Origin of the sequence: Coleofasciculaceae cyanobacterium (assembly GCA_036703275.1) — a bacterium.
GTDB lineage: Bacteria > Cyanobacteriota > Cyanobacteriia > Cyanobacteriales > Xenococcaceae > Waterburya.
On the sequence record DATNPK010000104.1, the window covers coordinates 1 to 115,343 of the forward strand.

117 protein-coding genes, 2 tRNA genes and 5 pseudogenes are annotated in these 115,343 nt (G+C 39.7%); 55 read left to right on the plus strand and 69 right to left on the minus strand.

Annotated features, from left to right (window positions below; translation table 11 throughout):
- Positions 1 to 253: hypothetical protein (locus V6C71_22845; protein HEY9771298.1), on the plus strand; the 253-nt coding region annotated here is incomplete at its 5' end.
- Between the two features lie 121 nt (positions 254 to 374).
- Positions 375 to 491: pseudogene (locus V6C71_22850) on the plus strand (IS1 family transposase).
- A 142-nt stretch (positions 492 to 633) separates the two neighbouring features.
- On the opposite strand, the pseudogene V6C71_22855 reads toward V6C71_22850, so the two are convergent.
- The 3 genes and pseudogenes from V6C71_22855 to V6C71_22865 all read right to left on the minus strand — a co-directional run bounded on the left by V6C71_22855 (position 634) and on the right by V6C71_22865 (position 2,508).
- A pseudogene (locus V6C71_22855) lies at positions 634 to 1,510 on the minus strand (IS982 family transposase).
- A gap of 90 nt (positions 1,511 to 1,600) precedes the next feature.
- Entirely contained in the window at positions 1,601 to 2,215 is a 615-nt protein-coding gene (gene pth, locus V6C71_22860; protein HEY9771299.1) for an aminoacyl-tRNA hydrolase, read from the minus strand.
- Between the two features lie 71 nt (positions 2,216 to 2,286).
- Positions 2,287 to 2,508 (minus strand): DUF2811 domain-containing protein, encoded by a 222-nt coding sequence (locus V6C71_22865; GenBank protein HEY9771300.1) that lies wholly within the window; start codon positions 2,506 to 2,508, stop codon positions 2,287 to 2,289.
- 1,160 nt (positions 2,509 to 3,668) lie between these two features.
- On the opposite strand from V6C71_22865, the gene V6C71_22870 reads away from it, so the two are divergent.
- From V6C71_22870 to V6C71_22890, 5 genes are all read left to right on the plus strand, one after another.
- The gene (locus V6C71_22870) at positions 3,669 to 3,947 is read left to right on the plus strand and encodes a hypothetical protein (protein ID HEY9771301.1); all 279 of its coding nucleotides are present in this window, start codon (positions 3,669 to 3,671) and stop codon (positions 3,945 to 3,947) included.
- A complete protein-coding gene (locus tag V6C71_22875) occupies positions 3,947 to 4,813 on the plus strand; it encodes an L-dopachrome tautomerase-related protein (protein HEY9771302.1) in 867 nt (288 codons plus the stop codon). The genes V6C71_22870 and V6C71_22875 overlap by 1 nt, the downstream gene beginning before the upstream one ends.
- Before the next feature lie 62 nt (positions 4,814 to 4,875).
- Positions 4,876 to 5,679: an SDR family NAD(P)-dependent oxidoreductase gene (locus tag V6C71_22880; protein ID HEY9771303.1), complete on the plus strand. Its 804-nt coding sequence runs from the start codon at positions 4,876 to 4,878 to the stop codon at positions 5,677 to 5,679.
- Between the two features lie 18 nt (positions 5,680 to 5,697).
- The gene (locus V6C71_22885) at positions 5,698 to 6,072 is read left to right on the plus strand and encodes an aldehyde dehydrogenase family protein (protein ID HEY9771304.1); all 375 of its coding nucleotides are present in this window, start codon (positions 5,698 to 5,700) and stop codon (positions 6,070 to 6,072) included.
- A gap of 40 nt (positions 6,073 to 6,112) precedes the next feature.
- Positions 6,113 to 7,105: an aldo/keto reductase family protein gene (locus V6C71_22890; GenBank protein ID HEY9771305.1), complete on the plus strand. Its 993-nt coding sequence runs from the start codon at positions 6,113 to 6,115 to the stop codon at positions 7,103 to 7,105.
- Positions 7,106 to 7,134: 29 nt separating this feature from the next.
- Here V6C71_22890 and V6C71_22895 read toward each other — a convergent pair.
- Both V6C71_22895 and V6C71_22900 read right to left on the minus strand, forming a co-directional pair.
- Positions 7,135 to 7,764: pseudogene (locus tag V6C71_22895) on the minus strand (IS1 family transposase).
- A gap of 197 nt (positions 7,765 to 7,961) precedes the next feature.
- Positions 7,962 to 8,045 (minus strand): annotated as a pseudogene (locus V6C71_22900) (IS1 family transposase).
- Between the two features lie 408 nt (positions 8,046 to 8,453).
- Between V6C71_22900 and V6C71_22905 the strand changes: the two are divergent.
- On the plus strand, positions 8,454 to 9,167 hold the full coding sequence (locus V6C71_22905) for a hypothetical protein (GenBank protein ID HEY9771306.1): 714 nt from the start codon (positions 8,454 to 8,456) through the stop codon (positions 9,165 to 9,167).
- Positions 9,168 to 9,242: 75 nt separating this feature from the next.
- On the opposite strand, the gene V6C71_22910 is transcribed toward V6C71_22905, so the two are convergent.
- The 12 genes from V6C71_22910 to V6C71_22965 all read right to left on the minus strand — a co-directional run bounded on the left by V6C71_22910 (position 9,243) and on the right by V6C71_22965 (position 18,277).
- Positions 9,243 to 9,315: transfer RNA gene (locus tag V6C71_22910), tRNA-Ala, on the minus strand.
- 50 nt (positions 9,316 to 9,365) lie between these two features.
- Positions 9,366 to 9,548, minus strand: coding sequence for a hypothetical protein (locus V6C71_22915; protein HEY9771307.1), 183 nt, complete (start codon positions 9,546 to 9,548; stop codon positions 9,366 to 9,368).
- Between the two features lie 97 nt (positions 9,549 to 9,645).
- Complete coding sequence (hisF, locus tag V6C71_22920) at positions 9,646 to 10,416, minus strand: imidazole glycerol phosphate synthase subunit HisF (GenBank protein ID HEY9771308.1); 771 nt, start codon at positions 10,414 to 10,416, stop codon at positions 9,646 to 9,648.
- A 476-nt stretch (positions 10,417 to 10,892) separates the two neighbouring features.
- Complete coding sequence (locus V6C71_22925) at positions 10,893 to 11,228, minus strand: ribulose bisphosphate carboxylase small subunit (protein ID HEY9771309.1); 336 nt, start codon at positions 11,226 to 11,228, stop codon at positions 10,893 to 10,895.
- Positions 11,229 to 11,255: 27 nt separating this feature from the next.
- Entirely contained in the window at positions 11,256 to 11,660 is a 405-nt protein-coding gene (locus V6C71_22930) for a chaperonin family protein RbcX (protein ID HEY9771310.1), read from the minus strand.
- A gap of 106 nt (positions 11,661 to 11,766) precedes the next feature.
- A complete protein-coding gene (locus tag V6C71_22935) occupies positions 11,767 to 13,182 on the minus strand; it encodes a form I ribulose bisphosphate carboxylase large subunit (protein ID HEY9771311.1) in 1,416 nt (471 codons plus the stop codon).
- A gap of 607 nt (positions 13,183 to 13,789) precedes the next feature.
- The gene (locus tag V6C71_22940) at positions 13,790 to 14,452 is read right to left on the minus strand and encodes a hypothetical protein (GenBank protein ID HEY9771312.1); all 663 of its coding nucleotides are present in this window, start codon (positions 14,450 to 14,452) and stop codon (positions 13,790 to 13,792) included.
- A gap of 124 nt (positions 14,453 to 14,576) precedes the next feature.
- Positions 14,577 to 16,670 (minus strand): ribulose bisphosphate carboxylase small subunit, encoded by a 2,094-nt coding sequence (locus V6C71_22945; protein HEY9771313.1) that lies wholly within the window; start codon positions 16,668 to 16,670, stop codon positions 14,577 to 14,579.
- 78 nt (positions 16,671 to 16,748) lie between these two features.
- On the minus strand, positions 16,749 to 17,057 hold the full coding sequence (locus V6C71_22950; GenBank protein HEY9771314.1) for a EutN/CcmL family microcompartment protein: 309 nt from the start codon (positions 17,055 to 17,057) through the stop codon (positions 16,749 to 16,751).
- A 30-nt stretch (positions 17,058 to 17,087) separates the two neighbouring features.
- Positions 17,088 to 17,426, minus strand: coding sequence for a BMC domain-containing protein (locus tag V6C71_22955; protein ID HEY9771315.1), 339 nt, complete (start codon positions 17,424 to 17,426; stop codon positions 17,088 to 17,090).
- Positions 17,427 to 17,552: 126 nt separating this feature from the next.
- Positions 17,553 to 17,864 carry a BMC domain-containing protein gene (locus V6C71_22960; GenBank protein ID HEY9771316.1) on the minus strand — a complete coding sequence of 104 codons (312 nt, stop codon included), beginning with the start codon at positions 17,862 to 17,864 and terminating at the stop codon, positions 17,553 to 17,555.
- A 101-nt stretch (positions 17,865 to 17,965) separates the two neighbouring features.
- Positions 17,966 to 18,277: a carbon dioxide-concentrating mechanism protein CcmK gene (locus tag V6C71_22965; protein ID HEY9771317.1), complete on the minus strand. Its 312-nt coding sequence runs from the start codon at positions 18,275 to 18,277 to the stop codon at positions 17,966 to 17,968.
- Between the two features lie 950 nt (positions 18,278 to 19,227).
- Between V6C71_22965 and V6C71_22970 the strand changes: the two genes are divergently transcribed.
- The 5 genes from V6C71_22970 (at position 19,228) to V6C71_22990 (ending at position 25,373) form a co-directional block, all read left to right on the plus strand.
- Positions 19,228 to 21,123 carry an NAD(P)H-quinone oxidoreductase subunit F gene (locus V6C71_22970; GenBank protein ID HEY9771318.1) on the plus strand — a complete coding sequence of 632 codons (1,896 nt, stop codon included), beginning with the start codon at positions 19,228 to 19,230 and terminating at the stop codon, positions 21,121 to 21,123.
- Positions 21,124 to 21,202: 79 nt separating this feature from the next.
- The gene (locus V6C71_22975; protein HEY9771319.1) at positions 21,203 to 22,654 is read left to right on the plus strand and encodes an NADH-quinone oxidoreductase subunit M; all 1,452 of its coding nucleotides are present in this window, start codon (positions 21,203 to 21,205) and stop codon (positions 22,652 to 22,654) included.
- Positions 22,655 to 22,698: 44 nt separating this feature from the next.
- Positions 22,699 to 23,868 carry a CO2 hydration protein gene (locus V6C71_22980; protein ID HEY9771320.1) on the plus strand — a complete coding sequence of 390 codons (1,170 nt, stop codon included), beginning with the start codon at positions 22,699 to 22,701 and terminating at the stop codon, positions 23,866 to 23,868.
- A 161-nt stretch (positions 23,869 to 24,029) separates the two neighbouring features.
- Positions 24,030 to 24,932, plus strand: a complete 903-nt coding sequence (fabD, locus tag V6C71_22985) for an ACP S-malonyltransferase (protein ID HEY9771321.1) — start codon at positions 24,030 to 24,032, stop codon at positions 24,930 to 24,932.
- A 63-nt stretch (positions 24,933 to 24,995) separates the two neighbouring features.
- Positions 24,996 to 25,373, plus strand: a complete 378-nt coding sequence (locus V6C71_22990) for an ester cyclase (protein ID HEY9771322.1) — start codon at positions 24,996 to 24,998, stop codon at positions 25,371 to 25,373.
- 142 nt (positions 25,374 to 25,515) lie between these two features.
- Here the strand turns inward: V6C71_22990 and folP are convergent, their stop codons facing one another.
- A complete protein-coding gene (folP, locus tag V6C71_22995) occupies positions 25,516 to 26,358 on the minus strand; it encodes a dihydropteroate synthase (GenBank protein ID HEY9771323.1) in 843 nt (280 codons plus the stop codon).
- A gap of 130 nt (positions 26,359 to 26,488) precedes the next feature.
- Between folP and recG the strand changes: the two genes are divergently transcribed.
- Together recG and V6C71_23005 are read left to right on the plus strand one after the other, a co-directional pair.
- Positions 26,489 to 28,954, plus strand: a complete 2,466-nt coding sequence (recG, locus tag V6C71_23000; protein ID HEY9771324.1) for an ATP-dependent DNA helicase RecG — start codon at positions 26,489 to 26,491, stop codon at positions 28,952 to 28,954.
- Between the two features lie 874 nt (positions 28,955 to 29,828).
- Positions 29,829 to 30,269, plus strand: coding sequence for a hypothetical protein (locus tag V6C71_23005; protein ID HEY9771325.1), 441 nt, complete (start codon positions 29,829 to 29,831; stop codon positions 30,267 to 30,269).
- Here V6C71_23005 and panD read toward each other — a convergent pair.
- Both panD and V6C71_23015 read right to left on the minus strand, forming a co-directional pair.
- Positions 30,266 to 30,685: an aspartate 1-decarboxylase gene (panD, locus tag V6C71_23010; GenBank protein HEY9771326.1), complete on the minus strand. Its 420-nt coding sequence runs from the start codon at positions 30,683 to 30,685 to the stop codon at positions 30,266 to 30,268. The genes V6C71_23005 and panD overlap by 4 nt on opposite strands.
- Positions 30,686 to 30,805: 120 nt before the next feature.
- Positions 30,806 to 31,981 (minus strand): pyridoxal phosphate-dependent aminotransferase, encoded by a 1,176-nt coding sequence (locus tag V6C71_23015; protein HEY9771327.1) that lies wholly within the window; start codon positions 31,979 to 31,981, stop codon positions 30,806 to 30,808.
- A gap of 45 nt (positions 31,982 to 32,026) precedes the next feature.
- Here V6C71_23015 and V6C71_23020 point away from each other — a divergent pair, with 45 nt between their 5' ends.
- The gene (locus V6C71_23020; GenBank protein ID HEY9771328.1) at positions 32,027 to 32,644 is read left to right on the plus strand and encodes a 7-carboxy-7-deazaguanine synthase QueE; all 618 of its coding nucleotides are present in this window, start codon (positions 32,027 to 32,029) and stop codon (positions 32,642 to 32,644) included.
- A 122-nt stretch (positions 32,645 to 32,766) separates the two neighbouring features.
- On the opposite strand, the gene V6C71_23025 is transcribed toward V6C71_23020, so the two are convergent.
- A complete protein-coding gene (locus tag V6C71_23025) occupies positions 32,767 to 33,537 on the minus strand; it encodes a ChaB family protein (protein ID HEY9771329.1) in 771 nt (256 codons plus the stop codon).
- A gap of 142 nt (positions 33,538 to 33,679) precedes the next feature.
- Complete coding sequence (locus V6C71_23030; GenBank protein ID HEY9771330.1) at positions 33,680 to 34,219, minus strand: Dps family protein; 540 nt, start codon at positions 34,217 to 34,219, stop codon at positions 33,680 to 33,682.
- Between the two features lie 425 nt (positions 34,220 to 34,644).
- Between V6C71_23030 and V6C71_23035 the strand changes: the two genes are divergently transcribed.
- From V6C71_23035 to V6C71_23055, 5 genes and pseudogenes are all read left to right on the plus strand, one after another.
- Complete coding sequence (locus tag V6C71_23035; GenBank protein HEY9771331.1) at positions 34,645 to 35,490, plus strand: MOSC N-terminal beta barrel domain-containing protein; 846 nt, start codon at positions 34,645 to 34,647, stop codon at positions 35,488 to 35,490.
- A gap of 178 nt (positions 35,491 to 35,668) precedes the next feature.
- Complete coding sequence (locus V6C71_23040) at positions 35,669 to 35,905, plus strand: TetR family transcriptional regulator C-terminal domain-containing protein (GenBank protein HEY9771332.1); 237 nt, start codon at positions 35,669 to 35,671, stop codon at positions 35,903 to 35,905.
- Between the two features lie 282 nt (positions 35,906 to 36,187).
- Positions 36,188 to 36,553, plus strand: a pseudogene (gene tnpA, locus V6C71_23045) (IS200/IS605 family transposase).
- A 74-nt stretch (positions 36,554 to 36,627) separates the two neighbouring features.
- Positions 36,628 to 37,740, plus strand: a complete 1,113-nt coding sequence (locus tag V6C71_23050) for a HAMP domain-containing sensor histidine kinase (GenBank protein HEY9771333.1) — start codon at positions 36,628 to 36,630, stop codon at positions 37,738 to 37,740.
- Positions 37,741 to 37,995: 255 nt separating this feature from the next.
- Positions 37,996 to 38,763, plus strand: a complete 768-nt coding sequence (locus V6C71_23055) for a TIGR00266 family protein (protein HEY9771334.1) — start codon at positions 37,996 to 37,998, stop codon at positions 38,761 to 38,763.
- Between the two features lie 18 nt (positions 38,764 to 38,781).
- On the opposite strand, the gene V6C71_23060 is transcribed toward V6C71_23055, so the two are convergent.
- The gene (locus tag V6C71_23060; GenBank protein ID HEY9771335.1) at positions 38,782 to 40,872 is read right to left on the minus strand and encodes an ATP-binding protein; all 2,091 of its coding nucleotides are present in this window, start codon (positions 40,870 to 40,872) and stop codon (positions 38,782 to 38,784) included.
- 391 nt (positions 40,873 to 41,263) lie between these two features.
- A complete protein-coding gene (locus V6C71_23065; protein ID HEY9771336.1) occupies positions 41,264 to 42,784 on the minus strand; it encodes a DASH family cryptochrome in 1,521 nt (506 codons plus the stop codon).
- Between the two features lie 49 nt (positions 42,785 to 42,833).
- On the opposite strand from V6C71_23065, the gene V6C71_23070 reads away from it, so the two are divergent.
- From V6C71_23070 to V6C71_23080, 3 genes are all read left to right on the plus strand, one after another.
- Positions 42,834 to 43,082, plus strand: a complete 249-nt coding sequence (locus V6C71_23070; protein HEY9771337.1) for a hypothetical protein — start codon at positions 42,834 to 42,836, stop codon at positions 43,080 to 43,082.
- A gap of 341 nt (positions 43,083 to 43,423) precedes the next feature.
- On the plus strand, positions 43,424 to 44,032 hold the full coding sequence (locus V6C71_23075; GenBank protein HEY9771338.1) for a DUF938 domain-containing protein: 609 nt from the start codon (positions 43,424 to 43,426) through the stop codon (positions 44,030 to 44,032).
- A 29-nt stretch (positions 44,033 to 44,061) separates the two neighbouring features.
- The gene (locus V6C71_23080) at positions 44,062 to 44,808 is read left to right on the plus strand and encodes a response regulator transcription factor (GenBank protein HEY9771339.1); all 747 of its coding nucleotides are present in this window, start codon (positions 44,062 to 44,064) and stop codon (positions 44,806 to 44,808) included.
- A 78-nt stretch (positions 44,809 to 44,886) separates the two neighbouring features.
- Here the strand turns inward: V6C71_23080 and V6C71_23085 are convergent, their stop codons facing one another.
- A complete protein-coding gene (locus V6C71_23085) occupies positions 44,887 to 45,669 on the minus strand; it encodes a Crp/Fnr family transcriptional regulator (GenBank protein ID HEY9771340.1) in 783 nt (260 codons plus the stop codon).
- Between the two features lie 44 nt (positions 45,670 to 45,713).
- On the opposite strand from V6C71_23085, the gene V6C71_23090 reads away from it, so the two are divergent.
- The gene (locus V6C71_23090) at positions 45,714 to 45,854 is read left to right on the plus strand and encodes a hypothetical protein (GenBank protein HEY9771341.1); all 141 of its coding nucleotides are present in this window, start codon (positions 45,714 to 45,716) and stop codon (positions 45,852 to 45,854) included.
- Positions 45,855 to 45,972: 118 nt separating this feature from the next.
- On the opposite strand, the gene V6C71_23095 is transcribed toward V6C71_23090, so the two are convergent.
- Entirely contained in the window at positions 45,973 to 46,764 is a 792-nt protein-coding gene (locus V6C71_23095; protein HEY9771342.1) for a hypothetical protein, read from the minus strand.
- 535 nt (positions 46,765 to 47,299) lie between these two features.
- On the opposite strand from V6C71_23095, the gene V6C71_23100 reads away from it, so the two are divergent.
- Positions 47,300 to 48,667 carry an NAD-dependent succinate-semialdehyde dehydrogenase gene (locus V6C71_23100; GenBank protein HEY9771343.1) on the plus strand — a complete coding sequence of 456 codons (1,368 nt, stop codon included), beginning with the start codon at positions 47,300 to 47,302 and terminating at the stop codon, positions 48,665 to 48,667.
- A 58-nt stretch (positions 48,668 to 48,725) separates the two neighbouring features.
- On the opposite strand, the gene proB is transcribed toward V6C71_23100, so the two are convergent.
- Complete coding sequence (gene proB / locus V6C71_23105; GenBank protein ID HEY9771344.1) at positions 48,726 to 49,847, minus strand: glutamate 5-kinase; 1,122 nt, start codon at positions 49,845 to 49,847, stop codon at positions 48,726 to 48,728.
- A 183-nt stretch (positions 49,848 to 50,030) separates the two neighbouring features.
- Here proB and V6C71_23110 point away from each other — a divergent pair, with 183 nt between their 5' ends.
- Positions 50,031 to 51,278 (plus strand): HEAT repeat domain-containing protein, encoded by a 1,248-nt coding sequence (locus V6C71_23110; GenBank protein HEY9771345.1) that lies wholly within the window; start codon positions 50,031 to 50,033, stop codon positions 51,276 to 51,278.
- A 19-nt stretch (positions 51,279 to 51,297) separates the two neighbouring features.
- Here V6C71_23110 and V6C71_23115 read toward each other — a convergent pair whose 3' ends face one another.
- Complete coding sequence (locus V6C71_23115; protein HEY9771346.1) at positions 51,298 to 52,659, minus strand: peptidylprolyl isomerase; 1,362 nt, start codon at positions 52,657 to 52,659, stop codon at positions 51,298 to 51,300.
- 247 nt (positions 52,660 to 52,906) lie between these two features.
- Here V6C71_23115 and V6C71_23120 point away from each other — a divergent pair, with 247 nt between their 5' ends.
- From V6C71_23120 to V6C71_23145, 6 genes are all read left to right on the plus strand, one after another.
- On the plus strand, positions 52,907 to 53,044 hold the full coding sequence (locus V6C71_23120) for a hypothetical protein (GenBank protein HEY9771347.1): 138 nt from the start codon (positions 52,907 to 52,909) through the stop codon (positions 53,042 to 53,044).
- Between the two features lie 105 nt (positions 53,045 to 53,149).
- Positions 53,150 to 53,231, plus strand: a tRNA-Tyr gene (locus V6C71_23125).
- A 97-nt stretch (positions 53,232 to 53,328) separates the two neighbouring features.
- Positions 53,329 to 54,087 (plus strand): DUF429 domain-containing protein, encoded by a 759-nt coding sequence (locus V6C71_23130; GenBank protein ID HEY9771348.1) that lies wholly within the window; start codon positions 53,329 to 53,331, stop codon positions 54,085 to 54,087.
- A 125-nt stretch (positions 54,088 to 54,212) separates the two neighbouring features.
- Positions 54,213 to 55,286, plus strand: a complete 1,074-nt coding sequence (gene bchI, locus V6C71_23135) for a magnesium chelatase ATPase subunit I (GenBank protein ID HEY9771349.1) — start codon at positions 54,213 to 54,215, stop codon at positions 55,284 to 55,286.
- Between the two features lie 72 nt (positions 55,287 to 55,358).
- Positions 55,359 to 56,180, plus strand: a complete 822-nt coding sequence (locus V6C71_23140; GenBank protein ID HEY9771350.1) for an ABC transporter ATP-binding protein — start codon at positions 55,359 to 55,361, stop codon at positions 56,178 to 56,180.
- Positions 56,181 to 56,215: 35 nt separating this feature from the next.
- Positions 56,216 to 57,388 (plus strand): MlaD family protein, encoded by a 1,173-nt coding sequence (locus tag V6C71_23145; protein ID HEY9771351.1) that lies wholly within the window; start codon positions 56,216 to 56,218, stop codon positions 57,386 to 57,388.
- Positions 57,389 to 57,945: 557 nt separating this feature from the next.
- Here V6C71_23145 and V6C71_23150 read toward each other — a convergent pair.
- Positions 57,946 to 58,155, minus strand: coding sequence for a hypothetical protein (locus tag V6C71_23150; GenBank protein ID HEY9771352.1), 210 nt, complete (start codon positions 58,153 to 58,155; stop codon positions 57,946 to 57,948).
- Between the two features lie 223 nt (positions 58,156 to 58,378).
- Positions 58,379 to 58,786, minus strand: a complete 408-nt coding sequence (locus tag V6C71_23155) for a response regulator transcription factor (protein ID HEY9771353.1) — start codon at positions 58,784 to 58,786, stop codon at positions 58,379 to 58,381.
- A 647-nt stretch (positions 58,787 to 59,433) separates the two neighbouring features.
- Here V6C71_23155 and V6C71_23160 point away from each other — a divergent pair.
- Positions 59,434 to 60,246, plus strand: a complete 813-nt coding sequence (locus V6C71_23160; protein ID HEY9771354.1) for a class I SAM-dependent methyltransferase — start codon at positions 59,434 to 59,436, stop codon at positions 60,244 to 60,246.
- A gap of 132 nt (positions 60,247 to 60,378) precedes the next feature.
- Here V6C71_23160 and V6C71_23165 read toward each other — a convergent pair whose 3' ends face one another.
- Together V6C71_23165 and V6C71_23170 are read right to left on the minus strand one after the other, a co-directional pair.
- Positions 60,379 to 60,621 (minus strand): hypothetical protein, encoded by a 243-nt coding sequence (locus V6C71_23165; GenBank protein ID HEY9771355.1) that lies wholly within the window; start codon positions 60,619 to 60,621, stop codon positions 60,379 to 60,381.
- Positions 60,618 to 61,943, minus strand: a complete 1,326-nt coding sequence (locus tag V6C71_23170; protein HEY9771356.1) for an MFS transporter — start codon at positions 61,941 to 61,943, stop codon at positions 60,618 to 60,620. The genes V6C71_23165 and V6C71_23170 overlap by 4 nt, the downstream gene beginning before the upstream one ends.
- 596 nt (positions 61,944 to 62,539) lie before the next feature.
- On the opposite strand from V6C71_23170, the gene V6C71_23175 reads away from it, so the two are divergent.
- Positions 62,540 to 63,868 (plus strand): DnaJ domain-containing protein, encoded by a 1,329-nt coding sequence (locus V6C71_23175; protein HEY9771357.1) that lies wholly within the window; start codon positions 62,540 to 62,542, stop codon positions 63,866 to 63,868.
- A gap of 144 nt (positions 63,869 to 64,012) precedes the next feature.
- On the opposite strand, the gene V6C71_23180 is transcribed toward V6C71_23175, so the two are convergent.
- The 9 genes from V6C71_23180 to V6C71_23220 all read right to left on the minus strand — a co-directional run bounded on the left by V6C71_23180 (position 64,013) and on the right by V6C71_23220 (position 70,927).
- Positions 64,013 to 64,315 carry a YkvA family protein gene (locus V6C71_23180; protein ID HEY9771358.1) on the minus strand — a complete coding sequence of 101 codons (303 nt, stop codon included), beginning with the start codon at positions 64,313 to 64,315 and terminating at the stop codon, positions 64,013 to 64,015.
- A 107-nt stretch (positions 64,316 to 64,422) separates the two neighbouring features.
- Positions 64,423 to 65,214 (minus strand): hypothetical protein, encoded by a 792-nt coding sequence (locus V6C71_23185; protein ID HEY9771359.1) that lies wholly within the window; start codon positions 65,212 to 65,214, stop codon positions 64,423 to 64,425.
- Between the two features lie 14 nt (positions 65,215 to 65,228).
- Entirely contained in the window at positions 65,229 to 65,903 is a 675-nt protein-coding gene (locus V6C71_23190; protein ID HEY9771360.1) for a hypothetical protein, read from the minus strand.
- Positions 65,904 to 65,980: 77 nt separating this feature from the next.
- Positions 65,981 to 66,784: a hypothetical protein gene (locus V6C71_23195; protein HEY9771361.1), complete on the minus strand. Its 804-nt coding sequence runs from the start codon at positions 66,782 to 66,784 to the stop codon at positions 65,981 to 65,983.
- 84 nt (positions 66,785 to 66,868) lie between these two features.
- Entirely contained in the window at positions 66,869 to 67,213 is a 345-nt protein-coding gene (locus V6C71_23200; protein HEY9771362.1) for a hypothetical protein, read from the minus strand.
- 579 nt (positions 67,214 to 67,792) lie between these two features.
- Positions 67,793 to 68,398, minus strand: a complete 606-nt coding sequence (locus tag V6C71_23205; protein ID HEY9771363.1) for a nucleoside triphosphate pyrophosphatase — start codon at positions 68,396 to 68,398, stop codon at positions 67,793 to 67,795.
- Positions 68,399 to 68,468: 70 nt separating this feature from the next.
- Positions 68,469 to 69,023, minus strand: a complete 555-nt coding sequence (psbP, locus tag V6C71_23210) for a photosystem II reaction center PsbP (GenBank protein HEY9771364.1) — start codon at positions 69,021 to 69,023, stop codon at positions 68,469 to 68,471.
- A 143-nt stretch (positions 69,024 to 69,166) separates the two neighbouring features.
- The gene (locus V6C71_23215) at positions 69,167 to 69,346 is read right to left on the minus strand and encodes a ssl1498 family light-harvesting-like protein (protein ID HEY9771365.1); all 180 of its coding nucleotides are present in this window, start codon (positions 69,344 to 69,346) and stop codon (positions 69,167 to 69,169) included.
- 174 nt (positions 69,347 to 69,520) lie between these two features.
- Positions 69,521 to 70,927: a hypothetical protein gene (locus V6C71_23220; GenBank protein ID HEY9771366.1), complete on the minus strand. Its 1,407-nt coding sequence runs from the start codon at positions 70,925 to 70,927 to the stop codon at positions 69,521 to 69,523.
- A 367-nt stretch (positions 70,928 to 71,294) separates the two neighbouring features.
- Here V6C71_23220 and V6C71_23225 point away from each other — a divergent pair, with 367 nt between their 5' ends.
- The 3 genes from V6C71_23225 (at position 71,295) to V6C71_23235 (ending at position 72,871) form a co-directional block, all read left to right on the plus strand.
- A complete protein-coding gene (locus V6C71_23225; protein ID HEY9771367.1) occupies positions 71,295 to 72,080 on the plus strand; it encodes a nuclear transport factor 2 family protein in 786 nt (261 codons plus the stop codon).
- A 190-nt stretch (positions 72,081 to 72,270) separates the two neighbouring features.
- Positions 72,271 to 72,666 carry a DUF2062 domain-containing protein gene (locus tag V6C71_23230; GenBank protein HEY9771368.1) on the plus strand — a complete coding sequence of 132 codons (396 nt, stop codon included), beginning with the start codon at positions 72,271 to 72,273 and terminating at the stop codon, positions 72,664 to 72,666.
- Positions 72,644 to 72,871, plus strand: coding sequence for a DUF2062 domain-containing protein (locus tag V6C71_23235; GenBank protein ID HEY9771369.1), 228 nt, complete (start codon positions 72,644 to 72,646; stop codon positions 72,869 to 72,871). Before V6C71_23230 ends, V6C71_23235 begins: the two co-directional genes overlap by 23 nt.
- An 8-nt stretch (positions 72,872 to 72,879) precedes the next feature.
- Here V6C71_23235 and nadB read toward each other — a convergent pair whose 3' ends face one another.
- Positions 72,880 to 74,499 (minus strand): L-aspartate oxidase, encoded by a 1,620-nt coding sequence (gene nadB / locus V6C71_23240; GenBank protein HEY9771370.1) that lies wholly within the window; start codon positions 74,497 to 74,499, stop codon positions 72,880 to 72,882.
- Positions 74,500 to 74,610: 111 nt separating this feature from the next.
- Positions 74,611 to 75,018 carry a photosystem II complex extrinsic protein PsbU gene (gene psbU / locus V6C71_23245; protein ID HEY9771371.1) on the minus strand — a complete coding sequence of 136 codons (408 nt, stop codon included), beginning with the start codon at positions 75,016 to 75,018 and terminating at the stop codon, positions 74,611 to 74,613.
- A 591-nt stretch (positions 75,019 to 75,609) separates the two neighbouring features.
- On the opposite strand from psbU, the gene V6C71_23250 reads away from it, so the two are divergent.
- Positions 75,610 to 76,203: a rhomboid family intramembrane serine protease gene (locus V6C71_23250; protein ID HEY9771372.1), complete on the plus strand. Its 594-nt coding sequence runs from the start codon at positions 75,610 to 75,612 to the stop codon at positions 76,201 to 76,203.
- Positions 76,204 to 76,494: 291 nt separating this feature from the next.
- Here the strand turns inward: V6C71_23250 and V6C71_23255 are convergent, their stop codons facing one another.
- From V6C71_23255 to V6C71_23270, 4 genes are all read right to left on the minus strand, one after another.
- Positions 76,495 to 78,450 carry an AarF/ABC1/UbiB kinase family protein gene (locus tag V6C71_23255; GenBank protein ID HEY9771373.1) on the minus strand — a complete coding sequence of 652 codons (1,956 nt, stop codon included), beginning with the start codon at positions 78,448 to 78,450 and terminating at the stop codon, positions 76,495 to 76,497.
- 220 nt (positions 78,451 to 78,670) lie between these two features.
- Complete coding sequence (locus V6C71_23260) at positions 78,671 to 79,372, minus strand: peptidase (GenBank protein ID HEY9771374.1); 702 nt, start codon at positions 79,370 to 79,372, stop codon at positions 78,671 to 78,673.
- 25 nt (positions 79,373 to 79,397) lie between these two features.
- Positions 79,398 to 79,928 (minus strand): zinc ribbon domain-containing protein, encoded by a 531-nt coding sequence (locus tag V6C71_23265; protein ID HEY9771375.1) that lies wholly within the window; start codon positions 79,926 to 79,928, stop codon positions 79,398 to 79,400.
- A 223-nt stretch (positions 79,929 to 80,151) separates the two neighbouring features.
- Complete coding sequence (locus V6C71_23270; GenBank protein ID HEY9771376.1) at positions 80,152 to 80,811, minus strand: TVP38/TMEM64 family protein; 660 nt, start codon at positions 80,809 to 80,811, stop codon at positions 80,152 to 80,154.
- A 285-nt stretch (positions 80,812 to 81,096) separates the two neighbouring features.
- On the opposite strand from V6C71_23270, the gene V6C71_23275 reads away from it, so the two are divergent.
- Positions 81,097 to 83,322, plus strand: a complete 2,226-nt coding sequence (locus V6C71_23275) for an alkaline phosphatase PhoX (GenBank protein HEY9771377.1) — start codon at positions 81,097 to 81,099, stop codon at positions 83,320 to 83,322.
- A 995-nt stretch (positions 83,323 to 84,317) separates the two neighbouring features.
- Here the strand turns inward: V6C71_23275 and V6C71_23280 are convergent.
- The 5 genes from V6C71_23280 to rnc form a co-directional block, all read right to left on the minus strand.
- A complete protein-coding gene (locus V6C71_23280) occupies positions 84,318 to 85,385 on the minus strand; it encodes a hypothetical protein (GenBank protein ID HEY9771378.1) in 1,068 nt (355 codons plus the stop codon).
- Between the two features lie 50 nt (positions 85,386 to 85,435).
- Entirely contained in the window at positions 85,436 to 86,386 is a 951-nt protein-coding gene (locus V6C71_23285; GenBank protein ID HEY9771379.1) for a succinylglutamate desuccinylase/aspartoacylase family protein, read from the minus strand.
- Positions 86,387 to 86,406: 20 nt separating this feature from the next.
- On the minus strand, positions 86,407 to 87,312 hold the full coding sequence (rimK, locus tag V6C71_23290) for a 30S ribosomal protein S6--L-glutamate ligase (protein HEY9771380.1): 906 nt from the start codon (positions 87,310 to 87,312) through the stop codon (positions 86,407 to 86,409).
- Positions 87,313 to 87,352: 40 nt separating this feature from the next.
- Positions 87,353 to 87,832 carry a RimK/LysX family protein gene (locus V6C71_23295; GenBank protein ID HEY9771381.1) on the minus strand — a complete coding sequence of 160 codons (480 nt, stop codon included), beginning with the start codon at positions 87,830 to 87,832 and terminating at the stop codon, positions 87,353 to 87,355.
- Positions 87,833 to 88,192: 360 nt separating this feature from the next.
- Positions 88,193 to 88,909, minus strand: a complete 717-nt coding sequence (gene rnc, locus V6C71_23300) for a ribonuclease III (GenBank protein ID HEY9771382.1) — start codon at positions 88,907 to 88,909, stop codon at positions 88,193 to 88,195.
- A gap of 148 nt (positions 88,910 to 89,057) precedes the next feature.
- Between rnc and V6C71_23305 the strand changes: the two genes are divergently transcribed.
- The 4 genes from V6C71_23305 to V6C71_23320 all read left to right on the plus strand — a co-directional run bounded on the left by V6C71_23305 (position 89,058) and on the right by V6C71_23320 (position 91,037).
- A complete protein-coding gene (locus V6C71_23305) occupies positions 89,058 to 89,279 on the plus strand; it encodes a hypothetical protein (GenBank protein HEY9771383.1) in 222 nt (73 codons plus the stop codon).
- Between the two features lie 5 nt (positions 89,280 to 89,284).
- On the plus strand, positions 89,285 to 89,569 hold the full coding sequence (locus V6C71_23310; protein ID HEY9771384.1) for a DUF1822 family protein: 285 nt from the start codon (positions 89,285 to 89,287) through the stop codon (positions 89,567 to 89,569).
- A gap of 233 nt (positions 89,570 to 89,802) precedes the next feature.
- On the plus strand, positions 89,803 to 90,144 hold the full coding sequence (locus V6C71_23315; protein HEY9771385.1) for a hypothetical protein: 342 nt from the start codon (positions 89,803 to 89,805) through the stop codon (positions 90,142 to 90,144).
- Positions 90,145 to 90,215: 71 nt separating this feature from the next.
- Positions 90,216 to 91,037 carry a PHP domain-containing protein gene (locus V6C71_23320; protein ID HEY9771386.1) on the plus strand — a complete coding sequence of 274 codons (822 nt, stop codon included), beginning with the start codon at positions 90,216 to 90,218 and terminating at the stop codon, positions 91,035 to 91,037.
- A gap of 119 nt (positions 91,038 to 91,156) precedes the next feature.
- Here the strand turns inward: V6C71_23320 and V6C71_23325 are convergent, their stop codons facing one another.
- From V6C71_23325 to V6C71_23355, 7 genes are read right to left on the minus strand one after another with little or no spacing between them, the layout of a single operon-like run.
- The gene (locus V6C71_23325; protein ID HEY9771387.1) at positions 91,157 to 91,324 is read right to left on the minus strand and encodes a hypothetical protein; all 168 of its coding nucleotides are present in this window, start codon (positions 91,322 to 91,324) and stop codon (positions 91,157 to 91,159) included.
- Positions 91,325 to 91,342: 18 nt separating this feature from the next.
- Positions 91,343 to 91,645: a hypothetical protein gene (locus V6C71_23330; protein ID HEY9771388.1), complete on the minus strand. Its 303-nt coding sequence runs from the start codon at positions 91,643 to 91,645 to the stop codon at positions 91,343 to 91,345.
- Positions 91,642 to 92,694, minus strand: coding sequence for a CHASE2 domain-containing protein (locus tag V6C71_23335; protein HEY9771389.1), 1,053 nt, complete (start codon positions 92,692 to 92,694; stop codon positions 91,642 to 91,644). Before V6C71_23335 ends, V6C71_23330 begins: the two co-directional genes overlap by 4 nt.
- A 12-nt stretch (positions 92,695 to 92,706) precedes the next feature.
- A complete protein-coding gene (locus V6C71_23340; GenBank protein HEY9771390.1) occupies positions 92,707 to 93,183 on the minus strand; it encodes a CHAT domain-containing protein in 477 nt (158 codons plus the stop codon).
- A gap of 10 nt (positions 93,184 to 93,193) precedes the next feature.
- Positions 93,194 to 93,373, minus strand: coding sequence for a hypothetical protein (locus V6C71_23345; protein ID HEY9771391.1), 180 nt, complete (start codon positions 93,371 to 93,373; stop codon positions 93,194 to 93,196).
- Positions 93,374 to 93,431: 58 nt separating this feature from the next.
- On the minus strand, positions 93,432 to 94,184 hold the full coding sequence (locus V6C71_23350) for a YebC/PmpR family DNA-binding transcriptional regulator (GenBank protein ID HEY9771392.1): 753 nt from the start codon (positions 94,182 to 94,184) through the stop codon (positions 93,432 to 93,434).
- A 55-nt stretch (positions 94,185 to 94,239) separates the two neighbouring features.
- Positions 94,240 to 94,530 carry a DUF6439 family protein gene (locus V6C71_23355; protein HEY9771393.1) on the minus strand — a complete coding sequence of 97 codons (291 nt, stop codon included), beginning with the start codon at positions 94,528 to 94,530 and terminating at the stop codon, positions 94,240 to 94,242.
- A 47-nt stretch (positions 94,531 to 94,577) separates the two neighbouring features.
- On the opposite strand from V6C71_23355, the gene V6C71_23360 reads away from it, so the two are divergent.
- Positions 94,578 to 94,922, plus strand: coding sequence for a hypothetical protein (locus tag V6C71_23360; GenBank protein ID HEY9771394.1), 345 nt, complete (start codon positions 94,578 to 94,580; stop codon positions 94,920 to 94,922).
- A gap of 9 nt (positions 94,923 to 94,931) precedes the next feature.
- Here the strand turns inward: V6C71_23360 and V6C71_23365 are convergent, their stop codons facing one another.
- Together V6C71_23365 and V6C71_23370 are read right to left on the minus strand one after the other, a co-directional pair.
- Complete coding sequence (locus V6C71_23365; GenBank protein ID HEY9771395.1) at positions 94,932 to 95,675, minus strand: isoprenyl transferase; 744 nt, start codon at positions 95,673 to 95,675, stop codon at positions 94,932 to 94,934.
- A gap of 337 nt (positions 95,676 to 96,012) precedes the next feature.
- Positions 96,013 to 96,291, minus strand: a complete 279-nt coding sequence (locus V6C71_23370) for a hypothetical protein (GenBank protein ID HEY9771396.1) — start codon at positions 96,289 to 96,291, stop codon at positions 96,013 to 96,015.
- A gap of 265 nt (positions 96,292 to 96,556) precedes the next feature.
- Between V6C71_23370 and egtC the strand changes: the two genes are divergently transcribed.
- A complete protein-coding gene (egtC, locus tag V6C71_23375; GenBank protein HEY9771397.1) occupies positions 96,557 to 97,348 on the plus strand; it encodes an ergothioneine biosynthesis protein EgtC in 792 nt (263 codons plus the stop codon).
- The gene (locus V6C71_23380; GenBank protein ID HEY9771398.1) at positions 97,320 to 98,552 is read left to right on the plus strand and encodes an SUMF1/EgtB/PvdO family nonheme iron enzyme; all 1,233 of its coding nucleotides are present in this window, start codon (positions 97,320 to 97,322) and stop codon (positions 98,550 to 98,552) included. The genes egtC and V6C71_23380 overlap by 29 nt, the downstream gene beginning before the upstream one ends.
- 99 nt (positions 98,553 to 98,651) lie before the next feature.
- Here the strand turns inward: V6C71_23380 and V6C71_23385 are convergent, their stop codons facing one another.
- Both V6C71_23385 and V6C71_23390 read right to left on the minus strand, forming a co-directional pair.
- Entirely contained in the window at positions 98,652 to 100,331 is a 1,680-nt protein-coding gene (locus V6C71_23385; protein HEY9771399.1) for an ATP-binding protein, read from the minus strand.
- 185 nt (positions 100,332 to 100,516) lie between these two features.
- Positions 100,517 to 100,765 (minus strand): hypothetical protein, encoded by a 249-nt coding sequence (locus tag V6C71_23390; protein HEY9771400.1) that lies wholly within the window; start codon positions 100,763 to 100,765, stop codon positions 100,517 to 100,519.
- A gap of 373 nt (positions 100,766 to 101,138) precedes the next feature.
- Here V6C71_23390 and lepA point away from each other — a divergent pair, with 373 nt between their 5' ends.
- Entirely contained in the window at positions 101,139 to 102,950 is a 1,812-nt protein-coding gene (lepA, locus tag V6C71_23395; protein HEY9771401.1) for a translation elongation factor 4, read from the plus strand.
- A gap of 113 nt (positions 102,951 to 103,063) precedes the next feature.
- Positions 103,064 to 103,645: a Uma2 family endonuclease gene (locus tag V6C71_23400; protein HEY9771402.1), complete on the plus strand. Its 582-nt coding sequence runs from the start codon at positions 103,064 to 103,066 to the stop codon at positions 103,643 to 103,645.
- 392 nt (positions 103,646 to 104,037) lie between these two features.
- Here V6C71_23400 and V6C71_23405 read toward each other — a convergent pair whose 3' ends face one another.
- The 4 genes from V6C71_23405 to V6C71_23420 all read right to left on the minus strand — a co-directional run bounded on the left by V6C71_23405 (position 104,038) and on the right by V6C71_23420 (position 107,621).
- A complete protein-coding gene (locus tag V6C71_23405) occupies positions 104,038 to 105,570 on the minus strand; it encodes a PDZ domain-containing protein (GenBank protein HEY9771403.1) in 1,533 nt (510 codons plus the stop codon).
- The gene (locus V6C71_23410; GenBank protein ID HEY9771404.1) at positions 105,491 to 105,976 is read right to left on the minus strand and encodes a hypothetical protein; all 486 of its coding nucleotides are present in this window, start codon (positions 105,974 to 105,976) and stop codon (positions 105,491 to 105,493) included. Before V6C71_23410 ends, V6C71_23405 begins: the two co-directional genes overlap by 80 nt.
- Positions 105,948 to 106,838, minus strand: a complete 891-nt coding sequence (locus V6C71_23415) for a PP2C family serine/threonine-protein phosphatase (protein ID HEY9771405.1) — start codon at positions 106,836 to 106,838, stop codon at positions 105,948 to 105,950. The genes V6C71_23410 and V6C71_23415 overlap by 29 nt, the downstream gene beginning before the upstream one ends.
- A gap of 123 nt (positions 106,839 to 106,961) precedes the next feature.
- The gene (locus tag V6C71_23420; protein HEY9771406.1) at positions 106,962 to 107,621 is read right to left on the minus strand and encodes a VWA domain-containing protein; all 660 of its coding nucleotides are present in this window, start codon (positions 107,619 to 107,621) and stop codon (positions 106,962 to 106,964) included.
- A gap of 274 nt (positions 107,622 to 107,895) precedes the next feature.
- Between V6C71_23420 and V6C71_23425 the strand changes: the two genes are divergently transcribed.
- The gene (locus tag V6C71_23425; GenBank protein HEY9771407.1) at positions 107,896 to 109,350 is read left to right on the plus strand and encodes a BCD family MFS transporter; all 1,455 of its coding nucleotides are present in this window, start codon (positions 107,896 to 107,898) and stop codon (positions 109,348 to 109,350) included.
- Between the two features lie 24 nt (positions 109,351 to 109,374).
- On the opposite strand, the gene V6C71_23430 is transcribed toward V6C71_23425, so the two are convergent.
- On the minus strand, positions 109,375 to 109,857 hold the full coding sequence (locus tag V6C71_23430) for a hypothetical protein (GenBank protein ID HEY9771408.1): 483 nt from the start codon (positions 109,855 to 109,857) through the stop codon (positions 109,375 to 109,377).
- Between the two features lie 216 nt (positions 109,858 to 110,073).
- Here V6C71_23430 and V6C71_23435 point away from each other — a divergent pair, with 216 nt between their 5' ends.
- The 4 genes from V6C71_23435 to V6C71_23450 all read left to right on the plus strand — a co-directional run bounded on the left by V6C71_23435 (position 110,074) and on the right by V6C71_23450 (position 111,892).
- Positions 110,074 to 110,604, plus strand: coding sequence for a hypothetical protein (locus V6C71_23435; protein ID HEY9771409.1), 531 nt, complete (start codon positions 110,074 to 110,076; stop codon positions 110,602 to 110,604).
- Positions 110,605 to 110,620: 16 nt separating this feature from the next.
- On the plus strand, positions 110,621 to 111,001 hold the full coding sequence (locus tag V6C71_23440) for a hypothetical protein (GenBank protein HEY9771410.1): 381 nt from the start codon (positions 110,621 to 110,623) through the stop codon (positions 110,999 to 111,001).
- A 267-nt stretch (positions 111,002 to 111,268) separates the two neighbouring features.
- Complete coding sequence (locus V6C71_23445; protein ID HEY9771411.1) at positions 111,269 to 111,421, plus strand: hypothetical protein; 153 nt, start codon at positions 111,269 to 111,271, stop codon at positions 111,419 to 111,421.
- Between the two features lie 18 nt (positions 111,422 to 111,439).
- Positions 111,440 to 111,892, plus strand: coding sequence for a VOC family protein (locus V6C71_23450; protein HEY9771412.1), 453 nt, complete (start codon positions 111,440 to 111,442; stop codon positions 111,890 to 111,892).
- A gap of 24 nt (positions 111,893 to 111,916) precedes the next feature.
- On the opposite strand, the gene V6C71_23455 is transcribed toward V6C71_23450, so the two are convergent.
- Positions 111,917 to 112,753, minus strand: a complete 837-nt coding sequence (locus V6C71_23455; GenBank protein ID HEY9771413.1) for a response regulator transcription factor — start codon at positions 112,751 to 112,753, stop codon at positions 111,917 to 111,919.
- 660 nt (positions 112,754 to 113,413) lie between these two features.
- Between V6C71_23455 and V6C71_23460 the strand changes: the two genes are divergently transcribed.
- Positions 113,414 to 115,132 (plus strand): ABC-F family ATP-binding cassette domain-containing protein, encoded by a 1,719-nt coding sequence (locus V6C71_23460; GenBank protein HEY9771414.1) that lies wholly within the window; start codon positions 113,414 to 113,416, stop codon positions 115,130 to 115,132.
- Positions 115,133 to 115,343 lie beyond the last annotated feature (211 nt).

Here is a 115,343-nt window from a genome sequence, read left to right on the forward strand (position 1 = left end):
AAGTGGTGGTGCTGGCGCAGATACTTTTGTTCTTGGCGATGCCATGGGTGCTTTCTATCAAGGCTCTGGTTATGCTACGATTACCGATTTGAACTGGACTGAAGGTGATAAAATTCAAGCTTATGGTAGCACTAGTGATTATACTCTTACTTCCTTCGGTAACGGAATTGATATTAACTACCAAGGCGATTTAATTGGTCATGTCGAAAATACTAGTGATGTGGTGATTTCTGAAGATTTCACTTTTGTCTAAACTCAATCGAGTTGATTAACTATTTCGAGCGCCTTGTGGTAAAAACTATAGCAAGGCGCTCGCTGTTTAGCGTTACTCTATCTGGATCTGCGAATGATGTTTTATTGACGATTACGCTCATCTGGTTCTCAAAACCTATACGATCTGTGTTGAGGCAGAAAATACCAGACTAAGAGATTGTTTGGCTCGTTTAAAAAGAAAAACCTTGTGCTATTTGAAGTGGGACGAAATGCTCTAATTATCAATTAAGCTATTGCTTCATTACCTTCACTTTGACACCATCCCTCTTTAAATCATCCCATAGGGATGCTACGCCAATTAAATTAATAGTAATCGATCTAATTTTGAACCAAACTAGCTTACATTAACGTCAGTTCGATTTAAGCAGCAGCAGACAGAGCTAGATGATCGATAGCAATCGAAGGCTTTCTGAAAAAATGACAATATGCAGTTAATCCAGCCAATAAATTAGCTACAAAATTGGTGGGTGAACGATGCCGACTATGCTCAATTTGGCAAATGTGTTTCAACTGTCCTATCACTGATTCGATAACGGCTCTTTTGCGTAGCAGTTGTTTGTCAGACCATTTGATGAGTTTGTTGTTCATCTTCTTTTTGAACTTAGTAATGAGTACTACACCACTCTGTCGTAGTTTAAGAGCTAAAGTTTTGGAAATATAACCCTTTTCCATAGAATTTTCCCTGGTGTCCTTTCAGTAGTTCTTTGACTGGTTTTCGGTCATCAACATTTTCTGGGGTCAAAGCTATATTTAATAATTCTCCTCGGTCATTGATGACCAAATGTAACTTGAAAGCATAAAACCAACCTACGGAGGTTTTGCCTCTATGAGCAATATTTTTAAACACTCGATGACCAAGAATATGTCTTTTATGACAGACCTTAAGACTAGTTGAATCTATAAATCCTATTCCTGTAGCAGTTCCCAATCGCGATCTTAAATAAATCGTCAACGGCACAATAGTACTGGGAATCCATTCGATAAATCGTTGATAGCTAACAAGTGACGTGAAAGCCTTTCTCCAATAGGTACTGACTATACCGAGATAAAAAGCCTTGAAATTTCTGCAACTAGAGGTATGAAATGAAATGAGAATCGTCATTATCTCGCTCAAACTAAGTTGCCGATTACGAAGACGACGATTTCTTCCACTTTGAATCAATTGTCTTTTTCAGCTTGGTTCAAAACTCAGACAAAAATCATCTATCGGACAAAATAATTCTTCTAGAATAAGCATGAGGCAAACAGTTACTGATTTATAGGTAATCTCAGCTTATCTGTTTTGCCTCTTTCTTATCCCGAACTCACGTTATTTAGTACTTAATAATTAATTATTAAGGTCAACTGAAAATCCATTGTAGCGACTCATAGATTTTTCAATACCTTCTTTAAGACTTAATTCGATCGCCTTAACCGATACATACAAAATTTCTTCAATGATTTTGGTTTCTTCTGGGGCAAATTTGCCTAAAACGTGCCCGATTGTCTCCTTGTTGTCATCAGATTTACCGATGCCTATCCTTAAACGGGGAAAGTCCGTACCGCCCAAGTGAGCAATAATTGATTTCATGCCGTTATGCCCTCCTGCCGATCCTGAGAGGCGCATTCGTAATTTACCCACAGGTAAATCCAGATCGTCATAAATAACCAACACAGACTGAGGCTGAACCTTATACCAGTCTGTCACTGCTCTTACAGATTGACCTGAGCGATTCATATAGGTGAGGGGTTTTAGTAAACGAACTTTTTGCCCCCCTGGTGCAACACCTTCAGAAAATAACCCCTGAAAACGTTTATTTTCTCTCAAGGGCATCTGCCAGAACTTCGCTAATCGATCAACTGCTGCAAAACCGATATTATGCCTAGTTTGGTCATATTTCGGTTCAGGATTGCCCAAACCAACAATTAATTCAGGGATTAAAACACTTGAATCAGAAGTCACAGGATATCAATAAGCAGTGAGTAGTAGGAGACTGGCAGCTATTTCAGAGTTCAAACCTCAGCAGACTAGCTTTAGTTAGATTGAAACAAAGCCTCTAAATAAACTTTGGCACAGGCGCGATGACTTTGATCTGCTTCAATGCTTTGCTTACTGTTATTTTGCAATAAAAATAAAGACAAAGCAGCTGCAAAAACGCGGTCTTGATCCCAATGAGGATGAGTTTCTAAGTAGCTTTTCAAAGAAAAATGGAGTTCTTCGGGAATGTCTGCCAAAATGCTTACGGTTGAGTTCATGGTTGGTTAAATGCTCCTTAATAGATATATATTTTTTCTGTGGTCTGATTCAACATAACGGCTTCCTTCAAATATGTATAACCACCATGTTTTGCGCGATCGCGCAAACCTTTTATTTAAAGGTAATGACCAAAAATGGTTTGAGAGATAGGTTAAATTGACAGATTAAAATTCAGATCTAGTGTGGTGCCACTAAGAGCTGATGCTTGTTGATACATTGTCGTCTTAAAAGGGGGCATTTTGTCAATGCTACAAAATATTAAGAAGACTGATTAATTTTTTGTAAGTTAACGAAAGCAATATAGTTTACATCTCTTTTTTGTTACATTTCTTCATTAAATCGAGTTATTAAATGGTTAATGAGAGGTAAATAATCAAAATCCACTACTCGATACTCAAGACTTGATTGCTGCGTAGCTGCCTGTGGAAAAACTTGGGCAAAATGGGGAAAACTTGAAAAACCTTGTGGAAATAGTGGGGAATCTGTGGGGTAAATTAGCAGCTTTAAATAAGAATTAATAACTTTTAGTTGACTTTTTTAGAAAAGTTCAAGCGTACTAATAATCATTTAAGATTCAACAATGTAATAAAGTCCGTTACTAAAAACAATTCAAAGTCTACCTAAAGAGATAAACAGCACTTGTCTGTGCTAGATAGACTAAAAAAGTCATTGGCATAAACATTAGTACTGCTCTGTGAGATTGGATTCTAGCTTAGAGGCGGTGTCTACCAACTTTAAGTCGATCCTTCTTAGATCATAGAAAAGAGAATTTTCTGACCGATTTACAGCATATTGATGACAGCGCAAAAGATCAAGATTTAGAGCATTATCGGGTAAATGCTGGTGAAAACCTTATTACCAATCAAGGCGGGTAGGCTAGCTATATCGATAATTCACTAAAAGTTGGTTCGCCAAGCCATCCTTCATAGTTTCCCACAGATTATCACTAGACGATGCACCAAAGGCATACCAACACTTTGATGCGCGTGATACTAGCTGGACTAAAGTAATTCTAAAACCTACGACTTAAAGAGGGCAAAGGGTCGAAGTCACGTAGGAGAAATAAATCTTGGCTCTTGACTTATTTTGCGATCTGCTCGCTAAACCCCACTCCCTGTTTAAGATTCAACCAATAATTTTTTGTAAGGAGAAACAAACTATGGCAAGCAATGTTGGTATACAGATGTTAGTGATGAATGTTCATCCGCAGCAGTTACCAAACGATGAGCCGTTAGGTACTCTAGAACCAGTTGCCCACTTTAACGGCGCGATGCCCACTGGTGTAACGGTATCCCACCAAGGACGTATTTTTGTGAATTTTCCGAAATGGGGCGATCGCGTCGAGTTTACTGTAGCTGAAATTCGAGATGGTCAACTTGTGGCATATCCAAACGAGGCGGCTAACCAAACTGACTCCGATAACCTGGCAGGGCATTAGTGTCAGTGCAAAGTGTAGTCGTCGATCCTGCCGATCGCCTGTGGATTTTAGATACGGGGAGTCCGATGTTTCAACCGACACGGTATGGCGGGCCAAAACTCGTCTGTGTAGATCTAGAGAGCGATCGCATTATCAAGACGATTCTCTTTCCCCAAGAGGTAGCCCTACCAACTACCTATCTAAACGATGTGCGTTTCGACCTACGGCGCGGTAAAGAGGGTATGGCGTTCATTAGCGATTCCTCCGACCAAGGACCAAATGGCATTATCGTCGTGGATTTGGCATCTGGTGAAAGCTGGCGCAGACTTCACGAACACCCTTCAACTAAAGCTGAAGATTTGAGTAGCTTTCGTCCCACTGTAGAAGGTCGCCCGATGCTAGAACGTCAGCCAGATGGAAAGACCAAACCAGTCAAGATGGGTGCAGACGGAATTGCCATTAGTGCAGATGGAGAGCGTTTGTATTACTGTCCTCTAGCGAGTCGGAAACTTTATAGTGTGTCCGTTGACGCGCTGGCCGATCGCTCCCTCGACGATCAGGTGATCGCTGCCACCGTAACTAATGAGGGAGATAAAGGCGGTGGCGCGGATGGACTTGAATCAGATGCAGCAGGTCACATTTATGCAACGAACTACGAGCATAATGCAATCTGGCGTCGCCGAAGCGATCGCGAATGGGAAACGGTGGTACACGACCCACGTTTATTATGGCCAGATACGCTTTCAATGGCGACAGACGGCTATCTGTATGTCACGGCGAATCAGTTGCATCGTCAGGCAAAATATCAACAAGGAAAAGATTTACGCCAAAAACCCTACACGCTTTTTCGAGTTCGGATAGATGCTCGACCAGTTTTGCTGCGATGACATCTTTTGATTAAAAAAAGGCAAATGAAAATTAATAAATTGTATATGGAGTTGTAACAATTATGGCTAATACGTTAACCCGACCCCTGGCTGTTGTGACAGGTGCTTCTAATGGCATCGGTTATGAACTTGCCAAACAGTTTGCTCAAAATGGCTTCGATCTTTTAGTTACTGCTACGGGCGCGAACATTAATGAAGCTGCCCGAGCTTTTGAGGATCTGGGTGCTGAAGTTGAAACAGTGGAAGCCGATCTCGCTACCTACGATGGAGTCGAAGAACTATACGACAAAATTAAGGCGACTGGAAAACCTGTAGATGTCATTGCTATCAATGCGGGTGTCGGTGTAGGTGGTGATTTTGCTCGCGAGACTGACTTAAAAGATGAACTCAATCTGATTAATCTCAACGTTGTATCTACCGTACATCTTGCCAAACGAATGGTGAAAGACATGGTAGATCGCAGCAAGGGTCGAATCCTATTCACCTCATCGATCGCTGCTTTAATGCCAGGGTCGTTTGAGGCAGTTTATGCAGCCTCTAAAGCTTTTGTACACTCTTTCGCCGAAGGACTACGCAACGAGTTGAAGGACACGGGCGTAACCGTTACCGCGCTGATGCCTGGGCCAACCGATACCAACTTCTTCCACCGTGCGGATATGGACGATACCAATGTAGGCACGAGTAAGAAAGACGATCCTGCTGAGGTTGCCAAACAGGGTTTTGAGGCTTTGATGGCTGGCAAAGACCATATTATTGCAGGTTCACTCAAAACAAAGGCTATGGGTATGGCGAGCCAAGTTTTGCCCGATACCGTTAATGCTGAAATGCACCGCAAAATTGCCGAACCAGGTTCGGGTAATAACTGACAGACAGGGAGACTTTTTTTGAGTAATGAGTTTTTTCACTTGCTACTTGCTAGTGGATTAGCTTACCTAGAGTCCCTTTTGTCTCTTGCCTCTAATCACCATATTAAAATTCCTGACGAGGCGGAGGCATTACAGGTAGCAAACGATACTGAGTACGGCTTATCGAGTGCGGTATTTACGCAAGATGAAGGACGAGGATTGCGCTTTGCCCTTGGCATCGAAGCGGGAATGACTCATATCAACGACCAACCTGTAAACGATCTGCCCAATGCGCCCTTCGGTCGAGAGAAAAATAGTGGTATAGGACGCTTTGGCGGTGATTGGATCGTTGAAGAGTTTACGACTGATCACTGGATTACCTTGCAGCATACTCCGCGTAGCTACCCATTCTAAGAAAATCAACTTTTTAAAACCCTTTAAATGGAGAAAAAACATGAAATATAGACAATTAGGCAATAGCGATCTCAACATTTCTGAAATAATTTTAGGTTCTTGGTTAACCTATGGTGGCGGAGTCGAGCGACAAAAAGCAGAAGCGTGCATTCACAAAGCCTTTGATGTTGGCATTAATTGTATCGACAGTGCCAATGTCTACGGACGCGGGGCAGCTGAATCCCTATTGGGAGAGGTTTTACAGGGACGCGATCGCAGCTCTTACATTTTGGCAACCAAGGTTTATTTTCCCATGTCACAGAGCGATCGCGGATTATCGGCTTCCCAAATTTATAAGCAAATTGATGCTTCATTACAGCGTCTTCGCACCGATTATGTCGATCTCTATCAGTGCCATCGTTATGACGTAGACACCCCTCTAGAAGAAACGATGTCAGCATTGACTGAAGTTGTACGGCAAGGAAAAGCCCGTTATATTGGTTTTAGCGAATGGACTCCCGCTCAAATTCAAGCAGCCTTAAATCTTCCTAATGTAGAACGGTTTGTATCCAGTCAGCCTCAATATTCAATGCTGTGGCGCAAACCTGAAGCCCAAGTATTTCCTTTGTGCGCGGACAATGGTATCGGTCAAATTGTTTGGTCGCCACTAGCCCAAGGTGTTCTCACTGGAAAATATCAACCAGGAGAAGCTCCACCACAAGATTCGCGTGCAGCAAATGACCAGATGAATGGCTTTATGGGCGATTTTTATAGCGATCGCATCTTGAGTGCTGTCCAAAATCTTAAGCCAATCGCGCAGCAATTAAATATTTCTATGGCTCAACTAGCTTTAGCCTGGATTTTGCGAGATGAGCGAGTTTCTGCGGCTATTGTTGGTGCGAGTCGTCCCGAACAGGTAGAAGATAATGCGGCAGCATCAGAAGTTAGCTTGAGCGACGATGTATTGAGAGATATTGATAAAGTACTGGCGCCTGTTTTATTTTACGCAAAACTTAAGTCTTTCTACCTTCGGATTAGGGCGTTGCTGAATTAAGGGATGAATTTTCGAGGAACTGGGACATCCTAGAATTTAAGATAGTGAATAAGCAATTGGAGCGAATACTGAAGCATTTCTACTGACTTGGAATAACATAATGTTTTACGATGCAATCTGGCTAAATAATGTCTCAATCGAGTGTTTTCACCCTCTACCCGTGTCATGTAAGTTTTACGGATATATTTGGTCTCCTTCTGGAATAAATTGAGGATAGACACTCCAGCCATCGGTGACGCCAAAATAGCATCGCCATAGACTTACAATTGCCCATAACGGTTTAAAAGTCTCAGTACTATGGTCTGCCAATACCCAACCTAAAATACCTCGTTTGAAATGATCTACTGCTGTCGATAGCCAGATTTGGTTTTTTTTGAGCCGACAAATGTTTCCAGCTCATCCAATTGGCCAACTTCTGGTATTGTTTCTCGAGCATAGGCATCTGGAAGTAATTCTGCGACTTGCTTGACCCAGGCGATCACCTTTGTGTGATCAACCCCTTTAACTCGTTCGATTCTTCAAAAGCCCATACCGTTGACGTACATTTTGAGCGTGAGGGATGCTGGGGTTTCCCCAGCATCCCTCACGCTATTGAGACATTCTCTTTTGACGTCATCGCTGTAGCCTTTGTTAGTCTCATAACCTTTAATGAACTGGCGATCCGTAGGGTACACCCATTCGGGTGCGACGCGAAGGACGCGACGTAGGAGCTAATCCTTTAGGGCTAGTCTATTACGGATAAGCTTCGCAAATGCTAAAGCATACCGCTTCGCGTCCTAAAGGATTAGCTAGCGCGTCACGCGTAGCTAGTCATGCACGGGCATATCATGCACGGGCAAGCGCTTGGAGCGTAATTGCAATCAACACAAATATAATTTTGTTTACCTCGTCTGTTCCCATTTTTCCGAATATGAGTCGAGTTACATTCAGGACATTGCATAACTATTTAGCCTAAGTTCATCCCTCTATTATGCAACGCCCGGATTTGCACCAGAAGACCGATTTTCTTCATGCTCCTCATGCCAGCAAAGCGTCCATGAGGAGCATTTTACTCGAGTTTTACAGCAGTTTTTATGCTTGCTAGACTAGATTGTTGATTAACTTGTTTTTAGTTTTTCAGATTAAACTTGTGTGTTCTATAGACAGCAAAACAGCTTTAGAAATAATTAGGAATACTCAGCATTTCTCCACTACATTCAAACGTTAAAACTTTTTGTATAATGAAAAGCGGATGAGGGGAATCGAACCCCGTTCTCAACCATTTACGACGATATCGCGTAAGCTTAAAACCTTAGGAAGCTCCAGTAGAACTCAAAAAAACACAGATTCAGTAAGATTAAAAAGGAATTTGGCAAAATGTATTTGGATAACAAATACCCTTGGGGAATTAATTGCTCATTCGCAAAAACTCAATCGAGATAATAGTCAAAATAATATTTCTCAAGCCATACGCGAAATTGTCAATTTTACATTGAAGGGTAATATTGCTGCTTTTGCCAGGACATTTAACCTACCAAAAAATACAGTCTGGATGTGGCATGAAGGGAAAAGTACCCCTCAACTCAAACATATTCTAAGTATTTGTTACTGTCTGAATATTTCTTTATTAGACTTTTTGACCCAGAATAATTTTGAGTATCTAAAAATAGATAGTCAAAAACTACCCACCAAAATTTTGGTTAAAAGAGTATCTCTTCAGAATTGTGATATTCAAAAAATCGAAAGGTTTCTTGAGTCAGTTTTAAACGATCAAAACAGCAAGCCAACTACTATGAAAGAAGTTGCCAAAAAATTAGCTATCGACCAAAGAACCTTATCTAAACACTTCTCAGAATTATGTAAAGCTATTTCTACTAGGTATCAAAGTTATCAAGCTCAAATTAGAAGAAAAAAGATCGATGAATGTTGCCAGGAAGTCAAACAAGCCGTTGCTCTTTTGCATCGAAAAGGAGAATATCCTAGTGAAGCTCGCGTATCAAAATTAATTTCTCAACCTGGTTACTTTAGATATAAGAAAGTTAGAATGGCTCTCAAAGAATCAAAATCTTATATTGATTTTTAAAACATAACCTTGCCACAACGGCAAACTCAAACTTTAAATTACAAAAAGGCCTGTAATCCGAGCTTTTCCTAGGAATGGAGCATAGCGGATTTGAACCGCTGACATCTTGCATGCCATGCAAGCACTCTACCAACTGAGCTAATGCCCCAATACTCAAATAATATTACCATAATTGAATCATTTAATTAACTATGGCAGTTAACTAAGACGACTTAAACAGTTACCTACAATAAAATAGACGACTAGCATAGCAGCAGCAGCAGCAGCAACTAGTGTCCCAGCAAGCATGAGAGAAAACTCCTGCCGATCCAAAGCCGATTGCATTAAATGCAATGACCATGCCACTAGGGCAACATCAAATATGAGAATTGGAATCAGCATTATTTACGAAATGTAAAGACAATATCTATTTTAATACACAATTTTTAAGTTTTGGGCGGAATTATCTATAACTTAAGCTTTACTAAAGATTATCTAGTTAAGTAATTCTTATAGGGACTTTACGTTCTTGAAGATAAACTTTAATTTCTTGGATGTTTAGCTGACCAAAATGTAATAATGATGCCAGGAGAGCTGCCTCAGCTTTTCCCTCTTCTAAAGCTTCATAGATATGTTGACAGTTGCCAGCCCCCCCAGAGGCGATTACTGGAATTTCTACCTGTTCGGCAATCTTTCGAGTAAGTTCTAAATCATATCCTGCCTGGGTTCCATCTGCATCCATGCTAGTTACTAATAGTTCTCCTGCACCCCGATTTGCCATTTCGGCTGCCCAAGCGATCGCATCTATACCCGTGTTTTTTCTACCTCCACGGACATAAACATCCCAACCAGGATTACTAAGATCGATCCGTCTGCGAGCGTCAATTGCCACTACGATACACTGTTTGCCAAAGCGATCGCTAACACGATTAATTAGTTTTGGGTCGCGAACTGCTGCGGAATTGATACTCACTTTGTCGGCTCCAGCTCGTAACAAAATTTTAATATTTTCTAAGGATTGAATCCCCCCGCCGACAGTCAAAGGTATAAAGACCTGCTCTGCTGTGCGATAAACTACATCGACAATTGTGCCTCGATCTTCATGAGTAGCAGTAATATCCAGAAAAACCAGCTCATCTGCACCCGCATCATTATAAACTTTAGCTAGTTCTACAGGATCTCCCGCATCCTTAAGGTCAACAAAATTAACACCTTTGACCACTCGTCCAGCATTAACATCCAGACAAGGCAATATTCGTTTAGCAAGCATAGTCTAGTTTTCGATTATTCGGCAAAATATTCTCTAAAATAGAAATTGGCAATAGTAATAAATCAGTCTTGCTTTTGTTGCACCTGCGATCGTCCTAAAATTATCAGTTTAGCAGTTTATTTATTTAAACTGTAGTCAAACCACAGCAAGACTGATTCAATAAAGAGAATTTCATTTATTCTAATATTCTAAAAATATTTTATTCTAATTTTGTTGGCATAGATTAGCAACTGCCAATTTTATATAATCTAAAAACTTTAGAAATCCTCAGCAAAAAATTACTCTGCTACATTAGCTAACAGATTGGTTTTGGCTCGGTTAAATTATCACATACATAACAAAGAGGATGATGTTAGCATCTGCTAATGATATCATCCTCCAAAATATTAAATTTAGAAACCAGTCCCGTACTCCACCAAGGCAGTAGTTAATGCCCCAGTAACATCGGCAAATAGTTTGTCTATTTATTAATATTATTAATAGCGTTTTTGGTTAGGTTTGTAAACAATGAAGCTAACAGTTTGACATTGTTTGATGTTATCAAAACCAACGACACGAATGTAACAATCAGAATATTCTGAACGGCATTCACGAACTTCATTCAATACGTCTTGTGCGCTACGTGCATCAAATAACGGTAGCTTCCATAAAGTCCAGTGGTGTAATTCTGGAGTGGGATCTTTTTCGAATTCTACACCAGGGATGTAACCTTGATCGATCATAAAATCAATTTGCTTAGCAATTTGCTGATCGGTCAAAGGAGGTAGATAAGAAAGGGTTTCGTAGCGACGCTCTTTGGGTAATGTTTTCATGGTTTATCTTTAGCTGTATTATGTATTTTAATCAGAATCTTCGGTTTCCGAATTCGCTTCTGAAACATCTAAATTAAAAGTTTCATCAGGCGATCGGGTAAGACGCTCCAAAAGATAACGGCGATGTGCCAAGTTGTCTTTTTTGACTCCAGAAGCAACTATCTCAGGCAAAAATTCTAAAGTTTGTTCGGCAATATTATCGCGAACCGTCATTATGCGTAAAGCAAGCTCTTTTCCCCTTGGTTGAGACATAATATCTCTTAGGTATGTTTCTGCATCTCGCAGCTTTCCTCCTGAAGAGTATTGCCTCAACCAGATAGATTCTCTAGGATTAGTTTCTGCTAGTTGAGCAATAACTAGCTGTACTGCTTTGTAGGTCAGAAAATTTTGAACAACTTTAGCCGTATCTTTGGCAATGTCTTTTGGTTGCATCTAGTTCAGAATAGTAACTCTGGAATTCAAAATTTAGAACTGTTTATTCTTCATTCTTAATCCCAGATTAGACTATTGGCTGTTCACAAATAACTATTCTCGTTCTCTAGAGAGTGTCTACAGCATCAAACTCGAACTTAATTTCTTTCCAAAGTTCACAAGCTGCTGCTAGTTCAGGACTCCAACGACAAGCTTCACGAATAACATCGTTACCTTCGCGAGCCAAAGAACGCCCTTCATTACGAGCTTGAACACAAGCCTCAAGAGCCACACGGTTAGCTGTTGCACCAGGAGCATTACCCCAAGGGTGTCCTAATGTTCCACCACCAAACTGTAGACAAGAATCATCACCAAAGATTTCAACTAGTGCGGGCATATGCCATACGTGGATACCGCCAGAAGCAACGGGCATTGTGCCAGGCATAGAAGCCCAATCTTGAGTAAAGAAGTTACCACGCGAGCGATCTTCTTCTACATAGTCTTCGCGCATTTGGTCTACAAAACCAAGAGTAATGTCGCGTTCACCCTCAAGTTTACCGACAACAGTACCAGAGTGTAAATGATCGCCACCAGACATACGTAAACACTTAGCTAATACGCGGAAGTGAATACCGTGATTTCTTTGACGGTCAATTACAGCGTGCATTGCGCGGTGAATGTGCAGTAACATACCGTTCTTGCGACACCATTTAGCTAGAGTAGTGTTAGCAGTAAACCCACCAGTCAGGAAGTCGTGCATTACGATAGGAGTGCCAATTTCTTTAGCGAACTCAGCACGTTCCATCATGTCTTCGCAAGTAGCGGCGGTTACGTTGAGGTAATGACCTTTAACTTCGTTGGTTTCTGCCTGGGATTTTTCGATTGCTTCTTGGACGAACAAAAAGCGATCGCGCCAACGCATGAAAGGCTGAGAGTTAATGTTTTCATCATCTTTGGTGAAATCTAGACCACCGCGAAGACATTCATAAACTGCACGACCATAGTTTTTAGCCGATAGACCTAGCTTGGGTTTGATGGTGCAGCCCAATAAAGGACGACCATACTTATTTAACAAGTCTCTTTCGACAGTGATACCGTGGGGAGGACCTTGGAAAGTCTTCATCAAAGCTACAGGAATACGAAGATCCTCTAAACGTAATGCACGTAGAGCTTTAAACCCAAATACGTTACCTACCAAAGAAGTGAGAATGTTAGTTACAGAACCTTCTTCAAATAAATCCATCGGATAAGCGACAAAACAGAAATACTGGTTGTCTTCTCCAGGAACGGGTTCAACTTCATAACAACGACCTTTATATCGGTCTAGGTCGGTCAAGCCATCTGTCCATACTGTTGTCCAAGTACCAGTAGAAGATTCAGCAGCTACGGCAGCTGCACATTCTTCAGCGGGAACTCCTGGTTGAGGAGTCATGCGGAAACAAGCCAGTAGGTCTGTATCCTTGGGGGTGTAGTCTGGGGTGTAATAAGTTAGGCGATAGTCTTGTACACCAGCCTTAAACCCAGCAGAAGTCTTAGTTGCCATGTTTGGTCATTCCTCCATAAATAAAACGCTTAATTTTTACTTTCTAATAGAGTCACTAGTCTTAATAGACTCTATATACCGTTAAAAAAAAATCAGTAGAAAGATGTTTCGCTGTTCTAAAAAAATCGTTGCTTTAAATAGCAAACTTAAGCTACTTTTCTTAAGCAATTTCTTATGTTAACACCATAGCATGAATGTTAATACTTTATATGTATTTGCAACTCGATATTGATTGGTTTATTTTTTACAATAGATTAATTTAACTAATAAGTATTGTTGACAACGATTAAAATTGTTAAGAATTAATAATATTTTTTTTGTTTAATTAGTTTAGAGCATTTTTCTAGTAGGAAAAATTAACTTGCTGTTCTGAGTATATTTGCCTAAACCTTCTCTTTATAGGGTTTTCCACATTTAATATCTAGTTACGCGGTGACGGTCAAATTAAAGCAGAAACCTACTTTAATCTGCCAAAACAAGACGTAAAAAAGTTGGCACAAATCAAAAAACTGTACCAACGAAGTATAAATATTTAATCGCTATTATGCTTATTTTAACTATGCTTGTGTTGCTCACAAAAACCGCCAACTAAGCTAATCTAGGATTCCTATTTTTTCTGGTTAGAATCTAAACCTTTATTGTAGGGAAATAAGGTTACCAAAAGTTCATTAATATAAACTTGCCCTACGACTGGAACTTTGGGTTTTTGAGCTGAAGATTCAAAAGCTGTTTCTACGTGAGGAATTGAAGCTGAATTTTGACTTTGGTTAGAATCTCGATCTACAGTTGGTTTTGATTTTGGAGGAGCGTGCTGATTGTCCGAAAAAGCATTATTGTTCTGATAGCTCTTGCTGGATTTTGCTTTAGTCTGATTCTTAGTATTTTTCCTTTCTGGCTCATCTTGAGAGGATGCTTGACGAGAAATATCACCAATAATTGAGCCAGGCTCAACCACAGTCATCGATGCCACATTTTCTTGAAAAATAGTAGTTGAAGTACCAATACAGCAATTATTGCCGATCTTGCTTTCGCCGATAATTAGTACTCCAGATCCTAAAATAGCCCCAGCTTCTATTTCAATAGACCCCTGACAAGCATTAATAATTGCCCCCATTCCAATGCAAACATCAGCTCGAATAATAATACGCCTATCGGGAGCAGCTTGCAGAATAACTCCAGGAGCTAAAGACGCTGTAGGATGAATTTCTACATCACCACTGATGCGTATATCTTTATTTAAAATAGGTTGCGGAGGTGGTAGATAAATCATAGGGGAAAATAAATTGATGGACACAGGAACAGTTGCTTGGATTTCATTTGCAGTTACCTACAGGAAAAATTACTAATTACTGCTCCCTTGTCCTCTAGTACACGAACGCAACCTCTACAGACATTTATGGTCGTTGAATAATCGTTTCAGCAACTCTTCTTTTGTTTTTGGGGTCAATTCCTAACAAACGAACATATTCGTTGCTGTGTTCAGCTAAACATACTTCTAATGAAGCAACTACGTCTAACTCATGACGACTATCGATCGGAGCGCAACTTTTCCAGGATTTGGTTTTAAAGCGTCGCTTATCTGCATGTTCCATACCGATCTTATAGCCAGCAGCAAGTAGAGAACGAACTTCTTGAATTGCTTCATCACTTAAATGACGTTGACTAAACGTGTTGTAATTTGCTGGGCGACCTTTATGCTTATTACCGCTAGTGTAATCAGCTACAAAGTAACTTCGATCCTTGCCATTATCATTGCCATTGCCGTTGCGACTTCCATTACCGTTGCTTTTAGCTTTGGGATTATCACTCGGTCTTTGGATAATAGTTTCAGCAACTCTGCGTTTGGCTTGAGAATCGATGCCCAACATACGAACATATTCGCCTTTATGTTCTGCCAAACAATGTTCTAAAGCAGCAACTACTTCAGATTCCCGACCACTATCAATAGGAGAACAGCTTTTCCAAGATTTAGTTTTGAAACGTCTTGTGTCGGCGTGTTCTGAGCCAATTTGATAGCCAGCGGCCAACAAAGAGCGAATTTCTTGAACTACTTCTGAATCTAAGCTACTGCTAGTACCATTGCTACTGTAACTAGCTTTACCACCGTTACCATTACTGTAGCTAGAACTTGCAAAACTTTTAGAAGACTGTACTGGAGCCTCTCCAGGACGCTGCACGATTATTTCAGCTGTTCTCCTTTTGGCATTAGTATCAACGCCGATGACGCGAACATACTCATTGGGATATTCCATCATAGCCTGTTCAATGGCGTTAAATATTTTGTTGCTACCGCCTTCAATTTGCCCGACAGTAAGCCAAGATTTAGTTTTGAAGCGACGTTTGCTGGCACGTTCAATCCCAATGCTACAGCCTTGAGAAATTAAACTATTAATTTGACCTGCAATATCACCTGCCAGGCTTCCCTGAGCTACGCTACTGTAGTTAGAGCGATTTCTACCACCATGGCTTCGACCTCGCTCGTGAGTAGCAACACTTTTGACAGTTCCCGACCCAGGAGTATCTCCAGGACGTTGAACTATAATTTCGGCAACTCTTCTTTTAGCCTTGGGATCTATTCCTATTAGCCTGACATATTCACCTTGACACTCACGAAGCACAGAATCTAACTGAGCTATAACCTGATTTTCTTTTCGACTGTCTATTTGACCACCAGTAAGCCAGGATTTGGTTTTAAAGCGACGTTGGTTAGCGTGTTCTGTACTGATAATACAGCCTTGCGCCAATAGCGATCGCACTTGGGTTCTAATGTCTGAACTTAAACTCATATTCTCTACTGAATTTATATAATCATTCTCATTATTGACATTGAAATTGGGATTTGCGTCGGTTTTACCACGTCCGCGAGCTTTGTAAACTTGAGGATTTACACAGGCTTCATCATCGGCGCAGCGATAACCAGCCAAAAGAGCCTCGTTGATTTCGACCACGTGGTTAGCAAAGTAGCGATCGCCCTCTATTACATCAGGCAAACGTTCCGCCTGCTGCTGATTGACGATCACTGCTCCTGAAGGAACATACTTTCCTGGAGGAATTTCTACATCTTGAATTAAAGCGTGCATCATGATAATGCAACCATCACCTACTTTGGCATTAAAGACAGTGGAGCGAAAACCAATAAAGCATTCGTCTCCAATGTAGGCTGGTCCATGAATCAGCGCCATGTGAGTAATACAGGTGTTTCTGCCAATCCAGACCGAATACTCTTGGTTATCATCACCAACTACCCGACCTTTTTCTAGACCATGAATTACAACGCCATCTTGAATATTGCTACTCTCTCCAATGTGAAAAGGCGTTCCCTCATCGGCTCTGATGGAACTACCAGGAGCAACAAAAACATTTGCTCCTATCCTTACATCACCAATTAATCGAGAAAAAGAATGCACGTAGGCACTTTCATCTATTCTTGGTGTTGCTAAATTATTCGACCACGGAGTCGGGGGAGCCGCTTTGGTGCGGACTGCCATTGTTTTAATTCCTCCTAAACTAACTTAACCATTGTTTTGATCGATCTCAACTAAGCTACATTCTTTGCCACTTAAGCCCTAAGACAAACGCTCTGCTTCTTTTTTACTGTAGAGAGCATTACGATCGACGTTGACCGTATCAATAATGCCAACAACAGTGGCATCAAGTGGTTTTGACTCTTGACCAGCCTCAATACGAGCTGCGCCACCTCGACTGACCAAAACCCACTCGCTAACCCCAGCACCAATCAAGTCTCCTGCAACTTCATACTTTGGTAAAAGCTGACCTGATTCATCGATATACTGAACCAAAAGTAACTTGATTCCTCTCATGCTGGGAGCTTTATGCGTGCTAACTACCGTGCCACGAACTTGGGCTATCTGCATACCAGAATGTTGCCTAAATTAATATTAATTTTATGGTCTTCTTAAAGGACGGGGATTAACGCTTTCACGAAACTGCTCTACAGCTTCGGTGTAGCGAATGGGCAGAACATACTCCAGGTTTTCGTGAGGACGAGCAATAATGTGAGTAGATAATACTTGACCGCCATTTACCCGACTTACATTTTCAGTTCCCGCAGAAACAGACGCCTGTACTTCTGATACATCACCCCGAACGATTACAGTTACACGACCTGTGCCGATTTTTTCGTATCCCACCAGGGTGACACGAGCTGCTTTCACCATAGCATCTGCTGCTTCCACTACCGCAGGAAAGCCTAAGGTTTCGATCATTCCGACTGCAATTGACATAATTTTTAACTCCTGAATTTTTAGGGGCGCGTTACGCAAGGTTAAAGGTCGCGTAATCGCCTAAATTGTTTAATTTGTTATTAATTTCGCTCTGAAGCTATTTCGATATTCCTACTTAATAATTTATTAATAGGTGCGAAACTGCTCTACTTCTTCGGTGTAACGGATAGGCAAAACATACTCCAAGTTTTCGTGAGGACGAGCAATAATGTGAGTAGATAATACTTGACCGCCATTTACTCTGGTCACATTTTCAGTTCCCGCAGCAACAGACGCCTGTACTTCTGATACATCACCCCGAACGATTACAGTTACACGACCTGTGCCGATTTTTTCATATCCCACTAAGGTTACACGAGCCGCCTTGACCATAGCATCTGCTGCTTCTACTACCGCAGGGAAACCCAAGGTTTCAATCATTCCGACTGCAATTGACATACTTTTACTCCTTAGAGAGCTAGCTGTTGTGCTAGCCACTTTTACTAAATTTACTATCGTTCGATTCTGAGACTGAAATAATTAGTTTGATTCAAAAATCACTAATAGTCGCGAAATTGTTCTACTGCTTCGGTATAGCGAATCGGTAGGACATATTCGAGGTTTTCATGAGGACGAGCAATAATGTGGATCGATAACACCTCACCACCTTTAACTCTTTTAACAGATTCCACTCCAGCAGCAACGGAAGCCTGTACTTCTGATACATCGCCACGCACAATCACGGTTACGCGACCTGTCCCGATTTTCTCGTATCCCACCAGGGTGACACGAGCCGCCTTGACCATAGAGTCCGCTGCCTCTACTACTGCGGGAAACCCCAGAGTTTCGATCATTCCTACTGCGATAGACATTTTTGTATCTTTTCCTCTTTAAACAGAATATCAAGTAAGATGAATAGCCAAATTAATGAAGCCGAAATGCTCAATTACCAAGGCTTGTCGTATTTTTCCGCTCTTAAACGTGGCTACCAAACTAAATTTTCCAGGCTCATATAATAACTATGAATTCTACTTTTTTTTGGGTCAAACTGTGAAGTAACTTAAGCTACCTTGCCCAAAAATTACAGAGCCATAAAAATTCGGTACTGGCTAATTTACTTACCTATAATCAAGCATAAATAACCTTGACTCCTTTGACAACATAAAACATGATTATATTTTTTAATTTGATTGTTAATAAGAATTAATACTTGGTAGCAAAACAATCACTATTTGTGCCTTGAGTAGCGGCTTGTATTAAAGATACATTTACTATTTATAATTTATTCATAATGTCTGATGAAACCAGATCTTACTTTAATCTATATGTGTAATATACATGTTATCAAAAGGCTCGTATTTATTTGATCGAGCTTTTAATGATATGTTGCATCTAGTTTTGCCAGCCTGACTAATTGTGATTTAAAGGTGGCAATCTTTAAATCATGACAGCACAGACAATCTAGTTGAATGAGCAGTCGATCCCAGCATAAAACCTTAACTAAGATTAATTTAGGCAGAAATTTAGAGTATAAATTACTAGTAAATCTTTTTTTAGATAACAGATTTAACTTAAGAGCCAAAATATCTGTTCATCAAAGATTGGTGGCAGAAGAAACTTATATAGTTATCTGTCTTAACTATTTATTCAAGACTATCAAAATTTATCTGGGTTTATTGGAAATAATATTTAGAGGCATAATTGCTGTTAAAATAAGGGTTTAAGAAAAATAATCAATAGTGGTTGCCCTAGCTTAGGAAAACTCGGCTAACCGAATTGGTAACTATAAAATTTTGGTGTTGTAAATTAATGGGCAGTTTTAATGACTGACTTTCTATTAGGAAATTTTTGGGTAATACCTATATATAGCTTAGTAGGTGCGATTATTACTCTTCCGTGGTCTTTAGGTATTATTCGTAAGACAGGTCCCCGTCCCGCAGCATATATTAATATATTGATGACTGTAGTGGGGTTTGTCCACGCTTCAATAATTTTTAATTTAATCTGGGCTAGACCAGCACAGCAGCTTGTATTTCACTGGTTACAGGTAGCAGATCTGGATTTAAGGTTGTCGTTTGAGCTGTCTCCAGTAAGCTTTGGAGCATTAGAAGTAGTAACGGGCATTAGCCTGTTAGTACAAATTTACGCTTTGGGCTATATGGAAAAAGATTGGTCGCTAGCACGCTTCTTTGCCTTGATGGGGTTCTTTGAAGCTGCTTTGGCTGGTTTGGCTCTAAGCGATTCTTTGCTACTGAGTTACTGTTTGCTAGAGGCTCTAACCTTATCAACTTATCTTTTAGTTGGTTTTTGGTATGCTCAACCACTAGTAGTGACGGCTGCTAGAGATGCTTTTTTGACAAAGAGAGTAGGAGACATAATATTATTGATGGCGATCATAGCTCTTTCTAGCTATGGCGAAGGGCTAAATTTTTCCCAGTTAGAGAATTGGGTGAATGGAAATCAACTCGATCCGACGATCGCAGCATTTTTGGGGTTAGCTTTGATTGCAGGACCGATTGGTAAATGCGCCCAGTTTCCGCTTAACCTATGGTTAGACGAAGCGATGGAAGGACCGAATCCAGCGGGAATCATGCGGAACTCAATTGTGGTATCGGCTGGAGCTTATGTTTTGATTAAGCTAGAGCCTGCAACTGCAATTTCGCCAATTTCTGCCACTGCTTTGATTGTTGTAGGAATGGTTACGGCAATTGGGACATCTTTAATGGCGATCGCGCAAATAGACATCAAACGGGCATTATCTCATTCAACCAGTGCCTATATGGGTTTGGTATTTATCGCGGTGGGATTAAGACAGGTAGATATAGCTTTTTTGCTGCTGTTTAGTCATGCGCTCGCTAAAGCTTTATTGTTTATGAGTGCTGGCTCGGTCATTCTAACTACCAATAATCAAAACGTTACTGAGATGGGTGGTTTGTGGTCGAGAATGCCAGCCACTAGCCTGTCCTTCTTGGCTGGTGCAGCAGGATTGATTGCCTTTTCGCCGTTAGGGATATTTTGGACTTATAATCGGTGGTTTAGTGGCTCTTGGGATGTGGATTGGTGGCTACTGTTCATTGTCATGTTTGTTAATGTCTTTTCGGCGATTAACTTAACGCGCTTGTTTCGAGTCATCTTCTTGGGCAAACCTCAAGTGAAAAGCCGTCGCGCCCCTGAAGTTCCCTGGCAGATGTCGGTACCAATGGTTTCTCTAATCATAGTCACCTTGATTGCTTCTTTGGCTCCAGTACAGTGGCCTCTTTGGTTAAGTCCCAACAGTCCCTTATCCTTAGAGCAACCTGGGTTGATTACTCAATATGCAACACCGTTATTAATTGCCTCTGGTGCTTTGGGATGTATTATCGGTTCAACAATAACAATAAGAAAACCTTGGGCTCGATCGAGCAACCTGACCCTGCGCTTCTTTCAAGATTTATTGGCTTATGATTTCTACATCGACAAACTATATGAAATTACCGTGATTGCAGCAGTTTCTAATTTGGCCAAATTTGCCTCTTGGATCGATCGCTATGTAGTAGACGGAGCAGTTAACTTGGTTAGTCTGGCAACAATTTTTAGTAGTAATGCTCTAAAATACAATACTTCTGGACAATCTCAGTTTTATATCACCACGATGGTGATTGCCGTGGGATTACTTCTCTGGTCGACGATCAATGGTCAGTGGTCAATGGTGACGAGTTACTGGTCATCCATTATGTAGTAATTATGTAGTAATAGTTTTGATGCCCAATTTTAAACCGCTTTGAATCGATTTTAGTTAATTTTTTTTAGATAGCATCATGCTCAGTGCCTTAATTTTGATTCCTTTTGTGAGTGCAGCCATAATTGGTTTGATTTCTCACCAAGGAAATACTCCCCGCAATATTGCTATTGTTACCGCAGTTAGCGTTTTAGTCATTAACATAATTGTTGCTTTTCAGTTTGATTACCAACAGGAAAGCTTTCAGTTTGTCGAAGATATTCCCTGGATTGAATGGATTGGTTTGAACTATCACTTGGGAATTGATGGTCTTTCTTTTCCTTTGGTACTGCTCAATAGTTTCTTAACTCTGATTGCCATCTTTAGTACTAGTTCAACTATTCAAAGACCTAGACTATACTACGCTATGTTGCTACTGTTGAGTGGCGGGGCGGCAGGGGCGTTTTTGGCTCAAGATTTATTGCTGTTCTTTTTGTTCTATGAACTGGAAATTATACCTCTATACTTTTTGATTGCCATTTGGGGTGGTGCACAACGAGGTTACGCAGCAATGAAGTTTTTGCTTTATACTGCTGTGTCGGGAATTTTAGTCTTGGCTTCTTTCTTGGGTTTGGTCTGGTTGACCGAGGCAAGCAGCTTTGATTATCTACCGTTGCGATCGCATACTTTACCTCTAGCCACTCAACTACTGTTACTTGCACCATTGCTGGTAGGAATCTTCATCAAAATTCCGATTTTTCCTTTTCATACTTGGCTTCCTGATGCTCACGTCCAGGCATCTACTCCCATATCGGTGCTGCTGGCAGGAGTATTACTAAAGCTAGGTACTTATGCTCTGTTGCGTTTTGCGGTGGGACTGTTTCTCGAAGGCTGGTTATATCTTGCTCCTTGGTTGGCAATTTTAGCCAGTATTAGTGCTTTATATGGGGCATCTTGTGCGATCGCGCAGAAAGATATGAAAAAAGTAGTGGCATACTCGTCCATTGCTCACATGGCTTATATCCTTCTAGCTGCCACCGCTACTACTCGTCTTAGCATGACCGCAGCAGTATTCCAAATGGTCAGCCACGGTTTAATCTCAGCCTTTCTTTTCCTCCTGGTGGGCATGGTTTACAAAAAAACTGGTTCACGAGACGTAGATGTCTTACGAGGCTTACTTAATCCAGAAAGAGGACTGCCTGTTACTGGCGGATTAATGATCTTAGGCGTGATGGCAAGCTCTGGGCTACCTGGGATGGTCGGTTTTATCTCGGAATTTCTAGTATTTAGAGGCAGTTTTCCTATTTTCCCGATCCCAACTCTGCTTTGCCTTGTGGGAACAGGTCTAACAGCAGTTTACTTCTTATTAGTTATTAATAAAGTCTTTTTTGGTCGCTTGACAGAAGGACTGGCTCAACTACCTCCTGTGAAATGGAGTGAACACGCGCCTGCCTTTGTCTTGCTGCTGCTGATTATTACCTTTGGGATTAAGCCAGACTGGGTAACTCACATCTGCGAAGTACAGGCGATCGCTCTGTTAACAGGGAGCTAATTTTACATTTTTAAACGTTAAATCAATACGGTTTAGATAAAATCATGGTCGGCATTTCCGTTAAACGTTCCAAATCCCTTTTGATTGAAGAATATATTACCAGGCTAGAAAAAGGAGAAGCCTTGCTTGATAATTCTCCTCAAAATTTAATCGAAGTTATCGGTATTCTTAAAAGTTATGGCGTAGTTTTAGATGCTTACTCTACCAATCTTTGCTATACCGCTAATACCCAATTTTTAAAACTGTTTCCCGTGTTTAAGTATTTTAATGGCAAGGTAGATGCGGCTAGTGTAGCTAAGTTTGTTTGGCACGATCGCATTAATTACGAATATGCTGAATACTGCATGAAAGCAATGTTTTGGCATGGTGGCGGTGGTTTAGATGCCTATCTCAATACTCCAGAGTTTGCCCAGCAAACCGATAAGCTAATCAGGGAGTATCATAAGTACAACCCTTTGATGCTGACTTTACACAAGGCATTCAAAGATTTTCTACCCGAGCAAATGCGCCAAATGTGTTACTATAGCGCGCTGGGACAGTTTTGGCGGGTAATGAGCGATATGTTTCTGGAGCTATCTGATAGTTACGATCGCGGTGAGATTAAGTCTATTCCCGACGTGGTTAAGTTTATTCTTGATGCTCTAGTGGCAGATGCCATGCGTCCGATTACCTATACAGTAAAGTTGCGCGATCGTGAATTTGATATCCTGCCAAAGTCCGCAGGATTGACTTTCTTAGCTGATACCGCCGTACCTTATGTTGAAGCAATCTTTTTTAGAGGAACTCCTTTTCCAGGTACAGTATCTTATAATGCCCAAGCTTATGAGATTCCCTATGACCCAGGAATGTTTAACTACGGCGCACTCTATGCCGATCCTTTGCCTATTGGTGGCGCTGGTATTCCTCCGACACTTTTAATGCAGGATATGCGCCATTTTTTACCAGACTATCTTCGCCAACTCTATGAACAAAAAAGTATTCGTGGGTTAGGAGATATAAGAATACAAATTTGTGAGAGTTTTCAAAAATCAATGTTCTGCGTTACTACCGCAGCGGTAAAAGGATTAGCTCCTCATCCTCTTGATACAGACGATCCTGAACAAAAACTGGCTAACCGCAAATATTTAACAGGCTGGCTAAACCGAATTCTAGAATCTCAATTGATTAAAGTCAACAGCCAAACTAGAAATCAACTAACAGCAAAGCTCTCTTAATATTATTTATCTTGATTATTTCATTTGCTATTCGACAAATTTGCCACCACAGAGTGAGATAATCAATGTCAAACTGTTTATTAAGAAAATCTTAAGCTCACAAGAGTTAACTTCAATATACATAGACAGTCATAACATTCAAAAAAACATAATTTTGAGTCATGACAAAAACCGCATGGGTATTTCCAGGACAAGGTTCTCAGGAAGTAGGAATGGGAATAGATTTACAAAATATTTCCCCTGCACGAGCAAAGTTTAAAGTAGCAGAAAAAATACTTGGTTGGTCTGTATTAGATATTTGTCAGGGAGATGAATCAACCTTGGCTCGTACTCTTTATACTCAACCTTGTCTATATGTTGTTGAATCAATATTGGCAGATTTGTTAGTAGAGAAAACAGGTTTGCCGCAGTTAGTAGCAGGTCACAGCCTAGGTGAATATGTCGCTTTATATGCAGCAGGGGTTTTCGATTTTGAATCGGGATTAAGACTCGTCAACAAAAGAGCTGAATTAATGGATAGTGCTGCTGGGGGAAAAATGGCAGCCTTAATGAAGTTCGATCGCGCTGAATTAATTACCGCCTTAAACAATACTACTGATGTGGTTTTAGCTAATGATAATAGCGAAGCACAAGTAGTTATTTCTGGTACTCCAGAAGCAGTAGAAAATATTTTAAGCACAGTAAAAGCAAAAAGAGCCATGACGTTAAATGTTTCTGGTGCTTTTCATTCTCCCCTGATGCAAGAGGCGGGCGATCGCTTTTTGGCAGTATTAGACGCTGTTAGCTTTAATGAAGCAAAAATACCAGTCATTTCTAATGTCGATCCGACTCCTACCACCGAGGGACAAGAGCTGAAACGTCGACTAGCTAAGCAAATCACTAGCTCAGTCCGCTGGCGCGAAACCATGCTGCAATTTTCTCAAGAGGAAGTCACTAATGCGCTCGAAGTTGGGCCAGGAAAAGTTTTGTGTGGCTTAATTAAAAGAACCTGTCGCGAAATTAATTTGCAGGCTATTGGCACACTAGAACAATTAAATACTAAAGCAACAGCCTTAATCTCCTAAGTTAAGACTCATACACTAACGTAGTAAAAAATTGTTGCAGCATATTTAGTTAGCAATATTATCATGTCAACTGTCACGAACAAAAATTTAGTTCTTGAATTTTATCGAGCTTTCGACGATCGAGACATCGATAAGGCTTTTACGCTATTAGCTGCTGATTTTGCTTATTTGGCTGGAATACCAAAGACACTAGATAGTGATGGTTTTAAACAGTTTGGCATGACATTTTATTCAGCCTTTACTAATGGTCAGCATCAGTTTGATGAAGTAATCGTAGAAGGGGAGAAAGTTGTTACCTGTGGAACATTTACCGCTATACATACGGAAGACTTTCAAGGGCTTCCTCCGAGAAAGCAAATTACAATATCAATTATGCACATCGATCGCATTGAACAGAGCAAGATTATCGAACATTGGGGACAAAAGATGCTCAAGGCTTAATGCAACAGTTAGGCATTATGTTTCTCCCCAGTCCCAAACTTTTTCTACCAATTCTCAAAAATACTCTCTTGAAACTTTTTAGATAATAAAGACAATCTCTTTAGATTATTTGCGGTTGATGATTACTGATGTAGCTAATTTATCAGCTAACAAAATTCCGTTCAATTGCGTCTGCTACTCGACAGACATCATACATTTGAGCTACATCATGAACTCTTAAAACATCTGCCCCCCTAGCGATCGCGCCATAACAAGCAGCAGCAGTCCCCCAAATTCGCTCTTTGGGAAGGCTTTTTTGCAGGATAGGACGCATAAAACTTTTACGAGATACTCCGACCAAAATCGGTAATTCTAAAGCTTTTAGTTCGCTTAAACGCTGAATTAAAGTTAAACTTTGCTCTGCTGTTTTAGCAAAACCAATACCTGGATCGATAATAAGATGATCTCTGGGGATACCACAGGCGATCGCTTTAGCTATTTGATTAGTTAAAAATTTTAATACTTCTGCTACCACGTCTTGATATTCAGTCAAAGACTGCATCGTTTTTGGAGTACCGCGAATGTGCATCAAGATCAGCGGAACGTTTAATCGAGAAATTGTTGACAGCATCTGGTCATCAAAAGTTGCTCCAGAGATATCATTAACAATATCTGCTCCTGCTGCGATCGCTTCTTGAGCCACAATAGCTTTAGTCGTATCGATGGAAATCGGAATTGAACTTTTTCGTAGTTGTTGAATCACAGGAATAACTCTGGCTAGTTCCTCTTCAACAGAGATCTCTGCTGCATTCGGGCGAGTAGATTCTCCACCAATATCAATAATATCTACACCACGATCGATCATGTCTCTGGCTTGAGTTAAGGCAGTCTCAACACGATCGAATTCACCACCATCACTAAAACTATCGGGAGTAACGTTGAGAATCCCCATTAAATAAGTTCTTTCGCCCCAGTTAAAAGTGCGATCGCGAATCTTTAAGGTCATAAAATTAGCTTTGTTTAAATAATAAAAGAGCCTAAATTGAAACTGGAATATGGCAAGATTCTACTACTTTGTCTGTGCAAGCTCGTAAATAAAATTTAAAATATCAATTATCGACAGCTATAAATTGGGAATGGGTGAACAAACGCTAGATTGGTTGAGATTGCAAAAAGCATTGTCTGTAGAGGCAGAAAGAGGATATACAGATTTAGTTGGTAATCAATTTCGCTTCAGTGAGTTTCTCTGTCTCAGCTTGGGTAAGCCCCCCAGAAATATTCCGGCTGGGGATAAAATACAGTGGCATGATGTCGCTCAAAAGTTCGCCGGCTATGAAGGCTTAAGTTCTTCTCAGAGAAAGCAGTTAGTTATTAGTACCCGCAATTTTCTGCATCAGCAAAAAGTGATCGTCGAAACACCCGATACCCCGCCCAAACCCAAAGTTCCCCGCACCGCAACTTTAAGTAGTCCCCAAGCTAAAACTTACTTCAACCCAGCGATCTCTTTAGATCAGCCTTTGAGTAGAATAATTGATATTGGTCGTAGAAGTAATTATCTTGAACGTTTAGGGCTATATACAGTTAGAGACTTGTTGTTTTATTATCCCCGCGATCATCTAGACTATGCCCGCCAGGTACAAATTACCCATCTCGAAGCAGGAGAAACCGTAACGGTAATCGGTACAGTCAAAAGCTGCAAATGTTTTAGTAGTCCGAGAAATAAGCAATTAACTATCTTTGAGTTGATTTTGAGCGATGCCACAGGTAGATTGAAGCTCAATCGTTTTCTAACAGGTGCTAGATATAGCCATCGAGGTTCGCAAGAAAGATATAAACGCCAGTATCCTGAAGGCTCAATCGTGGCTGCTTCTGGACTAGTCAAGCAAAATAAATATGGCATCACTTTAGATAAGCCTGAAATTGAAGTTTTAGATGGTGCAGGGGCGAGTATTGAATCGAGCAAAATCGGTCGCCTGTTACCCGTATACCCTTTAACCGAAGGAGTCCCCGCCGATACCGTCAGGAAATCAGTTATTGCTGCTTTACCTGCTGCTGCCCAATTGCCCGATCCCCTACCAAGTGAATTACGTGATTTATATGGTTTAGTTAAATTAAAAAATGCGATCGCCTGTATTCACTATCCTGAAACCGGTGAAGAACTTACCCATGCCAGACGCAGGTTAGTCTTTGATGAATTTTTCTATCTCCAGTTAGGCTTTTTGCAGCGTCGTCAACAGCTAAAACAAAATCAATCGAGTGCTAGCTTTGCACCACAAGGTAAGCTAATCAAACAGTTTGAGCGGATATTGCCGTTTACCTTAACCAATGCTCAACAAAGAGTTATCAGGGAAATCTTTCAAGATTTAGGTACTGCCGATACGCCGATGAATCGTTTGGTACAGGGAGATGTGGGTTCAGGAAAAACCATCGTAGCCGTATATGCCATACTTGCGGCAATTCAATCTGGTTATCAGGCTGCACTAATGGCACCTACAGAAGTATTAGCCGAACAACATTATCGTAAGTTAGTTGCCTGGTTTAATTTGCTGCATTTACCCGTAGAGTTACTTACGGGTTCGACTAAAACCGCTAAACGACGAGAAATTCATTCCCAACTAGAAAATGGTGAATTGCCTCTGCTGGTAGGGACTCATGCTTTAATCCAAGATCCTGTTCAATTCCATAAGCTAGGTTTAGCCGTAATTGACGAACAACACCGTTTTGGGGTGCAGCAGCGGGCGCGTTTATTAGGCAAAGGAAAATCTCCCCATGTGTTAACCATGACGGCTACTCCTATTCCTCGGACGTTGGCTTTAACCCTACATGGCGATTTAGATGTAAGTCAGATCGATGAACTACCGCCAGGTAGACAGGCGATCTCTACTATGGCAAAAAAGGGTAAGGATCGCAAAAAAGTCTATGATTTAATCCGCAGAGAAATTGCTCAAGGCAGACAAGCTTATATTATTTTCCCTTTAGTCGAAGAATCAGAAAAGCTCGACCTTAAGGCAGCAACGGAAGAACATCAACGCTTATCAGAAGTAATCTTTCCTGAGTTCAAAATTGCTTTGCTGCATGGTCGTATGAGTTCGGCAGATAAAGATGCAGCGTTAAACTCTTTTCGCGATAATGATTGTCAGATTATTGTTTCAACTACAGTAATTGAAGTGGGAGTTGATGTGCCAAATGCAACAGTAATGGTGATCGAACACGCTGAACGTTTTGGTTTATCTCAACTGCACCAGTTGCGAGGGCGAGTTGGTCGTGGTAGTAATAAGTCCTATTGTTTCCTAATGAGTAGCACTAAAAATATTGAAGCCAGACAGCGTTTAGCAGTGCTAGAAGAATCTCAAGATGGCTTTTTTATCTCCGAGGCAGATATGCGTTTTCGAGGACCTGGGGCTGTACTAGGGACTAGACAGTCAGGACTGCCAGACTTTGCCTTAGCTAGCCTTGTGGAAGACCAAGAAGTGCTGAATTTGGCCAGAGAAGCAGCGGAGAAGATTATTGCTGCGGATCAAATGTTAGAGAATTCTCCGACCTTGAAACAAGAGTTAGAGATTCGCTATCGTCGTCTACTAGGTGGCGATATTTTAAATTGAGCGAACTTCTGCAACTTAATACTTTTCAATACACAGCGTCTTAAATTTAATAGCGCGATTGGCGACGCCTAGCCGCCCTAAACGACTAGCTTCGCGTCGTCCTTTAGGATAAGCTTCGAGACCGAAGGGCGGAGTGCGGTTTATCCGTGAATCCGCGATTGGCAAATGCCGTGGCATACCGCTACGCATAAAGGCATCGCACCTAACAAAAACTTGGCTGTACGTCGCGCTTAATATTAACTAATTTGAAATTCAATCTATCTTAATTGTCTTTTACTCAATTAGTTGTTTTCCTGCCCCAACATTTCTAACTGCAATTTTAAAAATTCCCCTTAAAAATCATTCCTTAAAAAGCTTACTAAGTTGTTGATTAGTGAATGACTAACCTTTGATTTAACCGCTGACTTAACGGCAATATTGCTATTTGCAGCAAATCCTGTTTGAGAGGAAAGTCGTGGTATATCTGCTAATAATTATTTAAAGTTGTATTGAATTGAAGCTATAAAATACGAGTAACTAACTAAAATTTATATATATCCAGATTTGTTTAGCTTGCTTTGCGTTAAAAAAATACTCTAAATAATGATTGTTAAAGCTATTTTTATTGTTTAATTGAAAACTATGTTTGTGCTTTTAAGCTTAAATTGGAAGGCAAACAAATAAAAGCAATATAGCTCCTAAATATATTAATTAAAGATGTAACTAACCTCTCAACCATCATGGGAAAGCTAGAACTCAAAAGTTTTAGTAAATATTATTTGGTAAATATTAATTGATAAACTGCATTAATTACAGAAGCACAACGTATCTGTATACTGAACAGACAAACTATATCGTTTACGTTGTAACAGTAATTGAGAGAGGAATTATGATCGTGAGTCAAAATAAATCACTAGCTATCCAATTTGCGATCGCATCTACCGTTTTCCTTAGTCTTGCTCCTGCTCAACCTGCTTCGGCACAAATATTAGAATTGGCTACGGGAGCGTTGAGTATTCTCAATAGCGTTATAGGACCTAAACCTCAATCTGCACCCCAGCCTGTAGCACCCCCAGTAGTAATTCCTCAACAGACAATTCCATCAAGCCCTGATTTTACTGTAGGAGCAGGCAATTTTAATGGTAATAGTCTTAACCTGTGTGTCTCGGGTTGTCTGCCCAACGGCACACCAGCTAATGCTCCTATACCTAATACAGTAGTAAATACTTTCCCTCCCGCAGTACAACAACCAGGCACGCCTCTACCTCCACAAACCGTGCCTAATCGCCCTGTGCTGACTATTCCGCCAGTTGCTTTACCAGTTAATTTGAATTAGTAAGAACAAGATTCAAACTGTAGCTTACCGCCTTGGTTAACTAAACTTTGTTCCATAAATTCTAAGCAGTGGTTATGTTCATTCGCGACAATAACTCTTGCCTGATGTCCATCACGCATTACCTGAGCGCGATCGCGATATTCATAGGCGATAATAATTAAGAGATCGCCTGGTTTACAGAGCAAAGCTGCGCCACCATTGGGACAAATTCCGCCCTTTCCTGCTGCTCCAGCGATCGCATAGGTAGACCAACGTTTGCCGTTGTCAAGATTAATTACGTCTACTTCTTCTAGAGGCAGGATACCTACTTTATCCATTAAATCTTGGTCAATAGTGATACTACCTACATAATTTACATTCGCTTCAGTGACTCTGACGCGATGCAGCTTGGCGTGCATTAACTTAATCTGGGTCATTAATCTTTTTTTCAACCTGACACTTTTATGATAAACCGCTAAGCAAGCTTGGCATTGAACATTTAGGGATTGTCCTTCAACTTTGAAGTTTTGAAATTAGCTGCGCTTTTGAGCCTCGATCTAACAAATAGCTTTTAGACCACTAATTAACCGCTTGATTCCTGCTTCAGCAGTCGATAATTGCAAGCTACCATAAGCCAACCGAAGATAACAGCCATTTTCTATACCAAAGGTACTACCAGGAATTACTGCTACGTGATAGTTTTCGACTAACTGTTTGATTAACTCTATATCGTTCAAGCTAGTATTTACCTGCAAAAAAAAGTAAAACGCACCGTTTGCGGGGGCAACAGTACAAATATCGGGAATAGTTTGCAGCTGCTCAATGACAATAGCTCGTACTTTAGCAATCTCTTTTAGATGCAGTTGACAATAACTAATTCCTGCCTGCAATGCGCCCAATGCTGCATATTGAGAAATTACGGGGGGGCAAATTAAATTAATATCCTGTATTTTTTTAATCGGCAAGAGAAGATGCTGCGGCACTACCATATAGCCTATGCGCCAGCTAGCAAAACCATAGGCTTTAGAAAGACTAAATAGAGAAATAGTGTGAGCTTCGCTGTGGGGAAACGAGCCTGGAGAAGTATGTTTCACCCCGTTGTAAGTAAAGTATTCATAAGCTTCATCGCTGATATGATAAATACCGCGATCGCGACAGAGATCGTTTACTGCTTTTAGGCTAGCTTCAGAATATACTGCGCCCGTCGGATTATTGGGAGAAATGGTGACAATGGCTTTGGTTTTAGAGGTAATTGCTTGAGCGAGCGCTGATAAATCTAGCTGATAGTTAGTATCGGTACTAACCAACACTGGACAACAATTAGTCATGGCGATCGCCATTTCATGATTAAAATAATAGGGAGTATTAAGAATAATCTCATCACCTGCCTGAGTAATAGCGAGGATGGCATTAACAAACGCCATGTTGCTACCAGCAGTTACGACAATGTGGTTTTGAGCGTTAATCTTGATTTGATTATCTGTAGCTAGTTTAGTGGCGATCGCTTCAAGTAAAGATTCAATTCCCGTAACGGCTTGATAGAGATGATTGCTTGGTTGAGATAAGAATGTTTGTAAAGATGCGATCGCCTGTTCTGGTGGAGAATAACCTACTACCCCCTGTCCTAAAGATATCGTTCCTGGATTGTGACGAATTAGTTCATTTACCAAAGGAATTAACGGTAGCTGAACTTGCTCCATGCGAGAGGTGAAATTTTTAGTGATTAAAGACATTAAGATAAAGATATTATTTCAGTCATTCTAGTTATTGTAAATATCTTGGACACTGCTACTAATAAAACTATTGCCTATCCAATTGTCGAAACCTTTCATTCTGTGCAGGGAGAAGGTTATTGGACAGGAGTAAATGCTTTCTTTATTCGCCTCGGGGGTTGTGATGTTCATTGTCCTTGGTGCGATACCAAACATTCTTGGAATTCCTCTCGTCACCCGCAGCAGTCGACAAAGGAATTAGCTACAGCAGCAAAAGCAGTAAACCCAGCGATTGTAATTATTACAGGGGGTGAACCGTTGCTGCACGATTTGTTTCCTCTAACTGCGGAACTCAAAAACGTAGGAATACAGGTTCATTTAGAGACTTCTGGCGCGCATTGTTTTAGCGGTGATTTTGATTGGGTAACATTCTCTCCCAAACAGTTTAAAGCACCTCAGAACAGTATTTACCAGCAGGCAAACGAACTAAAGGTAGTGGTTGCCAACGAGTACGATCTTAAATGGGCAGAACAACAGGCTGCTTTAGTTCCAGAATCAACCTTATGCTATTTGCAACCAGAGTGGAATACTCCCAAAAGTAAGAACCTAATTTTTGACTATATTCTGCAACATCCAAAATGGCGCATTAGTCTGCAAACACACAAGCTGTTGCAAATTCAGTAAACCAAGCTAAACCTTGCCAGATCTTGTAGCGGCGAGACTAAAGGTAATCAATCATCTCAATTTAGCAAGGAATAACTTTTTATTTTGTAGTAGCTGCCAAAAGTTTTTGACTGCTATTAATCTTAAACGTTTACTTTTTCTTTTGACCAGACTCCATTATCGTCTTCGTCATATTTCTTATGAATTGTAGACCAAGCTTGATGTTCGGCTTGGGTTTCATCATTGGTTTCAGTTAAAACAGCATTATATTTTTGAATAAAGTCTTGCTGTGCTGCTTCTGACAGATGTGAGCGAATTTCGGGAGAAAGGTCTTCTACTCCATTACATTGACCAGGGCAAGGTCGAGGCAAAGTAGAATCATTGATGTGGATCTCTTCACCACCTGCACCTTCAATCAGTAGCTGATACTCACCAGATTTATTGGCAGGAACTTCCGCCATCAATAAAAATTCTCCAGCTTTAACGCGAGTTTCATAAACCGCTGCCTTTTCTTTGGGCATTCCTAAAGTCATCAACGCCGAAGCTAAACCCGCACCAGCGCTACCTGCGATCGCACCAGATGCAGCCCCCAGCAAAACCGAAGTAATTGGTCCAGCAGCCACTACAGAACCGATAAAGGGAATAAACAATACTCCCATACCAGTAAACAAGCTTAGGATTGAACCGAATAAAGAACCAAAGACTGCTCCTGTACGTAGACCACCAAGAACTACATCTTTTTTACTGATAAATCCTGAGATGCGAGTTTGAGACTGGAAGTTTTGACCCATTACCGAAATGTGGTCTTGAGCTACACCACGATCGATTAGTCGGCGAACTACATCATCTATCTGCTTTTCTTCCTTCAAGACTGCGGTAATCGTGCGTTCTGCTTTGTATGTTTCTTCTGCCATTATTTAAAATCCTCTTGAATTAATTTTTTGAAACTCGTGTATATATTCTTAAACCAACGGGGTACAAACTTCCATCTGTACCCCGTATGGCTAATAGTTATTTAGCTTGCATCATTATTTGGCAAGATAAACCTAAATCTGACTAGGCATTAACGACAGGCTTGGTTTCGTCTCCAACGCGTTTGCCACTGGGATCTAGACTTTCACCCTCAAGGAAAGAACGTAACATCCAAGCCATTTCTTCATGTTCCTCCATTTTCGCTGTCAGGAAGTCCGCTGTACCTTGATCGTGGAATTGATCGCCACATTTGTCGATATCTTCTCTGATGTTGCGGATAACTTGCTCATGATCCTGTACTAAACGAGCTACCATTTCGTTGGCTGAAGGCAAATCGTTTGGATGCTCTTTCAAAGAACCGTATTCGATAAATCCTGCTGCTGTTCCTAAAGGATAGCCGCCTAACTGACGAACTCTTTCTGCTGTTTTATCAATACTGATGGTTAAAGCATTGTAATGCTCTTCCCATAGCTCGTGTAAAGTTCTAAATTGAGGACCAATAACGTCCCAATGATATTTCTTGGTTTTGATAAGTAGTAAATACAGGTTGGCTAAATCTTTGTTTAATAGTTCGATTACGCCGTGACGCTGTTCTTCGCTTAGACCAATATTTAATGTAGGCATAAAAATGAGGTGATTGCTTGTGTAACTTCGCTTTCATTGAAACAATTTGGGTGCCGATCATACATCTACACTTAGAGTGAACTGCTGAGGATGTTGTCTTACCTAAGAGCTATATCAAAAGATGTAAGTAAAAAATTACTAACTATTTAACTAATTAGTAAAAGCTTGAAAACTAAGTAATAGCCAAGCGTTGATGATAATTATTAACCGCATTTTGAACTTAAAGGAAAAATTTATCTGCGATCGCTCAATAAATTGGCTGAGAAGGTGGACGAATCAGGATTTTTGCCTTACAAAACAGAGAGGAACAGCTATCTCTCTAATTTTTGCTTCCAAGTAATTATAAGTAATTTTAGGGAAACGGTAGAGTAAACACGATCGCCTACAAAGATTATTCGCCTTATTTTGCCAGTTTATCAAAGCCTATGATTGTCACGGAACTGTGTGTTTATCCTCTAAAGTCTGGTCAAGCAATTAAGCTACAGGAAGCACAAGTTAAAGCCAAAGGTTTTCTCTGGGATCGAGAAATGATGCTTGTCTCTGGCAGTGGTAAATCGATCACTCAAAGGCAATTTCCCTTATTAGCTAAGGTTCAAGTCCAAATTGCTGAGTCTAATATTACACTCAAGCTAGAAGATGATGCTTTTCCTGCTCTAACTTTTCCTGCTACTTTAGCCGGGAGATTAACTGAAGTTGAAATTTGGCGCGATCGCATTTTAGCCATCGATCAGGGAGATGAGGTGGCACAATGGTTTCATCAACTCTTAGATTTGACTGACGATCGAGTTTGTCGTTTAGTCAGACAATCTCCCGAACATATTCGCTGTTTAAGCCGAAAATATCCTCAAGACGAAGAACAGCCTGTAGGTTTGGCTGATAACTCGCCTGTAATGTTAACTGCAACTGCTTCATTAGCCGAACTAAATCAAAGAATTGCTGAAATTCATTCACAAAGCCAAGCCATTGCGATGAATCGTTTTCGACCTAATATTGCGATCGAGACTACAGAACCTTTTATTGAAGACAGCTGGAGTTTGATTCAAATTGGCGATATTCAGTTTAAAATGGCAAAGCCCTGTAGTCGCTGCATTATTACCACCGTCGATCAACAACACGGTCAAAAAAACCAGCTCAAAGAACCTCTAAATACACTGGAGACTTTTCGGCAGTTGAGTGAAAAGGGTGTAATGTTTGGCGTAAATATGATTCCTCAAAATGAGGGAATTATTAGAATTGGCGATCGCCTTCGCGTTCTCAAAATAAGAGATTAATTTTTATCTTTGTAGACGATCGGTCGATTATTATAAAAGTATGAAACGTACCAACAAACGCAATGGGTTAATCCAAATTGGCAAAGAAATTGTTGGGCGACAAGGATTTAAAGCAGCAAGTCTCAACTAGATACTGTCTAGCGCAGGCGTTCTTAAGGGTTCTTTTTACTACTATTTTTTGAGCAAGGAAGATTTTGGCTTGGCAATTATTGATGATTTTGTCAGGGAATATCGCGATCGACTAAAAACTAGTTTAAAAGACGAACAATATTCTCCTTTGATGCGCTTGCGTTATTACTTTGAATTTAAAAATTGCCGATGCACCAATGGCTGTTCGATCGGTAATTTGGCTCAAGAATTATCGAGTCAAAATGAATTATTTCGCGCTCGCCTCAATCAAGTATTCGCTGAGTAAGAACAGTATTTTATTCAATCTTTTAATCGAGCAACGATCTACGTGAGATTTACTAGACAAAGACCAAGCTTTGCGTTCGGCATGGGCAAAATTATAAACACTGCAACAGATGTTCAAATACTGTTCAAACTGTCTTATTTATTGCTGTGTTGGCTTGATTTTGTATCGATATGCGTAGGTAATCATTGCTCGACCAAATCATGATATTATGATGAGAATACACTTTATTGCTACTTGATGTCAAGCATTTTTAATAAAGGTTTTAAGTAAGTTTATAAACTTACCGCTCATATTATTCTAGTCACAAAATACCGTAAGAAAGCAACTAACCAAGAGCAGTTAACTAGACTAAAAGAAATATTTGAGCAAACCCTGATTAAATGGGATTGCACGTTGGTTGATTTCAACGCAGAAAGCGACCATTGCCACTTAATCGTAGAATTTAAACCAGACATTGAATTGTCTAAATTAATTGCTAAGCTGAAAACTGTCTCTTCAAAATTAATTAGAAAAGAGTATCCTGAAATTAGCAAACAGTATTTTTATGGCAAACCCTATTTTTGGACGGGTGCATATTTTGTGGCATCCTGTGGTGACCTTACTGTTGAGCAACTTAAAGCTTATGTCGAAAAACAATTTAGTCATTAGAATTAAGGATGCGATGAATTTTGTCTACTCAAGAGAGTGTCAATACTAGTTAATAGCATCATCACAGAGCCATCATGAAACGTATTCTTTTGTTATTAAAACATCAGCAAAACCGCCGTATACTTTGCCAATGGCTTACAGAGCATTATGAGATTTTGTCCTTGGAAGCAAATTTAGCGGATGTTGGCCCACAATTGTTATCAGAAAATTTTGATTTATGCTTTATTGACTTTGCGGCAATCCATCTGCTGAGAGAAAAAATACTGGCTAAAAGAGCATCTGTTGTTCCCATATTTCTACCGTTTGTCTTCCTGACTTCTTTGGAAGATATTGGTTTCTCTACAGATCATTTAGAACCATTAATTGATGATATAGTTTATCTTCCTACCCAGCAAAAAGAGCTACAAACCAAACTCAGGGTATTATTGCGCTCGCGCTCTTATTCATTACAGCTTCAAGCAGCACAAAAAGAATTAAACCACGCCTTATCTCAAGAAAAAGAACTTAATCGGCTCAAATCTCGCTTTGTGTCTACGGTGTCCCATGAATTTCGTAACCCTCTAAACAGCATTTCAGGTATGGCGCAAATTTTGCAGACATATGGCGATAGTTTATCTAGCGAAAAAAAAGCCGAAGTTCTCCAACAACTACAGCGCAACGTTACTAAGATGACTGATCTGTTAGACGATGTGTTAGTGATGAGTCGTAATGAGATGGGGAAACAAGAGTTTGAACCAAGCCCCCTAAACCTGGAAACCTTCTGTCACGCTTTAATCAGTGAAGTTAAAACAGTATTTCAGAGCAAGCATTCAATCAACTTGGTTTATCAAGCACAATCAGAGGAATTTAAGCTCGATCGCAAGCTGCTACATCATATTCTGACTAATTTACTTTCCAATGCTTGCAAATACTCTCCAGAAGATAGCGTAATTGATTTTAAGATTATCGCTCGAGAAGCAAAAATAACATTTATTATTCACGATTGCGGTATTGGTATCCCCGCAGCAGAGCTGCCTCAGCTATTTGAATCTTTTTATCGCGCCAGTAATTCAGCAGGATTTCAGGGTACGGGTTTAGGATTAGCGATCGCCAAACAATATACAGAGCTACATCAAGGGGCGATCACAGTAGAGAGCGAGTTAGAAGTTGGTACTACTTTTACCGTAACGATTCCTACTGATATTTAATATCGATCATTTTAATAATTAACAATTTTATTGATTGTTGTTAGTTGTTAGCTTTTAGCTTTTAGCCTCAATTCACTGATTGAAAAACTGTTAAAGACTTTATAATACTAAATCCGATTGATAAAGTATTCTTGACTTAAAGTAGCTATAACTCCTCTGATGTTATCCCCTTGTGGCTTGTCCTCGAATGAGGGGACTTCTGACTTTTGACTTCTGACTTACCTAACCTTAAAGTATTCTATCCAAAGATTTAGTATGACTACATACACCGACAATAATAAAAGCGTAGAAATAACTCTCAAACCTGGAGAGTCGATTTATGCAGAAGCTGGCGCATTTTGCTATAGCGACGGCTTTATTGAAGCTAAAACTACTACGGGTGGTCTTATGTCCGCCGTCAAAAAGCTGGTTACCAAAGAAAAGTTGTTTCAAGTTCTGTGGATAAACAATGGTAGTAAACCTGGTCGAATCGCTTTTGCCAGCCCGTTTGAAAGCACGATTGAAGAAGTAGAAGTGTCTCCCAACTATAGCTTAATAGCTCAAAGAGGCGCATGGTTAGCTTGCGATCCAACTGTAAGGCTAGACGTAACCATAAATTTAGGGTTGAGTGGCTTTCTGGGTGGAGAAGGGATTATTTTTCAGAAGTTCACGGGAAAGGGTAGGGTTTTTATTACGGCGGGTGGAGATCTTAAGGCAATTAATCTTGATGCAGGTGAAAGCTTAAATGTCGATACTGGGTGCATTGTTGGTTTTGCCGAGTCGGTAAAATATGAGATTAAATCGGCAGGAGGCATCTTCACTTCGATATTCGGCGGGGAGGGACTTATTTTAGCTAAATTAAAAGGTCCTGGGATTGTAATACTGCAAACTCATCCTGAAAATGAGATTAACAAAATATCTTCAGGTTCTAATCGAACAGCTTCTAATTTCTCTAATACTTCTAATAACATAGACCTTAGAGATGGACTGCAAGCTAACGAATTAGGCGCGATCGCTCGTAATATTTTTGGCAATAGACAATAATCGACATTGCTTCTTGGCTTACTTATCCCAGGTAAAGTAAAAAGTTGCTCCTTGACCTAGTTCAGATTCAACTCGGATTGAGTTACCTCGTTCTTCTAAAATCTTTTGGACGATAGATAAACCAATTCCCGTACTTTCAAAAATATCTCTGGCTTGTAAAGTTTGGAAAATTCTAAAAATTCGTTGATGATGTATGGGTTCAATACCAGGTCCATCATCGCTCACAGCAAACTCATAACAATTATCTTGCTCTTGAACTGAAATCTCAATTTTGCCTCGATCTTGGTGATGATATTTGATGGCGTTGCTGATTAGGTTGACAAACACCTGTCGCAAAGAGACAAGATCCGTTCTAAAAGTTGGCATATTAGGGGCGATGGCAATTTCTATTCCCGCAGGAGGACGCAAGGAATCGATCGCTTCTGTCAGCAAATCTTTGACCTGGACTGTTATAAATGAATGATCGTTTCTGCCAACCCGAGAATACTCCAATAATCCTTGAATTAAACCTTCCATGCGCTGAACTCGCGACTGCATCAATTTGAGATAGCTTTGGCTTTCCTCTGGTATGGTGTCTTCTAGATCTTCGCCTAACCAAGTAGCCAAATTAGCGATCGCTCTCAACGGGGCTTTAAGATCGTGAGAGGTAACGTAGGCAAAACGATCTAATTCTTGGTTACGTTTTTTGAGCAGAGATGTAGTTTTAATCAGCTCTTGATTAACCCACTTTAATTGATCAGCTCTTTCTCTAAGAAATTTTTCTGACTCGATCTGCTCGGTAAGATCTCGCATTACCGTAGATAGATACTCCACATCACCTTTAGGGGATTTATGAGCAATGATCAGTTGAGAAACTGGTATTTCCCTATCATCTCTCGTTAGCAGGGCGGTTTTACCAATCCAAGTTCCATGAGCAATGGCGCTAGGAATTCCTTCATTTTGAACGATGCTTAACGCCCAGGCTGGATGGTAGTCGTTTACCGATAGCTTAGTTACGTCAATATCTTTAACAATCCCGATGATTTGTTTGAGGCGGGGATTGTTCCAGATTACCTTTCCTGCCACATCAGCCAGCCAGATATAGTCCTCTGAGGCTTCTAATACTCTAACCAGACGTTCCAACTCTCTCTCTAGCTTGTTTCTTATCTCTAATTCGCTCTGCAAATTAGCAATTAATTCCGCTTGTTGAATGGCGAGCGATAGCTGTACTGCCAACTTATCCAACAAATCAACTTCATCTGTTTTCCACTGGCGAAAGCGATCGCACTGATGAGCAATCAATAATCCCCACAGGAAACAATCAGATTTTGCTGATGTGCGAGCCAGTAAAATCGGTACAACAACATGAGCCTTTACTTGAAATCCCTCTAACAACTGGATATGGTAATTAGTCAACCCTGCTTGATAGATATTATCGACTGCCAGGGTTTTTCCTAGTTTATATTGGCTTGCACCCCCAAGCTCAAAGCAGGTATCGATGATCTTGGCGTTTAATGTCTTTTTCTGTCCCAATTTAACCGACTCGGCAACAATGTCACCGCTCATGTCTGGCGCAAAACGATAAATTACCACGCGATCGCATTTCAGCAATACTCTGACTTCATGAACCGCAGTATCGAGGATTTCTGATAAATTGAGCGACTGGCGAATTCTTAAAGCAGTTTCGGCAATTAAGTGTTGCTGCTGCTGATTTTTAGTAAATAGCTTGTTTAAATGTTGCTGCTGAAAAATATTAGCGATCGCATTAATTAAAATGTCAGAAGTCAAGTTTTCCTTGACTAAATAATCTTTGACTCCCCTTTTCATTGCCTGTACTGCCACAGTTTCACTTCCTTGACCTGTTAACATAATGATCGGGGGAATTTTGCTTCTTTGAGACTGTAGTTCGTTAATAAATTCCAGACCATTGCAGTCAGGCAGTAAGTAATCCAGCAAGATTAAATCTGGTAAACATTTTTCTAGTTTTTTTAAGCCTTCGGATCCAGATTGTACTGCGGTTATTTGGTAATCAAATTGTGTTTGCTGGTTTAAATAACGACGATAAACTTCTCGATCTTCTTCTGAGTCGTCAATTATGAGAATATGCATCGGGTATTGTTTGACAACCATCGGTCCTAAATAGTTAAAAAAAGCAGCAATTGTCTTAAAAAACAGAGCCTAAAAACCTGAAATCTTAAATCTTAGGTCTTAGATAATTGATTGAGATGATTAGGCGGGATTCGCAGATTATGAAACATAGGTGAATCATCAATCTTTGTTTAGAGCCAAATCATCCGCAACCGAGTCGCGCCGAACTTTATTTAACTTTATTATGAGCTTAAGTTTGCTTATGCTATATATTTACCCATGTAACCAAATTATTTAAAGATATTCCATCCATCAGCAGAAAGATTTTTTGGTTCAAACCAGACTTGCTAACTATTATCATCTGGTGACATCTGGCTCAATTGTGGCGATCATTGCCAAAATATATTTCCGACAAGCTTGACAATCCGATTTCCTAGCTGACTGCGCTTTGATAGACTCTTTCGTTAGCCTTAACAGATTTAAAGAAGTCTACCACTGGATGAGGATAATCAACGCCAATTCTTACCCCATAACGCTTTTGCTCATCTTGACTTAGTTTCCAGGGTTCTCGAACTTTATCCCCAGTCAGGGAGGCTAATTCTGGTAGCCAGTGTTTTACGTAGTCGCCTTGAGGATCGTAATCTTTAGTTTGCTTCGCAATATTAAAATAACGGAAGCCTCGCGCATCGTTACCTACCCCAGCGGTGTAATTCCAGTTACCCCAATTGCTGCACACGTCGTAATCAACCAGTAGCGATTCAAACCATTCTGCCCCCATGCGCCAGTCAATACCCAAGTTTTTCGTTAGAAAGCTAGCTACATTTTGCCTGCCACGATTAGACATAAAGCCTGTGGCAGCAATTTCTCGCATATTAGCATCAATTAAAGGGTAACCCGTTTTTCCAGCCCGCCAAAGATCGAAACGTTGCCAATCTTCTTTCCACGGAATTTCTACCCCCTGCAATCCTTCAATTCTAAATACTCGATCGCCGTGTTTGGCGACAATAAAACGGAAAAAATCACGCCAGATTAGTTCAAAAATCAACCAGTAGGTTGAGTCATTTTTAACTCTTTGCGCCTCGTACTTAATTATTTGCTCGTTGATATATCTTGGTGAAATACATCCCATAGCCAACCAAGCCGAAAATTTAGAGGAATAGTTCGCCCCCAGCATTCCGTTACGAGTTTGTTTATAATCCCCGAGACAGTCTTGTTGCCAAAAGTAGTCCTGTAGTCGCTTAATCGCTTCAGTTTCGCCACCTTTAAATTTTAATACTCCTCGCTCATCAAATTCGGGAGTAGATAACCCAAAATCAGCTAAGCTAGGAATCGTTCCCAGTTCAATTTCAGGTAAAGATGGTAGCTGTTTGGGTGCAGCAATAGCTGCACAGATTTGGGATTTTTGCTCTACCTGCTTACGGAAATTGGTATATAGTTCTGGCGTTTGCTCGATCGCGAAAGGCAAATCTTCAGGAAGATATAGAGTTGTTGAGCAATAGCTATTAACCTGGATATTTTTTGCGGCTAAAGCTTTTCTAAGCTTTTTCTCAACTCGTTTTTCTTCAGAGGTAACTTCTTGGCTGTGACAAACTCGATCGACCTTGAGCTGTTCGGCGATCGCAGGTATAATCTCTTCAGGTAAACCGCGTCGTACCACCAAATTACTACCTAATTTCTGTAGCGATGAGCGTAAATCGGTAACGCTTTCGAGCAAAAACTGAGCGCGATATTTACCTGTTTTAGGAAAGCCAAAAGAAGTCTTGTCAAAAGCGCGATCGTCAAAACAATAAAATGGAATAATTTCTGCTTCCTGCTGCACCGCCTCGTCAAGCGCCAAAAGATCGTGAACTCTTAAGTCGTTGCGATACCAAATTAAAATACGCTGTTTTGCCATGTTGTCTGTTTGAAATTTAAAAGTAAGATGAAGTATGCTGGCGATCGCATCTTGTGCCAAATTTGACTAACTTTGAATTTAGATATTTATATTTAATTGAGTTAGTTAAATGCAAAATTTAAGAGATGGCGATTTATCAGCTTGCCTATCAATTCAAGCAAAAATAACTTATCCTGCTCCCAGTAAAATAACTCAAGAATTAGCCTCAGAGTTATTATCTATGGTCGATGCTGATAGTGCTAAAGCAATGGCAATTATTAGGCAAATAATGTACTATAGCCCGAATAAACCTGTTGAGTGGTATTACGAGCAGGCTATTTTTCAGTTGAACCGTAAACTTTATCTTACGGCTGTATAAATACATTTTAAGCTTAAAGTAATAGCGAAATTATCAACTCAAATTAATCATAACAAATGACTGACATAGAAAAACTAATAGAATCCAACGTCAAAGGCTAATAGCTATTAGCTAGGAACTTAACTAATTAAAAACGTAGTCTATTCAACTGAAAACGGCTGTAAATTATTTTTCCAGTCCTTTAGTCCTTTTTTACCCTCTCTTGATAATGCAAATGATCTAACGCTTTAATTGCTTTAGTTCGGTATAATTTTAAAGCAATAGAGATAAATAATCCAAGTTTTGCGGTTTTAATATAGAATAGCTAATCCTTACTCCCCTTTACTTAGAATAATTAACTAATGGATGCTAGACAATATGCCCCAGCTACTCAACGCAACCGCGAGCCAATTTTGGCAATATTATCACAGGTGTTGCTTCCAGGAAGCAATATTCTAGAAGTCGCTAGTGGTACGGGAGAACACGCGGTTTACTTTGCCTCAGAATTAGAATCATGCCGTTGGATTCCCTCTGACGCGAATCTTGCGTCTTTAGAAAGCATTCTCGCCTGGAAGAACGCCAATCTGGTAAAAAATTTAGATTTGCCATTGTCGATTGACGTGACTCAAAATCATTGGCAACAACAGGTAGCAGATCGAAACATCAATGCGATTGTCAATATCAACATGATTCATATATCTCCCTGGCTGGCTTGTTTAGGACTAATGGAAGGTGCTGGACAAATTTTACCTCCTGATGGTCTTCTCTATCTTTATGGTCCATATAAACGCAATGGAGAACATACTGCGCCGAGCAACGCTAGTTTTGATCGCTCATTACGCGATCGCAATTCTCTGTGGGGTGTTAGAGATTTAGAGGCAGTTGTCGAAGCAGCAGCAGCGCAAAATCTTAGGCTACAGCAGGTTATCGAGCTGCCCGCCAATAATTTATCCGTTATTTTTAGTCGCTGAATTACCAGCTTGTAGACAAGACAAATTTTATGATGATCAAAATTTTGCTTGCAGACGATGAATGTTTAATGCTAGAAGGCATCAAGGCAATTTTAAAACACGAACCCGAAATAGAGATTGTTGGTACGGCTCAAGATGGGCGAAGCGCGATCGCTCAGGTTAAAAAATTGCAGCCAGACGTTGTTTTGATTGACATTGAAATGCCTAAAATGAATGGCATTACCGCTACTGAGTACATTTGTAAATATATGCCAGACATCAGAGTAATTGTATTGACGAGTCACAAAAATCACAGCTATATCAAACAAGCATTACAGGCTGGCGCATCGGGCTACTTATTAAAAGACAGCCTGATTGAAGATCTCAAACAGACAATTCACTCTTCAAGCAGAGACGATTCTAATATCGAAGCCAAGTTGTTAACTCAAGCCGCCAATAAAATTCAGACGGTTAAAGTTATTCAATATAAGAAAAAAATTGCTTATTTTAAGAAATATCGCCAAAGCGTCTACATTCCTCACCACAATAAGCGAACTAAGCATTCATCTTTCAAAAGCTCAAATATTAATCTCTCTGATACTGGTATTAGCAAAGCTAGTTTAGCCCCAATATTTTATACCTCGACTGACAAAAACGCTTTTACGCCAGATTGGAGTACACAACCAAACTTTGAAATAAATAGTTCACCAAAACTGCATCTGAGAAAGTATCTAAAAAGAATTGTTTGGCTACTAATTGCGATCGCCAGCCTCATCATATCAGTAATTCTTTTTTAATTGCTCTGGCGATTTTTTGACCGTACTTTATTTGCTTAATGATCACGAATTAATAGCTATGTTTCGTTCTCGCTCAGCCTAACGCAGTGGCCACCAAGATACTTTATCGCGAGTCGCTCCGTAAACTACTTTTAGTTCTTCAGCATTGATTACTGTTACCAAATCATTTTGGGCTTTATGCGGTTTCAACAGTCCTACCTTAGTCATTCCTTTAAGAACTTGTTCGACGGTACGATGGTTCAACTGACAAGCCTTAGCAATGACTTCGACGGGCAAATCAAAGACAAATAGATCATCCTGCGGTTGATTACCTAATTCTCTTTCTTGGTAGATTAAAGCTCTCAATAATGCAGCCACAGCTTGAGGCGGATAAGTACTACAGTTGAGCAAGTGATATTGAAATTTTTCCTGTAGTTCAAACATCAATCCATAGCGTTGACGAAATATCTCAGATTCTTGATGAATCGAGCGAATAATTTCCAGAGGAATTTTGATTACATCTGCTGTTTTATACGCCTCTACCAGACTAGGAAAAGCGCGAGAAAAATTGCCATAGCTCAAGGCTAAATTTTGCATCCCAAAACAGCTATTGGCATAAGTAATAGCAATAATCCGATCTAATGGAGTAGTGCGAACTACAATTGGCCCCCCGTTGGTTACTACATAAAGATGTTCTAAAGTAGTATCGGGACGAAAAGCGGTGTAGATGGGGCGACTAGAATAAAGTTTTTCGGTAACCAGCTCCTCTGAGCTTAAATATTTGTCGCTCAAAGCAAGATCTAAATCTTTAAATAAAAAATTGTGATGAATTAAATTTTCTACTGACTCCAATTTCTTGGCTTTTTTACTAATTTTCCTCATAGTTAATTATTATCCGCATAGCAAGACTTTTATACAACTTCTACATGACTATTGTTTTAATTAAAATTCAATCAAAATCAATTTTAGATTTGATTACAAAACATCTAAAAATTTACGTTTGTGCGATCGCTATTCTAACCTACGTTACTACCTATCCTAGTTTAAATCTTAGTTGGCAAGCATAGACTACTATTGCTATTACCGCTGGTTTTAAGCATCGGCAAGGTTTGAGAAACTACAGGCGCAGCAGCGATCGCACAGAAGCTTAATTCAATTCTCAGACGATAATTGTACGACGTGAATTTAATCTTGGAAGTAAGTTACTGTTTGATTAATCTTAGGTTTACCAAAACGTGACCAAGCATTGCCGCCACGCAAAAATAGTTCCATCCAAGTTACTTGTTGGCCATCTTTTGTTTGCCAGCCAGAACTACCAGGGGCAAAAGCTAAAGTTCCTTCTGATACTCGAAAGCTACCATCAGAATAAATAGCATCGCTGACAACATCGCCCACGCGCACTGTAACCTTGCTTGATAGAGCTATCTTCACGCTGCTGGCTGGTATAGTTGTTTTAATATTGCCGTAACCATCCATCCAAGCTACACGATCTGTAGGCAAGTCGGGAATTTGCGAGGGTGCAATTTCATTACCTAACAAACTATAGTCACCATTAGCGATCGCTGCTGCTGCACCAGGAAAAACGTCACGAGAGCGAAATTGCGAACCGCCTCTAGATACTTCAATCGTATTAATCTGTACAGCTTCTTCCTTGATAAACGAAAGAGTATAGCCAGCTAAAACTCCGACTAGCTCAACGCCATTGTGAAGTTTTACGTAAGTCAACCCCTCTCCTTCGTTGTCGGAGCGAGCTTCAAGATTATCTTGTCGAGGAGCGCAATTGTGAAAGATTAAACGTTCGGGCGCACCAGGATTAAGACCGAGTTGAGCGAGCCAAAATCCCGTTGCTAGGGTACTAAAGGGAGGAACGCTTAGACAATAAATTTGCGCCGTGGGCAGCTTCTGATTCAAGCGTTGGCTAACTTCAGCAAATGCAGGATCGCCAATACCGTAATCGGCAATAAGATTGATTAACATCTATAAGTTCTTTAGTAGCAGTTTTCTATTTAATAATATTCTTTTCAATTGCTTTTAGTTTTTGGCAATACGTATTTGTCTTAGGATACTTGCTAATGCGACCCGAAGGGCTACTCGCTACTCACTACTTATGAGTAGTTCAATTTTCTGTTTCCATTAGTTAACGTACTGCGATAATTACTTCTTCCAAGGTAGTTTAGTCCCCATCTCTGTTGCTGCGGAGAAAAATAAATAGGCGATTAATAAGCCCACACCTGCTAAAAAAGGAAGCACATCATTTTCCATAATTATTAATCGTTACATCTAAATGTAAATTGAAAATTACTTTAAACCTAGTTTATTCTTGATTTAAATACGCCAATACTTATTTTTCGGCTTCGATTAAAGCTTACGTAGTTAGAATAACCGAAATTTGGAGTCTAAGTAAAAGCTAAGAGCTAAAAGCTGTTTAAAATAATTACGTTTTCTATAAAAATAACCATCCTTTCAAAACACAAAGCTAGCCTAGTATATATAGTTACTGAGATAATGGCACATGGCGATCGCAACTATTAATCCCGCAACAGGTGAAACTCTTAAAACTTTTACTCCTCTAACTGATGCTGAAATAGAAGATAAGTTGGCGTTGGCGCAATCAACCTTCGAGCAATATCGTCACACTACCTTTGCTCAAAGAAGCCAGTGGTTAAACCAAGCAGCAACGATTTTAGAAAAAGATGTTCTCAAATTTGCCCAGATTATGACCACAGAAATGGGCAAGACTCTGCAAAGTGCGATCGCTGAAGCGGAAAAATGCGCTAAAGTCTGTCGTTTTTATGCCGAAAAAGCTCCCGAATTTTTGGCAGATGTTGCGATCGATAGTGATGCCAGTCAGAGCTATGTAGCCTATCAGCCTTTGGGAACAATTTTAGCGGTAATGCCCTGGAACTTTCCTTTTTGGCAGGTATTTCGCTTTGCTGCACCTGCTTTGATGGCGGGTAACGTAAGCATCCTCAAACACGCTTCTAACGTACCTCAATGTGCTTTAGCGATCGAGTCAATTTTTGACCAAGCTGGTTTTCCAGTCGGGGCGTTTCAAACTCTATTAATTGGTGCAAGTCAGGTTAAATCTATTATTGAAGATGAGCGCGTCAAGGCAGCCACTTTAACAGGAAGTGAACCTGCGGGTGCAGCTTTGGCTGCGGCTGCGGGACAACAGATTAAGAAGGTAGTCTTAGAGCTTGGCGGTAGCGATCCATTTATTGTCTTAGCCAGTGCCGATTTAGAAGCAGCAGTAACTACGGCAGTTAAAGCGAGAATGCTTAATAACGGACAATCTTGTATTGCTGCCAAGCGTTTTATTGTCGCCGAAAGTATTGCCGATCGCTTTCAAGAGAAATTACTAGAGCAGTTTGAAGCTTTGACTATCGGCGATCCAATGCACGAAGATACCGATATCGGCCCTTTAGCCACGGCTAGCATTCGTTCAGAATTAGATCGGCAGGTAAAAGAAGCAGTTAAACAAGGCGCAACGGTATTAACTGGGGGAGAGCCAATTACAGACGTTCCAGGCAATTACTATCCCCCAACGATTCTCACTAATATTCCTGTTGATTCCCCCACCGCTAAGGAAGAGTTTTTTGGCCCAGTTGCTTTGTTATTTCGAGTTGCAGATCTCGAAGCGGCGATCGCTTTGGCAAACGATATTCCTTTCGGTTTGGGTGCTAGTGCTTGGACTAATAATGTTGAAGAAAGCAAGCGTCTAGTTGCCGAAATCCAGGCGGGAGCTGTCTTTATCAATGGCATGGTCAAATCCGATCCTCGTTTACCTTTTGGCGGAATCAAGCGATCGGGCTATGGCAGAGAATTAAGCAGTCAGGGCATTCATGAATTTGTGAATATCAAAACCGTTTGGATTAAGTAGTTGCTGATTAATGGTTTAGTAATGATCTTGTTTTTAGCTTTTAGCTTTTAGTTGAGCGTTAATTATTTTCTTTCATCACCAAATTATTACGATGTACTACCGTGTCGGCACTGTCATAGCCTAGAATCGCAGCAATTTCTGTAGAATGATGACCTTTAATTTGTTGAATCTCATTGCTGTTGTAGTTGACCAAACCCCTACCCAATTCTATGCCCTCTTTATTACATAGTTGCACCGCATCTAAAGCCGAAAATTCTCCTTCAATAGCAACAATTCCCGCAGGAAGTAAAGATGTTCCTTTATTAGTAATTGCTTTAACCGCACCACTATCTAAAAAAAGTTTGCCCATGGGAATTAAGCCGTAAGTAATCCAACGTTTACGAGCATTATCTGTCTGAGGTTGAGGTTCAAATTGCGTTCCCAAGTCTTTTCCCTGCAAGATATCTATAATATTTTGAGGCTGTTTTCCTTGGGTAATTACGGTTCTAACACCTGTACTGGTGGCAATACGCGCTGCTGCCAATTTAGTTGCCATGCCTCCCGTACCCCACTGAGAACCGCTAGAACCTGCATCTACCTGAAGCTGACTAAATTCTTGGTTGCTAACTAGTTTAATTGGTTGAGCATTAGGAACTGTCTTAGGATCGGCAGAATACATTCGATCTACATCAGTTAGTAAAAATAACCAGTCTGCCTGAACCAAACTAGCAACCAATGCAGACAAAGTATCATTGTCACCAAACTTTAATTCATCTATGGCGATCGTGTCGTTTTCGTTAACGATGGGAATTACTCCTAAATCTAGTAATTCTCTAAAAGTATTAGAAGCGTTGACATAAGTGTTGCGTTCGACCAACTCGCGGCGAGTTAAAAGAACTTGCGCGATCGCCTGTTGTAAACTACTAAAGAGATCGTCGTAAATACGCATCAAACGCCCCTGCCCCACCGCTGCCACAGCCTGCTTAAGTGCCATTTTACGGGGTCTTCCAGTCAAGTTTAATCTGGCACACCCTACCCCCACAGCACCAGAGGAAACTAAAATTACACGATGTCCCAAAGAACGTAAATAACTCAGGGTTTCTACCAAAGAAGCAATGGTAGCGATCGCAATTTGACCAGTTGGCTGCGTCAGACTAGAAGTACCAATTTTAATTACTATTGTTTGAAGCTTTTTGCTCATCCTAATTACAACCTAAATGATGAAACTGCATCAAGATAATTTTTTTAATACATAAATTAAGATTATCAGTGCTTTATGCTACCAGTATGAGCAAAAAATCCACTCATAATAAAAATTAGAAGAGAGTTTTCTCAACTAATTCTAATTTCGGTAAAAACTTATTAGTATAAGAGTAGCGATCGCGTGACCTATATTAAACCAGAAGCAGCGTCGAATCAATCATCCTTCGTAAAAGAAATACTCGAACAAGGATCGCAGGCTGCACAATGTCAAAATTGGCTAGAAGTAAGTAATCAGCTTAAATTATTACCTCAAGGTAAAACTAGCACCGAAGCCCAACTATTTCTAATAGAGCCTGAAGCCTGGTATACAGCCTTTGATTTAGCGATGAGAATGCTAGTTGAAGCTGATTTTCAACATAAATGGGAAATTACCAAGCTACTGCCTTTATTTGGCTCAGAGATTGTCACCCCGCTTAGCACTTTGGTTAAAGATGAAACAGTAGAAGCAGAAATACGCTGGTTTATCTGTAAGATTTTGGCTGATTTCCCAAATCAAGCGGTTATCTTAACTTTAGTAGAATTGCTTCAACAAACTACAGACAGTGAGTTGATTGACATAGCAGGAAAAACTTTAATCAAAATCGGCGATCGCGCTGTTGATGCTTTGGTTGATTTGTTATCCCAACCCGAACATCGCCATTTGGCAGTTCAATCCTTATCTTATATTCGCACCTCTCAAACTATTGCTCCCCTATTAGAAGTAGCCACTACAGATCGCGAACCAGAATTACGTGCCATGGCGATCGAAGCTTTGGGTAGTTTTCACGATCATCGTGTTCCGCCTGTTTTAATTACAGCCTTACAGGATAAAGCCAGTAACGTCAGAAAAGAAGCGGCGATCGCTTTGGGTTTTCGTCCCGATCTTGCTCAAGAATTAAACTTGGTTGCCGATCTACAACCTCTGCTTAATGATTTGAATCTAGAAGTATGCAGCCAGGCAGCAATTTCTCTGGGCAGAATGAAACAAAATGCAGCTACTACCGCCTTATTTAAGGTATTGCAAGCCAAGACAACACCAATAAGTCTTAAATTAGATCTAGCCAAAGCATTAGGTTGGAGTGAGATTAGTTCAGGGATTAGCTATTTAGAACAGGCACTTACTGACGATAATGAACTCGTTACTCAAGAAGTTATTACTGTTCTCGGCAGAATTACCGCCCCAGAATTGAAGTCGCAATCGGCTCAAGTACTAATCAATTTTTGCCAAAGCAAAGAGCGATCGTACTCTCCTCAAGTTAGACAAACTTTAGCTACCTCTTTAGGAGAATTACGCGATAACTCAGCCCAAGAAGTTTTACAACAACTAGCCCAAGATAGCGATCGCAAGGTAAAGCTTCATGCCCTTGCTGCGTTAAACAAGCTTAATTAATTTTTAAGCTTGTCCACAATTATTCGGCGATCGCAAAAGTATAGTAAGCTATTCCTTCTGCTTGATAGTTAGGTAATGTTTCTTCAACAGACTGTCTTTCTACTTCTGAAGGTGTATAAAAATGCGCTCCTGTTTCTGTATTAAAAAAGCGATAAACGGGAACTGTGCCAGGCTGTTGCTCACCAAAAGCAAAGAAATATTCAGTTTCTAAGCTGAAATTAGCTAAATTATCTTCAACAGACTGTTTTTCTACCTCGGAAGTAGTGTATAAATGAGTTCCTGTATCTTGATTTAAAAAGCGATAAACCTTTTCTGGTTCGGGGCTTCCTGTGAAGGGGTCAACGCTCATATAAGCAGAGCCTTCAGCAATATAGTTGGGTAAGTTGTCTTCAATAAATGCTCGTTCTACTTCAGAAGAGGTATAAAGATGAACTCCTGTATCTTGATTAAGAAAGCGGTATACTGTTGCATCTTGGGGATCTAGATTGGGTTGTGCGTCTCCTACGGCGATGATAAATCTGTCTTCTACCGAATCACCAAGCAAATTAGTAGCCTTTACGGTAATTCTGGCTACGCCATTTTGCGCGGCGGCATAATCAAGTACTAATTTGCCCTCACTAATTTTGGCATTAACTAGTTCGGGATTGTCATTGCCGATTACGGAAAACTTCAGTTCTTCCTCTTGCAATAAACTAACACTATTAAGAACAACAAAATTATCTACGTTATCGATCTTGGGCTGCTTGGGATCTTCGACAATTAACGGCAGATTGGTAAAAGCCGATTGAGCTAAAAACTGGCTGGCATCAAAAAAAGGTAAGCTGGCGATCGCCTTAATCGGTGCTAGATCGGCTTCTGCTATAACTTCACCAAAAACCGTAAACCCCCCGTTCTGGTTATCTAAATTGGCAGAATTATTACCCAGATTAAAAAACCATTGGTTAGTCGCACTATTAGGATCGTTGCCTAACTTTGCCATGGCAATTGTCCCTCCAGTATTAGATCTTTGGGGACTATATTCATTGCCTACGGCAGCATCAGCAGGAATTTGGGCAATTTTCGATGCTGAATCCACGGTAAAACCGCCACCCTGAATAATAAAGCCAGGAACTGAACGATGAATAATTGAACTAGCATAATCGTCATCTTCGACGTAGTTAAGAAAATTAGCTACTGTTGCCGGCGCACCCGCACCAGTTTGATCGAACAATAATACATTTGTTACTCCACCGCCCAAAGAACTATCGGCAAATTCAAACCGAGCAATTTGTCCTGTGGTAAAAGGATCGTCAAAATTCAGAGATAAATCGAATGTTGCATCTGCACTATTTTCAGGAACAGTAAGATTGTCGATTCGCCGAGTAACTACAGGAATAGTCATAAATATTGCTTATAAACTTAAATATTATTTCGTTACCAATTTAAACTAGGTGTTTGATAAACGGTAAAAGTCTAGTTAGTTGTTCGGCGATCGCGGAGATTTTCAGATCTGAGGGAAATTTTAAGAATAGTCCCAAATCCAAATTGTTTTGATACCATCTAAGTAGAAAATTGCCAGGCAGCAAAAGCATAATTGAAGCTTTGCTCGTCTAGATTAAACTGTTACTTTGATAGAGGAGCTAATAACCATGTCTGACTTGAATCGTGGAATCATGAAGTTTGATGGTGCAGATAAACCCATTGTGGTTGCTGTATCCGCAGTGTTGATTTTTGGCGGCATTATTGCTCTAATAGCTTGGGCGTTGAAATCTGCTTACGTAGTCTAGCTTTCGACTGATGGCATAGGGAGAAATAAACCAGAAAACTAGCTAATTATTTTTTTGCAGAAAGTGTGGTAATCCTATGCTATGATTATTAACCGTGACGCAAATGGGTCGATGCCCGAGTGGTTAATGGGGGTGGACTGTAAATCCACTGGCTATGCCTACGCTGGTTCAAATCCAGCTCGGCCCACTGAGCTTTTTTAGAACAGCCAATGATGCTAAATTTAGCTTGGTGTACTAAAAGAGCAAACAGTAAAAAACAATAATCTGCTTCATTTCCAGCGTATATGGTCGAGACAGACAAAAAGCTAGAAATGAAGTTTATTGGCGTTGATTTTGGCTGGTCTTCTGGTGCAAGCGGACTATGCGCTTTAGTTTGGCGTAATGGTAATTTAGAGATTTTAGATATTACTACCGTCTGGGAAATAGACGATATTCTAGCTTGGATCGATCGGTGGGTAACTCCTACAGCACCAGCTTTAATCGCTGTAGATGCACCGACAATTATTAATAATCAAACTGGAATGAGGTTAGCTGATAAACTAACTCACAAGTATTTTGGTCGCTATCATGCAGGATGCTATCCCGCGAATCTAGGTTTAAAGTTTGCCGATCGCACCGTCGGTTTTGGTAAAAGTTTAGGTGCTAAAAAGTTTCAACACGCACCAACAATTAAACAAAAGCACCTCGGAAGATATCAAATCGAAGTGTTTCCCCATCCCGCGACAATTAACCTGTTTGGTTTAGAAAGGATTGTTAAATATAAAAAAGGTAACTTAGCCGATCGCTGTAGAGAATTAAACAAGTTACGAGTTTATATGACCAATATTTTACCTCGGTTAGAACCTGCCTTAAGTTTGGCTGCTTTAAAGCAGATTCCTGTCATTGCTTCTCAACAAACAGGCAAAGAATTAAAGGCGATCGAAGATCGCTTAGACAGTTTACTTTGTGCATATGTCGCTGCTCACTGGTGGTATTGGGGTGAATCAAAAAACTTGGTTTTAGGTAATCTCGACACAGGCTACATCATAATTCCTAATCCTTAACTCAAAAACGTTCAGATTGCTATAGCTGAGAAACTCTGAAACATGGCACAATGAAAGACTACGTTTATTAATAAAAAATTAACGGTTATCTAACTAACCTATTTGTTCAATATACAACGATTAATATGACTGCAATACTCCAAGCACCTGCTAAAACTCGTCGCCAGGTTTTCCCCTTCACGGCGATTGTAGGACAAGAAGAGATGAAACTAGCTCTTTTGCTCAACGTCATCGATCCTAAAATTGGTGGAGTGATGATTATGGGCGATCGCGGTACGGGCAAATCTACCACCATTAGAGCTTTAGCTGACTTATTACCTGAAATTGACGTAGTAGAAGGAGATCCTTTTAACAGCGATCCAGAAGATCCCGATCTAATGAGCGATGAAGTCAAGCAAAAGGTAGAGCAGCAAGAACCGATTAAGATTGTTAAAAAGAAAGTTCAGATGATCGATCTTCCCCTGGGTGCGACAGAAGATCGCGTATGTGGCACGATTGATATTGAAAAAGCTCTGTCTGAGGGAGTAAAAGCTTTTGAACCAGGCTTACTAGCTAAGGCTAACCGTGGTATTCTTTATGTAGATGAGGTTAACCTTTTAGACGACCACCTAGTAGATGTACTGTTGGACTCTGCTGCTGGGGGGTGGAACACCGTGGAAAGAGAGGGTATTTCGATTCGTCATCCCGCGCACTTTGTCATGGTTGGTTCAGGAAACCCAGAGGAAGGAGAGTTACGCCCTCAGCTTCTAGACCGCTTTGGAATGCACGCCGAGATCCGCACGGTAAAAGAGCCAAACCTCAGAGTACAGATCGTCGAACAAAGAGCCGATTTTGACGCCAATCCTAATGCCTTTAGCGAAAAGTATGCTAAAGAACAACAGGCTTTACAAGAAAAAATTGTTAAAGCGCAACAGTTACTTCCAGCTGTAACAATTGATTACGATTTACGAGTCAAAATTTCGGAAATATGTTCGGAATTAGACGTGGATGGTTTGCGAGGAGATATTGTTACCAACCGCGCTGCTAAGGCGATCGCTGCTTTGGAAGAACGTAGCGAAGTAACCGTTGATGATATCCGCCGAGTTATCGTGCTTTGTTTGCGCCATCGCTTGCGTAAAGACCCTTTAGAATCAATTGATTCGGGCTATAAAGTTCAAAAATCCGTGGCTCGCATTTTTGGCTTAGAACTAGAAGCATAAAATCAGTAAACTGAAAGATTTTCGCGGCGAATTTGCTAGTTAGAATAACATAGTCAATTAAACTTTGAGCTTATGGCAGTAACCACGGAAAACCAAGAGTTAACCAAAAGCGATCGCGAAGTTCCTTTAATTGAGCTTCGAGGAGTTAGCAAAGCTTTCGGCGATAATGTAATTCTAGATCGGGTTAATCTTAAAATAGATCTAGGTGAAGCATTAGTTATTATTGGACCTTCGGGAACTGGAAAGTCGACAATTTTACGGATGATCGCTGGGTTAATGCCAATCGACCAGGGTGCAATTTATATCAACGGAGAAAAGCGTCAAGGCTTAATTGAAGACCAAAACGATCCGATTGGGATTAGTATGGTGTTTCAGCAGGCTGCTTTGTTTGATTCTCTAACGGTAGAGCAAAATGTTGGATTTTTACTTTACCAACACTCAAATCTTAGTCGTAGTAAAATTAGAAAGCTGGTCGATGAAAAGCTAGAAATGGTTGGTTTGTCGGGAACAAATAATCGTTTCCCTGCTGAATTATCTGGCGGAATGCGTAAGCGAGTCAGCTTTGCTCGTTCAATTATATTTAACCCAGAAAATCCTCAAAGTAGACCAGAAATTGTTTTATATGATGAACCTACTGCGGGATTGGACCCGATCGCCTCGACCGTAATTGAGAATTTAGTGCGCGATCTACAATGCACCGTAAGGGGATGTGGTACTTACATTATGGTCAGTCACCAACACAGTACGATTCGTCGTACTGCCGATCGGATTGTCTTTTTGTATGCTGGCAAGGTTCAATGGATTGGCACAGTCGAAGAAATTGATACTACCGATAACCCCCTGGTAAGGCAGTTTTTTAGTGGTAGCGTTGAAGGTCCAATCCGCGTCGCCTAATTAACCAAACTATAAAAGTATTTAAGAGGAGAATTATGCGATCGCGTACCCTAAGAGAAGGTTCAGTCGGTTTACTGATTATATTTGGCGTTTTAGTATTTGGCGGAGTCGCACTATGGATTAGAGGCTTTGCATTTGGTGCTAAGAGCTATAAAATTATTGCTGACTTTCCTGATGTCAACGGCATTCAGGCAGGAGATGGGGTGCGCTATCGAGGATTGCAGGTAGGCAGAGTCGAGCAGATTCAGCCTAGTACTAATGGGGTAGATGTTGTCATTGAAATAGATTCTACCGATTTACTAATCCCTCAAGACGCCAGCATCCAAGCTAGAAGTTCAGGGTTAATTGGTGATACCTTTGTCGATATTGTTCCCGAATCAAATTTACCTGCCTCAGCTGCGAACCTGGATCCAGTTGGCTCAAATTGCGACTCCAGCCAAATTATCTGTGCTAACGCTCGTCTTCAGGGTGAAAAAGCGATTACTCTAGACGATCTTCTGCCTTATACCTATCGCTTTAGTAGAGCCTATGGCGAACCACAATTTGTCGCTAAGGTAGATTCTGCCGTAGCAAATACTGCCGTTGCTGCCGAAGAAATTGCCAAACTTACTCAAGATACCTCGGCATTAGTCAAGAATCTCCAGCAAGAAGTTAATACTACCTCTGGTGAACTAGTTACTACGGCCCAAACATTTCAAACAACTGCCAAACAAATTAATCGCTTAACCAACAACGTTGAACAATTAATTGCTCAAAATGAGAATAATTTAACCACTACTTTAAACAGTATTAGCACTACAAGCGATCGCCTGCAAAACTTAGTAGCCAAAATAGATCGAACCGTTGATACTGCCAATACCGAGCAATTAGCTACCAACTTGAATGAGTTAACTACCAATGCAGCCATGGCTTCGGAAAACTTGAAAAACATCACCGAAGGCTTTGGTAGCGAGCAAGGTTTAGTCAGGTTACAACAAACCTTGGATTCAGCGAGGGTAACCTTTGATAATGCTCAGAAAATTACCGCCGATCTTGAATCGTTTACCGGAGATCCTGCCTTTATCGAAAATGTTCGTAACTTAGTTAACGGCTTGAGTAATTTGGTTTCTACTACCGAACAATTAGAACAGCAAATTCAAACTAGCCAGGTAATTAAACCTAAGCAAAAAACTTTATCTGTTTCACCTGCGACTAAATCTGGAGAATGAAAGTTTGACGACTCCTGCCGAGATTGTACCCTTGTGGTATAAATCGGCAGACTTCTTTTTGAAGAAAGTTAAATATAATGCAGGAGTGCTAGGGAGAGGGCTATTTCATATTGAGATCGAGTTGAATAGATAAGTAAAATATTAGGGTTATGGTAGAGTCGATGGCGGGTATTATCTTGCGCCCCTCTGTGTTAGATCTGGGCGTGCGATTTTTACCGCACCCAGCTCCCGACTTAATTAAAGCTTGATTGCCTTTTGCCCATGTGTATGTAATCGTGGCATGACTCGTGTATGGCTAGCAAATTGTTGTATGACCAATTAGAGTGATTATCATCTATTCTATTCAAAAAATTTGCGATCGCGGAGCCCTAAAGGATTAGCCCTAAAGGATTCGCTTCGCATCTCGCCTGGAGGCGCGTCCGTGGGCTGCGCCCAATCGCACTTCAGCAAAAATTACAAAATGCGGTTTGCCCAATGCTTTGCCCGATTTTACCGAGAATGCAAAGCTTAATTCTTTTGTTTGTAATACAGATAGCGTAACCAACTTCGATCTTTGATTACTTAATAAAAACTAAGTAACTAAGTAGTAAAACAGCAGCAACCAAAATTACATTACAAATTAATTGAGTTTTTATTGCCAAACTCGTTTTCTGCTCTAGTCGATCGAACTTATGTTTAAAGCGATCGAGTTTAAATTGTAGATTAGCATCCCGCTCTCTTTTAAGAGCCATTTCTCGTTTAACAATGCTTTCTACAGTCTCATTCAAACTATTTGGCGTTAATTCTTCAAGAGAGTCAGAGATTACTCCGCCGTCCTAAAGGATACCGCTCCGCGACGCGAAGCTAGTCCTTTAGGGCATATAAAACGACGGAGCCTGCTCTGACCGTTGGTCAATTTTTTGTTCTATTTGAGCTAAAACCGTATCTACCATATTTAATTTATGGCTCAGTTCAAGATCTTGTTGTGAGACTGAGTTTGGTATTGTGGTTTTACCCAAATGCTTTTCTACTAGTATCTAAAGCTAACTGGAAATAACCTTTGTGAACATAACGAATTGCATCAGCCAATTCTTTGGCTGAAGTATTTTTTAGCCAATAACCTTTTGCTCCTAACTTTAAAGCACGAGCAATATCTTGCTCTCGGTCGTGTATGCTTAGCATTAATACTTTAGTTTCTTTAAACCTTTGTGCAATAGTTTTGGTCGCAGTTAAACCATCCATTATAGGCATTTCAATATCCATCAAAACTACTTCTGGGTTCAGACTTGCCACTCGCTCGATCGCTACTTTACCATTTTCAGCAAAACCAATTATGTTGAGGTCTAACTCTGGCGTTAAATATGACTCTAAAGTTTTGCGAACAAAATTTTGATCATCAGCTATGAGAACATTGATCATTGCAATACCAAAATTTAAGGTTTTTAGAAGGTTTTTAGAAGTATAAAAATGACCCAAAACTATAATTTTTGTGGTTCGTATCAAGCAGCAAATTTATAACTTATAGACAAGCTGCTCAAGATTTGCAACCTAACCGTCTTTATACAACGTGCTACATTATAAATCCACAAAATAATTTTGGTCAACAAACTTAGCTCAACATCATTTTTTATCAGGAATACTTATACTTATCAAGCTAATATTAACGAAGCCTGCCGTCTAGTCTCAATTAATTGTTAGCTATAAATTTATCACCATTATTAATCAGAACAGGTCTTAAGATTTGAATCCAAATCATTCATATTGAATGATCTTTAACTATTAATCACATCATAGTTAAAGATCTTCAAAGAGCTATTTTATTTGTTTAATCTAAAAATAAAAGCATAGAGAATCATTATTCTTCTCTTTGTAATCCAAAAATTTAAATTGTTGCTAATCTGGAGGTCAGGGTAGTTGACACAATTACGATACGTTCAGTATTTTTAACGTAACTTGAAAAACAAATAATTGTAATTAATTTTTTGCTAAAACATACCCATAGCTGCAACTTAGTTAACCGTCGGTAAGTCAGCAGACTTAAGCCGATCGCAAAATTAAAATTTAATATGAAAAATTCGATAAATGTTGCTGACCTACAGGAAATTTCTCAAACCCTTTTGGTTACTGCTTATTTCAGAAGTCTGGAAACTAAAAGACAAGATGGAATTATTAAAGATTATAAATCTGTTGAAATAGTCGAACGAATCAATTATGACTTTTCTCAACATGATTCCCCAATAAATCAAGCTTTGATTGCGATTAGAACTGAAATTATCGATGAACTGGCGAGAAACTTTATCCAACAATATCATCAGGTTACAATTGTTAATCTAGGAACAGGCTTGTGTACCAGATTTTTTCGCGTAGACAATAGTTCAATTCGTTGGGTTGGCATCGATTTGCCCAAAGTCAAGCCTATTTGGACTAGCTTGATTGATGAAACCGAAAGATATAAATATTATGCTTATTCTGTGCTGGACTTAGAGTGGATGAAGCAGGTCAAAGAAACAACATCAGGAAAACTGCTATTTATTGCCGAAGGGCTGCTGATGTTCTTTTCAGAAACAGAAGTAAAATATTTAATTCAAAATATTAGAGACAATTTTGCTGATTCAGAACTGATTTTTGATTCATTAGGAGTGCTTTTAGCTCAAAATAGCAGGTTAAATTCTGGTGAATTAGAAATTGACGCGTCGTATAAATGGGGCATCAAAAATTTACGCGAGATTGAAAAGTGGGGCAAAAAAATTCAGTTAGTTAATCAATGGTATTGTTTGGACAGACACAAAAATAGATTGGGATGGCTTGGATGGTTAAGCTATATCCCAATCATAAGAAGACAGGTAAAAATAGGGCATCTGCGATTTTCTCCGAGATGACAAACTTAGAATAATAGCTGAAGAGTGCGATCGCTCTCGAATTAGATTATGGTCGAATAGTCGAATATAAAGGAATATGTAAATGAAGTTGTGGGGTAGTGCGATCGCCTATGTAAACTAAATTGGTTATCATCATCTAGTTTTCCTTTCTACTTCTTGCTCTACTTTGTTGAGTCTTTCCATGATACTCAAGCGCTCGGAATCTGCTGCCATGTGATAGCCATAGAATTGATTAAACTTATCTGTTTGGTCTACGGTTAATTTAGCAATCTCTTCTACTAAAATCGCCATATCTTCTTTAGTGTCTCTAGCAAATTCTCGGATCAGCCGACCGTTTTCTTCAGTTAATCGGCTGTTTTCTTGAAAGTATTTCAAGCCGTAGTAGTTTCAATCTTCTTAAACTTATTGCGGTCGGGTAATTCCCTTTCCAGATAACGCAGACGTGGTTCACGATAGGCGATCGCCACTACCATCAAGTTAATTATTCCTAATAAGATCAACAACAAAGTAACGCCTTGACCCATACCTGTATTAATAATTTTGCCAATCATTTGAGCCATTACTCCACCTTCAGTCATCAGTGGGTTTAAAACGTTATCTACCAAAGGTCCTGCCAGTAAGTAAGCACAGATAGCCAGCGATCGCTCTAGGGTTTGTTGAAGGGCAAATACTCTTCCCTGAAGGCGACTGGGAACTTTACTCTGCCAAATTGCCTGATTACAGCTAACAATAATCGGTTGAGAGAACAGATAGCCGAAAATGCCAATTGTTAAAATAATTGGGGAAATTTTTAGACCGCCTATCAAAACAATTAATCCTTGAAAACCAACACAGCTAATAATTGCCTTAACGCGATTACTAGGGCCAGACCACAGGCTCATTAAGACACTGCCGAGAAGCATTCCACAACCGCCTACGGACAGCACAAAGCCTAATTGGTCAGTCGAGCCTGGTTGATATAGCAAAGGCCATAACACAACCTCCAGCATTCCCATCGTGAAGTAACTAATGGCAATAAAACAGACCAAACGTATCAAGCCTGGTCGAAGCACAATATAATTCCAGCCAGCAATTGCATCTGCAACTACTTGATTGACAACCTTTCTTTTGGCTCTGGTGTATCGTTTAAAGTCGGGAAACTTAACGCTTATCAGGGTAACGATACCGATAATAAAAGTAGAAATATCAATAAGCAAGATTGTTTCTAAGCCCAAATATTTCAAAAGCAACCCAGCGATCGCGGGAGCAGCAATTTTAGCGATCGCAAAGGAAGCCTGTACCATGCCATTTGCTCGACTCAAATTCTGGGGCGGTACTAGTTGGGCGACGGCTGCGGTATAGGCTGGCTGTTGAAAAGCATTCAGGCTTGATGAAGCTATTAAAGCTAAATATATCTGCCATACTGCCAAGTTATTAGACAACACTGAAGAAAAAATCACTAAGGTGACTATCCCAGTTCCTAAATCGCTCATAATCATCGCTGAGCGGCGATTCCAACGATCTATCAATACTCCAGCAACAGGAGAAATAATTACTTTAGGGAGATACATAAACAAGATAGTCAGGGCAAATTGAGTAATCGTTCCTGTATCTTGATAAGTTTGCTCTAAAATCCAAAACCCCAGAGCAAATTCGGTTAATTTAGTCCCTAGTAAAGAAACAACTTGTCCAATCCAGACGATAAAAAAAGTTTGCATATAGCATTAAATATATAGTTATAGAAATTAGCTAATAATAAATACTTTTTATTGAGCTGTACCAGCCGTAGCCACAGTAAGCATAAGCGTTTAATTACCACATCTATACAAAGTCTCAATAGTATACTCGAGCGATCTTCATGTGACACAATCCGAGCAAATAGCTTTAATTTAGACGATTGATAGTATACACTTGTTTTTCGGTTTTATCGGTATTTACACTTAATATTTTAGAAATTATATGAGTAGTATGCAATATTTTACAAATTTTTTATTCTAACTTTACTAGATATTTTTAAACTGATTATCATTAGAGCAAAGACTGTGAATTGCCCCCGAATATTTTTAAAAATCTATTTCGGTTTCTTAAGCTAAAATTTTTAACTACGGTTTTCTATAATTAACCTCTTCATTTAAGATGAAAAAAAGAAAATTAGTTTGTTTAATGTTCGATTGTTTGATTGTCTATATTGAAACAAGTCAAAATTATCTATCTAAATGCAAATGAAATGCGAATGTGATAGTTGTCTGAGGACACCTTTGATGCTGTGCCATAAACTATAATCATGGGCGACAAGAGAAAATAGTAAAAATCAATGACAAGGGCGGAGAATTACGCGGAAAATTATTATTCAATTTTGGGTGTACCTCAAAACGCGAGTGGAAAAGAAATTAAGTTAGCTTTTCGCCGTTTAGCGCGTCAATATCATCCTGACTTAAATCCTAACGATCCTGTTTCAGCAGAAAGATTTAAACAAATTTCTCAAGCTTATGAGGTCTTGTCTGACACTAGTAAACGTCGTCGTTATGACCGTCATATTCCTTTACAACAACCTAGATCGAGAGCAAGCTCTACCCAATACAATTCTTCAAGAGCTACGGCTACTCCTAAAACAGCACAGGATTTTTATAATCGGGGTATACTTAGCGCTCAAGCCAAAAAATATCGCCAGGCAATTGATGATTATAGCCAGGCAATTAAGCTAAATCCCAAATTTGTCGATGCTTATTTAAAAAGATGTGAAATGCGCTACAAAATGGGGGACAATCAGGGAGTATTAAATGATTGCTATGAAGTATTCATTATCGACCCTACAGTGGCAAAAGCTCATTATTATCAGGGTAGAGCGCGCTATAGTCTTGGTTACACTCAGCCCGCAATTGACTCTTATAATTTAGCGATCGCTCAAGACAACAATTATCCTCAAGCACATTATTATCGCGGACTTGCTTACAAAGAACTAGAGAGCATTGCTTCGGCTGTAAATGATTTAACTAGAGCAGCGGAACTTTTTCGCTTGCAAAAAAACTTTGATGCTTATCGCCGAACTAAAAAAACAGTTAGTGAGTTAACTAAAAATAGATCTATTGGACACAAGGGCAATATAGCCTATAATTTCTTGACGACATTAGGTCTTTCTTTCTTCAATCCTGGAGGAGGGTTATTACCAGCATTTTCTCGTTTAGAAGACAAACAATCAAAACAGGTTGGATTGACTTATGGTGTACTTTCTAGCCTCTGTTTTGTATCTGCCTATGTCATGACTGGGCTGCCGTTATCTTTACCTATATGGCAGTTATTTTTAATCGGCATGATTCCGTTTATAAGTTTAGTATTTATCGGAACTGTGGTACGTTATTTCTGGCACTATCGCGGCAATTTAGCCAGTGACATTTTTATAGCAGGGGTAGCGATCGCTCCTTGGGCATTTACGGCAGTGCTAATGGGATTTATTCCTATATTAGCTTTTTCATTAATGATTCCCCTGATACTTTATGGCTGTTGTTACAGCACAATGACTTTACAAGCTAGCTATACTCAAATACTAAATATAACTGAAGCTAAAGCTGCTTTAATCGTAGCTTTGCTGCTAATCTTTAGTAGCTATATCTCTTATTTTTCCATATCTTACTTTATTGCCTAAACCATTAGTAGTCAGCTTATGTGCCTCTATATCTAAGTCTAAAATTAGCGCGATCGCTCGTTTGTAATCGCGCTATAGGTGTTAGGTAATACTCAATGACATCAAATTAAATTAAATAGAAGTAAATTTAGAGCGGCACGATATTTAATTAGTAGCTATTGTTTCAGCGTCTACATCAACAGTTTCGCTGCTAGGGTTTTCTATAGCGACGTTTTTACTTTCTTGGCGAGCCTGTAGCTTAGCAATCATCATTTGCGACAATTCTGTAAACAGCAAGCCTGCTAACATTACGTCATCAATTTGACCAATAATCGGAATAAAATCAGGTGCAATATCAATAGGACTAATCAGATAGATTATCGTCCCTAGTATTACCCACCAGCGATATTGAGGATGACGAATTGCGTTGCGATACCAGTCATATAGGGAAGAAAGGGAGAAATTCATCTTTAGTTTCCAAATTAATGATTAATTTAATTTTGGCAGACTTTAGCTTGAATATTAGTGTGGACAACCCAATCTAAATATTTCGGTAAGCACTATCTATAGCTTGATTAAATGACAAAACAGAGCATTTTGAAGCCTATCTGTCTTTTTCGGACGCTAGTAGCCAGAAAACCATCGAGCAAATGATAGATTATTAATGTTTTTAACTGCTTAATTACTATTTTTCTCCAGCTTATGTTTAATAACCAAAATACGCTGAAGCCGATCATCAACCACAGTAAATAGTTAGTCGCCCAAAAATAGCGAACTGTTAGACAAATCAGGATGGTTGCAAGGCAATAGCAGCAGAAACTTAACCACGAGCCTTGATTTGTAGTCTTGAATGGTAATTGAGCGAATATTGACAAAATTAGCCAGTAATGAGCCTGAGCAATCCTGTCCAACAGTTGAGGATTTTGCGACAGTTCTTGTTGAATCTGTTGGGATATTTTTCCGTCAAAGTCAATTATGCTACGAAAGAGAGTCAGTGGTTGTTGGCGATCGCCAAATAAATAATTGGTGGAAAAAATCAAAGGCGATCGCCCGAAAGTTAACCAACTATTACAACCCCATTGGTGCATTAAGTCGGTTTGCTCCAGAGAATTGAGCAATAGATAATAGCGTAAATTAGCTAGATTAGCGGGAGAAAGGGTTAATCTGTGATTATTTTGCTTAATTTGTTCGATTTGTGCCAGGAGGTGGGAATCTAGGCGGAAATAAATCCGTTGTGGAACATTAGCATTACGGCTGATTCTAGTTTCCTCAATCTGAATACAAGAGTTTAAAACACTATTAATTGCTGCATTCGTTGGATTTTTGTACGGGCAAGGCGTTACCTTACCCTTGAATCGTAATTTCATTCTGGTTCTAAAATCTATTTGGCAATCAAAGACAGCACAAATTGAACTAAACCTCGCCACTGTTGTTCTCCTACAGTGGTTGACTGTTCATGAAGCTTTAGTAAAAGATCGCGATCGCCACGTCCTAAAATTGCCTGAGAATAGCGATTAACAATTTTGCCATTGAGCTGTAAAGAAGTTTGAGCGTAGGTAGCGTCAGTAATATTGCCCTGACAAGATGAGCTGCGTAAAATGCGATCGCGCCGATCGAGAGCGACTTTGCGTTTGTTTAGCTGTTGCAGAACATTGATAAACTGACGATCTTTGAACAGCTTATTGACTGAGGACATAGTTTGATGACGACTGCTAGGAATTGGTGCTGGCAGCCTCGTGGGTATATTTTCCCAATCAGCATTTTTCTGGCTTAAAACCAACAAATCCTGTTTAATTTTTAGTGCCTGAGTGCGATTGTATAGTTGCGAATCAGCATCAAGCAGTAACAAACAGTAGGCTAATTCTAATTGACGACGCAACTGCAAATAACTATTTCTTAAAGATCGATTGATTGCCGATTGTTCTAGATCACAACGAGAAAGATAATATATGGCTTGATAAACTTCCCAAGGAATAAATATCTCGTCAACAATTTCTTCAACGATGACGGTACTAATTTCCACGGCGGTAATATTTTCCAGCAGATTATGATTCATGAACTAAATACTGGGTAGCAGAATAGGAAAAGCCGAGCCTTAGCAAGATAGAATATTGCCAAGATCATCTAGCAATCCTATGGTCGATCTTCAGAAGATTGAGGTTCAGCAGCCTGATTTTCAGCTTCCCAATTGTGCCAATTTTCTGTGGCTTCTCGGAGATTAAGTGATTTGAGATCCAAAACTTCAGTTTTGACTTCAGGCTCATCTTCTAGCCACTCACTCCAGTCTGCCTGATTTTCTGATTCTTCTATCTCACTATCATCATCAAGATTCGCTAGAGACAAGAGATCGTTAATAACACTCTCGTCTTCTTCAAGTTCACAAGATGGAAGCTGAGGTTCAAGATTGTCTATCTCAAGTGGTTTAACTTCTGGTGTAGGTGTTTCAAAATTGTTAGGAGTTTTTCCTGCTGCTAGAGCATTGGGAATTTTACTGCCATAGAGTCGATCGCTATCAGGTTCGGCAGGTAAAGATTCTCTCGTAACGTCAGCAGCAATATCAACCCAGCTTGAATGATTTGAGCTTTGCTGCTGTTGAAAAGATGACATGAGCTGAAACATTTTTTGCAGACTAATTAAATTGTGTTGAATTGTCTGATGTCCCTGAGTCACTTGCTGAAGATGAAATTGCTTAATTTCTGAATAGCGATCGCCCGTTAGCTTTTCACCGATTTCATTTTCAACTTTTCCCTCAATCAGATTGATATGAGTACGTAAATAATTATCAACCTGGGAATGCTCGGCATTTATTTTCTCTCCCTCTGCGGTAATTATTTTGGTGGTAATATTTAATTTTGGTGCGTTGCTCATGGCGACAAGAAACGCCTCATTAATATTGCCTGCTCTGATTGCCTGTTGAAAATCTTTGCTTGATGTCATCGGTTTTAATTTTAAGAAGTGGAATATTTAGATTTCGATCGGCTCAACTAATCAATCGAGCAACTAGCTACACCTGCGCAATTTTTAGTTACGCTGCTGGTTAATCAGAATATGGCGCATCTGTTCTAGGCTGGCGATATTCTTGATTAAGGATTTTTTTCTTTGTTGTACCTGCTCGATATGCCATTGTTGTAGTTCGCTATAGGCAAGATTGTCAATCAATTTAAGATCGATTTCATGATCTACCGTCCCTTCAAAGAGGTTAATACGGGTATGAAAACGGCTGTTCACTCCCGATTCCATTTGTTCTAAATCAAAATCTATGTAGGTAGAGACTTCTAACTCCACGGCTTCACTTAAGGCTATATTTAAAGCTTCTAAAATTTCACTGGCTTGAATTTTGGCTTTTATTTCTCTGTTTAAAGTCATAAATAATTGTCAGAGTTCAGCATGGCAACATTTATAACCTAGATATTTTTTTAGTGGGCAAAAACGCTGTTAAGTCTGAAGGACTTGCTTGGCAAAAGCAAACAGCATATTCACGCAGGCGTGCTTCACCAACGGTCAGAGCAGCGCGAAGTTGCCCTCATGGGTAAGGGTAAACGTTGCGGAGGTTCACGGTCAAGCCCGTGCATGATTAGCGCCTGGGGCGCGTCCCGCACCGAGGCCCTCCGTTGAGCCCGTGCATGATTTGCTCCGCTTATCCGTAATAGACTAGCTGCGCGTCGCAAACTTCGTAAGAAGGCTCCGTCGTTTTACACCAAACTATACGGTGCAAGCACCCCAATGCGATGGGTGCGACACGAAGTTATATCCGAAGGTGTATGCTAAAGCATATGCCCTAAAGGACTAGCTCCGCGTCGCGAAGCGGTATCCGTAATAGACTAGCCCGTGCATGATTAGCGCCTGGCGGCGCGTCCTTGGCGTCGTCCTTTAGGAGTCCTTTAGGGCAAGCGGCGGAGTAATCTCTGACTCGATTAGCTGGTATAAAAATATTCAACCAACTGACTATTGCCAAAAGTTGGTGACATTGTAGCCCAAGTTTTCTAGCATTTGGTAAAGTAAGGGGAGGCTCAAGCCGATCACGTTGCTATGACAGCCTTGAATTTTTTCGACAAACATCCCGCCTTTTCCTTCTAAAGCAAAGCTACCAGCGCATCTGAGAGGTTCGCCAGTAGCAACGTAGGCTTCAATAGTGCGATCGCTGATATTGGCAAAATAAACCTCGGTCATACCGCAGCGGACAATTTGCCTTTGCTGTTTTAGGTCGATCAAAGCATGACCTGTATAAATTTTTCCCGTTTTTCCACGCATTCCTCGCCAGCGTGCGATCGCAATTTGAGGCGATTCTGGTTTGCCATAGATGCGATCGTTTACGGTTAATACCGAATCACATCCCAACACCAACGCATCTTCAAACTGAGGTGCGACAGCTTCAGCCTTGCATTTGGCTAAAGTTATTACCAGTTTTTCAGCCTCTTCGATCTGGACTCGATCTTCATCAAAATCGCTTTTACAGACAAGAGGCTCAATTCCTACCATTCGCAGCAATTTTAAACGAGCAGGAGAAGCAGAAGCCAAAACAAAACGCACAGACGCATTATTTACACTCATAGACTCTTAATCATTTGCATAAATAAATATAAAAGATTAGGAATTATCTTCATCCTTGATTCCGCAAAAGTTATCGAACGGTAAAAGATTTGGCTGCAACTTCAAAACTATCCTTGACTTTATCCCAACGTCTTTGAGGGGTAGATAAATTGAAAGTAAAAATTTTACCTCTGCTAACTGCAACGCTAGCAATGTTGTGTCTTTCTCCCTGTTCGGGTAAATTCTCCTCATACTCTAAAAGGTAGTACTTTTGATCTTTATTATCACGCGACTCGGCTCTAATAAACTCGGCTTCTCTTTCAGAGTTTGGGGTACTGTTAATTACTTTAAGCAGGCGATATCCCACTTGGGATGGACTACCTAGATCTTCTAAAGTTTTATCGTCAGGCACTTCATCAATAATTACACTCAGGTTTTCTGTTCTTTCTACTAGATCGCGAAAAACGACATCTACAGTTCTTCTGGCAGATGTTCCTAAATTAACGGGAATCCAACCATTAGGATAAAGAAATTCATATCCCTTGCTGGTATTAACATAGCTTTGTAATCCACTTACTCCCGTTGAACAGCTTGATATTACTAAGCTTAAAACAATTAATAATCCAGCGAAGAACGACTTAAACATTTTTATTTGATTACCTTGATAAATTTATTTTCTGATGTGATAATTTTTAATTTTTATTGTCTCATAACGTAGAAATACCCCACGCCCTAATTAAACATGGGGCAAAATCATCATAGCTTCTCAAAAATTTAATAATTAAAAACTTAGCTTGCACCTGAAGCATACACCGCAACTGCAATGAGACCACTCAAAAGTAAAAACGCTAAAACGCCTAAGATTGCGTAGTTGCGTTTTTCAGTCGAATCTGGCTTATCTGCCGTATACATTTGAGGTTCTCTAGCAAAATTATTTAGTAATCCACCTTCTTCTTCTGTGTAAGGCATAAATGTTAATTTCCTCTTATTTTTATTTGTAAACCTTAATAAATAGTAATCTTATTTATCCGCTCGCACAATCAAACTGTGAATTTACTTTAGATACCAGTCGTTTCAACCTAGCTGTTGGTATTTCTAAGCTGGCGATTAAGCCGTACTTTGCTCACCTGAAAATAGCTCTATTTAGTTAGAACCTAGCTGTAGTTTAATTTGAGTCTCATCAGAAACCGCCGAGATTTCTTGATAGTTCAATTTTAAAAATAGATCGCTCTTAAGGGCAACAGAACCATTGACAACTAACCCTTTTCCGTGGTCACCAGAACCATAGCCAAAATCTACCGTCCAATAATGTTGATTTGAGTTGGCTATTGTAGCAGAATGTATCTTCCCGCCCCAAACGATAAATTCATGTTGATTTTTTTTGACTTTGCTCGTTTGATATTTAATGAAGGCTGAACATTGAAAACCTAAGTTTTTTGAATTAATTAAATTGGTATTTAGCTCAGAGCTACTTATTTGCCGATTATTGCTGTAAGCAAATTTAAAACGACCGATTTGCGAATTTAATTTCCACTGCAAGTTATAGTTATTATCTAATGCTGCCATTGCCGAAAGAGACAAATAGTTATTTTGAACCACAACTTTAAACCCACTAATATAGGATTTATGTTGACTATTGCCTCTAGCGATTAAAGTTAAACCCGAAGCGACTCGCCAATTAACATCAAAATTATGATTTTTTGCATCATTGTAGTAATTAAGCTCAAAATTTGGGGCAGGTTTAAAATTTAGATGTGAATGTAAATCAATCTGCGATCCTTTTGCCAGTAGCGAAACAGTAGTTTTAATCGGCAGAATATCGCTCATGTAAGTTAGCTGAGTAAAACTAGCCAAATTATTCTCATAAACAAAACCTACTCCCATAGTTACCTGTTTGGCTATACCGCGATGATATACGACTCCGCCACGAAATTCTTGAGATTCTTGGTTAGAGCTAACTTCTCGATCTAAAACTGCTTTTTTTGTTAGGTTGCTATTTCCTCCCCCAGAGAATGTTAGTGTTGAACTACCCGCAGCTAATACTGGTGCTGAATTAGTGTAATCAAGTTCAGGTAGATTTAACTGCGGATTACTACTTTCTCCCCAATGTTCCACAGTAGTCACTCCCCAGAATTTGCGTTTGTTTACTCCAGGCCAAAAAGCACTTTGGAAACCTAATGACAGATCGATTTGTTCCGACTGCTGAGCATATGGCTGTTTCTTTGAAGGCAAATCAAAACCACGGTCGAGATTTAATGAAGCATTAATATTATTATCATTATTATTATTGGGAAAGATAATTGGCTGGTCATAATTTACCCGAGAATTTAAACTATCAAACTTGTCAATCGTCAAGATATGATCGACTAAGCTAAATAGTTGAGGCACAGCGATAAAGCCTTGTTGAGATAAGAGTTTTGTCGCAATAATTGGAGTCTTGGAGATATCCGATGGTGCGTTGGCAATTTTGGGATTGGCCACGGCAGAATTAGCCCAACCAAGACAGCCAAAAATTCCACCAAAGAGGACGTTTGCTACAATGGCTTTCATTCATATACGGGGAATAAAATTAGCAGTTACTTGCTTACTAGATAACGAGTAGTCAAACTAAAAATTTTTTAGACCAAGCCTTTTTAGCTAAGAGTAATATTGGCAAAAAGTAGTTTAGTCTTTGATTAAAACTTTAGTTTTGTAACTACAAAAAAATACATTAGTAATTGATGCCTTATCGAGTTTTTTACTTTCTCCATTATTCTATTCTGAATCTTTTTTTCTTGCCTATAGTAAAGATTACGTAAAGATTGGCTGAGAATAGATTAAAGAATAGATAAATCAAAGATTGAGCTACTTGCGAAAGCCCGTGATAGCATCGAAGTTGTTTCAAATATGCTTACTAAACTTCATTAAAATTAAACACATGAGAAAATTTGCTACTGTTCTATTGCTAAATCTGGGAATTATGAGTGGTTTGGCAAATACAGTTCAAGGAGAAAGTGCTGCTACTGCACCAGAGGAATTAACCGAGATCATTTCTGGAATAGAAAATGCAGCCAATAATCAGGATATCGAGCAATTGCTAGAATACTATAGTGATAATTTTACGAATACGGACGGCTTAACTACCGAAACTCTGAGTGATGCCTTGATTGGGATCTGGAATAGTTATCCTGAACTTGAATACACAACAGAGATTGAGTCTTGGTCACAAAAGGGAAATCAGCTGATAGCAGAAACTAAAACTACTATTGAAGGCGTTCAAAATACTGAGGGAAGAAAAGCGCGCTTAAATTCTATTATTAAATCTCGTCAGTATTTTCAAAACCAAAAGCTAGTCCGTCAGGAAATTTTGACAGAACAATCTCAGCTAAATTCTGGCAATAACCCACCTCAAGTTCAAATTGATGCTCCAACTGTAGTAACAGCAGGAGAAAAATATAATTTCGATCTAATCGTTAATGAACCTTTGGGCGAGCAAGTTTTGCTGGGGGCAGTACAGGAAGAGAAAACGGCGGGTAATCTGTATCTTAACCCTACAGCACTAGAATTAGAACCATTGCCAGCGGGAGGAATTTATAAAGTGGCGACTGCTCCTTTGCTTCCCGAAAGCAACTGGCTTTCAGCAATTTTGGTTCGAGGTGATGGGATGACGATGATTACTCATCGAATCAATATTAAAGCCAAGTCAAATGAACCACAAAATTAAGTAAAGCTGGGTTTGTTTACCTAAAGATGGATGTCTACAGGCAAGAATACAAGTAAAGTAAACCTATTATTTGCTCAAGACAATGGTTTGATTAGCGATCGCGCCAGGAGAAATGATCCCTAATCCAGCTAATCTAAATTATGTAATTCTTAATGTAACTCTTCTTTATTTATTTGACGGACTTTGCAACATGAGCCAGAAATATCGTCAGCGTAATTGGCAATTGAGCAAAGTCTACTTTAAAAGAAGCTTATTAAATATTTTGTCACCTCGTTATCAACACAAACGCCACCAGTTACGCCATCAATCTTGGTTAAGAAGACGTATTCATCTGACTTATTTAAAACTGCGGAGATTACGGGGTAAACCAAAAACGGTAGCTAAAGGCTTAGCCATAGGTGTTTTTGCGGGCAGTTTTCCTTTTTTTGGCATTCAAAGTCTGATTGCTATTTTTTTAGCGACTATTTGCCGTGGAAGCAAGGTAGCTGCTGTGGCTGCCACTTGGATTAGTAACCCTTTGATCTTATGTACCACTATTTGTCTTCAACTACAAAATTGGCAAGTTGTTACTGAGAACAAAAGATAGTACCTCACCGCCTTTAGACATCGAATCATTTACCGAATTTAAAGAATTGGGCTCAACTTTTGCCATTACGCTGCTAACGGGCAGCTTTGTAGTGGGAATAATTTTAGCCGTCATTACTTACTTTTACGGTTTGGCAATTTTAGAACGTTGGCGCGATCGCGGCGTTATTCGTCGTAAAATCAAGAGAAGAAACACCAGAAAATAAACCGATCTTCAAGGCGATTTAGCCCATTTTTTACCCTGAATAATCGTGTGTTGTTCCCAGTCAGCTAAAGTATAGGGATAATCAAGACGATAATGTCCTCCACGACTTTCGGTACGAAAAATCGCACTTTTGAGGATTAAGTAGCCAATATCAAGTAAGTTAAGCGTTTCGGCATATAGCTTTAGCTGAGATTCTGCTGCAGGATGAATCAGCTGAATTTGTCGAGCGGGAGATAAATCGCTCACATATCGATGGAGAGCTAGATCGCTAAGTTGCGATCGCCAGGAGGTTACCATGGCGATCGCCTGCTCCATAATTTCCGCAGTACGGCAAATACCTGCACTCTGCCAAATTAGGTCGGGTAGCTGCTTTCTAACGGAGATAACTAATTCGATTTCCTCCTCCCAGTTAGCAGATATTTCTTTTGTCTCTAATGCAACAGTATCCAAAGCCTGAGGTTCTAATTTTGCCAGTTGAGCTGCATAAACTACGCATTCGAGTAAAGAATTACTTGCCAAACGGTTGGCTCCATGAACCCCAGTGCTGGCGGTTTCTCCTACAGCATATAGTCCAGAAATTGAGGTTTGATTCATCGTATCTACGGCAATTCCCCCCATCCAATAGTGAGCGGCAGGAGCAACAGGAATCGGCTTAGTAAATAAGTCCACGTTCCAATGCTGACAGACACGAATAATATTGGGAAAGCGATAGCGAATTCTATCTTGAGGAATTGGCTGTAAATCCAGATAAACCTCGCTCTGGTCTGTTTTTTGCAGATGGGTAAAAATAGCTCGGCTAACTACATCTCTAGGGGCTAATTCTCCATCTGGATGATAGTCAAAAGCAAAACGTCGTCCGCTTCGATCGATTAGATGCGCTCCTTCTCCTCTAACCGCTTCGCTAATCAAAAATCTTGGTGCGCCAGTCACTGTTAGGGCAGTAGGATGGAACTGAACAAATTCGGGATCCCTAATTATGGCATCACTTCGCCAGGCGATCGCCACTCCATCTCCTGTACTAACTTCAGGATTGGTTGTTTGAGAGAAGACTTGTCCGCCGCCGCCTGTAGCTAAAATCACTGCTGAAGCTTGAATCCAGCTGATCTTACTGTCTTTTAAGATACTTATTCCCTGGCATCTGCGCTCTGAATTTAGCCAAAGCCCAAGCGCAAAAGCTTGAGACAATACCTGAATATTGCTCTTTTGTAATACCTGTTGTGCTAAAGTGGCTACAATCGCTCTACCTGTAGTATCCGCAGCATGGAGTACCCTGGAGCGAGAATGAGCAGCCTCTAAAGTCATTGATAGTTGGTTTTGATGTCGATCAAAAGCTACCCCCATTTCGACCAGTGATTGAATCGAATCAGCAGCATGATCGACTAAAAACTGTACTGCATCGCGATCGCACAAGCCTGCCCCAGCTTTTAAAGTATCGTCTAAATGCAGCTGAGGAGAATCTTCTGGACTAATAGCAGCGGCAATACCGCCCTGCGCCCAATCACTAGCCCCCGTATTTAATCGATCTTTGGTGATTAAAGCAACTTTTAAATTATTAGGCAGACACAAAGCTCCGTAGAGTCCCGCAGCCCCCGAACCCACTACAGCTACATCAAACTTAGGATAATTCAATTTTAATTATTCTGACAGATCTTAATTGGCATTTATCATGCCACATAGCGATAAAAAAACCACGCCCAATTTAGAAACGCGGTTACAAAAATCAATCTGGATTTTTATTGTTTAATATAGTCCAGGATTATAGCGATCGCCTCCTGCATTCATCGAAGCTTCGATGTCGGTGACAAAAAACTCATCTAAATTTGCTTGCAGACGCTCTAGCTGGCTGTCGCTCAAGCCAGGAATTTCCAAAACATCTTCTACACTCTCATAGGGAGCATTTTGAATAATTTTACTAGCCAAATTAGGGTAAAATCCTCGTAGTCTACGAAACTCTCTAACGTCGCTATTGTTTAGATCGAGCTTCCCTTGAATCAACTCTTTGCGTTTGGCATCAGCCGTATTGACACGAGCTAACAACGCCGAAGACTGCACTGTAAACAATCTCTCACTAGCTTGGGCTGCGCTGGCAAATCCCCAAGAACCTATAATCAATAATACGGCAGCTAAAATACCGATCAATTTTTTCATTGGTTTTCATTCCCCTTAATCTGAAGATATTTTACTCACAGAGAAATATTTTATTTTCTCTATAAATGTTAATTTTTGTTTGCTATTTTTTCTTTATGAGGTTTTCGTGTATTTAATACACTCAAAGCCTCTGAACAAATGACGTTGTTATATATCATAATTCTTTCACCACATTTTTCAAATACTAAGTTTTAGTAATCACGATTGTTACTCGACAAAATAGGTCAACCGTATACATAATTGAGCAGTTTGTCTATTGAACTTGTTTAATGCAGACTAAGACAATAATCGGGGCTAAGCCCGCTTAGAGCGTCAGTTATTCACCGCCTTCTGCGATCGTTTAATGACGACATCACGTCTGTCACTGTTGTGTTGAGGAACTGTGAACTTTGAGTTTTTTAAATAGCAACCCTATTGTTTTACTTTATTAAAGTCAGCATTATTCAGTTGCGTTGCCTAGTTCAAACCTGCCGACCATACCTTGGTTATTTATAGTCATGACCAACAGGTATTACCAAGGCTGATAAAAATGTCGAGATTCACTATTTTTACTTCTAAACAGATTCATAGGTAAATAATTTATAATCAAACATGAGTAGCTATTATCGAAAACCAGTAAAGCAGAAACTAATTTTGAAAGAGTTTAAGGTTTTGATTGTTTCAATCACTATATTCTGGGTGGTTGAGATTCTCGACAAATTTGTATTTAACAACAGCTTGGATAGTTATGGTATTCAACCTCATAGTTTAGTTGGGTTGAGAGGAATCTTGTTTGCGCCATTTCTTCATGGCGGATTTGCACACTTGATAGCTAATACCATTCCCTTTCTTACTTTGGGGTGGTTGACCATGATCCAAGAAACTAGCGATTTTTATATTGCCTCAATTGTCAGTGCCTTAGTTGGCGGGCTTGGAGTTTGGCTATTTGCTGCACCTAACTCAGTTCATATAGGTGCAAGTATTCTAATTTATGGCTACCTGGGCTTTTTACTGCTACGAGGCTATTTTCAGAAAAACTTTCCCTCGATCGCTCTGTCGATCTTGGTGGCGGTTGTCTATGGTAGCTTTATTTGGGGGGTGTTTCCTTCCGATGTCAGAGTTTCATGGCAAGGACATTTGTTTGGCTTTATTGGTGGCGCGATCGCCGCTAAAACGGTTGCTCAAGAAAAGAAATTTCGTGGCTAGTTAATCGTAAATTTGAGCATAGATACTTGTCTTGTTTTAGCCCAATGCTTTTAGGCTACAAAATACAGAATATATATCTAAGATGTATTTAGAGCAAAGATTAAGTAAAGTTAACTGTAATACTAAAGACTCATGAAATAATAAAGATAGTAATGACAGATTACTCGTCCGTTATTACTATCAACTCGGTAATATAGTTGAGGGAAGCACGTCAAATGATTGTGCTTCTTTTTCTTATTGAGCTATTAGCTGGTTGTACCTGTTATCAAAAGTAACAGGTACAACTTAATATTACCGACTAACCGCTGGTAAAGCTGGGCGCATTTCTGGCTTAGTATCTTCGATTAGCAAGTTTCTAATTAGTCTTGCTGCCATTTTTTGAGTCAGTCTTTCGGCCACCTTCTGTCCCATTTTTTGAGTTTCTGGCTTAGTAATTATCTTGGCAATAATCGAGACTAAGTGAGTAGGATCAAAACCTGGGGTTTGCTGTAGAATACCAACAATATTTTTCAGATGAGTCATCGTATAAGAATCTTGTCGATATTCGGCAGGAGTTTCCTGCACGGCTAAACCTACTTGCTGGCGAAAAGCGGTAGAAATACTAAATATTGTTCTACGTCCTAAACTATCAATTGCATTGACCAACTCATCGGCAATGCGATCGCGAATAAATGCACCGCGATCGCTGTATAAATAATCAAGACCCTGATCTACTACGCTATCAAAATCGTAATCTCTAGAACTAGTAGCATTGTTCAGCAAGTTTTCCAAACGATGCCAACGAAAACCTTCTTCTTTAAACAACAAGTCTTTTAAAGATGCTCTTAATTCGGGTGCAGGGTCGGTTAATAAACGTTTGGCAATGTAGGGATAAGCTTTACTCAAAACTTTAAACTCTGGGTCGATGCCGATAGCAATTCCTTCTAAAGTAACCATCGAACGAATGATTAAAGCATAGTAAGCAGGTACGGTAAAAGGAAACTCATACATCATCGCCGACATCTGATCGGTGATGCTTTTGAAGTTCAATTCAGCAACAGTCGCACCCAAAGCATTACCAAATACGTTAGCTAAAGCTGGAACAATAGGTCTTAAGTCCGTTCCTGGGGTTAAAAAGTCTAATTTGACGTAATCTTCAGCTAATGATTCAAAATCGCGATTGACCAAGTGAACCACAGCTTCAATTAGACCATATCTTTGATAAGGCTTGATACGGCTCATCATACCGAAATCTAGATAAGCTAATCTGCCATCCGCCATTGCTAACAAGTTACCAGGATGAGGATCGGCATGAAAAAAACCATGTTCTAGCAGCTGTCTGAGAGAGCATTCTACCCCTATTTCCACCAGATGGGTAGCATCGATTCCCTGAGCCTGTACAGCATCAATATCAGTGAGCTTAGTGCCACTGATCCATTCCATGGTGAGGACACGTTTACCCGTATATTCCCAATAGATTTTAGGAACATAAATTTCCTCTATATAACCGTAAAACTCTTGAAACTTCTCGGCGTTGCGTCCTTCCTGGTTATAGTTAGTTTCCTCAAAAATACGCTCGGCTAACTCATCAATAATCGATCGCAGGTTAGAGCGAACCTGTTTAATATTATCTTGTACCCAACCTGCTAACATTCTCATAATATAAATATCAAGAGTAATGCGGCGGTTGAGATCGGGACGTTGCACTTTGACTGCAACTTCTTCTCCTGTTTTTAATCGACCTTTGTAGACTTGTCCTAAAGATGCAGCAGCAATCGGTTGAGGGGAAAGCTCTGCGTAAATATCTTCTGGTCTTTTGCCAAGTTCTTCTTCAATAAAGCGAAATGCTACTTCGTTGGAAAAAGAAGGAATTTTATCTTGTAACGTAGTTAATTCTTCTAAATAAGCAGGAGGGACTACATCAGGTCTGGTAGACAAAGCCTGACCGATCTTGATATATGCTGGTCCTAGCTTAGTCAATATTTTAATGAGCTGACGCGCTCTTTTTTTCTGCTTAAGAATGGAATTTCCAGTCAAGTTGTCCCACCATACTCCCAAGGCAAACCTAGTAAAAAGGAACAAGATGCTAATCAGCCGACTGAGTACTGTAAAAGGGCGATTACGATATCTAGCATTGTTGGTTTCTGAATTGTAACGCCAGTCAGCATTTGGCTCGTCGTATGCTAATTCAGTATCTTCGTAAGTATCGATCGCCTGTGATGGTACGGTGATGGTGTCTATTGGAGATGATAATGTCTCGTAAGGCATAATTTTAAGACTGACGTTAACAAGTTTTATGAATAATTGTAACAACAGATAGAGATAAACTCCTCTCTCTTAAGACTAAAGTTCCAAGCTGTGTTTTGAGAATTGGGTATTACCGAATACATTCTTCAGCAATTAGAGATGACAATAAATCGCTTAGTCTAAATAAATATCTTCTCCAGGCATAGTCGATTCATGCTCCCAATCAATATCAGGCATAGCTTCAAAAGCTTGGCGTACGGATTTTTGCCATAAGAGTACGGATTTTGGCTAGGTAAGGCGCACCAAGGCGTAATTCTAGAGTATCGCAGAGATCGAAGCTATCGGTTTTATACATAATCAAATTGATCGGTGGTCCAACTGAAATATTTGATTTCATGGTTGAATCAATCGATAGTAAAGCGCATTTAGCGATATCTTCTAGGGGCGTATCATAGGCTATGGTGCGGTCTATGATGGGTTTTCCATATTTAGTTTCCCCAATTTGAAGAAAAGGAGTTTCTTTAGTTGCCTGAATAAAGTTCCCTTGAGGATAGATTAAATATAGCTGTGGATTTTCGCCAATAATTTGCTCACCTAAGAGAAAGTTACAGCTAAAGTCGATCTTGTCTTTTTCGAGCCAGGGGCGATCTAATTCCTGAATCTCTCTACTTTTACTGCCGATATAGGCAGCAATATCATACATGGTAGCTAGAGTATGCAAATTTTTGCTTTCTTGATTTTGAATATCTCGATTGAGCCTGGTTAATACTCCCTGAGTAACTGAAAGGCTACCCGAAGCACAGATGACAATTACTCTTTCGCCTGGTACGGATAAATCGAACAGTTTCTTGTATGTAGAGATATAGTCTACCCCTGCATTAGTACGGGAATCGCCAGCCATCACGATGCCGAATTTATTGATAATACCCAGGCAATAAGTCATATACTTTTTTACTTTTTGAGAGCAGTTATTTATTTAGTTGATGACCACAACTACGGCAAAAGCGATCGCTTTCCTTGGCTTGTGTGCCACACTGAGAGCAAAATTGCTTGGTCACATTAGTTTTTGATTGATTTGCCAAGCTCATAGCCATATTTCCCATCTGCATTGACATCGAATTGATATCCATCGACATATTGTCCATTTTCATCGGCTGCATCGGCTGCATTGGTTTAATGTCAAAAGGTTTTTGACCAGACTCAGGCACCTCTTTCAAGTCCACCATTGGATAGTCTGTGGTAGAAATAGGAGCGATTGTGCTAATACTATTGTGCTGAATTTGAATGTAATATGAACCGGTTTCAGTATCTATTTGGAGTACAAAACTCGCTCCAACTTTAAATAACTTGGGCTTCGAGATCCACTTTCCCGTACTAAAACTGCTGCCTTGACTTTGTTGTTGCCCAGCACTGCTCATCATCAAAGTAATTTGAGTTTGTGTTCCCCAAAGCGCGATCGCTAGCTTCTGGGTATTGCTCAGAATTGCCGCATAAGCCATAAACCCTGCTCTAAAGTTAATTATTATTCGCTCGTATAAATTTGTTACTGATGTAATTTTCCGTCCAATACGAGACGCACAGAATAAAGATATTTTTAAATTATGGTTTTCGACTAGTAGGCTAATTAATTAGAGTCAATTAGAGACAAATAAATCTAAATAACTTTTAGGCAGATAACAGAGATTCACCATAGACTAAGTTGAACTTAGAGTGTTGGCTTTACTACCGTTGAGCTTTTTCTCTTTTTTTTGCTTTTTGACATTTAACTGAGGTTTGCTTTGCCGGTTTTTGGAATAAAGTACCGTGCATTAGTTTAGTTGTATAGGCGATCGCCATCAAACTAGTAATCAACCCAATTATTGAAGCGGTAATTTGCTTAGGATCTTCACTACCAGAGAGCAAATTAGTTCCCACTGAAGCTAAATAAACATACAAAGCAATTACAGGCAGCATTGCCAACCAAGAAACAAACAAATATTGCCAAAAATTAATTTTAGTCAAACTAAAGCCGTAATTTAGGATGTTGGACGGTACGATGGGCGACAGGCGAGTTAAGAAAACTATTTTCCATCCTTTTCTGGCTACTGCGCGATCAAATTCGCCCCAGTGAGGACGTTGCGAAATCCATTGACTAACCTTTTTGCGAGCCACTGTACGACCTAACAAATAACATATTGCCACACTTAAGGTATCGGCAAACGAGACTACGATTAAACCAGGAACAAAGCCAAATAAACTTCCCGCAGCTAAAAAAAGAAAAATTGCTGGCAAACCAAACAAGGTTGCTGAGAGATAAATGCTAGCAAAAGCGGGATAAGCCAAATAACCTAGAGAACTAAGCCAGTGTTGTGCGTGAAAAAGCCATTCTTGCAAAAAAACCATAATATATTTTGAAAATTGTCCTCTAGAACTAACTAGAGCAGATGATGAAATTTAAGAATTGCTAGATATATAAATATTCAGATAAAGAAATAAAACTATTAGTTAATAAGTTGTTAACATTCGGAGTTTAACTTAAGAATAATAATTTCTCAACAGCGCAATTATAGATACGGAAATAAATTCCCTCTATCTTGCGTTGGATAGCGTGGGGAATGCGGTGTTTCGGAACTCCAATTCAACTACGCTCAAAAATTAGCTTTATTTTTCGCTCAAATACATTTTGACATGAACGTAAATCGTCGCCAATTGTTGTTATTTCTCGGTGCTAGTGCAGGCTCTATCGTTTCAGGCTCATGGGGAAGAAAAATCGAATCAGGATCTCAAGCTGTGGCTCAAACCAACCCTGGAGCGTTGGCAAAAAATAGCTCTAGCTTAGGTTTTCAACCTGTTAAAGTTCCTTTGCCTTTAAAGGTAGAACAACTTTCAATTGCTCAACAGATCGAGAGTTATGCTAGCTATGAGGTTCAAGATGATTTGGTTTTGCCCGAAGGTTTCACCTACGATCTAATTGCTGCTTGGGGCGATCGCGTTGGCGATTCTCGGTTTGGTTATAACAATGACTATCTATCTCTAATAGAAACTGCACCCAATGAAGGATATCTCACGGTTAATTTTGAATATATTAGCGGTGGAATATGGATGCAAACTTATCAGCAGATCGTAGGCAAGCAACTTCCTTTTGCCGAGTTAATTGCTCTAGCCGAACCCCAGGAAGGTGAAATTGATGCTTTTAATCTTGAAGACGAGGAGTTGAAAGCAAAAATCATTGAAGTCTCTAGAGAAGGATTCATCGACCAGGGACTAGGAGTAATATCAGTTAAGCGTAATACCGAAGGTAAGTGGGAACGGACTTATTCCGATGTTGATCGCCGAGTTACGGGAATTTCTGGCATGGATAATCCAAATCAGGCTCTTAAATCTACTGGTGCTGCGGTAGCGATATTTACTAAACCGAACAAACTAGGTTATGAAGATGGTTTGGGCGATCGCATTATTGGCACGTTTCAAAACTGTGCGGGAGGTACAACCCCTTGGGGAACAGTCCTGAGTGCCGAAGAGAATTTTCAGGATCAAGTACCAGAAGCAGTAATGGCAGATGGTTCATCTTTAGATCCTAGTGAGACACCATTTTTAATTACTGCTGGAGAGGTAGACGGTAGAGCAAATGTATTTGGTTTAGCAGGCAATAAATACGGTTGGATGGTAGAAATTGACCCAACTAACCCTGATGATTACGGCACTAAGCATACTTGGCTGGGACGCTATCGCCATGAAGCCTTTGGCATACGTGCTGTGGCAGGAAAAAACTTGGCAGTGTATTCAGGATGTGATCGCCGTGGCGGACATTTATATAAGTTTGTTAGTAGCGGAAAAATATTTAATCGCCAGGATAAGAGTAACTCCCGCTTGTTTGAATCAGGAATTCTCTATGGTGCAAAACTTGCTCCTAATGGGGTAGGAGAATGGATTCCTTTGCGTCCTGAAACTTTAGTTAATCCCGTATCACCCAGTCAGGTAGTGGGGGGAATGGTTATCTTGCCCAACAGCGAGCGCACTGCTGGCGGCGTAATGGAAGTAGAGACAGAAGAACAGGCGCAGTCTTTAGTTGCCCAGTATAAAACTCTGGGAGACTTATATCAGGGTAATAGCTTTCAAGAAACCCAAGGAGCAATCTTAATTGATGCTCACTTTGCAGCTAGTGCAGCAGGAGTCACCTGTACTTCTCGACCCGAAGATACGATTATTGGCGATAATGGTACGTTGTTTGTTGCTTTTACCTCTGGTTCTGCTGGCAGTGATGGAAGCCCCGATAAAGCGATTTTTGTCGGACCTGATGGCGAATCTGACTATGAATACGGCTGGATCATGAAGCTAGAAGAAGATGATAACGATCCTGCTTCTCTCAGCTTTACCTGGAGTATGTTAGCCACTGGAGGAGAAGTAGCCAAAGGGGGTGCTGGTTTTGCTAATCCTGATAACTTGACTCTAGACAAGTCAGGAAATCTCTGGGTAGTCACAGATATGTCTACCGAAAAACATAATGTAGCTATTTCTAGCCGAACCGAAAACGGAGTAGCACTATCAGGTAGCGACTTAACAGGAGTATTCGGCAATAACTCCCTGTGGTATATTCCTTTATCTGGAGATGACGCAGGCAAGATTTATCCTTTTGCGATCGGACCTATAGAGTGCGAATGTACTGGCTTAGCCTTTGATCGAGATGATAACAACTTATTTTTGTCTATTCAGCACCCAGGCGAAAAGAACGGCATTCGCCAAGAAATGGCACGAGAATCGAGAAATTTTGAATTACTGGCGACAGACGGCACAGTATTTAAACAACAGCGTCAAGTTCCTCTTGGTTCAAATTGGCCCAGTGGCAAAGTTAATCAACCTCCTTTACCTGGAGTCGTGGCAATTCGTCGAGTTAACGGTAAGACAATAGTTTAGATATTGACACTATCACTATGTGGGTGACGAGAATGCGCTTAACTTAGTTTGCTACTGAGCGATAACTATCATTGTTTCTCGAACATAAAATTGAATAGCGTATTAAAACAATTATTTACCTCTATTTTGGTTAATTTATATTAATCACCATGCTTTTAATAGGGGTAATTTTTTTATTAGTCAAAAAATAATCAAGCTCGATAAATTGTTAATTGATTATTTTAACTAATTAGTGTGAAGGATATAAATCACAGTCATTAAAAATTGCGATAGCTTTCTTTGTTGTCCAATGTTTTTCATAAAATTGATGGGTTATATCTAACTTATAATGTAAAGTTATTAACTAGAAAAAAGCCAAATAAAAAACGGAGTTTATATCAATTAATCAAAACCAACTTAAAGATGTAGAAATTCAAAATACTCAAGACAGAAAAATAGATTTAAAAACTAAAATATCTCAATTCAGACAAGCATATACTCAAGATCAAAAGCTTACTTTAAATAAAATAGTAGCAAAAGTTGCAATTACCGTAGACACTTTAGAACAAATTACATTCCATAAACTAGAGGCAATTATCCTCGAAAATACCCCTCACGGTAAATACTGGATTATTAATTATTTGGGTGCTTACTTTTTAATACCAAGTGAAATACATCAAATAACCAACGCTACATAAACATTTTTAACCGTTGCCAAAATCTTATTCGATCTAGCTGAATATTATCCACAATACTCTAGCTATCATTTAATTAGACCTGCAATAGTAACCAAACTCTCAGCAAATCAGTGGAAACTAGAAGAAAAAGGTAAATTTAATTTTTCGTAAATACATATAAATTCTGTTGTATTTTATTAGCTAAAAAGCGATCGCGCTTTCTACTATCAAATCAATATAGCTAATTCTGATTGAATAATACCAAGCCAAATTTGAATTTTATTCAGGGCAAGAGGGAACAGACAACAGTTTGGTTGTTCCCTCTCCCGAAGATTGTATCTAACCTAGTCCTGAATATTTAATTTGATAAGGAATTTCTTCCACAGGCAAAGCTTCGCTATTAAGATTGTCATAGGTTAACTGTAGCCGTTTTTCTCCTGCATACTGAATCAATTTGCCACTATACAATTCAGCTTTTGCGCCTAAACTTTGAATTCGCACTTTACCATTAAAAACTGTTGCTCTTGCCAGATAAATCACTAAATCATCTCGTGAGGGACGATTAACGGTAGTACTTGCTGTCAGATGAGCTAGTCCACGTTCATCTATTTCTTGAGTCATTGCCATCGCCGTATTACGAATCCCACGAATTGCTACAATTGCAGCAGCTACCGCCATTGTAATATCGATACCATCATCGGTAAAAATTTTGCGGGTAGAAAGATATTGAAAGTTTTTTTCCCCCAAATCGTCTCGAATACGACGATGAATCATGTTATGGGGATGATAGTTAGATAATGCGCCGACAATTGCACCACAGGCATGACGAGGTTCTCGCCAAGGAGATTCACGGGTTTTACCATAGATGCGCTTGTTGTTTTCTTCTAAACGTCCTACATGGGTTTTAAGGTCGGTTGCTACTAACACCATTGACTGAGAATTGCCCTCGTATAGTCTTCGGCGTAGTGGTTCGTCCATCTGGTGAGCCACTGTAACATGAGCTAGAGTTGCGCCGTTGTCTGTCCCACCGCCTGCGGGAAAGAATGCCTCGAGCTTAAGTTCGCCAATTTCTGACAAGGTAGCAAAGCGAGATGCTACTACGTCCCGATAGCGTTTGGTAACTTCTCCTTGGTGAATGCGATCGCCACAGTTAGTGTAAGCTAAAGTAGTAACTACGCTAGGCAAGCTTAAATCTGCTCCACAAATGTGTATATCGGTATTACTTGAAGCAGCCAACTGTAGCTCGTCTCGTAATAATTGTAAGCCGTTGATCAAAGCATAGCGATCGCTTACAATCTCGTTAAGATAGTTATGATAGGCATTTCTTTCCATACCGAAGCTAGCAGGAAGTTGCCAAAACTGATCGATTTTTTTTTGGGCAGAGGTAGCATCAAAAGAAAGAGACATATAGCAGTTATCAAGTTATCAAGTTATCGGTTATCAAACTATATTAGAGTTTAAATAATCGCTACGTGGATGATGCCATCACCCTGGTTAACTAAGGGGTTTTGAATGTGACCGATAACTATGCCACCGAATTTGGCACGAACTGGAATCCGCCTTTCGCCAAAAGCATTAGTAATAAAGCCTAACTCTTGTCTGCGAGCAATTTTATCTCCCAAATTAACTTCCAAATGAAAAATTCCGCCACTGGAGGCTCTAATCCATTTACTTTTTCTACTTTCTAAAGAATTTCCTACGATTGGTGCAAGTTCGTCCTGATACATCTTTAAATAATTCATTACTCCCATAATGCCAGCTACACCAACCTTGATTGCCATAGGGTCAAAACGAAGAGCTTCCCCCGCTTCATAAAGTAAAACAGGTATACCTTTTTTGGTAGCTGCGTGGCGTAAAGAACCATCCCTGGTAGTGGAGTGCATCATCAAAGGTGCGCCAAAGGCTTTAGCACAGTGATAAGTAGTTTCGTCTTCTAAGTTGGCACGAATTTGCGGTAAATTAATCCGATGAACTGCTGCGGTATGAAGATCGATGCCGTAAGTACTACGCTCGACGATTTCTCGCATAAATAAATCGGCTAGTCGAGAAGCAAGAGAGCCGCTTTCCGAACCAGGAAAAGAGCGATTTAGATCTCTCCTGTCGGGAAGATATCGAGATTGTTCAATAAAGCCAAAAACATTGACAATAGAAACAGCAATGATAGCTCCTCGAAGCTTTTGAGGATTTATTCTGGCCAAAATCTGAGCAATGATCTCAACCCCGTTTAATTCGTCACCATGAATTGCTGCACTCAGCCATAGTGTTGGCCCTGACTCAATACCGTTAACTACAGCAATAGGAAGAGAAACTAAGGTTTGAGTGGCCAAACGACTAACAGGAAGCTCAAAGCGACGTAATTGTCCTGGTTCAATCGTTTCCTTGGCAATTTCAATTATATTATCTGGCACTTAGTTTGAATTATAATTAGTTAATATTTAATGCGATCGCTATTGTCTGCTTCCACAGCATTTTTGGCAATAAAATCAATTATTTTTCCTGCCACATCAATTTTCGTTGCTTTCTCAATTCCTTCTAAACCAGGAGAAGAATTAACTTCCATCACTACTGGCCCATGATTAGAGCGCAACAAATCAACCCCAGCAATTTTTAATCCCATCGCCTTAGCTGCTCTAATTGCCGTATTGTTTTCCTCTGGAGATAAAGTTATTTTTTCGGCATTACCCCCACGATGAAGATTAGAGCGGAATTCTCCTTTTGCTCCCTGTCGTTTCATGGCGGCAATTACGCGATCGCCCAATACAAAGCAACGTAGATCTGCGCCTCCCGCTTCTTTAATAAATTCCTGTACCAGAATATTGGCATCTAACCCGCGAAAAGCTTCAATAACCGATTTAGCTGCCTGATAAGTTTCTGCTAAAACAACCCCGATGCCTTGTGTTCCCTCCAGTAGTTTGATTACCAAAGGCGCGCCACCTACAGTTTCAATCAAGCCGTCTATATCTTGAGTTGCATGGGCAAATCCCGTCACGGGCAAACCGACTCCTTCCCTAGCCAAAATCTGCATCGAGCGTAACTTGTCTCGGCTACGAGAAATTGCCTGAGATTCATTAGGACTAAAAACATCCATGAGTTCAAACTGTCGAACTACCGCAGTACCATAAAAAGTCTTGGAAGCACCAATGCGAGGAATAATAGCATCTACATTTTCTAAGGGCGTACCGCCATAAACTATGGTGGGTTTTTTAGAAGTAATATTCATATAGCAACGTAGGTAATTGATAATTCGTACATCATGCCCTTGTTCTTCTCCCGCCTCTTTCAAACGCTTTGTAGAATAAAGTGCAGGGTTTTGGGAAAGAATTGCTATTTTCATGCTGTGCAAACGATAAGTACTCTTTAAGATACCTATATTTTTAGAGTTTTCGGCGACTTTGAAGAAAAGATTTTCCTGGATCGACTAAAAACTTATTACGCACCGCCTGTCTACCTAATAACATCCGAAAACCCATGACATCTCGATCTGTTAAAGATAGTTCAATGACCCAGCTTTGGTCACCTAGTTTGACTTCAGTTTTAATTACAGGTCTTAGTTGAGTTATGCCCCCAGAGTTGCGGATTTTTCGATATTCTAGTAGTTCTGCCTGGGTAGTCTTAGTAGTTTTGCTGTTGCGCTGAACTGGATGAACCTGAAAACGAATTATTCGTTTGCCGTTTTGTGATAATTCCCGAATATTAAAAGCATGAAGAGCAGAAGATCTGGCGCCCGTATCAATTTTTGCTTTAATCTGGTTAATTTCTAGCTGTGGCAAAGTAACAAATTCTCGCCAACCGATAATCCCAAAAGATTGAGAGTTGTCGTAATCGTAATTTTTAGGTTTAAACACATTAGACACAGAAAATATGGGCAGTTGGGATGAATATAAGCCGAATTGCTGAAAAATTTTCAGTTAAACGACTGAGGTTTTAGATGATTATTTTGCATATATTGTGTACTATTAGGCGTGGTTACTTTTAGATAACATTTTTTGGATAGGTACGTTTTTGATAAGAAAAAGGCATCAGCAACCACTGACACCTTTGGAGTCCCACGAACTGTGATGTACGATTTTTGGTACATATACAGGATAGTCCGAATTGTTTCCTGTAATGTATAGAATCCTACCATTTAATTTCTATCGTAGCTATGGATTTGGGCAGCCTCAGTATTAAAAGATTGTTTAATTAAAGGCTAAAATTCCTGATTTAGCATTTTGTTAAACGGTTTGAATTTTGCTTAATGCTGCTTCGGCTGCTCTTTTTTCCGCTTCTTGTTTACGCCGATCTGTGCCAACACCATAAGGCTTGCCGTTGATTAAAACTTGAGCCGTAAATTTCTTGGCATGATCTGGTCCGGATTCGGCAATAATTTGATAAATGGGCTTGGTTTTATATGTGGCTAACGCCCATTGCTGAAAACGATTTTTGCTATCAATAAACGTTTCGAGTGGTCTAGCTGAGTCATCTTGCAAATCTGCTATAGAGAGTAAAGAGCGATCGACTAGCAGTCTTGCCAAGGGCTGAAATATATCTAGAATATAACGGCGAACTGGTTCGATCCCTGCATCTAAAAAATATGCTCCTAAGGTAGCCTCGAAAGTATCATTAAGTAAAGAAGGATTATTTCTGCCGCCATCTCGATCTGTTCCTTTCCCCAGACGCATTAGTTTTCCTAAATTAAATTCTGCTCCTAATTGGCCAAGCTGTTTTTCGTCTACTAATCGCGATCGCAAATGAGTTAGTTGAGCTTCATCGATCATAGGATACATAGTATAAAGCATCTCGGCAATTACAAAGCCTAAAACTGCATCGCCTAAAAATTCTAGACGTTCATTATCCTGTCCCACTTCAGGATGTTCATTGACATAAGAACTATGAGTTAAGGCTAAATCCAACAGAGTAAGATTTTTGAATGACGGTAATTTTGGCATCATTGGTTACCTAACAAAGAACTTAATTAAAGCAAACTAAAAAAGGCTATATATTAAGTTTTATAACATAACCCATAAATTAATCATTGGTAATAGAAGTAAGTATTACCCCTGAGCTAAACATTTTTAGTTTTGAGCATATCGTTAATTAATGACTGGGATCAACCAATTTGAACGAGAACGGCATCAGTTAATCAAGCAGCTTTTGCTACAGGTTCAAACTATCACCAATGCTGAACAAAAACTGTCTGTTATCAATCAGATTGCGGCGATTATTTTGCGATCGCGCCCTTTGTGTCGTCGATTTAATGGTACTCCTGTGAGAGTTTATCAGCCAAAAAGCCGATTGCCGAAGTTAGTCGAGTCAAGCTAGTTCAGTTGGGTACAGATCCCGAATATACAGTTGCCTTGATTTTAAACATTCAGCCTCAAAGTAAAGCAGAATTTGATGTTTCGATCGCAGTTTGCAACCATCAGTTCAATAATTATTTGCCAGAAGGGCTTGAGCTGGTGATTGTTGACCAGACAAATCGTCCAGTAATGATTGCTCAAGCTAACCAGACAGAGACAATTGAGTTTTGCTTTGGGGGCAAACTAGGAGAAAATTTTAGTGTGGAAATTTCTTTGGATGAACAGTTTAAAGTAGAAAACTTTATGATTTAAACGATAGTCAAGCGTCTCCATTTAATCGAGCAATTAGAGAGGCTAGAAAAATTGACGTGAATTCTCTTTATCCAGAGGCAGAGTCAGATATTAATCGCTGGAGTGAAACAATTTTGGATATTGCTTAAGGACGAGCTGATAACGGAGACTTGGCTGGCGCGATCGCTGCTGCTAAGTTAATTCCTTAAAATTATTCCTCTACTCAATTAATTGCTAAAGAAGCAACAAAAGCAGTGAAAGATTGGCAGCAAACAGGGCAAGAACAGAATTTTTACCAAGATTATTTAGTTAAAGCCAAAACATTAATCGATCCCGAGCGGGCTTCATCTTACAATCAGGCAATAGGGACTTTACAGCAAATAGCTCCAGGAGCAAAAGAATATTCACAAGCTCAAAGTTTAATCAGTCGCTGGAATGAGCAGATATATCTTATTGCCAAAAATCGTGCAGCGAGTAATTTCAAACAAGCAGTTGAAGCAGCCATGTTAATTTCACCAACTTCCATATGTCATCAGCTAGCAAAAGACGAGATCGAGATAAAAATTAAATCAATATATGCACAATATATAGAGTAGGCATTTAGATGTAATTAAATGAAAGTAGGAGTAAATTAAACTATCTTTAATTTATTACACTCCCCAAAAAGATGCTCGAACTACACACTCACACTACTTATTCTGATGGGATTTTAACCCCACAACAGTTGGTTGCAAGAGCTGCCAAGGCAGGAGTCAAAGCTTTAGCAATTACCGATCACGATACTCTTTATGGCTGGGATGAAGCGATCGCAGCAGCTAAACTTTATAATTTAGAAATCGTACCAGGAGTTGAATTAAGCACTGTTCATCACGGGCGATCGCTTCACATTTTAGGCTACTATCCCCGAAGAGAGCTTTTAGCAGATCCTTTAGCTAAGCGTTTGGCAGGCAGAAAGCGCAGAGCAAAGCAAATGCTAGAAAACTTGGCCCAGATGGGTTATCCGCTAAAATTAGAGCAATTAGATGCCAATATGGCGTTAGGTCGTCCTCATCTAGCTAGCGCCATGGTAAGAGCGGGCTATGTAAATTCTAGTCAAGATGCTTTTGAGCGTTTTTTAGCAGAAGATCGACCAGCCTATGTGCATTATGAAAAGTTTTCGATCCAAGAAGGAATAGGTTTAATTAGTGACTGTGGTGGTGTTCCAGTTTGGGCGCATCCTTACCTGTTTCGCGGTGGCAAAGTTGAGGAAATTTTACCAGAATTAGTCGCAGCAGGATTAATGGGTATTGAAGTATATCATCCTCATCATGGCAATAATAAGGTAAATCGTCTCAGAGAACTCTGTCAAAAATACAATCTATTAATGACGGGGGGAACAGATTATCATGGCTATGATCTAGAGCATCCCGAAAATGAACGCTGGCAGCTAAATCAGTTAAATTTGCCGCTTAGTTTACTCGAACCTTTGAAGCAAGCGGTAGGTAAATAGAGTTAGAAGTCACATTGTGCTAAAGCATACACCTTCGGATATCCTGCGGGAAGAAAAGTCAGGAGAGTTTTAGCTATTGTGATGATAGAGTAGTTGAGCAATCGGATTTAGTATTATTCTCAATCATCGCTAATACACCAAGCTAGAAATGACACTACCACCAAACCTAAACCCCACAACCCATAAGAGCTAAGGCGGGTAATCAGATCTACGGGAATAAGCACCAGAGTTTCAGTTAAGAACCAATTGCCAATTAATAGTAAGGCTAAAATAGCAGCAAGTAACATATAGCAATCTTATTTCATTTATGAACAATTAAATTTTGGTCTATAGACGGCGGTAATTGTGGCTGAGAGCATTAAACTCAAAGCTGGAGCGATCGCCACTACCCAGCCTCCAGTCAGAAAAAGCAACCAACAACAGCCTAACAGCAACATGAGTGAAGCAGCAATTCTTAGGGTAATCTGGCTTAAAGAGTGTTTGCCAATTATTACTATGGCACTACCAACCAGCGACCAGGCAGTAATCCATAGCAGTTCAATGCGATCGCGCAGCCACCAAAGTAGTTTTTGCTCACCCAAAACCGCATCAACAATCTGACTAGTCATTTGAGCATGAACAAAACTACCCCAGGAAGACGTTTTGCCTGTTGTCCTCGACTGTATCGAGTAAGATGCAGGTCGTGATTATATCCCACAACGCCAATTAAAATAATTTTATCTTGAACCATTGTTGGTAAAGACGTTTCTGGCATAGTTAATATTTCCCTTAAGGAAATAGTTTGGGGCAAAGCTCGATGATAATTGAGTAAAATTTGATAGCCCTGAGCTTCTGGCAAATAATAGCCACCACTAGTTGCTCCAAGTTTAGGAAATATGGTGTTGCCAATTTGTAGCACACCCTGAGAATTAAAATTTGCCGAGATATTATCGAGATATTTAAGAGCCAAACGCAAACTAAGCGAAAAATCACTCTGACAGACGCTATCGGGAGACATTCCTAAAATTTGGCGACGAACTGTTCCATCGCCATCGATCGCCGAGTTACTAAAGCCTACCTGCTGCGGAGGTAGTTGAAACGGTGGAGCAAGACTAACCAATTTTGGTTGGTCAATTTTGATACGGCAAATAGCCAAGAAATTATCACTGTGGGCTATAGTATCGGCTAGTTGAGAGTCAAAAGGAAAATCATGAATCACATCTGAGGCGATCGCCTTGGCTTGTCCAGACTGGAGTTTACCGATTAATTGGTTTAAAGCAGCATCGGCTAAAGAGCCACGCATATTAAAAAGCATACCCTGTTCTTTTTGGTAGGTTCGGTCTTCGTCAATGGTGATGACTAAAACCCGTTCATTAATCGGACGATTCCATCGCCAACCCATCATACGCTCGTAGTTGTTTAATTCTCCTACCTGTAACCAGCCCCAAGATTGCATTAACCAAACGATAACCGTGGCGATCGCACTAATCAGTAATAGGGTGCTTAGGAATAATCGCTGAGTGAAAATTTTAATTGAATCAGGAAATAATAAACCTTTACCCCGTAAATCTGACCAGTAAGGCGGAATTACTGCGGGATTTTGGTGAATTGTCGCTAACCAGCTAGCGCAGGGAAACTGTTTTTCCCAACCCTGTAGTTGTTCTCTTGCCTTTCTCATGGCAATGTATAGTCAATTGCCGCCAGCATAAGCCTGGAGAAAGTATTTAACAAACTGTTGCGCCATCACATCGGGTATGGGCATCCGCATGACAATCGACTGGGGTAAAGACAACTGACCCAATTCTTCAGCTAATCCTAATCCATCACAAGAATTGAAAATCGCCAGCTGTAGTCCTGAAGCTATCGCCTGTTTAAATCCGTTTCTCAGCTGCTCGATGGTTAGACGATCTTCGGCATTAAGATATAAAATTCCTTGTCTTGCCAGAGTTTTACTAGGTCCAGCAAAAAAGATAATATCCCAGGATTCTTGCCACAAACAGTCATCTAGTTCTTGAGGCGTAGGTTCGATTAAAAACTTAACTTCTCCATCTTGTAAAGCATCGAGCGAAAAACGATCGGCTGCTAAATTGATTCCTCGACCATTTCCCAGGATTGCTAGAATTCTGACCTTGTTGTGTTTGTGTCGATGTATAGGAACAATAGGCACACGGGCAAAATTAAGATTGAATGACGGCAATTTCTAAATTCGGATAGTTTTCGACTAAATCCCAACAGCACCAGGGTAGCTGATAGATTTCAGGGCGATCGCTACAAATTAAAATTCTGATTACTTCTTTTCGATTTAGCTCTTCGCGCAGATGTTTATCAATCAGATTAAAACCAGGGCAATTTCGCATAAGAAAATCTTGCTCTGGTTTAACATAGTTAACCAGCTCAAAAAAACTGTTTTGTCAATCAACTAACTGTAATTAATTCTTCGCTCATTTCAAAATTAGCCGTGACGTTTTGTACATCGTCGAGAGATTCTAAAGTGTCGATCAGTTTGATTAGCGATCGCCCTTGCTCTGAGTCGGTTACTTCCAGGTTATTTGTGGATATCCATTTTAGTTCAACGTCTTGGATTGAGAAATTGTACTTATGCAAAGTCTGATTCAAGCGATCTAGGTTAGCAACTTCGGTAAATATTTCGGCAATTCCTTCCTGCTTATATATCTCATACGTATCTGCTTCTCCTTCGATAGAAGCTTCAAGCAATTTTTCCTCGTCGCTACTTCCTATGGTTACTACTCCCTTTTGCTCAAACATCCAGCTGACACAGCCTGTTGCTCCTAAGTTTCCGCCGTTTTTGGTAAATGCTAAACGCAGATCGGCAGCAGTACGATTACGGTTATCAGTTAAGGCTTCGATTAAGACTGCTACTCCTCCTGCACCATAGCCTTCGTAGCGAATTGCTTCTAGTTGAGCATCATCATCTTGATAAGTTCCTGCACCCTTAGCCAGCGATCGCTCAATACTATCGTTAGCCACCCCTGCTGCTTTCGCTTTATCTATTGCGGTACGGAGTTGAAAATTACCATCAGGATCGGCGATGCCATTACGGGCTGCAACAATAATCGCCCTAGATAGTTGAGTGAAGGTTTTACCTTTTTTGGCATCAACTCTCGCTTTTTGCCTTTTGATATTAGCCCACTTACTATGTCCTGCCACGGTTTTTGTCCACCTCTATTTTTCTCAATGATTTCTGCTTTATTTGACAAATGGTTTAATCCTTGGCTTTTTTCTTTTGAGCATCGGGACAAGGAGGACTGGCTAAAGAACCATTTAACCATCCTGTAGCTTGATTGAGATGTTGGAGAGCTTCTTGAGGTCGGTCTTTGAGTAAAAAAACTAATGCCGAAGTTAGCTGTTGTTTTGCCTGGGCTTGACGATTTCCCTTGAGGCGATGCCAGTTCTGATGGGCGATTACGCTTCGTTCGGCTAAGGCCTGAGCTAATTCTAGATCGGTAAACTCAGCAGATACTTTGTTGGTTGATAGGGGCGTTATGTCAAACATAGGTTAATATCGTGTCGATCTAAACTACTTTATGTTTAATTCTAACGATGTCATCTCCCAAATCTGGCGATCTGAAAGAAAACGAATTAGAACAAATTTTAGTTGAGGTAGAGCAAGCCTTGGTACAACTACAGGAAAGACATACCCAGGTGAAACAGGATCTCGAAAAGCGATCGCAGCTGCTAGAGCGTCAGCAAGAATTAAAACAGCAACAAAAAGATCGCACTCTTGTCAAACCTTTAAAAACCGAACTGCGTAGCCTCCAGAAGGAGTTAGATAGTTTAGAGCTTAATTTAGAAAGTGTTCTGCTACCTGATGTTTTTTGGCAGGTAATACGCTTTGTTTTTTTAGGAATTGCGCTCGGCTGGTTTCTCCGTATCTGGGCAACTTAAGATCGATTATCAAACTTTGCCAAAACGGCGATCGCGCTGTTGAAAAGACTCCAAAGCTAACTCGAATTGCTGCTGATTAAAATCAGGCCAAAGGGTATCCGTCACATAAATTTCTGTATAGGCTAGCTGCCACAACATAAAGTTACTCAGGCGCATTTCCCCGCTGGTACGAATTAGTAAATCGGGGTCAGAACTAGCAGAGGTATAAAGATGTTGCGCTATTGTGTCTTCGTTAATTGCTTCGGTGGTTAATTCTCCGCACTGTACTTTTTTCGCGATCGCACGGCAGGCATTGATCATTTCGTTACGACTACCATAGTTAATTGCCACATTAAAAAAAACGCCTCTATTATTCTTAGTGCGTTCTGTGGAACGACGCATTTCCTGCTGCAATGACTGGGGTAAAGGAGTCAAATCACCAATAAAATTAATATTAACTTCTTCCTCCTCCATCTCTTTTAATTCTTTTTGTAAGAGCCTTTCAAACAAGGTCATTAAAAAGTTAACTTCTTTTATAGGGCGACCCCAATTTTCAGTAGAAAAGGCATAAGCAGTTAAAGTTTCAATTCCCAAGTTTTTGCAATAACGCAGCATTTCTTTCAGGGTTTTTGCGCCTCTTCTATGTCCTTCAATCCGAGGTAACCCTCTTTTTTCTGCCCAGCGACCATTGCCATCCATAATTACAGCAACGTGGTGAGGCAATTTTGCCAAATTGATTTTGTTAGTTAAATTAGTTAATAGTTGGGCTGTCATAGAAATTATTTGAGTTTAAGGATGGTGAAACAACGACAGTTGGATTATTATTACTTAGAAAATACCGATTTTAGGCTGATTATATTCAACATTATTGTTCCCAAACAAATCTGGTGATGCACAGCAAGAGTGTAAATATTCTAAAGTTCGGTCTAAAACAAACTTCTCCCGCTAAATCCATTGTTGGCTGATACATCAAACTTGCTTCCGAAAAGTATAGTTTATTTGTATTGCATTTAGTTTAAATAAATTCTCGTAGTTTGTCTGTCGGGGAAATCGGACAAACGTTGCTCGTCATTAATGAGCCAAAGAAAAATATGAGTATCCAGAAGCAACTTCATTCAGGATTATTAAATAGGTCGAAAATTTCATTAGGTAAGGGATCGTTAAAATCATCGGGAACGGTAAATTCTTTTTTAGCTAAACTAATTGGTAGTTTATTTTGCTGACGAAAGGATGCGACAACTGTATCTATATCTTCATTGGTTAAAGGATATTTGGTATTTGCCGACGATGGTTGATGTTCGAGTGACTCTACAAATTGACGAACTGAATCTAATTCTTCGGGAGATAAATTATTTAGTTTGCGGTTTAATTTTTCTTTAATGCTAGTCATGACTTTAAATTACTCTAGTGTTCTATACTAACGTGATCGCTCTTTAGTTACGTTTTGCGATCGCGCTACGAGAATAACTTGTCAGATTTTATCAAGATTTTTACTAAATATACTTTCAAAATATTTAAAAGGGCGCGGTTGAAATGCAGGTTTAATTTACAACGTTTCTGGTCATTTAAGACGATCGCATGACCAAACACACAAAACAGATAAACTTAACAACGTCATGCTTGAATATAAAAGGCATAAATATTAACTACTTACAATGTGTCGATTATTAGGCTACCTGGGTTCTTCCATTCAACTAGACCGTATACTAATCCAACCACAACACTCTTTAATTATTCAAAGTTATAAGCCTCAGGAAATGACCGCAGGATTGTTAAATGCTGATGGCTTTGGAATTGCTTGGTACGGTTTAGAGCCAGAAAATCTCCCCTACTTTTACAAAAATATTTTACCGATCTGGAATGATGCCAATTTACCCCAGCTAGCACGATATATTAAATCCCCGTGTTTTTTAGGATATGTGCGCAGTGCAACTTCCAGTCTTTCGGTAGATATGATCAACTGTCAACCATTTTCACATCAGAATTTAGTATTTATTCACAATGGTTTTATTGATGACTTTCGCCAAACTCTTTATCGGCCAATTCGCAATGAGTTAAATGATTTTGCTTATCAACGTATCGAGGGTACTACCGACTCAGAGCATATTTTTGCCTTGATTGTTGATGAACTGGAAACTAACAACGGTATTAGTCTACAGCAAGCTCTAAGCAATACTATTACCCGTTTAACACACCTAGCGCAATCGGACAAAACCAATTTTTCTGCCAATATTGTTTTGAGCAATGGTCGGGAATTAGCTGCCTGTCGCTATTCTAACCGTGCAACCAGCCCTACTTTATACTATATAAAAGATAATTCTCTTGATTCTGATGCAGTAATTATCGCCTCAGAACCGATGTTTGAGGGTAACTGGATTGCTTGTCCAGAAAAAAGTCTTATTGGTGTAGGAGAAAACCTTGAAGTTAGCCTCAATTCAATTTCGTAGACAATCTATTGCAGCTGCATTAGCACAAACCCGTCAACTTTCCCTGGATTTATTTGCCCAAATAAATGAATTAGATGAATCGCTATTTTTTCAGCAGGCACAGCCAGAGTTTAGTCCGATTGGCTGGCATTTCGGTCATATTGCCTTTACTGAAGCTTACTGGATTTTAGAATGTCTGGCTGGTTTACCTCCTAGCTTTTCTAAGTATCAGCGTTTATTTGCTGCTGATGGATTACCAAAGCATGAGCGTCAAAACCTACCTAGTCCAGCAATTATTAAAGATTATCTACACACTGTTAGGGCTAAAACTTTAGACTATTTAGCAACTGCACCCCTTGGACAACAGGAGCGTCTTTGGCGATGGTTAGTTCAACATGAAAGCCAACACGGAGAAACTATTTCTTTCATCTTGCAACTGCATCAACAGCGCAAGTACAGCCTATTCTTAATTGATTTTGGTAAATCTAAATCACAAATAACCTCTGATTCGATCGCGCTTTCACTTAACAATTATGATGAAATGGTCAGAGTTGAGGCAGGAGAATTGATTATGGGTAGCAATGCGATCGCCGCATTAGACAATGAACGTCCTGCTCATAAGTTATATTTAGATACTTATTGGATCGATCGCTATCCTGTCACCTGTGGTCAATACTCTCAGTTTATCGCTGCTGACGGTTATCAAAAGCCTCAATACTGGTCAAAATCAGGTTGGCAATGGTTGCAACAAAATCCCGTTTCCCAGCCTTTGTACTGGTCTAATTCTTCAGACTGGCTAGATCATCCTGTATGTGGCGTTAGTTACTACGAAGCCGAAGCTTATGCTAATTTTGCCCATAAAAGACTACCTACAGAAGCCGAATGGTCAAAAGCTGCTTTGGGATCATCTTTGACTTGCAACCACAGTCGTTTAATTGGACATACTACTCCTGTAACCACTTATCCAAACCGCAGCAAATATGGTTGTCAAGATATGCTGGGTAACGTTTGGGAATGGACCGCTTCTTGGTTTGCTGGTTATCCAGGATTTGCGCATTATCCCTATCAAGGCTATTCAGAAATTTATTTTGATGGGCAACATCGAGTATTAAGGGGAGGTAGTTGGGCAACCAGTAGCGCATCTTTGAGAACTAGTTTCCGCAATTGGTATCATCCCGAAGTTAGACAGATATTTGCTGGCTTTCGTTGTGTAAAAGATCGATAGTGCGAAATTGACGTGACTTTAAGCCGACTACTCAAAAGATTCTGTTCACGTAGCTTTGATCGATAATTAGTTGGTATAAATATACTAAAATTATGCCAATTATTGATTACTAATATTTGTATTTGCTCCTTCACTCTGAGCCGTATTAATTACGGGTAGATGAGTCAGAGGTACGGTGAAAGTAACTGTCGAACCCAAACCTTCTCCCATACTATAAAAAGAAATGCTTCCTCCCATCGCCTCGACTAGCTTTTGAGAAATAGCCAAGCCCAAACCAGTGCCAGCATAGGATTTAGTGCGTGAGCCATCAACTTGATAAAAGTTTTCAAACAGTTTATTTTGTTTTTCCAGAGAAACTCCTATTCCTGTATCGGCAACGCTGATTTTAACCATTCCTGGAAATTCTACACCTTGACATTTTATTTTCTTATTATTCACTTCGGCACTAATTATAATGCCTCCTTCTTGGGTAAATTTGATGCCATTGCCAACCAGGTTTAACATTACCTGAAGCAGGCGTTGATAATTGCCATAGAGCGTTACAGGAGTAAGAGTTGCCGGATATTTGAGCTGAAAATTAAGGCCTTTTTGTTCTGCTTGAGTATGAATTAAATTATCTACATTATGAAATAGTTCATCTAGTTCGATTTCGGTTAACTCTAATTCCATTTTGCCAGCTTCAATCTTGGCAATATCTAAAATGTCATTGATCAAATTAAGCAAATGAATGGAAGATTTATAGGCTTCTTCAATAAATTCTCGTTGTTCTTCGGCATTATCCGCCATGCCTTCGAGCAACAGCTTGAGAAAGCCAATAATACCGTTTAGGGGAGTACGCAATTCATGAGAGGTATTAGCCAGAAAATCACTTTTAAGGCGGTTTGCTTCTTCAGCTTGAATACTTGCCTGCTCGACTTCACGATAGAGCTTGGCTAAGGATACGGCTGCCTCTACCTGTTCGGCAATTTCCCGCAGCATTTCCATTTCTGCCGTTGTCCAATGGCGATAGCGATCGCACTGTTGTAAACAAATTAAAATATTATTTTCACTCTGGCAATTGGTCGACATAACCAAAATAGACTTGCGTTGGAGAACATCTTGTTCAATAAAGTCTACCGCCAAGGGATAACTTGATTCCAACGCCTGTTGTAAATGAAGCTCATTGTGCCAGTCAACCTGATATTTAGTAGTCGAATCATATTTGGCATGATAATATTCTGCTTCTACCGATAGTCTAGTAATATTGTCATAATTTGCCAAAAAAATTAGACAGCGACTAGCAGCAAAAGTTAAACCAACATTATCAACTGTTTGTTGATAAATGGTTGCTAAATCAAGACTACGGCGGATCTGGTGAACGACCTCACTCAATAATTTTTGATAGCTATAAATTGCTGCTGGTGCTTCATTCTCAGCAAAAGAAAACATTTCTGCTTCTTCTAACAAATGTCCGATAACTAAAACAGCCTGAGGTTCTCCTTTTAGGGGTAGTATGGGGCTAATAACTAGCTCAAAAGAATAGGAGGTTGCGCCAGATTGAAACAGACAGTAGCATTGTTCTGGTAAGCGACGTTTAATGGCACGGCGAATTTTTTCTAAATAAGCTAAAGAATCAACGGGGGCAAAAACTTGGCTACTTAAATGAGTATTATAGCGATCGCTATCTAATCCGTGTTCCTCAGCTTTTGCCCACCAAAAAGAAAGATAATTGCCAGCAATATCCTGAGTAAAAACTAATTCTGCTCCCAAATGCTGCCATTCAATCTCGCTGACCGACATAGTGGTATTACTATTGAGTTTTGAATCAAATCTAGGGAGCATTGTCAAGTAGATTACATTTCACTGGAATGCCAAACAAATTGGACGTCACACCTGAAACTATAACCTATAGATATCTGAGGTAGGGATTAGTCAGTAGATAGTGTTCAGTACTCAATTCTCAATTCTTTGCTTCATCCTGCCTCTTAGTCGTTCCATTCTCCTTGGGGTGGTACAGGAGGATTACGCTGAAAAGTTCGAGTCAGGTCAGTCTCGCCATTTCTCTCGCCTCTAAGCCACTGTTTAATCGCTGCTTCAATCACTCGACTGGGATCATTAGTCAGATGCTTAATCTGCTCCAGTACTTCTAAGTCTAAATCGATCGATACCTGAATTTTGTCTGGCATTCTAGTTTCGCCCTCGGATTTATTCTCGTTAGGGAGCTCATCATTCATAAACGTTTTTCCTGATTCATTTTTTTATTTTACCTATTAGACCAGAACCCTCGCTTAAAACGCGATCGACTTAAGAAAAATCTGCAATCTTATTGGAAATAGGTAAAAATGAACATTACAATTAGTTTAAACGAATAGAGGTATGACCCCACATCGCCACGAAGAATTTGTCCGCAGATAAAGACTTGCACGCTTATCTTATAGCGAAGCGCAACGAGTTGCGCTTCTGTGATCCGTTGAAGAGACTGTTGCAAGAAGTTATGCCGTAGGCTTATCCTGATCGAGAAACCGCATCAAGATGCGTATCTACTAGGCACAAGGGAAAGCACTCCAAATAATAACTTTTAAAAACTTTTAATTATTATAAATTTTTATGACTGACGTTCCCGTCTCTCGCATCCGTAACTTCTCAATCATTGCTCATATCGATCATGGTAAATCTACCCTGGCAGATCGAATGCTGCAATCTACTGGCACCGTTGCCCAGAGGCAGATGAAAGAACAATTCCTCGACAACATGGATTTGGAGCGAGAACGAGGAATTACCATCAAGCTACAGGCAGCTAGAATGAACTACACTGCCAAAGATGGGCAAAAATATGTTTTAAATCTAATTGATACTCCTGGTCACGTAGATTTTTCTTATGAAGTATCGCGCTCTCTAGCTGCTTGCGAAGGCGCATTATTAGTAGTAGATGCTTCTCAAGGAGTTGAAGCACAAACTTTAGCTAATGTTTATTTAGCATTAGAAAACGATCTAGAAATTATTCCCGTACTCAACAAAATTGATTTACCAGGAGCTGAGCCCGAGCGCGTTGCTCAAGAAATTGAGGATGTAGTAGGTTTAGACTGTACTGATATTATTCAGGCTTCAGCTAAGATTGGTTTGGGAGTTGACGATATTTTAGAAGCGATCGTGCAGCTAGTACCACCGCCCCAAAACACTATAGACGAACCTCTACGTGCGCTGATTTTTGATAGCTATTACGATGCCTATCGTGGAGTAGTTGTTTATTTTCGGGTTATGGATGGCACGGTTAAAAAAGGCGATAACGTACGTCTGATGGCATCGGGGAAAGAATACGTTATTGATGAACTTGGAGTTCTTTCCCCAACTCAGGTGGAAGTTGATGAACTTCATGCAGGGGAAGTAGGTTATTTTGCTGCTGCGATTAAAGCTGTAGAAGATGCCCGTGTCGGCGACACTATTACTTTAGTAGATACTCCTGCACTAAAGCCTTTGCCTGGATACACCGAAGCTAAGCCGATGGTTTTTTGTGGTTTGTTTCCCATAGACTCGGATCAATATTCTGACCTCAGAGAAGCCTTAGAAAAACTGAAGCTTAACGATGCTGCTCTTTCCTATGAACCCGAAACCTCAAGCGCCATGGGTTTTGGCTTTCGTTGTGGATTTTTAGGGCTGCTGCACATGGAAATTGTCCAAGAAAGACTAGAACGAGAATATAACCTCGAACTTATTACTACCGCACCTTCGGTCATCTATCGTGTTACCACCATAGAAGGGGAAGTAATGGAAATCGATAACCCTAGTCTTTTACCCGATCCTCAACAGCGCGAGAAGATTGAAGAGCCTTATATTAAGGTAGAAATTATTACCCCCGAAAACTACGTCGGTACCTTAATGGACTTGTGCCAGACTAGACGGGGAGTTTTTAAGGACATGAAGTATTTTACGCAAAACCGTACTTGTTTGATTTACGAACTTCCTCTAGCCGAAGTAGTTACCGACTTTTTTGACCAGATGAAGTCCCGTACTAAAGGTTATGCCAGTATGGAATACCAAATGTTAGGCTATCGTGCGGATCATTTAGTCAAGTTAGACATTCTCGTAAACAAAGATCCCGTAGACGCGCTTTCAACTATTGTGCATCGAGACAAGGCTTATTATGTTGGTCGAGCATTAACTGAAAAGCTCAAAGAATTAATTCCCCGCCATCAGTTTAAAGTGCCAATTCAAGCTGCTATTGGGGCAAAAGTTATCGCTAGTGAACACATTCCTGCCTTACGTAAAGATGTTTTGGCTAAATGTTACGGTGGTGACATTTCTCGTAAGAAAAAACTACTGCAAAAACAAGCCAAGGGGAAAAAACGGATGAAAGCCATTGGTACAGTAGATGTTCCTCAAGAAGCATTTATGGCAGTGTTGAAATTGGGCAAAGAGTAATTGCTGGTCGGCGATCGCAATTTCGATTAACACTATGGGAAATCTAAAGAGTATGGCGATCGCTTTAACTAAATATTTTATATTTGAGAAGTATCCAGTCATAAGCTTGCGATATGAATACCTACACTCTTAATTTGAAACCTTTAGCTAATCGCATTACTGTTGAACACTTTGAACAGTTATGTCAGCTTAATCCTGACTTAAAACTAGAAACAAATGATCGAGGAGAGTTACTCATTATGCCTCCCACTGGCTATGAGACAGGAATGAACAACGCTGGATTGATCGCCCAATTTTGGAATTGGAATCGAAAATATAAGCTAGGTGTGGTGTGTGATTCTTCTACAGGTTTTATTTTAGCCAATGGTGCAATTCGATCGCCTGACGTAAGCTGGATAGCTAAGGAAAGAGTTAATCGTTTGACGAGAGAAGAGAAAACGAAGTTTTTATCTCTAGCGCCAGACTTTGTTTTAGAGTTGATGTCACCAAGTGATCGCCTGGAAACGATTCAGGCTAAGATGAAAGAGTATCAAGATAACGGTGTTAAATTAGGCTGGTTAATCAATTCTCAACAGCAACAAGTAGAAATATATCGCTTGGGACAATCTACCGAAATATTAAACAAACCTCTTACTATGTCAGGAGAAAATATATTAATTGAATTAGTAATTGAGTTAGATTTTATTTGGGAATAGTTAGTATTGCTAGTAATTTAAAAAAAGCGCTCGCCTTTGCCATTTCAATTTGAGCAAGAGCGATCGCGTTCTAGGAATTACTTTAAATTATGAAACTTAACGCTGATTTTATCATCTAATATATTATTGTTATGGAAGGTGAAAAAGAAGATATAGATCGAATCGGTGAGCAAATTTTACTTAATGGGTGACGTTACTTATCATCACATCAGATGAATTCATTTGAATTGACTGATGATTGTTTGTTAGAGCTACCGTAATGTTTTCTTGAATGTTTGTTGTACAAGTATTACTCATTACCTAGTACTGAAGTATTTGCCGAGAATCTCAGAGAAAAATTCCATTAATAAATTCGACATTTTTGTACTGTTTTACTCCTGATATCAACATTTTTATTCTCCTTGAATAATTTTAAGATTTTTTCTAGCTACTTCGTCGCCAAGATTAGCAGCTTTTTGAAAGTCTCTAATTGCCCCTTGCCTATCTCCTAAATGATTATGAAGAATATCACCTCGATTGTTATAAGCATCGGCATAATCTGAATTGAGAAGGATAGCTTGTGTATAATCTTCAATAGCTGCTCGATAATCTTTTAAGTCCAAGCGAATATTGCCTCTATTGAAATAGGATTCAGCAATATTATCGTTACGGAAGCGAGAACGAGTTAGCTTGAAGTTTTGATTTTTTTGCCCTAGACGAGCTATTTTCAAAGTAACTTGAGTATTAACTTCGCCACGAATTAGACTAGTTACATAATCTAAATCTTTGTTAGCAGTAGATTTACCATTTACTTTCAAGATTCTGTCGTCTACTTTAATACCTTTCTTATAAGCTGAGGAATCTTTGAAAACTTCGGTAACCATAGGAAATTTATTTTTATCTTTTGTTAGTGAAATTCCTGCCCCGACGATATATTCTTCTATTTCTCTTTCAGCCAAATCTCGCTGCTGCGGCAATTGTTGTTTTTCAGCTTCAGCTTGCTTTTCTTCTGCTTTGGTTTGTAAATAAGATGTCGTAAGTCCATAAATTGCGATTTTTGAAAATGCAACTAAAATTGCAGCACTAGCAATTAACAATTTATTTTTATGTTTGACGATTATTGAAGGTGCTGTTTGAGCTACTTGTGATAGCTGCGTAGAATTCTGTTTGAATACTTGTGACTTAGATTGATAATTTTGATGTGTTGTTTGAGATGAAGAAGAAGGTGGTTTTTTCGGAAAGTACTTTTGTGTAATGTCACCTAATGCTCGATCATCTTTCTGATATTTTATAGTTTCACTCTTTTTCGAGGGAATTCTAGCTTTTCCAATCCCACCAGGAAAAATATCAACCCCTAGATTAGCAACGCGATCGCACCAACAACATTTACCATAATGCTTACTATAATGATGACTATCCACTTGGTTACAAACAGTTAGTTCATTAACTGCAACCTCTAAAGTGTTGTGCCAATCTAAAGCAGTAGGGCGTAGATGAGGTTTTGTATGTCCTTCGTTAAAACATTTGAGAAATAGCTTTTTAAGTTCTGGATGAACGACATCGAGGGGGATGGTAGTTTTGCTAGCGCGGATCGGACTATTATAAGCAGCATACCAATAGCCTTGTTTAATTAATTCAGTTTGTTCGGGAGATTCCCCTACACCAGTCCAGTTTCCAAAAAAAGGATGATAGCCAAATAGTAGATAATGAATTAATACTCCCAAGCGAAAGCGATCGTGTATTTCGGTTTGATTGCTAGTGTCAAAGTCTTTGCTTAAGAGTTCGGGAGGAGTAAAGCCTTCGGAATCTACGGTACAGCGATATACTTTACTAGATTGGGGATTTCGTACCTGAAAGGAATCAGTATCAATTACCGCAGTCATAGGGCGATCGTTTACAAGAATGTTCTCTAGCTTGATATCTCCCAAGACATATACCTTTGGCATGAATCTCTTGAATAATCCACGCGGTATTTAATACCGTGACGTGGAGATAATACCAGTTAAAGCCTGGGGCGACTTTTTTACGCAGTCGGGGATTGTAGACACTAGAAAGCTGTTTACTATCTGCGATCGCTGGCATCAAAAAGCCGAGATATTTACTATTACTATCTTTAAGTAAATCCGATACCCAAGCAATAGAAACATGATTGTGACTCAACATCGGATCGGCTGGTGGGTTAGCCAGCATCACCTTCAGCTTGGCAATTCTAGCTGGGATGGGCTCATGATAAATTTTTGCTAGATAGCCTTTAAGATTAGTTTCCCAAACTTGTCCTTCGCCACTATCGGCAATCTGCTTGGTTAAAGATACAGGCTGATTATTACTGTGGCGGGTTAGAAGAACTATCATATAAACACAAAAACAAGGTTTTATCGTCGTCGGTGCGGGCGTTTAGCCTGTCTGAATTTAGGAAACTCAACAAGTATTCGTCTGACTCTTCCAAGTTGTTGGTTTCCCGTAGATATTGTTCTAGTGGTTGAAAGAAAGGAGTAAAAGGTGTCCAGTCACTCATGCGAATTGCTAATCTTTCTAGCCCATCAGTGGAAGCACAGACAAATTCTGGCTGTCCAGGCTGTACCGCTACTTTCATATCTTTTAAAGCATTACTCGAAGTAACAAAAGTAGTTTCGTTGATGTATTCCCCTTTATCGGGAGGAAAAAGTAGTTGTGGATCTTGTTCGGGATAACGGACAGTAATAAAGCCATCGCCAATCTGCATTGCAGCTATTCCTTCAAAAGTTGCCACAACAATTAGCAAAGTACAGGCTAAATCGTCAATAGAATAATTATTGCTTTCCGCTTGGGTTGATAAAGCAGGTACTACTTGCTTAACAATTTTGCTAAAAAACTGATTAGCCTTTAATTCAGTAGGAGATTGAGCAATAGTAACAGCGGCATTGCTATTTTTCTCACTCTTGCCTAATAAATTCCAAGGCTTCCAGGCTGAGTTTGTTCTTTCCGTTTCCTTAACGCTATGAGAACCGTACAATTCGGTAATAGTAGCGATATCTTGAGCTGTGAACGTCTTTAAAACCGTATCCACAGCTAACTTTGCACCAATATTGCTATGTTTAGCACTACCAGCCCCATCTGCTACGACACCGATAATTGCATCATTAATAATTTTATAATCGCCATAATCCTGACAGGGCATCTGCTGCTTAGTATGACTCGTTCCAATTGCCGAACGAGCGATCGCTTTCGAGTTCATTAGTTCTCCTTTGTGTTTAAAGTCCCCCAGACTTGGGAGATTTAGGGTGGGTGGAAATGCTTCTGGCTAAGAAGCTTATTCCACACCCACCCGAAGGGGGCGTTTCAAATTTAACTTACTCATTTATGTAGTAATTTGACCCCAACCAACCGCAGGTAAAGCCACCATCGAACCACCTACCTTACTACCTGAAACTCGTTTCATGGAGGTAGATAACCATTGGAATATTGAGGTAAAATCCAAACCGTTAAGCAGTACGGGAGGACGTTCGGGCAAAGCAATTTGTCGTAGTTTGTTCATATCTGCTCCTGCTACACCCACAGCAAAAAACAGCATTCTACGTTGTGCTTCCATTTCTCTGATTCTTTGTGCCGCATTGTGCCAACTGTCTGTAGGTGCGCCATCGGTAATTAAGAACACCCAAGGGCGATAATATTGAACCCCATTATTTTTATAGGTTTCTTTGCGTTGTTCCATTAAATCCAAAGCATATTCGATCGCTTCTCCCATTGGAGTAACACCATCGGCAGTCAGTCTAGGGGATAAAAACTCATCAATAGTTACAAAATCCTGAGTTAAGCGCACAGGGCCAAATGTCACCAGGGCAACTTCTACTCGTAAAGATGCAATTTCATCTTTATACACATCCTTCTGGAAAGCAGCTAAACCAGTATTTAAAGCATTTATTGGTTCTCCTTGCATCGAACCAGATGTATCGCACAACAAAATTACTGGGCAACGTGGTTCGGGATTTTCCACAAATTCTGGTAATCCAATAGGCATCTTAAATTCTTTGTAGTATAAAATTCTTAACTTGATCAAGGCTGAAATGTTTTGCATTTCTCATTACCTATAGTTAAGATGCCCAAATAATTGAGGAAATTCTCAGGTTTTGCAAGTAAAAAATCGTGATTAATCAAGTTTTAAGCACTTTTAATTTGAAAAACCCGTTAGAAAATACTTTTTTGTTTATGTAGAATAATTGGAAAGCTTAGAGTCTAAGACCTAAAACGCTAACACCTTAAAAACTTATAAATCAAATTAATAATATTAAAAAATGACTATTGAAGATGTTTCTGAATCGATTAAGATTCAAAATCGCCCTAAGCGTCAGGTAGGAATGCTAACTATCTTCCGTCTAGGCTTGTTTAATCTGGGATTGGGATTGATGGCGGTGCTGACTCTTGCGGTGCTAAATCGGGTGATGATTAGCGAATTAGGTGTCCCTGCAACTATTACTGGCGGGATTTTAGCTACCTCTTTGTTTGTTTCGCCGGCGCGGGTGTGGTTTGGACAGCTATCAGATAATAAACCTTTATTAAGCAAGCATCGTACCAATTACGTCTTGCTGGGGACAGCAATTTTTGGTTTAGCGGTGTTCTTAGCGGTGCAGGTGGTATGGAAATTAGGGGCGGTAATAGAGGCTAGCGCTGGTTGGGTATGGAATAGTCAAACTATTGGCTGGAGTGCTTTATTGTGTCTAATTATGGCTATTTACGGTTTGGCGGTTAGCTGTAGCTCAACGCCATTTACCGCTTTACTGGTAGATATTACTGAAGAAGAAGAACGTTCTAAATTAATTGCGATCGTTTGGTCGATGTTAATGGTAGGGATTGTTATTGGCGGAGTTAGTGGCAGCATTGTCTTTAAAAATATTGAAGCGCAAGGAATTACCTCAGGCAATATTCCCCTCGAAATATTACAGCCATCGATAAATTCTGTCTTTAGCTTTGTCCCCTTTTTAGTCATAGCTTTAGCTCTTATTGCTACCTGGGGAGTAGAAAAAAGGTATTCCCGTTTTACTAGCAATACCGTAATTGAGCGCGATGATAGCATTAGCCTTAGTCGAGCGCTACGAATTCTAACTACTAGCCGTCAAACAGGCATTTTCTTTACTTTTCTGTCTGTTCTTACCATTGGCTTGTTTATGCAGGAAGCAGTGCTTGAACCCTATGGTGGAGAAGTATTCGGTATGAGTATTGGTGAGACTACTCAACTCAATGCTTTTTGGGGAATTGGTATTTTACTAGGTTACAGTATTACCGGATTTTTTATTATTCCTGCACTCGGTAAAAAATTAACTACCAAAATCGGCTGTATTTTAGTTACATTCTGTTTCCCAATAATTATTTTAGCTGGCTTTACTCAACAACCAAAAATGCTGCAATCAGCAATGGTGTTGTTTGGGATTGCTGCGGGGATAGCTACCGTTGGAGGAATTAGCTTGATGTTAGACTTAACTGCTGCCAAAACAGCAGGTACTTTTATTGGCGCATGGGGATTAGCTCAAGCAATGTCTCGAGGGCTAGCTACTCTCATTGGGGGATTGATTTTAGATATTGGTAAAAGTATTTTTGCTGTTCCCTTATTCTCTTATAGCTTGGTATTTATCATGCAAGCAATCGGGATAATCTTGGCAATCATAATCTTAGAACGGGTTGATGTTAAAGAGTTTAAAGAAACTACAGGCAAAGCACTTTCAACCGTAATGGAAGGAGATTTGGATGGCTAAATAATGTCTTTCTCAAAGTTTTTCTCAAAACAATGATGAACCCTGATACATATTGATAAAAGGTGAAACGTGCAATTCTTCAGGAAATAAATTGGCTAGGAAAAAGTCTAAGGTAGTTGATTTAAGAAATCCTTGAAATACCGCAACTGTACCAAAACGAACTCCTGTAGATCTTTGTTCGGCTAAAATTACTTCAATCTGTGCGCTACTCAGGATTGCAGCTTCTCTGAGATAATAGCCTAAAGCATTTTTCTCGGGATCAATGACTACTTTTGACCAATCTTGAGCAAAAAAATCAGCAGTTTTGGGCTTAATTATCTCTTTTTTTGCCAAAATTTCACCGATTCGCAGCTCAGGATATTGTGCTTTGTCCTCTAGCGCAGATTTGATTTGAAATGACGAAACTAAATCTGCCTCTGTCAGAGTTTCTCCTAAAGTTTTGGTTTGTACTGCTAGAAGACGGCGGATATCAGAACGAGCTTTTGAGGTTAATCGATAAGATGCCATGGTAAAAACTTAAATGAAAATATAAATATTAAAAGTTTAGATAGTAAATCTGTTTTTATTTAATAATAAATTTTTTTGCGGTAATCATCTTCCGTAATTATGACAAATATGCCTACGGTATTTACTGGTTTTCTTATAACCTAAAAATTGTGATCCCAAGCATGAGTAGCTTATTTTAAATCACATAATATGTAGAAATAAATATACTACAAAATTATGCTTAGTCGTCAAGATATAGTTCGGGAAATCCACCGAGTAGAAGTTATTACGCTCAACGTTAAGAAAGAAATAAAAACCTTAAAAAATAGTGTTCGTGCTTATAAGGGATGGACAAAAAAATATCGTCAGCAACAAAATGAATTAAAACAACAAAACGCTATTTTGAAACAAGATTATCTAGCTGTTTGTCAACAAAGAGATGAAGTAGAGAAACAACTACAACAATTACAAATTAAGCAACAACATTTATTAGAAAGCCTTGAGGAAGCAAAGTACGCTAAAGAATCACGCGACAAAGCTGTATCACAATTAGAAAAGGTAATTGCTAAAATTGAGCAGTATAAAGAAGCGTGCGATCGCGCTAACAAAATAAGCTATGCCGATAAAATATACTTGATTAAAGAAGCTGAAAATCTTCTTTTCAATGAGGAAATACCAACTTGGGATATTGATATTAAGTTTGACAGTAGATCGCAACCACAAATGTTCACCGATCCAGCTGCCATTGGTCGTAGTTTATTAGATTAATAATTTATTTTAAATTATGGTACTCAATCAATTAAAACAAATTAGAGACGAATTAAAGAAAAGTGGTGATGCTTATGACGCGGCTTTTAAAAATACGGCTTTGATCGCAGCAGAAGAGTTAGTCAGCCGAGAAAAACAATTAAAAAGCGATCGACAGACTTCTTCTTGTCTAAATCCTGTTCTAGATAAACAGTACTTTATCGCTAACTACGGAAGCTTGAAAAACTCGAAAATAGCATATCAGAAAATTTATGGTAATCAAAATTACGGTCGTAGTTGGTCAGATTTTATTGGACTCGCCAAAAAGTTAACTCTGCCTAAACAACAAACACTAACTTTAGAAGAGAGAGTGACTAAATTAGAAAACTTCTTAAGTAGCTTGGGATATCAACTTTGAGACTCCCGGCGCGGGAAACGAGGGACTTTTCTCATCGCCAAGATACTAGCGCAGGAGGTAGTTTATCCTGACTATCTTCAACTGAAAAACTAACCTAATAGCCATCAGCTTTTTTGGTCACAGAAACAGTTTTGAGTTTAAATTCAAGCTCAATATCTCTAGACTTAACCAACTTTAAAATACCTAACTTAGGCAATTTAATTGTATTACCAACTAAATTCTCAAATTTTATTTAGCCTAAATTTTAGCCAATAGTATCAAAAACTCATGACAATTCGAGAGTGTTTTGGACAGGCGCATATTTTGTTGCCTTCTCGATGGCGTTACCATAGATGTACTGATAAAAATATCTTTAGGTATATTGTCCTGCTGATTCATACCCTCAAGTCTCAAGAGGCGATGAATCAAAACAAAAGATAAATTGACGACAGCAAAATTATGAGTCAGACAGCTATTTTCCATTTAACTATTCCCATCAACAACATTGCTCAAGCCAAAGAATTTTACGCCGAAGGTTTAGGCTGTAAAGTAGGTCGTGAAAACCAAGTCGCTATAATCTTTGATTTTTACGGCACTCAACTAGTAGGTCACGTTACTCGAGAACCTTTAACAAGACCATCAGGGATCTATCCAAGACACTTCGGTTTAATCTTACCCACAAAACTGGCCTGGGAGCAAATATGCGATCGCGCTCAAGAGCAAAAAATTACTTTTTATCATCAACCAAAGTTACGCTTCCCTAATCAAACGTTAGAGCATTATTGCTTTTTTCTAGAAGATCCATTTTACAATTTGCTGGAATTCAAATACTATAGCGAGTCTGAAGTAATTTTTGGCGGTAGGCATTCTGATTTAATTGGAGAAACTGCTGTGTCCAACCAAGAAAAATAAAAATAATTAGTTATTTTGGTAAAACTAAATTACCGCTCCTAAAGTCGTGATTAACAGCATTAAAATCAGCACAGTAAATACTCCTAGGAAAAAACTACTAATAAATAAAATATGTTGCTGTCTTTTGGTACGACTTGTAGAGGCTATTTTGTAACTATAGCCAGTAGCTTTGGATGAATTAAAAGTACGCTTATTTTTATTTAGCTTGGTTCTAATTTCTTGTTGAACCAGAGAGTATTGATTAGTTAAATTAACAATCGTGTTTTCTTGAGACTTAATTGTTTCTTGTAATTGAAACAGTCCAGATGTCAAGTTAGATAAGATATGATTCATTTCAGACGCTTGACTAGAGTTGTTGGCATACCCTATATCTTGCTGTACTATGGCTTTAACTTTATGGGGATTTTGAATTATTTCTGTAGCGCCATTATTTGACTGCATATTCTTGTGTAGCGAACCGTCCCAGTTACCTAGTATAGGACCGATTTGGAAAAAGCCTTTTTTAGTTAATCGAATAATGCTGGCAATATCTTTAACGTTGGTATTTTTAAGAACATAGCCTCTAGAACCTGCTTTTAAAGCCAAATTCAGCTGTTCTCTGTCATCTTGACTCGTAAGAAGCACAACCTTGATCTGGGGAAAACGCTGAACAATTTTTTCGGTTGCTTGTATGCCGTCGAGTTTGCCTGGCATATTGATATCCATCAAAACCACATCTGGTTGATATTTTTCAACTAGCGCGATCGCTTTCTCTCCATTATTTGCCAATCCAATGATCTGTATATTTGGTTCACTAGATAAGTTAATTTTCAAAAACTCTCTAATGCTGCCTAAGTCATCAACGATTAAAACTGTAGTCATCTTGATAAAAAATTAAATACAAAAAAATTGAACAAGTGGGTTAAAAAAATTTAATAGCTAAGAAGAAAAATATTCTGCAAAAGGTACTAATAGTAAAAAGTACTGCAGCTTAAGTCAATTACTGACCGTATTTTGAGTTAACCTCTTCTACTTACTTATTTTTAGTATTAGACATTAAAGTTACGCAATTTGCAATTTTATGTTGAGCGTTGATTTTTCTGTAGACGTGCTACCAACAGTAGTTATTATTCAAAACTGAGCTAGCTTATTTAAAGTCGCCGATTAGCGTTACTTTTTGAGCAAGAAACTAGGTTCTGCTTACGACGCGAAGGACGCGACGTAAGGAGGACGCGATATGCCCTAAAGGACCGCGGAGCGGTATGCTAAAGCACTAGCTTCGCGTCGTCCTTTAGGGCGTAAGGAGCTAATCCTTTAGGGCTAATCCTTTAGGGCTGATCCTTTAGGGCTAGTCATGCGCGGATAACCCTCGTGGCGGAGTACCGTTCACTAAATCAACCAAGTAATAATTTTGAAGAAATTATTTAGATATATTTCAATCTATCAATCATATAATAGAAATTAAACTAAAAATGTAATAAAACTAAACAAAAAGCAAAGTATTTTGTCTTGTTACATTCCACTCATTACAGGAGATACTTCATGTTGCGACTCGAACACATCAAAAAGATTTACACTACGGGAGAGGTTCTCAAAGACGTTACCTGGGAAGTCAAACCTGGAGAAAGGGTGGGTTTAGTCGGGGTTAATGGTGCAGGAAAATCGACTCAACTAAAAATAATTAGTGGAGAAATTGAAGCCACATCTGGAGAGGTAATTCGTCCAGTTAACCTCAAAATTGCTTACTTGACTCAAGAATTTGAAGTTGAACCCACGCGAACAGTTTATGAAGAATTCTGGACGGTTTTTACTGAAGCTAATGCAATTCAGCAGGAGATGGGACAAGTACAGCACAAGATGGAGACAGCCGATCCTAATGAGCTGGATCGTTTAATTCATCAACTTGATAAGCTACAGCGTAAATTTGAAGCTATCGAAGGCTATACCCTAGATGCTCAAATTGAAAAAATTCTACCTGAGATGGGATTTACTTCCGAAGATGGCGATCGCCTGGTAAGCTCTTATAGTGGTGGCTGGCAGATGCGGATGAGTTTAGGAAAAATTCTGCTGCAAGAGCCCGATCTGCTGCTGCTGGATGAACCGACTAACCATCTAGATTTAGAAACAATCGAATGGTTGGAAAATTATTTGCGAGGCATTAATACCCCAATGGTTATTGTCTCTCATGACCGCGAATTTTTAGATCGTCTCTGCACCAAAATCGTCGAAACAGAGCGAGGTGTTTCGACTACTTATTTAGGCAATTATTCCGCCTATCTCCAGCAAAAAGCTGAAGCGCGCTTGTCTCAGGGAGCAAGTTACGAGCGACAGCAAAAAGAAATTGCCAAACAGCAAGAATTTATCGAGAAATTTAGAGCAAGTGCTACTCGCAGTACCCAAGCTAAAAGTAGAGAAAAGCAGCTAGACAAGGTAGAACTTGTTGAAGCACCAGTTGCCAATTTAAGAACTCTTAAGTTTCGCTTTCCTCCTTCTCCTAGAAGCGGTAGAGAAGTAATTATCATCAAGGATTTAGTTCATGCCTATAATAATAACATTTTATTTTTAGGGGCAGAATTGACCATCGAAAGAGGCGAGCGCATTGCGATTTTAGGACCAAACGGTGCGGGAAAATCCACTTTGTTGCGTATGGCTATGGGAATGGAAGAGTTCGACGAGGGAACAGTTGAATTAGGTAAACACAACGTTATTCCTGGTTATTTTGAGCAAAACCAAGCTGAAGCGTTAGACTTAGAAAAGACCGTCATAGATACGGTTCATGATGAAGTTCCTGAGTGGAAAAACGAGGAAGTTCGGACTTTATTAGGACAGTTCTTGTTTAGTGGAGATACTGCCTTCAAAAAAGTAGCGGCATTAAGCGGTGGTGAAAAAGCCCGTTTAGCATTGGCAAAAATGCTTCTTAGACCAGCTAATTTATTGATTTTAGATGAGCCTACCAATCATTTAGATATTCCCGCCAAAGAAATGCTAGAAGAAGCTTTACAGCATTACGACGGTACGGTGTTAATTGTTTCTCACGATCGCTATTTTATTTCTCAAACTGCTAACAAAATTGTCGACATTCGCGATGGAGAATTGATTGTTTATCGTGGAGATTATCACTACTATCTAGACAAAATTGCCGAGGAAAAAGAAAAAGCGCGACAAAAAAGCGAAGCAGGGTTAAAAGCAGCCAAGGAAGCAGCAAAAAGAGCTAAACAAGCCGAGAAAAAGAAAAACAAACAGAAAAAAGCTAAAGCCTAGTACTGCTACGCGGAAGTCAGTCAGAAGTACCCCCATTCGAGGGCAAGCCACAAGGGGATAACATCAGAAGGATTTAATTGCAGGGCTTATAGAATTTGCTAATGGTGGATTTATTTATGCCCACGTCTACTAGTACATTTCAAGTTTTGAGCAACTGGTAGTTTCTCTCGATAAATTAGAGGAGCTACCAAATCATCAATTTTTTCCTTCT

Coding starts and splice junctions, on each gene's coding strand:
- V6C71_23145 (HEY9771351.1), top strand. CDS start 56,216: ATGCGATCGCGTACCCTAAGAGAAGGTTCAGTCGGTTTACTGATTATA.
- bchI (HEY9771349.1), top strand. CDS start 54,213: ATGACTGCAATACTCCAAGCACCTGCTAAAACTCGTCGCCAGGTTTTC.
- V6C71_23185 (HEY9771359.1), bottom strand. CDS start 65,214: ATGAAATTACGATTCAAGGGTAAGGTAACGCCTTGCCCGTACAAAAAT.
- V6C71_23205 (HEY9771363.1), bottom strand. CDS start 68,398: ATGAGTGTAAATAATGCGTCTGTGCGTTTTGTTTTGGCTTCTGCTTCT.
- V6C71_22990 (HEY9771322.1), top strand. CDS start 24,996: ATGTCAACTGTCACGAACAAAAATTTAGTTCTTGAATTTTATCGAGCT.
- V6C71_23090 (HEY9771341.1), top strand. CDS start 45,714: ATGACTATTGTTTTAATTAAAATTCAATCAAAATCAATTTTAGATTTG.
- V6C71_23325 (HEY9771387.1), bottom strand. CDS start 91,324: ATGTTACTTGCTGCTATTTTAGCCTTACTATTAATTGGCAATTGGTTC.
- V6C71_23440 (HEY9771410.1), top strand. CDS start 110,621: ATGGTACTCAATCAATTAAAACAAATTAGAGACGAATTAAAGAAAAGT.
- V6C71_22970 (HEY9771318.1), top strand. CDS start 19,228: ATGACTGACTTTCTATTAGGAAATTTTTGGGTAATACCTATATATAGC.
- folP (HEY9771323.1), bottom strand. CDS start 26,358: ATGACCTTAAAGATTCGCGATCGCACTTTTAACTGGGGCGAAAGAACT.
- V6C71_23035 (HEY9771331.1), top strand. CDS start 34,645: ATGATTGTCACGGAACTGTGTGTTTATCCTCTAAAGTCTGGTCAAGCA.
- V6C71_22960 (HEY9771316.1), bottom strand. CDS start 17,864: ATGTCAATTGCAGTCGGAATGATTGAAACCTTGGGTTTCCCTGCGGTA.
- V6C71_23455 (HEY9771413.1), bottom strand. CDS start 112,753: ATGACTACAGTTTTAATCGTTGATGACTTAGGCAGCATTAGAGAGTTT.
- V6C71_23200 (HEY9771362.1), bottom strand. CDS start 67,213: ATGACTTTAAACAGAGAAATAAAAGCCAAAATTCAAGCCAGTGAAATT.
- V6C71_23460 (HEY9771414.1), top strand. CDS start 113,414: ATGTTGCGACTCGAACACATCAAAAAGATTTACACTACGGGAGAGGTT.
- V6C71_23160 (HEY9771354.1), top strand. CDS start 59,434: ATGAAAAATTCGATAAATGTTGCTGACCTACAGGAAATTTCTCAAACC.
- V6C71_23390 (HEY9771400.1), bottom strand. CDS start 100,765: ATGAATGATGAGCTCCCTAACGAGAATAAATCCGAGGGCGAAACTAGA.
- V6C71_23450 (HEY9771412.1), top strand. CDS start 111,440: ATGAGTCAGACAGCTATTTTCCATTTAACTATTCCCATCAACAACATT.
- V6C71_22965 (HEY9771317.1), bottom strand. CDS start 18,277: ATGTCTATCGCAGTAGGAATGATCGAAACTCTGGGGTTTCCCGCAGTA.
- V6C71_22930 (HEY9771310.1), bottom strand. CDS start 11,660: ATGCAACCAAAAGACATTGCCAAAGATACGGCTAAAGTTGTTCAAAAT.
- V6C71_23265 (HEY9771375.1), bottom strand. CDS start 79,928: ATGGCTTATGCGGCAATTCTGAGCAATACCCAGAAGCTAGCGATCGCG.
- V6C71_23085 (HEY9771340.1), bottom strand. CDS start 45,669: ATGAGGAAAATTAGTAAAAAAGCCAAGAAATTGGAGTCAGTAGAAAAT.
- V6C71_23225 (HEY9771367.1), top strand. CDS start 71,295: ATGAGAAAATTTGCTACTGTTCTATTGCTAAATCTGGGAATTATGAGT.
- V6C71_23140 (HEY9771350.1), top strand. CDS start 55,359: ATGGCAGTAACCACGGAAAACCAAGAGTTAACCAAAAGCGATCGCGAA.
- V6C71_23215 (HEY9771365.1), bottom strand. CDS start 69,346: ATGCCTTACACAGAAGAAGAAGGTGGATTACTAAATAATTTTGCTAGA.
- V6C71_23415 (HEY9771405.1), bottom strand. CDS start 106,838: ATGAACTCGAAAGCGATCGCTCGTTCGGCAATTGGAACGAGTCATACT.
- V6C71_23230 (HEY9771368.1), top strand. CDS start 72,271: ATGAGCCAGAAATATCGTCAGCGTAATTGGCAATTGAGCAAAGTCTAC.
- V6C71_23430 (HEY9771408.1), bottom strand. CDS start 109,857: ATGGCATCTTATCGATTAACCTCAAAAGCTCGTTCTGATATCCGCCGT.
- V6C71_23070 (HEY9771337.1), top strand. CDS start 42,834: ATGCAAAATTTAAGAGATGGCGATTTATCAGCTTGCCTATCAATTCAA.
- V6C71_23015 (HEY9771327.1), bottom strand. CDS start 31,981: ATGTCTTTAATCACTAAAAATTTCACCTCTCGCATGGAGCAAGTTCAG.
- V6C71_23075 (HEY9771338.1), top strand. CDS start 43,424: ATGGATGCTAGACAATATGCCCCAGCTACTCAACGCAACCGCGAGCCA.
- panD (HEY9771326.1), bottom strand. CDS start 30,685: ATGACCCAGATTAAGTTAATGCACGCCAAGCTGCATCGCGTCAGAGTC.
- V6C71_23030 (HEY9771330.1), bottom strand. CDS start 34,219: ATGCCTACATTAAATATTGGTCTAAGCGAAGAACAGCGTCACGGCGTA.
- psbP (HEY9771364.1), bottom strand. CDS start 69,023: ATGTTTAAGTCGTTCTTCGCTGGATTATTAATTGTTTTAAGCTTAGTA.
- V6C71_23345 (HEY9771391.1), bottom strand. CDS start 93,373: ATGCGAAATTGCCCTGGTTTTAATCTGATTGATAAACATCTGCGCGAA.
- hisF (HEY9771308.1), bottom strand. CDS start 10,416: ATGCTTGCTAAACGAATATTGCCTTGTCTGGATGTTAATGCTGGACGA.
- fabD (HEY9771321.1), top strand. CDS start 24,030: ATGACAAAAACCGCATGGGTATTTCCAGGACAAGGTTCTCAGGAAGTA.
- V6C71_23025 (HEY9771329.1), bottom strand. CDS start 33,537: ATGGCAGAAGAAACATACAAAGCAGAACGCACGATTACCGCAGTCTTG.
- V6C71_23400 (HEY9771402.1), top strand. CDS start 103,064: ATGAATACCTACACTCTTAATTTGAAACCTTTAGCTAATCGCATTACT.
- V6C71_22940 (HEY9771312.1), bottom strand. CDS start 14,452: ATGATTTATCTACCACCTCCGCAACCTATTTTAAATAAAGATATACGC.
- V6C71_23100 (HEY9771343.1), top strand. CDS start 47,300: ATGGCGATCGCAACTATTAATCCCGCAACAGGTGAAACTCTTAAAACT.
- V6C71_22915 (HEY9771307.1), bottom strand. CDS start 9,548: ATGCTGATTCCAATTCTCATATTTGATGTTGCCCTAGTGGCATGGTCA.
- V6C71_23080 (HEY9771339.1), top strand. CDS start 44,062: ATGATGATCAAAATTTTGCTTGCAGACGATGAATGTTTAATGCTAGAA.
- V6C71_23120 (HEY9771347.1), top strand. CDS start 52,907: ATGTCTGACTTGAATCGTGGAATCATGAAGTTTGATGGTGCAGATAAA.
- V6C71_23220 (HEY9771366.1), bottom strand. CDS start 70,927: ATGAAAGCCATTGTAGCAAACGTCCTCTTTGGTGGAATTTTTGGCTGT.
- V6C71_22935 (HEY9771311.1), bottom strand. CDS start 13,182: ATGGCAACTAAGACTTCTGCTGGGTTTAAGGCTGGTGTACAAGACTAT.
- psbU (HEY9771371.1), bottom strand. CDS start 75,018: ATGAAAAAATTGATCGGTATTTTAGCTGCCGTATTATTGATTATAGGT.
- V6C71_23175 (HEY9771357.1), top strand. CDS start 62,540: ATGACAAGGGCGGAGAATTACGCGGAAAATTATTATTCAATTTTGGGT.
- rimK (HEY9771380.1), bottom strand. CDS start 87,312: ATGAAAATAGCAATTCTTTCCCAAAACCCTGCACTTTATTCTACAAAG.
- recG (HEY9771324.1), top strand. CDS start 26,489: ATGGGTGAACAAACGCTAGATTGGTTGAGATTGCAAAAAGCATTGTCT.
- V6C71_23270 (HEY9771376.1), bottom strand. CDS start 80,811: ATGGTTTTTTTGCAAGAATGGCTTTTTCACGCACAACACTGGCTTAGT.
- V6C71_23170 (HEY9771356.1), bottom strand. CDS start 61,943: ATGCAAACTTTTTTTATCGTCTGGATTGGACAAGTTGTTTCTTTACTA.
- V6C71_23275 (HEY9771377.1), top strand. CDS start 81,097: ATGAACGTAAATCGTCGCCAATTGTTGTTATTTCTCGGTGCTAGTGCA.
- V6C71_23355 (HEY9771393.1), bottom strand. CDS start 94,530: ATGTTTGACATAACGCCCCTATCAACCAACAAAGTATCTGCTGAGTTT.
- V6C71_23360 (HEY9771394.1), top strand. CDS start 94,578: ATGTCATCTCCCAAATCTGGCGATCTGAAAGAAAACGAATTAGAACAA.
- V6C71_22925 (HEY9771309.1), bottom strand. CDS start 11,228: ATGAAAACATTACCCAAAGAGCGTCGCTACGAAACCCTTTCTTATCTA.
- V6C71_23370 (HEY9771396.1), bottom strand. CDS start 96,291: ATGACTAGCATTAAAGAAAAATTAAACCGCAAACTAAATAATTTATCT.
- V6C71_23305 (HEY9771383.1), top strand. CDS start 89,058: ATGACTGGGATCAACCAATTTGAACGAGAACGGCATCAGTTAATCAAG.
- V6C71_23195 (HEY9771361.1), bottom strand. CDS start 66,784: ATGACATCAAGCAAAGATTTTCAACAGGCAATCAGAGCAGGCAATATT.
- V6C71_23255 (HEY9771373.1), bottom strand. CDS start 78,450: ATGCCTTACGAGACATTATCATCTCCAATAGACACCATCACCGTACCA.
- V6C71_23055 (HEY9771334.1), top strand. CDS start 37,996: ATGACTACATACACCGACAATAATAAAAGCGTAGAAATAACTCTCAAA.
- V6C71_23115 (HEY9771346.1), bottom strand. CDS start 52,659: ATGACTATTCCTGTAGTTACTCGGCGAATCGACAATCTTACTGTTCCT.
- lepA (HEY9771401.1), top strand. CDS start 101,139: ATGACTGACGTTCCCGTCTCTCGCATCCGTAACTTCTCAATCATTGCT.
- V6C71_23280 (HEY9771378.1), bottom strand. CDS start 85,385: ATGTCTCTTTCTTTTGATGCTACCTCTGCCCAAAAAAAAATCGATCAG.
- egtC (HEY9771397.1), top strand. CDS start 96,557: ATGTGTCGATTATTAGGCTACCTGGGTTCTTCCATTCAACTAGACCGT.
- V6C71_22870 (HEY9771301.1), top strand. CDS start 3,669: ATGGCAAGCAATGTTGGTATACAGATGTTAGTGATGAATGTTCATCCG.
- V6C71_23320 (HEY9771386.1), top strand. CDS start 90,216: ATGCTCGAACTACACACTCACACTACTTATTCTGATGGGATTTTAACC.
- V6C71_23060 (HEY9771335.1), bottom strand. CDS start 40,872: ATGGTTGTCAAACAATACCCGATGCATATTCTCATAATTGACGACTCA.
- V6C71_23420 (HEY9771406.1), bottom strand. CDS start 107,621: ATGCCTATTGGATTACCAGAATTTGTGGAAAATCCCGAACCACGTTGC.
- V6C71_23405 (HEY9771403.1), bottom strand. CDS start 105,570: ATGCCAAAGGTATATGTCTTGGGAGATATCAAGCTAGAGAACATTCTT.
- V6C71_23445 (HEY9771411.1), top strand. CDS start 111,269: ATGACAATTCGAGAGTGTTTTGGACAGGCGCATATTTTGTTGCCTTCT.
- V6C71_23330 (HEY9771388.1), bottom strand. CDS start 91,645: ATGACTAGTCAGATTGTTGATGCGGTTTTGGGTGAGCAAAAACTACTT.
- V6C71_23435 (HEY9771409.1), top strand. CDS start 110,074: ATGCTTAGTCGTCAAGATATAGTTCGGGAAATCCACCGAGTAGAAGTT.
- V6C71_22950 (HEY9771314.1), bottom strand. CDS start 17,057: ATGCAGATAGCCCAAGTTCGTGGCACGGTAGTTAGCACGCATAAAGCT.
- proB (HEY9771344.1), bottom strand. CDS start 49,847: ATGAGCAAAAAGCTTCAAACAATAGTAATTAAAATTGGTACTTCTAGT.
- V6C71_23385 (HEY9771399.1), bottom strand. CDS start 100,331: ATGTCGGTCAGCGAGATTGAATGGCAGCATTTGGGAGCAGAATTAGTT.
- V6C71_22975 (HEY9771319.1), top strand. CDS start 21,203: ATGCTCAGTGCCTTAATTTTGATTCCTTTTGTGAGTGCAGCCATAATT.
- V6C71_23155 (HEY9771353.1), bottom strand. CDS start 58,786: ATGATCAATGTTCTCATAGCTGATGATCAAAATTTTGTTCGCAAAACT.
- V6C71_22955 (HEY9771315.1), bottom strand. CDS start 17,426: ATGTCAATTGCAGTCGGAATGATCGAAACCTTAGGCTTTCCTGCGGTA.
- V6C71_23260 (HEY9771374.1), bottom strand. CDS start 79,372: ATGACTTATTGCCTGGGTATTATCAATAAATTCGGCATCGTGATGGCT.
- V6C71_23365 (HEY9771395.1), bottom strand. CDS start 95,675: ATGACAGCCCAACTATTAACTAATTTAACTAACAAAATCAATTTGGCA.
- V6C71_22980 (HEY9771320.1), top strand. CDS start 22,699: ATGGTCGGCATTTCCGTTAAACGTTCCAAATCCCTTTTGATTGAAGAA.
- V6C71_23190 (HEY9771360.1), bottom strand. CDS start 65,903: ATGAATCATAATCTGCTGGAAAATATTACCGCCGTGGAAATTAGTACC.
- V6C71_22880 (HEY9771303.1), top strand. CDS start 4,876: ATGGCTAATACGTTAACCCGACCCCTGGCTGTTGTGACAGGTGCTTCT.
- V6C71_23095 (HEY9771342.1), bottom strand. CDS start 46,764: ATGTTAATCAATCTTATTGCCGATTACGGTATTGGCGATCCTGCATTT.
- V6C71_22890 (HEY9771305.1), top strand. CDS start 6,113: ATGAAATATAGACAATTAGGCAATAGCGATCTCAACATTTCTGAAATA.
- rnc (HEY9771382.1), bottom strand. CDS start 88,909: ATGATGCCAAAATTACCGTCATTCAAAAATCTTACTCTGTTGGATTTA.
- V6C71_22945 (HEY9771313.1), bottom strand. CDS start 16,670: ATGGCAGTCCGCACCAAAGCGGCTCCCCCGACTCCGTGGTCGAATAAT.
- V6C71_22865 (HEY9771300.1), bottom strand. CDS start 2,508: ATGAACTCAACCGTAAGCATTTTGGCAGACATTCCCGAAGAACTCCAT.
- V6C71_23410 (HEY9771404.1), bottom strand. CDS start 105,976: ATGATAGTTCTTCTAACCCGCCACAGTAATAATCAGCCTGTATCTTTA.
- V6C71_23250 (HEY9771372.1), top strand. CDS start 75,610: ATGAGTAGCTATTATCGAAAACCAGTAAAGCAGAAACTAATTTTGAAA.
- V6C71_23425 (HEY9771407.1), top strand. CDS start 107,896: ATGACTATTGAAGATGTTTCTGAATCGATTAAGATTCAAAATCGCCCT.
- V6C71_23180 (HEY9771358.1), bottom strand. CDS start 64,315: ATGAATTTCTCCCTTTCTTCCCTATATGACTGGTATCGCAACGCAATT.
- V6C71_23050 (HEY9771333.1), top strand. CDS start 36,628: ATGAAACGTATTCTTTTGTTATTAAAACATCAGCAAAACCGCCGTATA.
- V6C71_23130 (HEY9771348.1), top strand. CDS start 53,329: ATGGTCGAGACAGACAAAAAGCTAGAAATGAAGTTTATTGGCGTTGAT.
- V6C71_23335 (HEY9771389.1), bottom strand. CDS start 92,694: ATGAGAAAGGCAAGAGAACAACTACAGGGTTGGGAAAAACAGTTTCCC.